The organism is Actinoplanes sp. HUAS TT8 (genome assembly GCF_051380535.1).
GTDB lineage: Bacteria > Actinomycetota > Actinomycetes > Mycobacteriales > Micromonosporaceae > Actinoplanes.
Genome location: NZ_CP195646.1, coordinates 3,326,142 through 3,440,557 on the forward strand (window position 1 = coordinate 3,326,142; position 114,416 = coordinate 3,440,557).

General features: G+C 72.0%; 103 protein-coding genes, 2 tRNA genes, 2 pseudogenes and 2 riboswitches (2 of these 109 cut by a window edge). Of the genes and pseudogenes, 63 read left to right on the top strand and 44 right to left on the bottom strand.

Annotated elements, in window-relative coordinates; all coding sequences use genetic code 11:
* Window positions 1–155 carry the start of an HlyD family efflux transporter periplasmic adaptor subunit gene (locus tag ACSHV8_RS14855; RefSeq protein ID WP_436533360.1) on the bottom strand. It extends 952 nt beyond the left edge of the window, so the window shows 155 of its 1,107 coding nt (coding positions 1–155); it begins with the start codon at window positions 153–155; the stop codon falls past the left edge of the window.
* Between the two features lie 91 nt (window positions 156–246).
* Here ACSHV8_RS14855 and ACSHV8_RS14860 point away from each other — a divergent pair, with 91 nt between their 5' ends.
* The 3 genes from ACSHV8_RS14860 to ACSHV8_RS14870 are packed head-to-tail and all read left to right on the top strand — an operon-like array spanning window position 247 to window position 4,204.
* On the top strand, window positions 247–936 hold the full coding sequence (locus ACSHV8_RS14860; protein ID WP_436533362.1) for a response regulator transcription factor: 690 nt from the start codon (window positions 247–249) through the stop codon (window positions 934–936).
* Complete coding sequence (locus tag ACSHV8_RS14865; RefSeq protein WP_436533364.1) at window positions 933–2,732, top strand: sensor histidine kinase; 1,800 nt, start codon at window positions 933–935, stop codon at window positions 2,730–2,732. The genes ACSHV8_RS14860 and ACSHV8_RS14865 overlap by 4 nt, the downstream gene beginning before the upstream one ends.
* A complete protein-coding gene (locus ACSHV8_RS14870) occupies window positions 2,732–4,204 on the top strand; it encodes a diguanylate cyclase domain-containing protein (protein WP_436533366.1) in 1,473 nt (490 codons plus the stop codon). The genes ACSHV8_RS14865 and ACSHV8_RS14870 overlap by 1 nt, the downstream gene beginning before the upstream one ends.
* Window position 4,205: 1 nt before the next feature.
* On the opposite strand, the gene ACSHV8_RS14875 is transcribed toward ACSHV8_RS14870, so the two are convergent.
* The 4 genes from ACSHV8_RS14875 to ACSHV8_RS14890 form a co-directional block, all read right to left on the bottom strand.
* Window positions 4,206–6,902, bottom strand: coding sequence for an ATP-binding protein (locus ACSHV8_RS14875; protein WP_436533368.1), 2,697 nt, complete (start codon window positions 6,900–6,902; stop codon window positions 4,206–4,208).
* 21 nt (window positions 6,903–6,923) lie between these two features.
* Complete coding sequence (locus tag ACSHV8_RS14880; protein WP_436533370.1) at window positions 6,924–8,531, bottom strand: methyl-accepting chemotaxis protein; 1,608 nt, start codon at window positions 8,529–8,531, stop codon at window positions 6,924–6,926.
* Window positions 8,532–8,677: 146 nt separating this feature from the next.
* The gene (locus ACSHV8_RS14885) at window positions 8,678–9,955 is read right to left on the bottom strand and encodes a CATRA conflict system CASPASE/TPR repeat-associated protein (protein WP_436533372.1); all 1,278 of its coding nucleotides are present in this window, start codon (window positions 9,953–9,955) and stop codon (window positions 8,678–8,680) included.
* A complete protein-coding gene (locus ACSHV8_RS14890) occupies window positions 9,952–10,272 on the bottom strand; it encodes a CATRA system-associated protein (RefSeq protein WP_436533374.1) in 321 nt (106 codons plus the stop codon). Before ACSHV8_RS14890 ends, ACSHV8_RS14885 begins: the two co-directional genes overlap by 4 nt.
* Window positions 10,273–10,310: 38 nt before the next feature.
* Here ACSHV8_RS14890 and ACSHV8_RS14895 point away from each other — a divergent pair, with 38 nt between their 5' ends.
* Window positions 10,311–12,908, top strand: a complete 2,598-nt coding sequence (locus tag ACSHV8_RS14895) for a CHAT domain-containing protein (protein ID WP_436533376.1) — start codon at window positions 10,311–10,313, stop codon at window positions 12,906–12,908.
* A gap of 240 nt (window positions 12,909–13,148) precedes the next feature.
* Here ACSHV8_RS14895 and ACSHV8_RS14900 read toward each other — a convergent pair whose 3' ends face one another.
* Window positions 13,149–14,432: an MFS transporter gene (locus ACSHV8_RS14900; RefSeq protein WP_436533378.1), complete on the bottom strand. Its 1,284-nt coding sequence runs from the start codon at window positions 14,430–14,432 to the stop codon at window positions 13,149–13,151.
* A gap of 67 nt (window positions 14,433–14,499) precedes the next feature.
* On the opposite strand from ACSHV8_RS14900, the gene ACSHV8_RS14905 reads away from it, so the two are divergent.
* The 5 genes from ACSHV8_RS14905 (at window position 14,500) to ACSHV8_RS14925 (ending at window position 19,716) form a co-directional block, all read left to right on the top strand.
* Window positions 14,500–14,940: a MarR family winged helix-turn-helix transcriptional regulator gene (locus ACSHV8_RS14905; RefSeq protein ID WP_436533380.1), complete on the top strand. Its 441-nt coding sequence runs from the start codon at window positions 14,500–14,502 to the stop codon at window positions 14,938–14,940.
* Window positions 14,941–14,976: 36 nt separating this feature from the next.
* Window positions 14,977–15,071: riboswitch (glycine riboswitch) on the top strand.
* 4 nt (window positions 15,072–15,075) lie between these two features.
* A riboswitch (glycine riboswitch) is annotated at window positions 15,076–15,158 on the top strand.
* A gap of 30 nt (window positions 15,159–15,188) precedes the next feature.
* Window positions 15,189–16,235: a glycine cleavage system aminomethyltransferase GcvT gene (gene gcvT / locus ACSHV8_RS14910; RefSeq protein ID WP_436533382.1), complete on the top strand. Its 1,047-nt coding sequence runs from the start codon at window positions 15,189–15,191 to the stop codon at window positions 16,233–16,235.
* A 13-nt stretch (window positions 16,236–16,248) separates the two neighbouring features.
* Window positions 16,249–17,562, top strand: coding sequence for an L-serine ammonia-lyase (locus tag ACSHV8_RS14915; protein ID WP_436533384.1), 1,314 nt, complete (start codon window positions 16,249–16,251; stop codon window positions 17,560–17,562).
* Window positions 17,563–17,649: 87 nt separating this feature from the next.
* Window positions 17,650–17,901 (top strand): DUF4242 domain-containing protein, encoded by a 252-nt coding sequence (locus tag ACSHV8_RS14920; RefSeq protein WP_436533386.1) that lies wholly within the window; start codon window positions 17,650–17,652, stop codon window positions 17,899–17,901.
* 27 nt (window positions 17,902–17,928) lie between these two features.
* Window positions 17,929–19,716: a BTAD domain-containing putative transcriptional regulator gene (locus ACSHV8_RS14925; RefSeq protein ID WP_436533388.1), complete on the top strand. Its 1,788-nt coding sequence runs from the start codon at window positions 17,929–17,931 to the stop codon at window positions 19,714–19,716.
* Here the strand turns inward: ACSHV8_RS14925 and ACSHV8_RS14930 are convergent.
* From ACSHV8_RS14930 to ACSHV8_RS14940, 3 genes are all read right to left on the bottom strand, one after another.
* The gene (locus ACSHV8_RS14930) at window positions 19,713–20,690 is read right to left on the bottom strand and encodes a helix-turn-helix domain-containing protein (RefSeq protein WP_436533390.1); all 978 of its coding nucleotides are present in this window, start codon (window positions 20,688–20,690) and stop codon (window positions 19,713–19,715) included. The genes ACSHV8_RS14925 and ACSHV8_RS14930 overlap by 4 nt on opposite strands.
* Window positions 20,691–20,786: 96 nt before the next feature.
* Window positions 20,787–21,755, bottom strand: coding sequence for an alpha/beta hydrolase (locus tag ACSHV8_RS14935; protein ID WP_436533392.1), 969 nt, complete (start codon window positions 21,753–21,755; stop codon window positions 20,787–20,789).
* A gap of 99 nt (window positions 21,756–21,854) precedes the next feature.
* Window positions 21,855–22,157: a hypothetical protein gene (locus ACSHV8_RS14940; RefSeq protein WP_436533394.1), complete on the bottom strand. Its 303-nt coding sequence runs from the start codon at window positions 22,155–22,157 to the stop codon at window positions 21,855–21,857.
* Window positions 22,158–22,274: 117 nt separating this feature from the next.
* Between ACSHV8_RS14940 and ACSHV8_RS14945 the strand changes: the two genes are divergently transcribed.
* Window positions 22,275–22,946: a VOC family protein gene (locus ACSHV8_RS14945; RefSeq protein WP_436533396.1), complete on the top strand. Its 672-nt coding sequence runs from the start codon at window positions 22,275–22,277 to the stop codon at window positions 22,944–22,946.
* Here the strand turns inward: ACSHV8_RS14945 and ACSHV8_RS14950 are convergent.
* Window positions 22,943–23,398 carry a hypothetical protein gene (locus tag ACSHV8_RS14950; protein ID WP_436533397.1) on the bottom strand — a complete coding sequence of 152 codons (456 nt, stop codon included), beginning with the start codon at window positions 23,396–23,398 and terminating at the stop codon, window positions 22,943–22,945. The genes ACSHV8_RS14945 and ACSHV8_RS14950 overlap by 4 nt on opposite strands.
* Window positions 23,399–23,515: 117 nt before the next feature.
* Window positions 23,516–25,633 carry an MMPL family transporter gene (locus ACSHV8_RS14955; RefSeq protein WP_436533399.1) on the bottom strand — a complete coding sequence of 706 codons (2,118 nt, stop codon included), beginning with the start codon at window positions 25,631–25,633 and terminating at the stop codon, window positions 23,516–23,518.
* 142 nt (window positions 25,634–25,775) lie between these two features.
* Between ACSHV8_RS14955 and ACSHV8_RS14960 the strand changes: the two genes are divergently transcribed.
* The 5 genes from ACSHV8_RS14960 (at window position 25,776) to ACSHV8_RS14980 (ending at window position 31,092) form a co-directional block, all read left to right on the top strand.
* Window positions 25,776–26,972: a histidine kinase gene (locus ACSHV8_RS14960; protein ID WP_436533401.1), complete on the top strand. Its 1,197-nt coding sequence runs from the start codon at window positions 25,776–25,778 to the stop codon at window positions 26,970–26,972.
* On the top strand, window positions 26,969–27,658 hold the full coding sequence (locus tag ACSHV8_RS14965) for a response regulator (protein ID WP_436533403.1): 690 nt from the start codon (window positions 26,969–26,971) through the stop codon (window positions 27,656–27,658). Before ACSHV8_RS14960 ends, ACSHV8_RS14965 begins: the two co-directional genes overlap by 4 nt.
* A 69-nt stretch (window positions 27,659–27,727) precedes the next feature.
* Window positions 27,728–29,719 carry an FAD-dependent oxidoreductase gene (locus ACSHV8_RS14970; RefSeq protein WP_436533405.1) on the top strand — a complete coding sequence of 664 codons (1,992 nt, stop codon included), beginning with the start codon at window positions 27,728–27,730 and terminating at the stop codon, window positions 29,717–29,719.
* Window positions 29,720–29,734: 15 nt separating this feature from the next.
* The gene (locus ACSHV8_RS14975; RefSeq protein ID WP_436533407.1) at window positions 29,735–30,547 is read left to right on the top strand and encodes a crotonase/enoyl-CoA hydratase family protein; all 813 of its coding nucleotides are present in this window, start codon (window positions 29,735–29,737) and stop codon (window positions 30,545–30,547) included.
* Window positions 30,538–31,092 carry a PadR family transcriptional regulator gene (locus ACSHV8_RS14980; RefSeq protein WP_436533409.1) on the top strand — a complete coding sequence of 185 codons (555 nt, stop codon included), beginning with the start codon at window positions 30,538–30,540 and terminating at the stop codon, window positions 31,090–31,092. Before ACSHV8_RS14975 ends, ACSHV8_RS14980 begins: the two co-directional genes overlap by 10 nt.
* Here the strand turns inward: ACSHV8_RS14980 and ACSHV8_RS14985 are convergent.
* Window positions 31,074–32,555, bottom strand: a complete 1,482-nt coding sequence (locus ACSHV8_RS14985) for an IPT/TIG domain-containing protein (protein ID WP_436533411.1) — start codon at window positions 32,553–32,555, stop codon at window positions 31,074–31,076. The genes ACSHV8_RS14980 and ACSHV8_RS14985 overlap by 19 nt on opposite strands.
* 179 nt (window positions 32,556–32,734) lie before the next feature.
* Here ACSHV8_RS14985 and ACSHV8_RS14990 point away from each other — a divergent pair, with 179 nt between their 5' ends.
* Window positions 32,735–34,624 carry a helix-turn-helix transcriptional regulator gene (locus ACSHV8_RS14990; RefSeq protein ID WP_436533413.1) on the top strand — a complete coding sequence of 630 codons (1,890 nt, stop codon included), beginning with the start codon at window positions 32,735–32,737 and terminating at the stop codon, window positions 34,622–34,624.
* Here ACSHV8_RS14990 and ACSHV8_RS14995 read toward each other — a convergent pair.
* A complete protein-coding gene (locus ACSHV8_RS14995) occupies window positions 34,611–35,606 on the bottom strand; it encodes an enoyl-CoA hydratase/isomerase family protein (protein WP_436533415.1) in 996 nt (331 codons plus the stop codon). The two genes, ACSHV8_RS14990 and ACSHV8_RS14995, sit on opposite strands and share 14 nt — an antisense overlap.
* Window positions 35,607–35,697: 91 nt before the next feature.
* Between ACSHV8_RS14995 and ACSHV8_RS15000 the strand changes: the two genes are divergently transcribed.
* From ACSHV8_RS15000 to ACSHV8_RS15030, 7 genes are all read left to right on the top strand, one after another.
* The gene (locus ACSHV8_RS15000) at window positions 35,698–36,894 is read left to right on the top strand and encodes an NAD(P)/FAD-dependent oxidoreductase (RefSeq protein ID WP_436533417.1); all 1,197 of its coding nucleotides are present in this window, start codon (window positions 35,698–35,700) and stop codon (window positions 36,892–36,894) included.
* 137 nt (window positions 36,895–37,031) lie between these two features.
* Window positions 37,032–38,291 (top strand): alpha-amylase family glycosyl hydrolase, encoded by a 1,260-nt coding sequence (locus ACSHV8_RS15005; protein ID WP_436533419.1) that lies wholly within the window; start codon window positions 37,032–37,034, stop codon window positions 38,289–38,291.
* A 102-nt stretch (window positions 38,292–38,393) separates the two neighbouring features.
* Window positions 38,394–38,466: transfer RNA gene (locus ACSHV8_RS15010), tRNA-Cys, on the top strand.
* Window positions 38,467–38,648: 182 nt separating this feature from the next.
* Window positions 38,649–38,721, top strand: a tRNA-Asp gene (locus tag ACSHV8_RS15015).
* A 23-nt stretch (window positions 38,722–38,744) separates the two neighbouring features.
* The gene (locus tag ACSHV8_RS15020; protein WP_436533421.1) at window positions 38,745–40,304 is read left to right on the top strand and encodes an ankyrin repeat domain-containing protein; all 1,560 of its coding nucleotides are present in this window, start codon (window positions 38,745–38,747) and stop codon (window positions 40,302–40,304) included.
* Between the two features lie 5 nt (window positions 40,305–40,309).
* Window positions 40,310–41,749, top strand: coding sequence for an SDR family NAD(P)-dependent oxidoreductase (locus ACSHV8_RS15025; protein ID WP_436533422.1), 1,440 nt, complete (start codon window positions 40,310–40,312; stop codon window positions 41,747–41,749).
* Between the two features lie 120 nt (window positions 41,750–41,869).
* Entirely contained in the window at window positions 41,870–42,658 is a 789-nt protein-coding gene (locus ACSHV8_RS15030) for a class I SAM-dependent methyltransferase (protein WP_436533424.1), read from the top strand.
* Here ACSHV8_RS15030 and ACSHV8_RS15035 read toward each other — a convergent pair.
* Complete coding sequence (locus tag ACSHV8_RS15035; RefSeq protein ID WP_436533426.1) at window positions 42,616–43,017, bottom strand: VOC family protein; 402 nt, start codon at window positions 43,015–43,017, stop codon at window positions 42,616–42,618. The two genes, ACSHV8_RS15030 and ACSHV8_RS15035, sit on opposite strands and share 43 nt — an antisense overlap.
* Window positions 43,018–43,040: 23 nt before the next feature.
* Between ACSHV8_RS15035 and ACSHV8_RS15040 the strand changes: the two genes are divergently transcribed.
* Complete coding sequence (locus ACSHV8_RS15040) at window positions 43,041–44,192, top strand: M20 family metallopeptidase (RefSeq protein WP_436533428.1); 1,152 nt, start codon at window positions 43,041–43,043, stop codon at window positions 44,190–44,192.
* Here ACSHV8_RS15040 and ACSHV8_RS15045 read toward each other — a convergent pair.
* Window positions 44,101–45,321 carry an MFS transporter gene (locus ACSHV8_RS15045; RefSeq protein WP_436533430.1) on the bottom strand — a complete coding sequence of 407 codons (1,221 nt, stop codon included), beginning with the start codon at window positions 45,319–45,321 and terminating at the stop codon, window positions 44,101–44,103. The two genes, ACSHV8_RS15040 and ACSHV8_RS15045, sit on opposite strands and share 92 nt — an antisense overlap.
* Before the next feature lie 112 nt (window positions 45,322–45,433).
* Between ACSHV8_RS15045 and ACSHV8_RS15050 the strand changes: the two genes are divergently transcribed.
* From ACSHV8_RS15050 to ACSHV8_RS15075, 6 genes are all read left to right on the top strand, one after another.
* Window positions 45,434–46,126 (top strand): GNAT family N-acetyltransferase, encoded by a 693-nt coding sequence (locus ACSHV8_RS15050; RefSeq protein WP_436533432.1) that lies wholly within the window; start codon window positions 45,434–45,436, stop codon window positions 46,124–46,126.
* Between the two features lie 10 nt (window positions 46,127–46,136).
* Window positions 46,137–46,622 carry a hypothetical protein gene (locus tag ACSHV8_RS15055; RefSeq protein WP_436533434.1) on the top strand — a complete coding sequence of 162 codons (486 nt, stop codon included), beginning with the start codon at window positions 46,137–46,139 and terminating at the stop codon, window positions 46,620–46,622.
* Between the two features lie 62 nt (window positions 46,623–46,684).
* Window positions 46,685–47,416, top strand: coding sequence for a L,D-transpeptidase family protein (locus ACSHV8_RS15060; RefSeq protein ID WP_436533436.1), 732 nt, complete (start codon window positions 46,685–46,687; stop codon window positions 47,414–47,416).
* Window positions 47,417–47,532: 116 nt separating this feature from the next.
* Entirely contained in the window at window positions 47,533–49,794 is a 2,262-nt protein-coding gene (locus ACSHV8_RS15065; RefSeq protein WP_436533438.1) for an IPT/TIG domain-containing protein, read from the top strand.
* 98 nt (window positions 49,795–49,892) lie between these two features.
* On the top strand, window positions 49,893–50,423 hold the full coding sequence (locus ACSHV8_RS15070) for an SUKH-4 family immunity protein (protein WP_436533440.1): 531 nt from the start codon (window positions 49,893–49,895) through the stop codon (window positions 50,421–50,423).
* Between the two features lie 188 nt (window positions 50,424–50,611).
* Complete coding sequence (locus ACSHV8_RS15075) at window positions 50,612–51,538, top strand: ATP-binding protein (RefSeq protein ID WP_436533442.1); 927 nt, start codon at window positions 50,612–50,614, stop codon at window positions 51,536–51,538.
* Here ACSHV8_RS15075 and ACSHV8_RS15080 read toward each other — a convergent pair.
* The 3 genes from ACSHV8_RS15080 to ACSHV8_RS15090 all read right to left on the bottom strand — a co-directional run bounded on the left by ACSHV8_RS15080 (window position 51,527) and on the right by ACSHV8_RS15090 (window position 54,455).
* Window positions 51,527–52,165 (bottom strand): response regulator, encoded by a 639-nt coding sequence (locus ACSHV8_RS15080; RefSeq protein WP_436533444.1) that lies wholly within the window; start codon window positions 52,163–52,165, stop codon window positions 51,527–51,529. The two genes, ACSHV8_RS15075 and ACSHV8_RS15080, sit on opposite strands and share 12 nt — an antisense overlap.
* On the bottom strand, window positions 52,162–53,412 hold the full coding sequence (locus ACSHV8_RS15085) for a sensor histidine kinase (RefSeq protein ID WP_436533446.1): 1,251 nt from the start codon (window positions 53,410–53,412) through the stop codon (window positions 52,162–52,164). The genes ACSHV8_RS15080 and ACSHV8_RS15085 overlap by 4 nt, the downstream gene beginning before the upstream one ends.
* Before the next feature lie 146 nt (window positions 53,413–53,558).
* A complete protein-coding gene (locus ACSHV8_RS15090; RefSeq protein ID WP_436533448.1) occupies window positions 53,559–54,455 on the bottom strand; it encodes a DMT family transporter in 897 nt (298 codons plus the stop codon).
* A gap of 82 nt (window positions 54,456–54,537) precedes the next feature.
* Here ACSHV8_RS15090 and ACSHV8_RS15095 point away from each other — a divergent pair, with 82 nt between their 5' ends.
* Window positions 54,538–54,996: an Lrp/AsnC family transcriptional regulator gene (locus tag ACSHV8_RS15095; protein WP_436533450.1), complete on the top strand. Its 459-nt coding sequence runs from the start codon at window positions 54,538–54,540 to the stop codon at window positions 54,994–54,996.
* 90 nt (window positions 54,997–55,086) lie between these two features.
* Entirely contained in the window at window positions 55,087–55,866 is a 780-nt protein-coding gene (locus ACSHV8_RS15100; RefSeq protein WP_436533451.1) for a CPBP family intramembrane glutamic endopeptidase, read from the top strand.
* On the opposite strand, the gene ACSHV8_RS15105 is transcribed toward ACSHV8_RS15100, so the two are convergent.
* Complete coding sequence (locus ACSHV8_RS15105; protein ID WP_436533453.1) at window positions 55,815–56,228, bottom strand: MarR family winged helix-turn-helix transcriptional regulator; 414 nt, start codon at window positions 56,226–56,228, stop codon at window positions 55,815–55,817. The two genes, ACSHV8_RS15100 and ACSHV8_RS15105, sit on opposite strands and share 52 nt — an antisense overlap.
* A 63-nt stretch (window positions 56,229–56,291) precedes the next feature.
* Here ACSHV8_RS15105 and ACSHV8_RS15110 point away from each other — a divergent pair, with 63 nt between their 5' ends.
* A complete protein-coding gene (locus tag ACSHV8_RS15110) occupies window positions 56,292–56,969 on the top strand; it encodes an alpha/beta fold hydrolase (RefSeq protein WP_436533455.1) in 678 nt (225 codons plus the stop codon).
* A 2-nt stretch (window positions 56,970–56,971) separates the two neighbouring features.
* Here the strand turns inward: ACSHV8_RS15110 and ACSHV8_RS15115 are convergent, their stop codons facing one another.
* A complete protein-coding gene (locus tag ACSHV8_RS15115) occupies window positions 56,972–59,908 on the bottom strand; it encodes an MXAN_6230/SCO0854 family RING domain-containing protein (protein WP_436533457.1) in 2,937 nt (978 codons plus the stop codon).
* 187 nt (window positions 59,909–60,095) lie between these two features.
* Between ACSHV8_RS15115 and ACSHV8_RS15120 the strand changes: the two genes are divergently transcribed.
* On the top strand, window positions 60,096–61,094 hold the full coding sequence (locus tag ACSHV8_RS15120) for an isopenicillin N synthase family dioxygenase (protein WP_436533459.1): 999 nt from the start codon (window positions 60,096–60,098) through the stop codon (window positions 61,092–61,094).
* A 22-nt stretch (window positions 61,095–61,116) separates the two neighbouring features.
* On the opposite strand, the gene ACSHV8_RS15125 is transcribed toward ACSHV8_RS15120, so the two are convergent.
* The 6 genes from ACSHV8_RS15125 to ACSHV8_RS15150 all read right to left on the bottom strand — a co-directional run bounded on the left by ACSHV8_RS15125 (window position 61,117) and on the right by ACSHV8_RS15150 (window position 67,417).
* A complete protein-coding gene (locus tag ACSHV8_RS15125) occupies window positions 61,117–61,932 on the bottom strand; it encodes an alpha/beta fold hydrolase (protein WP_436533461.1) in 816 nt (271 codons plus the stop codon).
* A gap of 62 nt (window positions 61,933–61,994) precedes the next feature.
* Entirely contained in the window at window positions 61,995–62,897 is a 903-nt protein-coding gene (locus ACSHV8_RS15130) for an RNA polymerase sigma factor (RefSeq protein ID WP_436533463.1), read from the bottom strand.
* Between the two features lie 13 nt (window positions 62,898–62,910).
* The gene (locus tag ACSHV8_RS15135) at window positions 62,911–64,875 is read right to left on the bottom strand and encodes a hypothetical protein (RefSeq protein ID WP_436533465.1); all 1,965 of its coding nucleotides are present in this window, start codon (window positions 64,873–64,875) and stop codon (window positions 62,911–62,913) included.
* Window positions 64,876–65,034: 159 nt separating this feature from the next.
* Window positions 65,035–66,054 carry a GlxA family transcriptional regulator gene (locus ACSHV8_RS15140; protein WP_436533467.1) on the bottom strand — a complete coding sequence of 340 codons (1,020 nt, stop codon included), beginning with the start codon at window positions 66,052–66,054 and terminating at the stop codon, window positions 65,035–65,037.
* Entirely contained in the window at window positions 66,042–66,668 is a 627-nt protein-coding gene (locus ACSHV8_RS15145) for an HD domain-containing protein (RefSeq protein WP_436533469.1), read from the bottom strand. Before ACSHV8_RS15145 ends, ACSHV8_RS15140 begins: the two co-directional genes overlap by 13 nt.
* A 74-nt stretch (window positions 66,669–66,742) precedes the next feature.
* Complete coding sequence (locus ACSHV8_RS15150; protein ID WP_436533471.1) at window positions 66,743–67,417, bottom strand: TetR/AcrR family transcriptional regulator; 675 nt, start codon at window positions 67,415–67,417, stop codon at window positions 66,743–66,745.
* A gap of 78 nt (window positions 67,418–67,495) precedes the next feature.
* Between ACSHV8_RS15150 and ACSHV8_RS15155 the strand changes: the two genes are divergently transcribed.
* On the top strand, window positions 67,496–68,965 hold the full coding sequence (locus tag ACSHV8_RS15155; RefSeq protein WP_436533473.1) for an MFS transporter: 1,470 nt from the start codon (window positions 67,496–67,498) through the stop codon (window positions 68,963–68,965).
* 55 nt (window positions 68,966–69,020) lie between these two features.
* Here ACSHV8_RS15155 and ACSHV8_RS15160 read toward each other — a convergent pair whose 3' ends face one another.
* On the bottom strand, window positions 69,021–69,884 hold the full coding sequence (locus tag ACSHV8_RS15160) for an aldo/keto reductase family oxidoreductase (protein ID WP_436533475.1): 864 nt from the start codon (window positions 69,882–69,884) through the stop codon (window positions 69,021–69,023).
* A gap of 50 nt (window positions 69,885–69,934) precedes the next feature.
* On the opposite strand from ACSHV8_RS15160, the pseudogene ACSHV8_RS15165 reads away from it, so the two are divergent.
* Window positions 69,935–70,347 (top strand): annotated as a pseudogene (locus ACSHV8_RS15165) (winged helix-turn-helix transcriptional regulator).
* Here ACSHV8_RS15165 and ACSHV8_RS15170 read toward each other — a convergent pair.
* Together ACSHV8_RS15170 and ACSHV8_RS15175 are read right to left on the bottom strand one after the other, a co-directional pair.
* Window positions 70,330–71,373: a VWA domain-containing protein gene (locus tag ACSHV8_RS15170; RefSeq protein WP_436533476.1), complete on the bottom strand. Its 1,044-nt coding sequence runs from the start codon at window positions 71,371–71,373 to the stop codon at window positions 70,330–70,332. The pseudogene ACSHV8_RS15165 and the gene ACSHV8_RS15170 overlap by 18 nt on opposite strands.
* Window positions 71,374–71,455: 82 nt before the next feature.
* Window positions 71,456–72,007 carry a sigma-70 family RNA polymerase sigma factor gene (locus ACSHV8_RS15175; RefSeq protein WP_436533478.1) on the bottom strand — a complete coding sequence of 184 codons (552 nt, stop codon included), beginning with the start codon at window positions 72,005–72,007 and terminating at the stop codon, window positions 71,456–71,458.
* Between the two features lie 49 nt (window positions 72,008–72,056).
* Here ACSHV8_RS15175 and ACSHV8_RS15180 point away from each other — a divergent pair, with 49 nt between their 5' ends.
* From ACSHV8_RS15180 to ACSHV8_RS15205, 6 genes are all read left to right on the top strand, one after another.
* Window positions 72,057–73,502, top strand: a complete 1,446-nt coding sequence (locus ACSHV8_RS15180) for a serine/threonine-protein kinase (RefSeq protein ID WP_436533480.1) — start codon at window positions 72,057–72,059, stop codon at window positions 73,500–73,502.
* A 204-nt stretch (window positions 73,503–73,706) separates the two neighbouring features.
* Window positions 73,707–73,928: a hypothetical protein gene (locus tag ACSHV8_RS15185; protein ID WP_436533482.1), complete on the top strand. Its 222-nt coding sequence runs from the start codon at window positions 73,707–73,709 to the stop codon at window positions 73,926–73,928.
* Between the two features lie 19 nt (window positions 73,929–73,947).
* Window positions 73,948–75,069: an SPFH domain-containing protein gene (locus ACSHV8_RS15190; RefSeq protein WP_436533484.1), complete on the top strand. Its 1,122-nt coding sequence runs from the start codon at window positions 73,948–73,950 to the stop codon at window positions 75,067–75,069.
* A 417-nt stretch (window positions 75,070–75,486) separates the two neighbouring features.
* Entirely contained in the window at window positions 75,487–76,410 is a 924-nt protein-coding gene (locus ACSHV8_RS15195; protein ID WP_436533485.1) for a hypothetical protein, read from the top strand.
* Window positions 76,411–76,639: 229 nt separating this feature from the next.
* The gene (locus tag ACSHV8_RS15200; protein WP_436533486.1) at window positions 76,640–77,401 is read left to right on the top strand and encodes a TetR/AcrR family transcriptional regulator; all 762 of its coding nucleotides are present in this window, start codon (window positions 76,640–76,642) and stop codon (window positions 77,399–77,401) included.
* Window positions 77,398–78,267, top strand: coding sequence for an aldo/keto reductase (locus ACSHV8_RS15205; RefSeq protein WP_436533488.1), 870 nt, complete (start codon window positions 77,398–77,400; stop codon window positions 78,265–78,267). The genes ACSHV8_RS15200 and ACSHV8_RS15205 overlap by 4 nt, the downstream gene beginning before the upstream one ends.
* A 144-nt stretch (window positions 78,268–78,411) precedes the next feature.
* Here ACSHV8_RS15205 and ACSHV8_RS15210 read toward each other — a convergent pair whose 3' ends face one another.
* Window positions 78,412–79,323: an aminoglycoside phosphotransferase family protein gene (locus ACSHV8_RS15210; protein WP_436533490.1), complete on the bottom strand. Its 912-nt coding sequence runs from the start codon at window positions 79,321–79,323 to the stop codon at window positions 78,412–78,414.
* 13 nt (window positions 79,324–79,336) lie between these two features.
* Entirely contained in the window at window positions 79,337–80,560 is a 1,224-nt protein-coding gene (locus ACSHV8_RS15215; protein WP_436533492.1) for an FAD-dependent monooxygenase, read from the bottom strand.
* 46 nt (window positions 80,561–80,606) lie between these two features.
* Between ACSHV8_RS15215 and ACSHV8_RS15220 the strand changes: the two genes are divergently transcribed.
* From ACSHV8_RS15220 to ACSHV8_RS15235, 4 genes are all read left to right on the top strand, one after another.
* Window positions 80,607–81,233, top strand: a complete 627-nt coding sequence (locus ACSHV8_RS15220; protein ID WP_436533494.1) for a TetR/AcrR family transcriptional regulator — start codon at window positions 80,607–80,609, stop codon at window positions 81,231–81,233.
* A 10-nt stretch (window positions 81,234–81,243) separates the two neighbouring features.
* Complete coding sequence (locus ACSHV8_RS15225) at window positions 81,244–81,972, top strand: SAM-dependent methyltransferase (protein ID WP_436533496.1); 729 nt, start codon at window positions 81,244–81,246, stop codon at window positions 81,970–81,972.
* A 55-nt stretch (window positions 81,973–82,027) separates the two neighbouring features.
* Window positions 82,028–82,456 (top strand): hypothetical protein, encoded by a 429-nt coding sequence (locus tag ACSHV8_RS15230; protein ID WP_436533498.1) that lies wholly within the window; start codon window positions 82,028–82,030, stop codon window positions 82,454–82,456.
* A 564-nt stretch (window positions 82,457–83,020) separates the two neighbouring features.
* A complete protein-coding gene (locus ACSHV8_RS15235; protein WP_436533500.1) occupies window positions 83,021–83,521 on the top strand; it encodes a phosphotransferase family protein in 501 nt (166 codons plus the stop codon).
* Here ACSHV8_RS15235 and ACSHV8_RS15240 read toward each other — a convergent pair.
* Genes ACSHV8_RS15240 through ACSHV8_RS15255 form a run of 4 tightly spaced genes read right to left on the bottom strand, consistent with a single transcriptional unit; the run spans window position 83,500 to window position 86,297 of the window.
* Complete coding sequence (locus ACSHV8_RS15240) at window positions 83,500–83,985, bottom strand: hypothetical protein (RefSeq protein ID WP_436533502.1); 486 nt, start codon at window positions 83,983–83,985, stop codon at window positions 83,500–83,502. The genes ACSHV8_RS15235 and ACSHV8_RS15240 overlap by 22 nt on opposite strands.
* Complete coding sequence (locus ACSHV8_RS15245; protein ID WP_436533503.1) at window positions 83,985–84,497, bottom strand: hypothetical protein; 513 nt, start codon at window positions 84,495–84,497, stop codon at window positions 83,985–83,987. Before ACSHV8_RS15245 ends, ACSHV8_RS15240 begins: the two co-directional genes overlap by 1 nt.
* A 31-nt stretch (window positions 84,498–84,528) precedes the next feature.
* Window positions 84,529–85,182 (bottom strand): response regulator, encoded by a 654-nt coding sequence (locus ACSHV8_RS15250; RefSeq protein ID WP_436533505.1) that lies wholly within the window; start codon window positions 85,180–85,182, stop codon window positions 84,529–84,531.
* Window positions 85,182–86,297 (bottom strand): sensor histidine kinase, encoded by a 1,116-nt coding sequence (locus ACSHV8_RS15255; RefSeq protein ID WP_436533507.1) that lies wholly within the window; start codon window positions 86,295–86,297, stop codon window positions 85,182–85,184. Before ACSHV8_RS15255 ends, ACSHV8_RS15250 begins: the two co-directional genes overlap by 1 nt.
* 111 nt (window positions 86,298–86,408) lie before the next feature.
* Between ACSHV8_RS15255 and ACSHV8_RS15260 the strand changes: the two genes are divergently transcribed.
* Entirely contained in the window at window positions 86,409–87,821 is a 1,413-nt protein-coding gene (locus tag ACSHV8_RS15260; RefSeq protein ID WP_436533509.1) for a nitrilase-related carbon-nitrogen hydrolase, read from the top strand.
* A gap of 1,354 nt (window positions 87,822–89,175) precedes the next feature.
* On the opposite strand, the gene ACSHV8_RS15265 is transcribed toward ACSHV8_RS15260, so the two are convergent.
* Window positions 89,176–89,589: a PadR family transcriptional regulator gene (locus ACSHV8_RS15265; protein ID WP_436533511.1), complete on the bottom strand. Its 414-nt coding sequence runs from the start codon at window positions 89,587–89,589 to the stop codon at window positions 89,176–89,178.
* A 73-nt stretch (window positions 89,590–89,662) separates the two neighbouring features.
* Here ACSHV8_RS15265 and ACSHV8_RS15270 point away from each other — a divergent pair.
* Window positions 89,663–89,866: pseudogene (locus ACSHV8_RS15270) on the top strand (hypothetical protein); the annotation flags it as partial.
* Window positions 89,867–89,923: 57 nt separating this feature from the next.
* Here ACSHV8_RS15270 and ACSHV8_RS15275 read toward each other — a convergent pair.
* The gene (locus tag ACSHV8_RS15275; protein ID WP_436533513.1) at window positions 89,924–90,868 is read right to left on the bottom strand and encodes a GlxA family transcriptional regulator; all 945 of its coding nucleotides are present in this window, start codon (window positions 90,866–90,868) and stop codon (window positions 89,924–89,926) included.
* A gap of 95 nt (window positions 90,869–90,963) precedes the next feature.
* On the opposite strand from ACSHV8_RS15275, the gene ACSHV8_RS15280 reads away from it, so the two are divergent.
* From ACSHV8_RS15280 to ACSHV8_RS15300, 5 genes are read left to right on the top strand one after another with little or no spacing between them, the layout of a single operon-like run.
* Window positions 90,964–91,383 carry a hypothetical protein gene (locus tag ACSHV8_RS15280; protein ID WP_436533515.1) on the top strand — a complete coding sequence of 140 codons (420 nt, stop codon included), beginning with the start codon at window positions 90,964–90,966 and terminating at the stop codon, window positions 91,381–91,383.
* 36 nt (window positions 91,384–91,419) lie between these two features.
* Window positions 91,420–91,662, top strand: a complete 243-nt coding sequence (locus tag ACSHV8_RS15285) for a DUF3817 domain-containing protein (protein ID WP_436533517.1) — start codon at window positions 91,420–91,422, stop codon at window positions 91,660–91,662.
* A 33-nt stretch (window positions 91,663–91,695) separates the two neighbouring features.
* Window positions 91,696–91,944 carry a hypothetical protein gene (locus ACSHV8_RS15290; RefSeq protein ID WP_436533519.1) on the top strand — a complete coding sequence of 83 codons (249 nt, stop codon included), beginning with the start codon at window positions 91,696–91,698 and terminating at the stop codon, window positions 91,942–91,944.
* Window positions 91,944–93,179, top strand: coding sequence for a cupin domain-containing protein (locus tag ACSHV8_RS15295; RefSeq protein WP_436533521.1), 1,236 nt, complete (start codon window positions 91,944–91,946; stop codon window positions 93,177–93,179). Before ACSHV8_RS15290 ends, ACSHV8_RS15295 begins: the two co-directional genes overlap by 1 nt.
* A gap of 26 nt (window positions 93,180–93,205) precedes the next feature.
* A complete protein-coding gene (locus ACSHV8_RS15300) occupies window positions 93,206–94,849 on the top strand; it encodes an MDR family MFS transporter (RefSeq protein ID WP_436533523.1) in 1,644 nt (547 codons plus the stop codon).
* 283 nt (window positions 94,850–95,132) lie between these two features.
* On the opposite strand, the gene ACSHV8_RS15305 is transcribed toward ACSHV8_RS15300, so the two are convergent.
* Together ACSHV8_RS15305 and ACSHV8_RS15310 are read right to left on the bottom strand one after the other, a co-directional pair.
* Window positions 95,133–95,693, bottom strand: coding sequence for a TetR/AcrR family transcriptional regulator (locus ACSHV8_RS15305; RefSeq protein WP_436533525.1), 561 nt, complete (start codon window positions 95,691–95,693; stop codon window positions 95,133–95,135).
* Between the two features lie 21 nt (window positions 95,694–95,714).
* Window positions 95,715–97,274 (bottom strand): PP2C family protein-serine/threonine phosphatase, encoded by a 1,560-nt coding sequence (locus tag ACSHV8_RS15310; RefSeq protein ID WP_436533527.1) that lies wholly within the window; start codon window positions 97,272–97,274, stop codon window positions 95,715–95,717.
* 133 nt (window positions 97,275–97,407) lie between these two features.
* Here ACSHV8_RS15310 and ACSHV8_RS15315 point away from each other — a divergent pair, with 133 nt between their 5' ends.
* Entirely contained in the window at window positions 97,408–98,658 is a 1,251-nt protein-coding gene (locus ACSHV8_RS15315; protein WP_436533529.1) for a polyamine ABC transporter substrate-binding protein, read from the top strand.
* A gap of 9 nt (window positions 98,659–98,667) precedes the next feature.
* Here ACSHV8_RS15315 and ACSHV8_RS15320 read toward each other — a convergent pair whose 3' ends face one another.
* Window positions 98,668–99,345, bottom strand: a complete 678-nt coding sequence (locus ACSHV8_RS15320) for a VOC family protein (RefSeq protein WP_436533531.1) — start codon at window positions 99,343–99,345, stop codon at window positions 98,668–98,670.
* 102 nt (window positions 99,346–99,447) lie between these two features.
* Here ACSHV8_RS15320 and ACSHV8_RS15325 point away from each other — a divergent pair, with 102 nt between their 5' ends.
* The gene (locus tag ACSHV8_RS15325) at window positions 99,448–99,903 is read left to right on the top strand and encodes an N-acetyltransferase family protein (protein ID WP_436533533.1); all 456 of its coding nucleotides are present in this window, start codon (window positions 99,448–99,450) and stop codon (window positions 99,901–99,903) included.
* Between the two features lie 117 nt (window positions 99,904–100,020).
* Here ACSHV8_RS15325 and ACSHV8_RS15330 read toward each other — a convergent pair whose 3' ends face one another.
* Window positions 100,021–100,692 (bottom strand): NUDIX hydrolase, encoded by a 672-nt coding sequence (locus ACSHV8_RS15330; RefSeq protein ID WP_436533535.1) that lies wholly within the window; start codon window positions 100,690–100,692, stop codon window positions 100,021–100,023.
* Window positions 100,693–100,756: 64 nt separating this feature from the next.
* On the opposite strand from ACSHV8_RS15330, the gene ACSHV8_RS15335 reads away from it, so the two are divergent.
* Both ACSHV8_RS15335 and ACSHV8_RS15340 read left to right on the top strand, forming a co-directional pair.
* Window positions 100,757–101,782, top strand: a complete 1,026-nt coding sequence (locus ACSHV8_RS15335) for an SPFH domain-containing protein (RefSeq protein ID WP_436533537.1) — start codon at window positions 100,757–100,759, stop codon at window positions 101,780–101,782.
* Window positions 101,779–102,660 (top strand): hypothetical protein, encoded by an 882-nt coding sequence (locus tag ACSHV8_RS15340; protein ID WP_436533539.1) that lies wholly within the window; start codon window positions 101,779–101,781, stop codon window positions 102,658–102,660. Before ACSHV8_RS15335 ends, ACSHV8_RS15340 begins: the two co-directional genes overlap by 4 nt.
* Window positions 102,661–102,812: 152 nt before the next feature.
* Here ACSHV8_RS15340 and ACSHV8_RS15345 read toward each other — a convergent pair whose 3' ends face one another.
* On the bottom strand, window positions 102,813–104,204 hold the full coding sequence (locus ACSHV8_RS15345; RefSeq protein ID WP_436533541.1) for an MFS transporter: 1,392 nt from the start codon (window positions 104,202–104,204) through the stop codon (window positions 102,813–102,815).
* Window positions 104,205–104,431: 227 nt separating this feature from the next.
* Window positions 104,432–106,765, bottom strand: a complete 2,334-nt coding sequence (locus tag ACSHV8_RS15350) for an FtsX-like permease family protein (protein ID WP_436533543.1) — start codon at window positions 106,763–106,765, stop codon at window positions 104,432–104,434.
* A gap of 134 nt (window positions 106,766–106,899) precedes the next feature.
* Between ACSHV8_RS15350 and ACSHV8_RS15355 the strand changes: the two genes are divergently transcribed.
* The 6 genes from ACSHV8_RS15355 to ACSHV8_RS15380 all read left to right on the top strand — a co-directional run bounded on the left by ACSHV8_RS15355 (window position 106,900) and on the right by ACSHV8_RS15380 (window position 114,218).
* The gene (locus ACSHV8_RS15355; RefSeq protein WP_436533545.1) at window positions 106,900–108,285 is read left to right on the top strand and encodes a sensor histidine kinase; all 1,386 of its coding nucleotides are present in this window, start codon (window positions 106,900–106,902) and stop codon (window positions 108,283–108,285) included.
* Window positions 108,258–108,917: a response regulator gene (locus ACSHV8_RS15360; protein WP_436533547.1), complete on the top strand. Its 660-nt coding sequence runs from the start codon at window positions 108,258–108,260 to the stop codon at window positions 108,915–108,917. The genes ACSHV8_RS15355 and ACSHV8_RS15360 overlap by 28 nt, the downstream gene beginning before the upstream one ends.
* 276 nt (window positions 108,918–109,193) lie before the next feature.
* Window positions 109,194–109,571, top strand: a complete 378-nt coding sequence (locus ACSHV8_RS15365) for a hypothetical protein (protein ID WP_436533549.1) — start codon at window positions 109,194–109,196, stop codon at window positions 109,569–109,571.
* 67 nt (window positions 109,572–109,638) lie between these two features.
* Window positions 109,639–110,700, top strand: coding sequence for a D-alanyl-D-alanine carboxypeptidase family protein (locus tag ACSHV8_RS15370; protein WP_436533551.1), 1,062 nt, complete (start codon window positions 109,639–109,641; stop codon window positions 110,698–110,700).
* 195 nt (window positions 110,701–110,895) lie between these two features.
* Entirely contained in the window at window positions 110,896–112,251 is a 1,356-nt protein-coding gene (locus tag ACSHV8_RS15375) for a hypothetical protein (RefSeq protein ID WP_436533553.1), read from the top strand.
* 77 nt (window positions 112,252–112,328) lie between these two features.
* Window positions 112,329–114,218, top strand: a complete 1,890-nt coding sequence (locus tag ACSHV8_RS15380) for a PAS domain S-box protein (RefSeq protein ID WP_436533555.1) — start codon at window positions 112,329–112,331, stop codon at window positions 114,216–114,218.
* Here ACSHV8_RS15380 and ACSHV8_RS15385 read toward each other — a convergent pair.
* A protein-coding gene (locus ACSHV8_RS15385; RefSeq protein ID WP_436533557.1) for a TraR/DksA family transcriptional regulator crosses the window boundary here: on the bottom strand, window positions 114,215–114,416 show its 3' portion. 125 nt of this gene lie beyond the right edge of the window; the window shows 202 of its 327 coding nt (coding positions 126–327); the start codon falls outside the window, past its right edge; its stop codon occupies window positions 114,215–114,217. The genes ACSHV8_RS15380 and ACSHV8_RS15385 overlap by 4 nt on opposite strands.

Genomic DNA, 114,416 nt, shown 5'->3' on the forward strand with positions numbered 1-114,416 from the left:
ACCGGCTGAGCCGTGCCACGGTGGCGGATCACCACGACCGCCGTGCCGCCGGCCGCGACGACCAGGATCACGGCTATGACCAGGCCTTTCACCCACCCCCGGCGGCGCGGTGGAAGAGCGATGACTTCGGTCGGGGCGTCAGCCTTCAAGTGCATGGCGACGAGCGTGGCCGGAGATCGTTAGAAAGCTGTCAGGTATCGAGGGAAGTTCGCCGCTCCCGGGCGCACCCCACCTATCATCGCCGCCATGTGTGCGAAGGTCCTGGTCGCCGACGACGACCCCCGGCAGGCCGAGGTGATCCGGCGATACCTGGTCGCCGACGGTCACGACGCGCTGGTCGTGCACGACGGGCGGGCCGCGCTCGACGAGGCCCGGCGGTGGCGGCCCGACCTGCTGGTGCTCGACGTGATGATGCCCGGCCTGGACGGTCTGCACGTGTGCCGGACCCTGCGGCAGGAGTCCGACCTGCTGGTGCTGATGCTCACCGCACGCACCGGCGAGGACGACCTGCTGCTCGGCCTGGAACTGGGCGCCGACGACTACCTGACCAAGCCGTACTCGCCGCGGGAGCTGATGGCCCGGGTGCGCACGCTGCTGCGCCGGGCGCCGCGCGGCGAGACCCGGCCCGACGTGCGCCGCATCGGCCGCATCGGCGTCGACCTGGCCGGACGCCACATCACCGTGGACGGCGTCGAGGTGGAGTGCACGCGCGGCGAGTTCGCGATCCTGGCCGCCATGTCCGAGCAGCCCGACCGCGTGTTCACCCGGGCCCAGCTGCTGCACCACACCCGGGGGATCGACCGCAGCTCGACGGAACGGACCATCGACGTACACGTGATGAATCTCCGCCGGAAGATCGAGTCGGACCCGCAACGGCCGGCGCAGCTGATCACCGTCTACGGCGTGGGCTACAAGATCGCCGCGGGACCCGCGTGAGTCGCGTCCGGGTGCGGCACAGCCTGGTCACGCGGCTGCTGGTCACGTCCGTGCTGATCGCGATCGCGGCCATCGTGGCGACGGCCTGGCTGGCCGCGAGCACCGCCACCCGGGCCATCTCGCAGGAGCAGGGCCGGTCGCTGACCGAGGACAAGGGCGTCTACGACATGCTGCTCGGCTACGCGGCCACGCACGCCGACTGGTCCGGCGCCCCGGCGCTGATCCAGGCCCGGGCGGCCGAGCTGAACCGGCGGATCACCCTGATGACCGTCGACCGGACGGTGCTGGCCGACTCCGGTCCCGGGCCGTCCCTGGCCGCCGCCCGGCCCTCGGCCACCGTCGACCCGCTCACCGTGGACACCGGCCTGACCGGCGGAAACGTGCGGATCGACGCCCGCGCGACCGGCCCCTTCCGGATCGCGGCGGCCGACCGGAACGTCCTCGACAAGATCGCCGCCGACGCGGTCGGCTGCGTGCGCAAGCTCGGCTCGGACGCCAAGGTCGTACACCAGCCGAGCGGCCGCCCGGCCCTGGCCGTGACCGGTTTTGATCCGACCGGCAGCACCAGCGGGTGCGTCTCCGAGCTGACCTACACGATCACCAAGAGCGAGCTGGAGCCGCTCGGCCAGGTCGGCCGGCTGGCCGCCCGCTGCGCCGGCCTGACCGCGAAGCTGCATCTGGGCGTGTGGCCGGACTTCACCGCCTACTACACCAGCACCGACTCCGAACAGGCGGTCAAACCGGTCGCGCCGATCACCGACGCCCGCGTCCGCGGCTGCGTCGAGAAGGCCCGGCGGACCCTCCTGCAGCCGTACGTCGCCCCGCCCGCCCTGCTGTTCGTCACCGACCCGCGGGCCGGCGCCGACCAGACCCGGTTCACGCTCTCGCGGGCCAACACGATCCGGATCGTCACCGTCACCGGCGGGGTGCTGCTGGCCACCATCCTGATCACCGTCCTGGTCGGCTACCGCCTGGTCCGGCCGCTGAGGGCGCTCACCGACGCCGCCGACGGGCACCGGCCGGTCCCGGTGTCCACCCGCGACGAGATCGGCCGGCTGGCCCGCGCGCTCAACGACTCCACCGAACGCCGCGACCGGGCCGAGGCACAGCGCCGGGCCATGGTCAGCGACGTCGCCCACGAAATGCGGACACCGCTGACCAACATCCGCAGCTGGCTCGAAGCGGCCCAGGACGACCTGGCGCCGACCGACGGGCAACTGCTCGACCTGTTGCACGACGAGGCGGTGCTGCTGCAGCACATCATCGACGACCTGACCGACCTCGCGGCGGCCGACGCGGGCACGTTGCGGGTGCACGCGGAACCGACGTACGTCCGCGATGTTCTTGGTCAGGTGGCGGAGAGCCATCGCGCGCCGGCGCAGGCGGCCGGGGTCGATCTGCGGATCGAGGTCGACGCGAATCCGGTGGTCGAGGCCGACCCGGTCCGGTTGCGGCAGGTGGTGGGCAACCTGGTGGCCAACGGGATCCGCCACACCCCGGCCGGTGGTTCGGTCACCCTGGCCGCCGCCGGGCCCGTCATCGAGGTCCGCGACACCGGCGCCGGCATCGCGCCGGAGAACCTGCCCCGCGTGTTCGACCGGTTCTGGCGGGCCGACGAGTCGCGCAGCCGCGCCACCGGCGGCAGCGGCCTCGGGCTGGCCATCGCCCGCAAACTGACCGAGGCCCACGGCGGCACCCTGGACGCGGCCAGCGTCGTGGGCCGGGGCAGCACGTTCACGATCCGGCTGCCCGGATCCCTCAAGCCGGAGCGGGGGCGGCCGAAGTCACCGGGGTGATGACGGCCCGCCCTGGCGACACCGCGCTGCCGGTCGGCGCCCTCGCCCTGGCCGTCCTGCTGTCCGGCTGGTACCTGCTGGTCCCCGGCATGCTGCACACCCAGGTGATCATCTGCTGGGTGGTGGTCGGCGCCTGCGCGACGCTGATGTCGTACTACGGCTTCCGCGCGGCCGGGCGGATGGCCCGGGCCGACCCGCGCCGCCGGTTCTGGAAGACCCTGGGGATCGCCGCGGCCGTCTTCGCCTCCGGCGAGTGGGCGCAGATCGTCACCGCCGTGGCCCACCCGCTGTCGGTGGCGTCGCTCACCGGCACCGGGCTGGCGCGCACGATCGCCCTGGTGCTGGGCTGCCTGATCGTGGTCGGCGTCGTGCTGACCTATCCGATCCCGCACCGGTCGGCCCGCGAACGGCTCTGCTACCTGTACGACCTGGCCACCGTGGTCACCACGGCCGGGGCGTGCGGCCTGAGCTGGACCGTGTCCAGCACGGTGGGCACCGGCGACCTGGTCACGGTGGCGGCCGGGCCGGTCGTGGCGATGCTCACCGCGTTCGCCGTCGGGCGGCTCTACCTCAGCGGCGGGGCGCCCTTCCGCTGGCACATCGGCGTGGTCGGGCCGTTCGCGGCCGCTGTCGAGGGGCTCGCCCGCGCGCTCGGCCCGGAACTGGTCCGCGACGGACACCCCGGGGTGATCTTCGCGCTGACCGTCACCTCGCACGTGCTGCTCATGCTGGCCGTGTGGTCGCAGTTCCGGTCGGCCGACGCCGTACCCGACCGGATCCGGGACCGCCGGTTCAGCCTCCTGCCGTACGTGGCCCTGACCGCCTGTTTCGGGCTGCTCATCGGGACCCTGCTGATCGAGGGACTGTCGCTGCGGGCCTGGGTCGCCGTGGCCGGGGTGACCGTCAGCACCGGCATCGTCGTCGCCCGGCAGCTCACCGCGTTCGTCGCCAACGCCGAACTCCTCGAGGAACGCGACGCGCTGGCCGCCCGGCTGCACACGATGGCGTTCACCGACAGCCTCACCGGGCTCAGTAACCGGGCCCACTTCATGGAACGCCTCGACGAGACGTACCGCGACGACGTCGCCGTGCTGCTCATCGACCTCGACGACTTCAAACCGGTGAACGACGCGTACGGCCACGCCGCCGGGGACGCGGTGCTGGCCGAGATCGCCGGCCGCCTGCGTGAGGCCGCCGGCCCGGACGCGGTGGTCGCCCGCCTCGGCGGCGACGAGTTCGCGGTGCTGCTCGACCGGGACGACCCGGCCGTCGTGGCCGGGCGGATCGTGCGGGCCGCCGCCGAACCGTGCGTGCTGCCCGGTGGGGAACCGGTGCGGGTGCGGGCCAGCGTCGGCATCGCCCGGAGCGCCGACGGTGACTCGCCGGCCGCCCTGCTGCACGCCGCCGACCAGGCCATGTACGAGGCGAAATGCGCGGGCAAGGGCGCCTACCGACTGGCCCGCGCGGGCTGAGTCAGCGGGCCGGCAGCGTGCGCGCGAGCTCGCGGCGGGAGTTGATGCCGAGCTTGGCGTAGACCTTGCCGAGATGCCACTCGACCGTGCGCGGGCTCAGGAACAGCGCCGTGGCGATCTCCGAGGTGGTCCGGCCGGTGACCGCGAGCTGGGCGATCGCCGCCTCCTGGCTGGTCAGCCCGACCTCACCGGCGGCGGCCGGTGCGGCGACACGTTCCCCGGCGGCGGCCAGCTCACGCGCGGCCCGCGCGGCGAAGAACGTCGCACCCATGCCGGCGAACGCGTCGTGGGCCGCCTTCAGCTCGACGCGCGCCTCGGGCAGGCGGCCCTGCTCGCGCAGCCACTCGCCGTACAGCAGGCGGGCCCGATGCCCCATGGTCGCCGTCTCGGCGATCGCGAGCAGCTCGACGGCCTCGCGGAAACGCGCCTCGGCCTCGGCGGGCGGCCCGGCCAGGGCGTCGGCGACGGCCTGGAAACCGCGGGAACTGCGGGTGGGCGTGGCCGCGGTGCGTTCGGCCAGCCGGGCCCGGGCGTCGCGCGCCAGCTCCGGCCGGCCGCCCCGGACGGCGGCCTCGACCAGCTCGCGCAGGCACCACACGCCGAGGGCCATCTCGCCGTACGCGCAGGCGTCCTCGGCCGCGTCGGCCGCCGCCGCGAAATCGCCCAGCCCGTTGCCCAGGATCGCCTGGGCCCGCCGGGTCACGGTGTGCAGCCGCCCGTCCCCGCGCGCCGCCGCGTCCCGCAGCTTCTCCTCGAACAGCTCCCGCACCTCCGGCTCGGGCCCGCGGTGCGCGGCCAGCAGCAGATGCGACAGCTGGTACACGGTGGCGCCGGTCTCCCGGATGACCGTGTCCACCTCGGTCAGCAGGTCGGCCGCCTCGGTCAGCCGGCCCTCGTCGATCAGGCTGTGCGCGTGGATGGTCAGCGCGTTCGGCAGCAGGGCGAGGGCGCCGCTGGCCCGGGCCAGATGGATCGCGCGTTCGGTCATCCGGTGCGCCAGGTCCAGCCGGAACAGGTCGTGGGCGGCGGCCGCGGCCAGCCAGACGTGCTGGAAGTCGGTGGCCGAGCCCATCGCGTCGAGCGCGCGGCCGAGCGCGGGCACCGCGGCCGTACGCCCGTCGAGCACCCACGACACGAACCCGGCCAGCATCAGGTCGGGGAAGTCCTCGCCGGGCGGCGCGCCCTCACGAGCGGCGGACGCGGCCACCCGCAGGTCGTCCCCGCCGAACCGGCCGGCCCAGAACGCCGCGCCGACCGCCATCAGGAACGTGTCCCGGGCCGCGACCGGATCCAGCGTGCGCAGCCGCCGGGCCGCGGCCAGCAGCGGTGGGCCGGCCGCCCGGCCGTGGTGCAGCATGAACGTGACCCGGGCCCGCAGGCTCTCGGCTCGGGCCCGCGCCACCGGGGCCATCGGGGTCAGCTCGGCCGCCGCGAGGATGCGGGGGACCAGCGCGTACGCGCCCGCGTCGGCGCGGGCCGTGGCCGCCGACACCAGCAGTTCGCCGCGCCGGGCCGCATCCGGGGTCAGCTCGGCCGCCCGTTCCAGGAACGCGGCCGCCGCCGCCCAGCCGCCCCGGGCCAGCGCCCGGCCGGCCGAGTTCTCCAGCTCGGCCGCGACCTGCGCGTCCGTGCCGGCGGTGGCGTGCGCCCGATGCCAGGCCCGCCGGTCCGGGTCGGTGGCCGGGTCGGTCACCTCGGCCAGGGCCGCGTGCACCTGCCGCAGCTCGGCGGCCGGCCCGGCCCGCCACGCGGCCGAACGCACCAGCGGGTGCAGGAACCGGACCCGCGCGCCGAACTCGATGAGCCGGTCGGCCTCGGCGGGCGCCGCCGCGTCCGGGCCCAGGCCCAGCCGTTGCAGGGCCCGCCACAGCAGCGCCGGGTTGCCGACCGGCTCGACCGCGGCGGCCAGCAGGACCGTACGGGCCGGTGGCGGCAGCGCGGCGATCCGCCGCTGGAACCCGTCCTCGACCCGGCCGGTCAGGGGCGTCGCGCCGGCCGTACCGAACCCGAAGGCCAGCTCGGCCGGGGACAGACCCCGGGGCAGCTCGCGCAGGGCGAGCGGGTTGCCCCGGGTCTCGGCCACGATCCGGTCCCGGACGTGCGTGTCCACCGGCCCGGTCAGCACCGAGTCCAGCAGGGCCCGGGCCTCGGCGTGCGGCAGCCCGGCGACCGGCAGCTCCGGCAGCGCGGCGAGCCGCTCCGAGTCGCGCGCGGCGAAGACCAGCGCCACCGACTCGGCCGACAGCCGCCGTGCCACGAAGCCCAGGATCAGGGCGGACGCGTCGTCGACCCACTGCGCGTCGTCGACCACGCAGACCAGCGGCCGGGCGCGGGCGGCCTCGGCGAACAGCCCGAGCACGGCCAGCCCGACCAGCAGCCGTTCCGGCGCGGGCCCCGCGGCCAGCCCGAACGCCGTGCTCAGGGCCGCCCGCTGCGGCTCGGCGAGCACGTCCAGGTGTTCCAGCAGGGGCGCGCAGAGCTGCTGCAACGCCGAGTACGCCATCTCGGACTCGGACTCGACCCCGGACGCGCGCAGCACCCGGGCGAAGCCGGCCTGCCCGACGAGGTGGTCGAGCAGCGCGGTCTTGCCGCAGCCGGCCTCGCCGCGCAGCACCAGGGCCCGGCTCTGCCCACCGCGTACGGCCCGGAGCAGCCCGTCGAGAGTTTCCTGTTCCGGCCGCCGCCCGAGAAGATCCACGGCGGCGAGACTACCGGGCGATCACACCCGGAACTGCGCCGCGACCTGCTTGAGCTCGGTGGCGATCCCGGCCAGCTCGATCGCGGTGTCGGTCGCCTCGGCCAGCGCGGCCGTGGTGTTCTGGGCGGCGGCCGCGACCCCGCCGATGTTCCCGGCGATCTGCGTGGTGCCCTGGGCGGCGTCGCCGACGCTGCGGCTCATCTCCCCGGTGGTGGCGGTCTGCTCCTCGACGGCCGACGCGATGGTCGTCTGGTAGTCGTTGATCCGCGCGATGATGTCGGAGATCTGCGCGATCGCGGCCACGGCGTTGGTGGTGTCGTCCTGGATCGCCTCGACCCGCCGGGCGATGTCCTCGGTCGCCCGCGCGGTCTCCTGGGCCAGGTCCTTGACCTCGCTGGCGACCACGGCGAAGCCCTTGCCCATCTCCCCGGCGCGAGCCGCCTCGATCGTCGCGTTCAGGGCCAGCAGGTTGGTCTGCTCGGCGATGGCCGTGATCGCCTTGACCACGCTGCCGATCTCCGCGCTGGAGTCGCCCAGCTTGGAGACCGTGGTGTTGGCGGTGTCGGCCACCCCGACCGCCTCGCTGGCCACCCGCGCCGCCTCGGCCGCGTTGGACGCGATCTCCCGGATCGACGCCCCCATCTCCTCGCTGCCGGCGGCCACGGTCTGCACGTTGATCGACACGTCACCGGCCGCGGTGGCGACCACGTCGGCCTGGGCCGCGGCCTCCTGCGCGGACGACGCGATGCGCTCGGCGGCCCGGCCGAGCCGTTCGGTGCTGGCGCCCAGCGACTCCGAGTTGAGCGTCAGCCGGCTCACCATGCTGCGCAGGCCGTCCCGGGCGGTGTTCACGGCCACCGCCATGCCGCCGAGCTCGTCGCGGGCGTGCACCTGGGCCGCGACGGTCAGGTCACCGCCGGCGACCGCCGCCAGGGCGGCCGAGACGCTGGCCAGCTGCCGGGTGATCATCCGGGTCACCACGGCGGCCAGGATCACCGCCAGCAGCACCCCGGCGACCAGATAGATGATCATCTGGTTGCGGGCGTTGTGGTACGACTTCTCGGACGCCGCGGCGATCGCCGTCGACTCCGCGTTCTCGGTGTCCTGCAGGTTCTCGGTCGACGTGGTGAGCTGCGTCTGCGTCTTGATCCAGACCGCCGACACCTGATCGGCGGCCGGCATCTGCACCCCGGCCGCGGGCGCCTCCTGGAACAACGCATAGTTCCGCAGCTGCTGGAAGTAGGCGAACGTGTCGGCCACGTCCTTGGCCGCCGCCTCCCGAGCCGCCGAACCGGTGGCCAGCTGCTGATACTTCTGGATCGCGGCGGTCGTGTGCTCGTCCGCGGTCGTGATCGCGTCGCGCTGGGCCGGCTTCTGCGCCACCGGCACGACCGCCCAGCCGAACATGGCCGACGCGCCCTCGGCCATCGCACCCCGCAGCGTGCTCAGCTGCAGGCTGCTGTCGACGTGCTTGGCCTTCATCGCCTTGATGTCGTCGTTGAGCCCGCTGAGACGGCTCATGCCGAGCCCGCCGATGATCGCGGCGACGATCACGCCGCAGGCCACCACGGCGTAGATCTTGACCCCGACCCGCAGGTCGGCCAGCCTGGCGGTGACCCCGGTACCCATCCCGACCACACGCCTTCCGCGCCGAAGAGTCCTTCCTCAGGGCAATTCGGCCGGTGCGGGAGGAAACTGAGGGCCCGGTCCGCTTCGGGAGACCTTGCTGCCCTTTCCCGTACGGCCATGAAGCCGCCCCGACCGCACCACCCCCGTCACCCGGGGCCGTGGCCGCGGCGCCGGGCGTCGTGCTCCCGGCGGCTGCGCCGCCGCTGCAACCACTGCCAGGAGGCGAGCGCGACCGGCAGCAGCACCGCCACCGCGGTCACCGCCACGATGATCCTCGGGATCGACCAGTCCGGGACCGGAATCCGATATCCCAGACTCTGCACCGCGGTCAGGGCCATCAGCAGCCCGCCGAGGATCGCGGTCTGCAGCAGCGTCTGGAACTCCTGCCGCCGATGCCGCTGGACGCTCACCGCCTCCCCGGCCAGCCGGCTCAGCTCGTCGGCCTTGAGCCGGGCCGAGTCCAGGTAGGCGGCCTCCACCCGCAGCTGCTGCGCCAGCCAGTCCGCGACGGCCCGGTCCGCGTCCACCGGCCCGCCCGGCTCCGACATCACGCCGGAGGCGGTCATCAGGTCCAGGTTGCGGGTGGTGCCCCGGACCGACGCCACCATGTCCCGTACGTCGGCCGCGGCCGTGATGAGCCCGCCCTGCTCGACCCGGGTGTCGGTCAGCGTGAGCCCGGCCTTCTCCAGGTCCCGGGCCGACAGCGCCTGGTCGGCCAGCAACTGGGCGAGAGTCGTCGCGGCCTCGGTGGTCGACTCGCCCGCGCGGCGCAGCGCGGGCAGGCGGTCGTCGAGCAGTTTCCGCTGGTAGCGCAGTCGCGCCGCGTGGGCCAGGTACCGGGTCAGCCACGGCAGCGTCCGGCCCGGGCCCCGCCAGAGGAAGCGGCTGACGTCGGGTTCGTGGGTGCGGGCGCTCATCACGAGGAGCTGCCGGGCCCGGTCGTCGCCGGCCGGGAGATCCCACCAGTCGATCCGGTCGTCGGTGCGGGAGCGGCGGTCGGCCCAGGCCCGGTCGGCCACCTCCACCGGCGGCGTCGGTGTCCTGGTGTCGTCCTTGCCCGGCCAGTGCCCGACGTGGACGGTGGCCGTGCCGATCACCTGGTCGTCCGGCACCGTCCCGGCATCCCAGGGCAGGGTCTGCAGGCCCGCCCAGGAAGTGCCGGCGGTCGTGTGGGCCGAACTGATGCAGACGGTGTCGTGCAACCGGTAGACGGCCGCCGCCCGGAAACCGCCGGTGACCTCGACCCGGCGCATGGCCAGCAGCCGGCCCGGAGCCTCCGGCCTCTCCGGCCGCTCCGGCACGCCCTCCGCCGGGCCCAGCCCTTCGGTGAGCTCGTCCCAGAGCGCGAGCAGCCGGGCCTCGCCGATGCTCTCGTGGAGGAAGACGTGCCAGACGAGAGCGGTCCGTTCGAGCGGCTCGGTCATGCGGGCGACTCGTCGGCCTCGGCCGGGATCTCACCGATCTGACGCACCAGCCGGGTGACCACCTCGTGGATCGTGGGCGGCGCGGACTCGGCCGGATCATCCTCCGGGTCCTCGGTGATCCGGGCCGGGGCGAACCGGCTCAGCTCCCGCCAGGCCGCCATCGGATCGCCGTCGCCGCCGAGACCGGCCCCGAGTCGCCCGAGCACCCGCTCGATCTCGTCCCAGGCCGCCGGCGGATGCGTCCAGGCCGGCACGCCGGACAACAGGTCGGCCAGATCGTGGCGATCCTCGATATTCATCGTGTCCTCACGCCGCACCGGATCTACAGTAGACGAGCCGACAGGGGGAGCGGGCGATGGCGGACGGGCGACGGTCGTGGAGGTCGCGCCTGGACGCCGCCCGGCGCACCCACCGAGCGACCCGCCTGCTGCAGATGGTCGAGGACGTCGACGACCCGCGGACGCTGGACTGGGTGATCGACACGTTCACCGACCTGCTGGCGGAGATCCCGGCCGGCCACTCCTCGTACACGATCGTCATGAACAACCTGGGCATCGCCGTCGGGATCCGGTTCACCCGGCTCGGCGACCGCCGCGACCTGACCGAGCAGGTCCGCCTGTGCCGGCTGAACCTGGAACTGGCCGCCCCGAAGCAGCGGCCCGGCCGCCTCACCAACCTGGCCACCGCGCTGGCCCGCCAGGCCGTGTTCACCGATGACCCGGCCCGCATCGACGACGCCGTGGACGCGGCCGGGGCGGCCGTCACCGAGGCCGGTCCCGGGCATCGCGACCGGGCGCTTCACCTGAGCACGCTCGCCTCGGTGCTGGCCGTCCGGCACGAGCTGACCGGGTCGGCCGGTGACCTCGACGCCGGGATCGAGGCGTCGGCCGGGGCCGTGCAGGCCGCCCGCAACGGCGATCCCCAGCTGGCGAACCATCTCGACCGGCTGGCCGAGACACTGATCTCCCGCCACGCCCGCGACGGCGACCCGGGCGACCTGGACGCCGCGATCGACGCGTCCCGGCTGGCTCTCGCCGCGACCGACCAGGCCACCTACGGGAACCGGGCCGGATGGCTGCCCCACCTGAGCGCCATGCTCGACCGCCTCAACCGGGACCTGGTCGAGATGAGCAAGGACCATCGCGAGCCGCCCCGGATCCTGCGCCGCGGGCCGGACGAGCCGGGCATCACCGGCTTCGGCGGCGGCACCGGCGCCAACCCCGCGTCGGCCGGCCGTCTCCTCGCCCTCTCCCGGCGGCTCCTGCACCGCCACGCGACCGGCGTCGAATCCGCCGCGATCACGGTCACCCCGCCCCTCGCCGAGGCCGCCGCGACCTCGGAGTCCGATGCGGATCTGCGGGAAGCGCTCGACGGGCTGGAGAAGGTCGCGGCGGCCGAGGAGGCACCCGCCGGCGTGCGCCTGGCCGCGGCCGAGCGCCGAGCCGCCGTGCTGGTCGAGACGTCCGGGCCGGAGGCCGCGCTCACCGCGTACATCATCGGCATCGATCTTCTCCCGTTGCTCGCCTGGCGCGGCATCGGCCAGCGTGACCAGCAACAACGCCTGCGGTCGCACGCCTCCCTGGCCCGGGACGCGGCCGCCTGCGCGATCGCCGCCGGGCGTCCCGGCCTCGCCGTGGAGCTGCTGGAACAGGGCCGCGGGGTCTCCTGGGCGCAACTGCTCGGCACCCGCACGGACCTGTCCGCGCTGGAGTCGGACCATGCCGAGCTGGCCGGCGAGCTCAGCGACTGCCGCCGCATCCTGGAGAGCGCCCAGGTCACCACCGCCCGGCATCAGGCCGCCCGCCGCTTCGACGAACTGGTCGGCCAGGTGCGCGACCTGGCCCCGACCGCCGAACTGGCCCACCCGGAAGAGTTCCTGCGCCCGCCCGCCGTGTCGCGGCTGCTGCCGCCGGACGACACCGGCCCGGTCGTGCTGCTGAACGTCAGCACCCTGCGCTGCGACGCCCTGATCCTCACCGCCGCCGGCGTCGAGATCGTCGCGCTGCCCGACCTGACCGCGACCGAGGTCGCCGAGGTCGCGGATCGGCAGCTCACCGCCCTCGACGGCAACCCGTCCGACCGGGACGCGACGGTCACCGGCACGCTCGACTGGCTCTGGCAGCGGATCGCCGGGCCGGTCCTGCGGCACCTCGGCCACACCGAAACCCCCGGCGGCGACTGGCCGCGCGTCTGGTGGTGCCCGACCGGCCTGCTCACCGCCCTGCCGATCCACGCCGCCGGCCCGTCCGAAGGTGGTCCCGGCGTGCCCGACCTGGTCGTGTCGTCGTACACGCCGACCGTCCGCGCCCTCGACCACGCCCGCCGCCGGGCCGCCTCGCAGCGCCCGGCCCGGATGCTGGTCGCGAGCCTGCCCCGGACCCCCGGCCAGCGCCCCCTGCCGGGCGCGGTCGCCGAGCGACGCCACCTGACCGCCCGGATCGCCCCGCAGTCACGCACCGTGCTCGACGACGCCGCCGCCGACCGGTCCACGCTGCTCACCGAACTGACCCGGCACCGCTGGTTCCACGCCAGCTGCCACGGCACGCAGAGCCTGGCCGACCCGAGCAGCGGCGGTCTCGTCCCCTACGACTGGGAGACGTCCGGCCTGGTCAGCGTCGTCGACCTGGCCGACGCCCGGCACCACGACGGCGAGCTGGCGTTCCTGTCGGCCTGCCGGACCGCGACCGGCGGCACCGGCACTCCCGACGAGGCGATCACCGTGGCCGCGGCCATGCAGCACGCCGGTTGGCGCCATGTCGTCGGCACCCTCTGGAGCATCCCCGACGACGCCGCCGCAGCCGTGACCCGTGGCTTCTACACAGCTGTCGCCCCGGACGGCGAACCCCTCGCGGCCGGTGCCGCCCTCGCCCTGCACCAGGTCCTCCACCGTCTGCGCACCCGTGACCGCGCCCGCCCGAGCGCCTGGGCCGCCTTCCTCCACCTGGGCCCATAAGAACCAGACCCCCTTTCCCGTACGGCCATGGCCCCCGCCCGCCCGTGCCCCCACGCGAGCACGCCCCGACCCACCGCCGTCCCGCGCCTCCGGTCGTCAGCTGGTGCTCACGGCTGCTTTCGAGCCCAAAAACAGCCCTGAGCACCAGCCGGAGCCGGAGGCGCGTCGCGGGCCGGCCCGGGGCGCGGCTCGCGGAGTGGGACGGGCGGGCGCGGGCCATGGCCGTACGGGAAGCGGGTTTCAGGAGGTTTTGAGTTCTTTTTCGAAGTTGATGGCGTCGGGGGCGCCGCCGAACTCGTCGGCGACCTCACCGGCGACGTCGTCGGAGGCGCCGTGCGGGTCGGCGGCCATCGCGGCGTCGGCCGCCGCCAGGGGCTTGTGGCCGGTGGTGAGGACCAGGACGCCGAGCAGCACGGCGACCGCCCCGACGACGAAGGGGACGTGGATGTTCCCGTGGTCGACCATCTTGCCGGCCGCGTAGGGGGCGAGGCCGCCGCCGATGAAGCGCACGAAACCGTAGGCGGCCGAGGCGACCGGGCGTTCGACGGGGGAGACCAGCATGACCGCCTGGGTGGTGAGCGTGTTGTTGATGCCGGCGACGATGCCGGATGCGACCACGCAGACGATGACGGCCCAGCGGTTGTCGGTGAACACGCCGATGAGCAGGATCAGGACGGCGAACGCGCTGAGCGCGCCGTAGAGCGAGGGCGCGGTCCCGAAGGTGCGCTGCAGCCAGGGCGCACCGGTGATGGAGAAGAAGGCGAGCAGCAGGCCCCAGGCGAAGAAGACCAGGCCGAGCTGGGTGGCGCTGAGTTCCATGGGGTACGGCGCGTAGCCCAGCATGGTGAAGAAACCCCAGTTGTAGAGCAGTGCGGTGATGCCCATGGTGAGCAGGCTGCGATGCCGCAACGCCTTCAGGGGTGCCGAGAGCGGCGTCGGCCGCGCGGGTTTCGGGGTCGGTTCGACCAGCGTGATCGTCGCCAGCAAGGCGATGGCCATCAGGACGGCGACGCCGAAGAACGGGCCGCGCCAGGAGATGTTGCCGAGGAAGCCGCCGACCAGCGGGCCGGCCGCGATGCCGAGTCCGAGCGCGGCCTCGTAGAGCACGATCGCGCCGGCGAAGCCGCCGGTGGCCGACGCGACGATGACCGCGAGGCTGGTGGCGATGAACAGCGCGTTGCCCAGGCCCCAGCCGGCGCGGAAACCGACAATGCCGTCGATCGAGCCGGACAGCCCGGCCAGGGCGGAGAAGACGACGATCAGCGAGAGGCCGGCGATCAGGGTCGGCTTGGCCCCGATGCGGCTGGCGACCCAGCCGGTGAACAGCATCGCCACGGCCGTGACCAGCAGATAGCTGGTGAACAGCAGGCTCACCTGGCTGGGCGTGGCGTGCAGCTTGGACGACAGCGCGGGGAGGATCGGGTCGACCAGGCCGATGCCCATGAAGCTGACGACACAGGCGAAAGCGACCGCGAAAACGGCCCGGGGCTGCTTGAACAAGGATGGACCGGGAGTCGCACTCACGGGCACACCTCCGCGTACGAAAGGATCTGTATGGTTTCCACCCTAGGTCCATAATGAGGTTATGCAAATGAGCGACGAGAGTCGTGGATCACAGTTGTTGCCCGTGCTCGCTCAGCTGGTCCGGTTCCTGCGCCAGTTGGAGGGCCCGGACAACCCGAGTTCGGTGGCGTTGTCCGTGCTGCGCCGGCTCTCCGACGAGGGCCCGGCCCGGGTCACCGAGCTGGCCCGGCTGACCCGGGCGTCCCAGCCCGGCATGACGCAGCTGGTCGGCCGGATGGAGAAGGCCGCCCTGGTCCGGCGCGTGCCCGACCCCACCGACGGGCGCGGCGTCCTGGTCGAGGTCACCCAGGACGGCCGCGATCTGGTCGCCCGGACGCTGTCGCACTACGCGGCGACCCTCGACCGGCTCTTCGAGGGCCTCGACGCGGACGACCAGGACGCCGTCGTGCGCGCCCTGCCCGCGCTGGAACGCCTGGCCCAGGCCGGTGAGAAGGAGAGCGCCGGCTGATAGGGTCCGATCCGACAAACTGAAGACTTCGCCGCAACGACCGCTGCGGGAGAGTCCTCGCGACCTGGCGAGGACGCCGAAGGAGCAACTTCTCCCTCAGAATCTCTCAGGCCCCGCACCGCAGCGGTCAGGCGACTCTGGAAAGTCAGCGCTCCGGCGCTGCGCCCACGGTGCAAGCCGCCCAACGGCGGTGAACCTCTCAGGCAGAGATGACAGAGCGAGGGAGACCCCGACCCCAGGAGTCTCTTTTGCGACGCACCGCGCTCTTCGACGTCCACCAGCGGCTCGGCGCCGCCTTCACCGGGTTCGCCGGGTGGGAGATGCCGCTGCGGTACGGCAGTGATGTGGCCGAGCATCACGCCGTCCGCAAATCGGCCGGTCTCTTCGATCTCGGGCACATGGGCCAGATCGAGGTGTCCGGCGCCGAGGCCGCCGCGTTCCTGGACCACGCCCTGGTCGGGAAGCTGTCGGCGGTCAAGCCGGGGCGGGCCAAGTACACGATGCTGTGCCACACCACCGGCGGTGTGCTCGACGACCTGGTCGTCTACCGGCTCGCCGCCGACCGGTTCCTGGTGGTCGCCAACGCCGCCAACGCGCCGGTCGTGCGGGCGATGCTGGGCGAGCACTCGGGTGGTTTCGCGGTGGCCGTCACGGCCCTGGACCGGGCGCTGATCGCGGTCCAGGGCCCGGAGGCGGTGTCGATCGTCGGCGAGTATCCGGACCTGAAGTACTACGCGATCCAGCCGTCGGTCGTCGCGGGTAAGGACGTGCTGCTGGCCCGGACCGGATACACCGGCGAGGACGGGTTCGAGATCTACTGCGCCAACCAGGACGCGGCCGCGATCTGGGAGTGGGCGTCCGCGGCGGGCGCGGTCCCGGCCGGGCTGGCCTGCCGGGACACGCTGCGCCTGGAGGCCGGGATGCCGCTGTACGGCCACGAGCTGAGCATCCGCACCACGCCGTTCGACGCCGGGCTGGGCCGGATCGTCGCGCTCGACAAGCGGGACTTCGTCGGCGCCGCCGCGCTGCGGGCGGCCGAACCGGCGGTCGAACTGGTGGGACTGGTCACCCGGGGGCGTCGGTCGCCGCGGGCCGGGTATGACGTGGTCGACGCGGCAACGGGGGAGAAGGTCGGCGAGGTGACCAGCGGGGCGCCGTCACCGACGCTCGGACACCCGATCGCTCTCGCATATGTCACGAAAAATCTGGACCCCGGCCGCCTGGCGGTCGATGTTCGTGGCAAGCGTGAAGACGTCGAGATCGTTCCACTCCCGTTCTACCAGCGCCCCCGGTAAGGAATTGATGATCATGGCCGTCTCCGTCTTCGACCTGTTCTCGGTCGGCATCGGCCCGTCCAGCTCACACACCGTGGGCCCGATGCGCGCCGCCCGGCTGTTCACCCGCCACCTCGACGACCGGGTGGTGAGCGTGCGCGCGGAACTGTTCGGCTCGCTGGGCGCCACCGGGCACGGCCACGGCACGCCCCGGGCCGTGCTGCTCGGGCTGATGGGCGAGGACCCGGAGACGGTCGACACGTCCCTGGACCCGCCGGCCGACGGCAAGATCGTGCTGCCGTCGGGCCGGGTCGTGCCGGTCGACGTCGTCCTGCACCGCCGCCGGGCGCTGCCCGAACACCCCAACGGGATGATCTTCACGGCCCTCGACGGCGACGGCGCCGAACTGCTGGCCAAGAAGTACTTCTCGGTCGGCGGCGGCTTCGTCGTCGACGAAGGAACATCCCGATTGCGTACGGACGACACGCCGTTGCCCCACCCCTTCAGCACCGGCGCCGAACTGCTCGACCTCACCCGCGCGACCGGGCTGTCGATCTCCCGGCTGATGCTGGCGAACGAGACCGCGTGGCGCCCGGCGGCCGACGTGAAGCAGGGCCTGCTCGGCATCTGGCGCGTGATGGACGAATGTGTCGCCGCGGGTCTCGACGCCGAAGGGGTCCTGCCCGGCGGCCTGAAGGTGCGCCGGCGGGCCGCGGCCACGGCCCGTCAGCTGCGGGCGGCCGGCGATCCCGGTCCGCACGCGATGGAGTGGCTCACCGCGTATGCGATGGCGGTCAACGAGCAGAACGCGGCCGGAGGTCGCGTGGTGACCGCGCCCACCAACGGCGCCGCGGGCATCATCCCGGCCGTGCTCAGCTACTGCCGGGCGTTCGTGCCCGGCTTCTCCGACGACGGCGTGGTCCGGTTCCTGCTCGCCGCGGGCGCGATCGGGCTGCTGTTCAAGGAGAACGCGTCGATCTCGGGCGCCGAGGTCGGCTGCCAGGGCGAGGTCGGCTCGGCCTGCGCGATGGCCGCGGCCGGGCTCGCCGAGGTCCTGGGCGGCACACCCGAGCAGGTGGAGAACGCGGCCGAGATCGGCATGGAACACAACCTGGGCCTGACCTGCGACCCGGTCGGCGGCCTGGTGCAGATCCCGTGCATCGAACGCAACGGGATGGCCGCGGTCAAGGCGGTCACCGCGGCCAAGATGGCGCTGCGCGGCGACGGGAAACACCACGTCTCCCTGGACAAGGTCATCAAGACCATGAAGGAGACCGGCGCCGACATGAAGATCAAGTACAAGGAGACGTCGCGCGGCGGCCTCGCGGTCAACGTCATCGAGTGCTGAGCGTCAAACGGCCCGTCAAACGGCCCGGCTGTCCGATGGGGCGCGAGGCCCGGGAACGACCCGGCCCGCTACTGTCGGGAGACGACGATGCCGCTGTTCATGGATGTCCACAATGTCGGCGACGGCCTGCTGGCCGCTGACGTCGCCGCCGCCCACGAGGCCGACCTGGCCACCCAGGGCGACTTCGGGGTCGAATACCTGAAGTACTGGGTGGACGAGGCCGGCGGGAAGATCTTCTGCCTGGTCGACGCACCGGACGCGGAAGCGGCCAACGCCGTGCACCGCAAGGCGCACGGCCTGGTCGCCGACGAGATCTACCCGATCAGCGCTCAGGGCTGAGCGATCGAGGGGAGGGCCGGGCCGGCGATGGGACTCACCGTGCACCTGCTCGGTCCGCCCCGGGTCGAGCGGGCCGACGGGGTCGCGGACCCGATGCGCAGCCGCAAGAGCTGGGCCCTGCTGGCCTGCCTGATCCTCAGCGAACGCCCGCTGACCCGGGGCCGGCTCGCCGGCCTGCTGTACGCCGAGGCCGAGGACCCGCTGCGGGCCCTGCGCTGGGGCCTGGCCGAGATCCGCCGCGGCCTGGGCGTCACCGTGGACGGCGACCCGGTGGTGCTGACGTTGCCGCCGGACGCCGTCGTCGACGTCGACGTCCTGGCCCACGGCTCCTGGGCCGCGGCCGTCGACCTGCCCGGCCTCGGCTCCGACCTGCTCGAAGGCCTCACCGTCCGGGACGCCCCGGCGTTCGAGTCGTGGCTGCTCTCCGAACGGCGCCGGACCGCCGCGGCGGCCGAGGCGATCCTGCACGAGGCCGCGCTGGGCCGGCTGGCCGCGGACGACCTCGACGGGGCGAGCCGGCTGGCCCAGCGCGCGGCCGGAATGAGCCCGCTCGACGAGAACCATCAGGCCCTGGTGATCCGGCTGTACCGGCTCGCCGGGGACGACCGGGCCGCCGACCGGCAGTTCGCGGCGGTCACCGAGCTGTTCCGCAAGGAACTCGGGGTGGCCCCCGGGCGGGCGATCGAGCAGGCCATGGGGGAGGGCCGGCGGCAACGGGAGGTCGCGGCCGACGACGCGTCCATCGAGGCGATCCTGGAATCGGGGGCGGCGGCGGTCGCGGCCGGGGTGGTGGAGACCGGGGTGCGCTCGCTGCGGACCGCCGTCCGGCTGGCCGATCGGGCCGGGAGCGGGCCGCTGCGGGTGACGGCCCGGCTGCGGCTGGCCGAGGCGCTGGTCCACTCGCTGCGCGGGATGGACGAGGAAGGGCTGGCCGTCCTCTACGAGGCGGAACGGCTCGGGCTCGACGCCGGGTACCCGGTGGCGGTGGCGCGGGCCCGCGCCGAGATCGGGTACGTGGACTTTCTGCGCGCCCGCTACGACCGCAGCCATCGGTGGCTGACCGACGCGCTCACCGTGGCCGGCGGCTCGGCCGGCATCACCGCCCGGGTCACGACCTACCTGGGCGCGGTCGAGAGCGACCGGGCCGCCTATGGCCCGGCCGCTCGGCTGCTCGAACAGGCCGCGGGCCTCGCACGCTCCTGCGCCGACCGGCGGACCGAGGCGTACGCGCTGTCCATGCTCGGGCGGGTGCACCTGCTCACCGGCGCTCTCGAACCGGCCGCCGAGCACCTCGAGGCGGCGATCCGGCTGGCCGAGCGGGACCACTGGCTGGCCTTCCTGCCCTGGCCGCAGGCGCTACGCGGTGAGGTGCACCTGGCCGCGGCCGAACCGGCTGCGGCCGGGGTCGTGCTCCAGCAGGCCTTCGCCCGGGCCTGCCAGCTCGGTGACCCCTGCTGGGAGGGGATCTCGGCCCGGTCGCTGGCGTTGGCCGCCGAGGCCGGTGGCGCCACCGAGCGGGCGTTCGACCTGCTCGCCGACGCCCGGCGGCGGTCGAACCGGCTGGCCGACTCGTACGTCTGGCTGGACGCCTACATCCTCGACGCCCAATGCTCGCTCGGGCGGCGGCACGGCCACCCGACCACGCCGCTCTGGGTCGGCGCGCTGCGACGCCTCGCATCGCGGACCGGGATGCGGGAGATGACCGTGCGGGCGATGCGGCACAGTGCCGCCCTCGGCAACGCCGGCGATCACGACGCCGCGCGCCTGCTGGCCGCCGGGATCGCGAACCCGACGCTCGACGAGCTGCTGGCCTAATTCCGGGTCAGGCGGCGCAGGGCCAGCGCCAGCTGCAGCCGGAGGCGACCCTGCGGAGTCCGGAAATCCCATCCGAGTACGTGATCGATATGCGACAGGCGCTCCTGCAGCGTCGAGTGGTGGACGCGGAGCGCGGTGGCCGCCGTGCGCAGGCTCGGTGACTCGGCCACGGCGTCCAGCGTGGCCAGCGCCCACGGGGCCGCCGCGGCGACCCGGGTCAGGGCCTGAACGTCCGGGATCGGGGCGGTGTCCGGGCCGACCGTGGCCGCCAGCAGGGCGAGACCGCCCAGCTCGTCGGCGTGGACGACCCGGGGGCCGGGATCGCGCTCGGTGCCCTCGGCGGTGAGGCGCAGGGCGGTGCGGGCCGCCGCATACGACGCGGGCAGGTCGGCGACCGGTCCGGCCGGACCGACTCCGGCCCGCGGATGCGGATCGGGCGGGGGATCGGTCTCGGTCATCAGGTGGGCGCTGCCGTCGGCCCGGGCGGCTGCCCGTACGCGCGCATGGGGTTTGATCCCCAACCGGGCCGCCGCCTGGAGCCGGGCCGGTTCCGGCGCGTCCGCGTCCAGAACCAGCTCCAGCAGCGCGGGGTCGGCCGGCGGCGGGTGCGCACGGGTCCGGTCGAGAACCGTGCGGGCGGCGCCGGCCGCCCGTTCCAGGATCATCGCGTCGACCGGGCCGGGCGGGCCGGGGCGCTCCAGCCACAGGACGGCGCCGTCGGCGACCGCGACCGACATCCACGCCGGGTCGGCCGACTCGGCGCCGGTGTCCGTACCGTCGGGGTGAACCCGCAGGTGAATGCGCCGCTGCTCGTCGGCCAGGCGGGCCGGGCAGCCGGCCAGGACGGCCGCACCACGGACGATGGCCTGCAGGCCGGCGCGGCCTTCGGTCAGACGATCGAAGTAGGCGATGACCTGCAGCGCGGCCCCGGCGTCGGGGTCGAGCGCGGTGAGCCGGGCGGCGAGATCCCTCACGGAGACATCCTCTCCCGTCACCCGGCCTCCGGGCTACGCGCCGAGCAGGCGAAGGCGGCGGCCCGGCGTGCCGGGTGACGGGCGCCGGGCGTTGCGCTACGCGCCGAGCAGGCGCCGCAGCCAGCGGACCCGGGCCGCCCGGGCCTCCTGCGAGATCGCGGCCTGCGGTGCGAGCAGGTCGAAGCCGTGGAAACCGCCCGGCCACACGTGCAGCTCGGCCTGCCCGCCGGCCTGCCAGATCCGGGTCACGTAGGCCACGTCCTCGTCCCGGAACGTCTCGGCCGACCCGACGTCGACGAACGTCGGCGGCAGCCCGGACAGGTCGGTCGCCCGGGCCGGGGCCGCATACGGCGACACGTCCGGCCCACCCCGGGCCGCACCGAGCAGCGCCGTCCACCCGGTGTCGTTGGCTGTCCGGTCCCACACCCCGCGCCCGGCCATCTGCAGCGTCGACGGGGTGTCGTTGCGGTCGTCGAGCATCGGGCAGAGCAGCATCTGCCCGGCCAGTTCCGGCCCACCCCGGTCGCGGGCCAGCAGCGCCACCGCCGCGGCCAGCCCGCCACCGGCGCTGGCCCCGGCCACGATCAGGCGCGACCCGTCGATGCCGAGGTCCCCGGCGTGCGCCGCGGTCCACACGAGCCCGGCGTAGCAGTCCTCGACCGGCGCCGGGTGCGGATGCTCGGGCGCCAGCCGGTACTCGACCGAGACGATCACCGACGGGATCTCGGCGGCCCAGTCCTGCAGCAGCTCGACCCCGGTCGTGTTGTCCCCGATGATCATGCCGCCGCCGTGGATGTGGAAGATCCCCGGCAGCGCGCCGGTGGCCCCGGCCGGCGCCAGGATCAGCAGTTCGACGTCGGGATCCCCGGCCGGGCCGGGCACCGCGCGGCGGGTCACGGTGAACGACCCGTCGCGCGTGAGGTCGGGCGGGGCCGGGATGGCCCCGGCCCGCATCGGCCCGATCATGTCGGCGGTGACGGAACTGGGCAGCTGGGCACCGATCACGTCGAGCGCGGCGGCGAGCTCCGGGTCGAACGGCGGCGGCGGACCGATCTGGATCGTCACGAGGTGCCTCCTCGGCTTGTTACGGGGTGATGCCCATCCTGTTTCGCCCCGGTGATCCAGCACACCGCCACCCGGCGGATCCTCCCCGCCACGTGGCGGTCAGAATTGTCCGGGCATGTCCAGCCTGCGGTAGAAGGCGACCTCGGGCGGCGTCTGCGCCCCGGCCGCCTCGATCAGCCGCCGGGTGTCCGGTTGGCTCTCGAAGAACTTGTGGAACGCGTCCTCGTCCACCCACTCGTCGATCACCAGAACCTCCCCGTCCCCGGCCGCGAACGAGTGCCGCAGGCAACCGAGCGCCCTACCGGCCTCGGCGATCCCGTCCATCAGCGGCTCGTTGTCGCTGCCGAACCGTTCGAGGGCATCCGGATCACCCTTGAGCCGCAGAACCATCATGACCGACACGTGACCTCCGTAAATATCAGCACTCCGTCCAGGTTCGCGCCCGGCCCGGCCGACCCGGTGCAGTTGATCAGGAAGTCATCACCGCGGGTGACCGGATCGAGCTGCGAGGATGTCCGGGTGGAACGAACCCTGAGCCGCCCGGAAGCGTCGGACGCCGTGGGTGACGCCGGATGGCGTTTCCTGCTCGGCACCCTGCGCACCTCGGTGCGCGTCGGATCCCTGGCCCAGGCCGCCGCGGCGGCGACGCGGGCGGTCGCGACCTGCGGCAGCGACGCCGACGGCCACCTGCGGGTCGACCTGCGGCCGGACCAGGTCGTGCTCAGCCTGCAGTCACTGGATCGGGCCGCGGTGACGACCCTCGACGCCGAGCTCGCCCACCGGCTCACCGCCGCCCTGCGCGACCTCGGCCTGAGCACCGAGCCGGGCACGGTCCAGATCCTGGAGATCGCCATCGACGCACTCGACATCCCGGCGATCCGCCCGTTCTGGAAGGCGATCCTCGGCTACAGCGGCGAGGCGGGCGCCGACGGCCCCTCGGACCCGCTGGTCGACCCGGCCGGGCAGCGCCCGGCGATCTGGTTCCAGCCGATGGACCGGCCGCGGGACCAGCGCAACCGCATCCACTTCGACATCTGCGTCCCGCACGACGAGGCACCGCGTCGCCTCGCCGCCGCCCTGGCCGCGGGCGGCCGGCTCGTCGCCGACGACCGGGCGCCCGCGTTCTGGGTCCTGGCCGACCGGGAGGGCAACGAGGCCTGCATAACCACCTGGCAGGGCCGGGAGGGCTAGGTCCCGCAGGGCCGCAGCGGCTTCGAGGAGAAGCCGAAGTCGAGCTGCCAGCCAAAACCGGTCTCGGTCATGACGGCCTCCAACGGCTCGCCGGCCGAGGGCGCGAGGCCGGGCTCCTCGAACGAGAACTCGGCCGCCGCGTACCCCTCGCCCCGATCCCATTCGACGGTGCCCTGACCCGTGGTCGGCGGGTCGGGGTCGTTGATGTCGATCAGCCGGGCGATCGATCGCGTCAGGCGATCCGCGGTGAACCGGTGCCCCGAGATGACGATCAGATCGTCGGCCGCCGAGCAGTAGCGGCCGTCGATCGAGGCCGGCGGCTCGATCCGATCGTCGATGAACGACTCCCGGAAGCCGTTGCCGACCATCTGAAACCCGACGCAGCAGGCCACCACCACGGCGACCGACCCACCCACGACGGCCGGTACAACTCGACGCGACACCTTGGACACGCCGCCAATGCTCGGGTCACGCCCACCCGGCGGCAATGACCTTCACCGGATCATCACAGGGTCTGCACACGGGCGGAGGGGCCGCGGACCGGGGGAGGTCGGCCCGCGGCCCCCGGATCAGGAACCCGTCGCGACGAGTTCGGGCTCGGACCGGGACGCCAGGTGCTCGGCCAGGCCTTCGCCCTCCACGTCCACGTTCGGCAGCAGCCGGTTCAGCCAGGCGGGCAGCCACCAGGCGGCGCGGCCGAGCAGGGAGAGCACGGCGGGCACGATGGTCATCCGTACCAGGAAAGCGTCGGCGGCGACGCCGAAGGCGAGCCCGAAACCGAGCCCCTTGATGATCGGGTCATCGGCCAGGATGAATCCGGCGAAGACGCTCATCATGATCAGCGCCGCCGCGGTGACGACCCGCGCGCCGTGCCGCATGCCGGTGACCACCGCGTCGTTCGGTGACGCTCCGTGCACGAATTCTTCCCGGGTCCGGGTCACCAGGAACACCTCGTAATCCATGGCGAGACCGAAAAGGATCCCCACCAGGAAGATCGGCATGATGCTGACGATCGGCCCGGTCGTGTCCAGCCCGATCAGCCCGGCGAGATGCCCCTTCTGGAACACCGCGACCAGCGCCCCGAACGCCGCGGCCACCGACAGCAGGAACCCGAGCGTCGCCTTGAGCGGCACCAGAATGCTCCGGAAAACGAGCATGAGCAGCACAAAGGCAAGACCGACCACGATTATCAGGTACGGGACGAGCGCGCTGGTCAGCTTGTCCGACACGTCGATGTTGATCGCGGTCGTGCCGGTCACCGCCACCGGCAGCGGCAGGTCGCGGATGTGCTGCACCAGCGCCTTGGTCGCCTCGCTGGTCGGCGCGCTGGCCGGGATGACGGTCAGTATCGCCGCGTCCCCGCCCGGGTCGACGACCGGCGCGGTCACCACGACCACGTCGTCCAGTTTCGCGATGGCCGCCCGGACCTGCTCGAACTGGCCGTCGGCGACGACGATCAGTGGCCCGTTGAAGCCCGGCCCGAACCCGGCGGCCAACTGGTCGTACGCCTTGCGCTGGGTCGACGCGGGTGACGCGGTGCTGTCGTCGGGCAGCGCCAGCCGCAGGTCGGTGGCGGGCAGCGCGACCGCCGCGAGCACGCCGACGGACAGGATCAGCGCGACCCAGCGGTGCTTGACCACGGTCCGGGCCCAGCGCTCGCCGAACGGGGTGGCGTGCTCGCGCCGCTTCTTCGGCAGGACCCGGCGACCGGAGAAGCCCAGGATCGCCGGTACGAGACTGAGCGTGACCAGCACCGCGACGGCGACCGTGCCGGCGGCCGCGATGCCCATCGCGGTCAGGAACGGGACACCGGTGACGCCGAGCGCGGCGAGGGCGATCACCACGGTGAGCCCGGCGAAGACGACCGCGGACCCGGCGGTGCCGGTCGCGCGCCCGGCGGCCTCCTCGCCGTCGTGGCCCTGGGCCAGCTCGTGCCGGTAACGGGAGACGACGAACAGCGCGTAGTCGATGCCGACGGCCAGGCCGAGCATCGTCGCGAGGGCCGGTGTCGCGTCCGAGAGGTCGAAAAACCCGGTCGCGATCTTGATGCCGAGCATGCCGAGACCTACCCCGGCCCCGGCCGTGAGCAGCGGCAACCCGGCCGCGACGAGCGACCCGAAGGTGATCAGCAGGACCAGGGCGGCCACCGCGACGCCGATCGCCTCGCTGGAGTGCCCGCCCGCGGCCTGCTTGGTGACCTCGCCCGAGTACTCGACGCCGACTCCGGCCGCCTTCGCGCGGTCCCCGGCGGTGAGCAGGGCGGTGCGGGCGGCGTCGGTGATGTCGGTCGCGGCGACCGCGTAGTTGACCGTCGCGTACGCGGTGCGCTGATCCTGCGAGACCGTTTTCGATCGGTACGGGTCGTCGACGCCGGCCACCTGCGGGGCACTCGTGAGCGCGGCCACCACGCTCTCGACGGCCGCCTTGCGGGCCGGCTCGGTCAGGGGCGCGTCACTGGTGAAGACGACCTTGGCGGTGGCGGTGTCCGCGCCGGCGCCGAACTTCTGCCCCAGCACCTCCAGGGCCCGCGAGGACTCGGTCCCCGGGATGGAGAACGCGCTGCTCGTCGGCCCGGACAGGGTCGCCGCGCCGAGCCCGAACAGGGCCAGCAGCAGGACCCAGGCGGCCAGGGTGAGCCTGCGCCGCCGGTAGGAGAACCGGCCCAGCCGGTAGAGGAGAGTTGCCACGCCACCCACGGTTCCGGGATCCGCGCGCCGCGTCGTCGTGTCGGCGCAGGCTTCGGCGTACCACGAACGTGGTATTTCCCGGTCCGGCCGTTTACTGCGGAAGCAGGACGATGCCGGCCGCCGCGGCGCATACGGTCTGGTCATGCACGACGCGACCGCCGCCCGGATGCCGCCCTGGCTCTACCACCGCAAGGCGGTCCTCGGTGACGTGGTCCTCGCGCTGCTGCTCACCGTCGGCGTGGACCGGATCAACGGGCTCAGTTACGGCAAGCAGGTCTACTGGATCAGCGTGCTCTCGGCGCTCGCCGTGCTGCTGCGCCGCAAGTTTCCGGTCGGGGTCCTGGCCGTGACCACCGCGTGGGTGGTCGTCACCATGATCGTCGCGTGGCCGCCGCCGGGCGGGATGTTCCTGACGCTGGGCGTGCTGACGTACTCGGCCGCCCTCTACAGCGAGCACCGCCGCCCGTGGCACCACGCGTGCCTGGTCTGGGTGGCGGTGATGGTCGCCGGGTCGGTGGCCGATTTCACCCAGTGGTGGGCGCCGGACAAATTCGGTCTGTTCGCGTGGATCTTCGGCGGGGCCGGCGTCGGCGACAGTGTGCGGATGCGCCGCGCCTACATCGCCGAGGTGACCGAACGGGCCCGCCAGGCCGAGCAGACCCGGGAGGAGGAGGCCCGCCGCCGGGTCATCGACGAGCGGCTGCGCATCGCCCGCGAACTGCACGACGTCGTCGCCCACCACATCGCGGTGATCAGCGTGCACGCCGGAGCGGCCGGGCACGTGCTGCGCGAACGACCCGAGCAGGTGTGGCCGGTGCTCGGGCACATCCGGGAGGCCGCGGACACCGTACTGGAGGAGATCAAATCCGTGGTCGGGGTGCTGCGCGATCCGAACGAGGTGCCGAGCACCGAACCCGCGCCGGGACTGGAACGCCTCCCGGAACTGCTCGCCGGGCTTCGGGCAATGGACTTTCCGGTACGGCACGAGGTGCGCGGCACGCCTCGGGAACTACCGGCGGTGGTCGACCTGGCCGCGTACCGGATCGTGCAGGAGGCGCTGACCAACGCCCACAAGCACGGCGCCGGCAGTGCGGTCCTGTCGGTCGAGTTCACCCCCGACGACGTCGTCCTGGACGTCACCAACCGCATCGGGCGGAGCACCGCCGGATCCGGCTTCGGCCTGATCGGGATGCGCGAACGTGCCGCCGCCGCGCACGGCACGATCACGGCCGGCGTCCAGCCCGGCCGGATGTTCCGCGTCCACGCGATCCTGCCCGCCTCGAGAGGAACCGACATGAACCGGCCGAGTGATCCGCGGGGGCGGGGGCCGATCGAGTGATCCGCGTGCTGCTCGCCGATGACCAGGCCCTGATCCGGGCCGGCTTCCGGATGATCATCGACGCCGATCCGGGCTTCGAGGTCGCCGCCGAGGCCGCCGACGGCCGCGAGGCGGTCGACCGGGCCCTCACCGCCCGCGTCGACGTCGTGCTGATGGACATCCGCATGCCCCACATGGACGGCATCGAGGCGACCCGGCGCATCTGCGCCGATGAAAGGCTTGCCGGGGTACGGGTCCTGGTCCTCACCACGTTCGACAACGACGACAACGTCGTGCTGGCCCTGCAGGCGGGCGCGAGCGGTTTCCTCGGCAAGAACGTCCATCCGGCCGAGTTGGTCACCGCGATCCGTGTCGTCGCCGGCGGCGAATCCCTCCTGTCCCCGAAAGCCACCCGCGGCCTGATCAGCGCGTTCGTCGCCCAGTCGCGCCCGTCCGCGGTCGCCAAACTGCCCGCGCTGGACCTGCTCACCGACCGCGAACGCGAGATCATGATCCTGGTCGCCCACGGCCTGTCCAACGACGACATCGCCACCCGCCTGTTCGTCTCCCCGCTCACCGCCAAGACGCACGTCAACCGCACGATGACCAAGCTCGGCGCCCGCGACCGGGCCCAGCTGGTCGTCCTGGCCTACCAGAGCGGCCTGGTCCTGCCCGGCGAACTCCTCCCGGAGCCCGGTCCGTCGTAACCGCGGCGCGGTTATCGGGACGGCATAGTCACTTTCTTTACTATGCAACTCTTTGTATAGTCGCGGACTATGAGCCGGTATCCGACGCTGCTGAGCCCCCTGGACCTCGGCCACACCACGCTGCGCAATCGGGTGGTGATGGGGTCGATGCACACCAAGCTCGAGGATCGCGAGCGTGACCTGCCGAAACTGGCCGCCTACTTCGCCGAGCGGGCCAAGGGCGGGGTCGACCTGATGGTGACCGGCGGTTATGCGCCGACGTGGCGGGGCTGGCTCGCGCCGCTGGGCAGCACGATGGCCAGTGGGCGGCACGCCGACAAGCACCGGGTGGTCACCGACGCCGTGCACGAGCACGACGGGAAGATCCTGCTGCAGGTGCTGCACGCCGGGCGGTACGGCTACCACCCGTTCATCCAGAGCGCGTCCGGGAAGAAGTCGCCGATCACGCCGTTCCGGCCGCGGGCGATGTCGGCCCGGCAGGTGGACCGGACCGCGACCGCGTTCGCCCGGGCGGCGAAGCTCGCGCGGCGGGCCGGGTACGACGGCGTGGAGATCATGGGCTCCGAGGGCTACCTGATCAACCAGTTCCTGGCCGCGCGCACCAACGACCGCACCGACGCCTGGGGCGGCAGCGCCGAGAAGCGGATGCGGTTCCCGATCGAGATCGTCAAGCGGACCCGTGAGCTGGCCGGTGACGACTTCATCGTGCAGTACCGGATCAGCCTGCTCGACCTGGTCGACGACGCGCAGAGCTGGGACGAGACCGTCGAGCTGGCGCTCCGCCTCGAAGCGGCCGGGGTGAGCCTGTTCAACACCGGCATCGGGTGGCACGAGGCCCGGGTGCCGACGATCGTCACGTCGGTGCCGTCCGGCGCCTTCACCTGGGTGACCCGCAAACTGCGGGACGTGGTGAAGGTTCCGGTCATCGCCTCGAACCGGATCAACCGGCCCGAGGCGGCCGAGCAGATCCTGGCCACCGGGGACGCCGACCTGGTGTCGATGGCCCGGCCGCTGCTGGCCGACGCCGAGTGGGTGGTGAAGGCCGCGCAGGAGCGGGAGCGCGAGATCATCACGTGCATCGCCTGCAACCAGGCCTGCCTCGATCACACGTTCAAGAACCAGCGCGCCTCGTGCCTGCTCAACCCGCGGGCCGGGCACGAGACCGAGCTGGTGCTGCTGCCGACCCGTACGGCGAAGAGGGTTGCCGTGGTCGGCGCCGGACCGGCCGGACTCGCGGCCGCCGTCGAACTGGCCGGCCGGGGCCACCAGGTCGAGCTCTTCGAGGCCGGGGACGCGATCGGCGGGCAGTTCCGGCTGGCGGCGCTTATCCCGGGCAAGGAGGAGTTCGCCCGGACCCTGGACTACTACGAGCACATGATCGACCTCCGTGGCGTGCGGCTGCACCTGAACAAACGGGCCGTGACCGATGATCTGGCCGGGTTCGACGAGGTGGTCATCGCCACCGGGGTCAAGCCCCGTGTTCCCGACATCGCGGGCATCGACCACCCGTCGGTACTGACGTATCAGCAGGTCATCAACGGTGCGCCGGTCGGCCACCGGGTGGCGATCATCGGAGCGGGCGGCATCGGCTTCGACGTGGGCGAGTTCCTGCTGCACGACGCGGGCGAGCCGGTCGAGGACTGGATGCGGCGGTGGGGCGTCACGGATCCCGCCGTCGAGCGGGGCGGCCTCGCGACGAAGGTCAAGGTCGCCGCGAAACGCGAGCTCTACCTGCTGCAACGCAAGGAGACAGCGCTCGGCAAGGGGCTCGGCAAGACGACGGGCTGGGTGCACCGGGCGACGCTGCAGGACGCGGGCGTGACGATGTTGCGCGGTGTCGACTACCGGCGGATCGACGACGAGGGTCTGCACCTGGCCGACCGGGTGCTCAAGGTGGACACGGTGGTGCTCTGCGCGGGGCAGACGTCGGTGTGCGACCTCGCCGCGCCTCTGCGGGAGCGCGGAGTCACCGTGCACGTCATCGGTGGCGCCGACGTCGCCGCGGAACTCGACGCCAAACGGGCGATAAAGCAGGCCACCGAGCTTGCCGCAAGTGTCTGATTCAGGAGACGAGAAATGACATACCTGTCGACGAGTATCGACAACGGCATCGCCCAGGTCAGGCTCGACCGCCCCGACAAGCTCAACGCCCTGACCCTGGACACGCTGCACGAGCTGATCCGGACGGCCCGTGAACTCAAGCGTGACCGAACCCTGCGCGCCGTCGTGATCGCCGGGGAGGGCCCGTCGTTCTGCGCCGGCCTGGACATCGCCGGCACGCTGAAGACGCCCGGCCGCGTGGCCCGGGCGTTCGTCCCGGCGCCGTGGCGCGGCACCAACACGTTCCAGGAGGCCTGCTGGGCCTGGCGGCGGCTGCCGGTCCCGGTGATCGCCGCGGTCACCGGCCACTGCTACGGCGGGGGCATCCAGATCGCCCTGGCCGCCGACTTCCGGTTCGCCACCCCGGACTCGAAGTGGTCGGTCCTGGAGGGCAAGTGGGGCATCATCCCGGACATGAGCGGGGTGCGCACCCTCACCGAGATCCTCGGGCCGGACGTCGCCAAGCGGCTCACCATGACCGCCGAGCAGTTCAGCGGCGCCGAGGCCAAGAACCTGGGCCTGGTCACCGAGCTGCACGACGAGCCGGTCAAGGCGGCCACCGCGTTCGCCGAGAGTCTGCTGGCCAAGTCGCCGGACGCCCTGGCCGCGGCCAAGCGCCTGGTCGACGGCGCGCTGACCGGCCGCGCCCGCCACACCTTGGCCCGCGAACGCTGGGAGCAGCTGCGGCTGCTGCGCCTGCCCAACACCGGGATCCTGCGCCGCGCGGTGATCAAGAAGGCCGACCCGGAGTTCCGGCCCCGGGCCCGTAGGATTCGTCTGTGGCCCTGAGAAACGCCCTGCTGGCGGCGCTGATCGACCGGGAGTCGTCCGGCTACGACCTGGCCAAACGGTTCCGGGTCTCGGTCGCCAACTTCTGGACCGCGACGCCGCAGCAGCTCTACCGCGAACTGGACAAGATGGAGGCCGAAGGGCTGCTCACGGCCCGGATGGTCCGGCAGGACAAGCGCCCCGACAAGCGCTTGTTCTCGGTCACCGACGCCGGCCGGGCCGCCCTGCACGAGTTCACCCGGCAGGAACCTCGACCGACCACGGTCCGGGACGAGTTGCTGGTTCAGGTGGAGGCTCTTGCCTGGGCCGATCATGCCGCCGTACGGGCGTCGATCGAGGCCCGGATCAAGCAGAGCGAGCAACGCGTCGAGGCGTACGAGCGCCAGCTCGCCGAGATTCTCGGAAGCCGAAGCCACGAGGAGTTCCTCGCCACCGGGAACCGCATCGGTCCCTACCTGACGCTCCAGCGTGGCATCAGCTTCGAACGGGAGAACATCTCCTGGGGCGAGCTGGCGCTGCGGGTGCTTCAGTCCAGGTCGGTGTAGTTGAACGTCGCCGACGGGGTGAAGCGGCTGGCCGTGCCGGTGCTGGCGGTGAACGTCACCCAGGTCGGCCCGGCCTCGTCGGCGGCCGGCACCACGCAGGAGTAGGTGCCCGTCCCGGCCGAGGTGCAGGTGGCCGCCGTGGTGCCGAACTTGAAGTCCTTGGCCCCGGTCGCCTCGCCACCGGCGATCTTCACGGTCACCTTGGCGCCGCCGGCGAGCTTGTCGCTGGTCGCCGAGAGGCTGACCACGACCGGGACGTAGCTGACCGAGGCCGCGGTCCCGGCGACCCCGTCGTGGATCAGCGTGACGCTGCCCGACGCGGCCGACGACGCCGGCAGTGCCACCTTGACGTGGGTCGCGTCGACCCAGGTCGGGGTGACCTTGGTGGTGCCGACCGTGGCGGTGATCTTCTCGGCGGCGAAGTCCTTCGCGCTCGCGCCGACCGTGGCCCCGGTGACGGCCAGGGTGACCGTACCCCCGGAGGCGCGCACGACCGTGCCGTCGGCGACGTCGAGGCCCAGCGGCGCCCGGTACGTGATCTGCCCGGTCGCCGTGCCACCGGGCGCGACCACCGACACCGTCCGGAGCCCGTTCTCACCGGCCGGGACGACGGCCGTGATCTGCGTCGCCGACTTGATCGTGAAACTGGTGGCCTTCACCTCGCCGAACAGCACACCGGTGACCTCGTCGGAGAAGCCCGACCCGCTGATCGTCACGGTCTCGCCGCCCGCGGTCGACACCTTGGCCGGGGAGATCGTGGTCACGCCCGGCGCGTAGCGGATCGTCGACTCCGACGCCGGACCGGCCACCCCGTCGTGGAGCAGCGTGAGCTTGAGCGCCCCGGTCTTGGTCGAGGGCGGCACGGTCACCTTGACGTGGTTCTCGTCGACCCAGGTCACGACCGCCGTGGTGTCACCGATCCTCGCGGTGATCTTCTCGGCGGCGAACTCCTTGGCGGTGGCGCCGACCGTGCCGCCGGACACGGTCACGTTGACCAGGGTCCCGCCGGCCGGCTTGGCCCCGGTGACCGCGTCGAACGAGGCCGTCAGCGGCGCCCGGTAGATGAACGTGACCGTCCCGGTGCTGCTCCCGGCACTGTTGGTGAGCTTGACCAGGGCCGAACCGGCGGTGCCGGCCGGGGTGACCGCGGTCAGCTTGGTGTCCGAGACGACGGTGAACGACGCCGCGTTGACGTCACCGAACTTCACCGCCGTCGGGTCCTTGGTGTCCAGCGAGGCGAAGCCCGTGCCGGTGACCGTCACGGTGGTGCCACCCGCGGTCGACCCGGAGATCGGCAGGACCGCCTTGGGCGCGGGCACCTTGGTCACCACGTCGCCGGCGGCGTACACGCTCCGGAACGGGTCGGGGTTCGCCGACGCGGGGTTCGGGGCGAGCGCGACGACGGCGGTGACGGTCGCGACGGTCAGTGCGGTGGCCCGGCGGGCCTTCTTCGTGGTGGCCATGGGAACGAGTTTCGGACCCGCTGAGTGTCGCCGGGGTCGGTTCCGGTTGCCGTTGCGGTGCCGGCCTGCGGACCGGGACGGAACCGAGGCCTGACCTGTGCATACGATGATCGCCGTCAAAACCTGGGGGTCCGGTGGTATTGCGGGGGCGAGACGACGAGCGCGCCGAGCTTCGTCGGTTGGTCGAGGCCGACCAGGCCGAGGCGGCCGGGCTGCTGCGGATCGGCATGCGGGTGGTCTTCCGGCATCCGCTGGTGCGCTCGGCCGTCTACCGCGACGCGTCCCCGGCCGACCGGCGGCGGGCGCACCTGGCCCTGGCCGAGGCGACCAGCCGGGTCACCGACCCGGACCGGCACGCCTGGCACCGGGCGTACGCGGCGGACGGCCCGGACGAGACGGTCGCGGCCGAACTGGAGGCGGCGGCCGGGCGGGCCCGCTCGTTCGGCGGCTCGGCGGCCGCGGCGGCCTTCCTGGAACGGGCGGCCGACCTCACCCCCGACCCGGCCCGCCGGGCCGACCGGGAACTGGCCGCGGCCTGGGCCAAGTCGCAGTCCGGGGCCAACGACGCCGCCCAGATGTTGCTTGCGCGGGCAGACAGCGGGCCGGACGACCCGTACCGCCGGGCCGGCAGCGCGACCCTGCGCGGCCAGCTGACCAGCATCGGCGAGGACAAACGGGAGGGCCCGGCGCTGCAGCTGGAGACCGCCCGGCAGTACGCGCGCCTGGACGCCCGGCTGTCCCGCGACGCCTACCTCGACGCGCTGTCCGGCGGCTTCTACGTGGGCCGGCTGGCCGGCTCGGTGGGACTGGCCGAGGTCGCCGAGGCGGCCCGGGAGGCCCCACCCGCACCGGAGCCGGTGACCGCGGCCGACCTGCTGCTGGACGGCCTGGCGACGCTGCTCAACGACGGGTATGCGACGGGCGTTCCGGCCGTACGCGAAGCTCTGAATCTTTATCTCGATGATGAACCGCCGCTGGAGGTGGCGCTGCGGTTCTACTACCTGGCCGTCGAGGCCGGGCAGGTGATCTGGGACGACGAGCTGCTGTTCCGGTTGACCGCGCGGTTCCTCAAGCTGGCCCGGGACACCGGCGCCCTGACCCTGATGCCGGGCGCCCTGCACCTGCGGATCGGCGTGCTGCTGCACGGCGGCGAGATCGCGCAGGCGGCGGCCCTGGTCGAGGAGCTCGACGCGATCGCGCAGGCCACCAACTACGGGGTGTCCGGGTTCGGGATGCGCTACTACGCCGGCGCGCTGGTCGCCGCCTGGCAGGGCGACGAGCAGGTCGCGGCGCCGATCATCGAGACGGTCGGCGCGGCGATGCTGGCCCGGGCCGAAGGGGTCGGGTACGGGCGGCTGCAACACGCCAACGCGGTGCTGAACTCCGGGCTCGGCCGCTTCCCCGAGGCCCTGGCCGCGGCCGAGCTGGCCACGTCGGCGACCCGGGCGAACGGGCGGATCGGGGAGGTCGCGCACTGGGGGCTGGTCGAGCTGATCGAGGCGGCGATCCGGTGCGATCGGCGTGACCTGGCCGAACAGGCCCGGCAACGGCTGGAGGACACGGCCGCCGCGTGCGGGACACCGTGGGCGTCGGGGACGACCGCGTGCGCGCGGGCCGTGCTCAGCGACGACGCGTCGGCCGAGGCCCACTTCCGGGAGTCGCTCGAACTGCTGGGGCGCAGCCGCGGGGTGATCGCTCTCGGGCGCGTCCACTACGCGTACGGGAAGTGGCTCGGTCGTCAGAACCGCCGGACGGAAGCGTTACGCGAGCTCAGGGCCGCGCACGAGATCTTCGGCCGGTGCGGCGCGACCGGATTCGCCGACCGGGTGCGCCGCGAACTGGCCGCGAGCGGCGAGCGGATCGACACGCCCGAGCTGGTCGAACCGGTCGAGCTGACCGAGCAGGAACTGCAGGTGGCGCGGCGGGCCCGGGACGGGCGGTCGAACCCGGAGATCGCCGCCGAACTGTTCCTGAGCGCCCGGACCGTGGAGTGGCATCTGCGCAAGGTCTTCGGCAAGCTCGGCATCAGCAGCCGCCGCGACCTCCCGGACGTCCTCAGCGAGCGCTGAAACAGGCGTCGATCAGCTCGGGGGAGACCTCGCCCAACGTCGCCGGCCGCCACCGCGGATCACGGTCCTTGTCGATGATCTGCGCCCGGATCCCCTCGGCCAGATCGGGCAGCCGCAGCATCGCCGCCGACAGCCGCAACTCCTGATCGAGCGCCGCCCGCAGATCGGGCAGGAGCGCGGCCGTCCGCAGCGACCGCAGCGTGATCGTCAGCGCGGTCGGCGACCGGGTCAGGATCTCCTTGGCCGCCGTCTGCGCCCCGGCCGCCGGATGCGCGGCCAGCCGCGCGACGATCTCGCCGACGTCGTCCCCGGTGTAGCACTCGTCGATCCACTCCCGGGCGTCCGCGAATTCCCCGGGCGGCGGTGTCGTCGCCAGTTCGGCGACGGCCGAGGGGTCCGCGAGCAGCTGCGCCAGCCGCGCCGCCGGCACGAAATGATCGGCCAGCCCGGCTGCGATCCCGTCGGCCGCCCCCACCGGCGACCCGGTCAGCGCCAGATGCGTGCCCAGCTCACCCGGCGCCCGCGACAGCAGCCAGGAGCCGCCGACGTCCGGGTGCATCCCGATGCCGACCTCGGGCATGGCCAGCCGCGACCGCTCGGTCACGACTCGCACCGACGCGTGCGCCGAGATCCCGATCCCGCCGCCCATGACCAGGCCGTCCATGATCGCGACAATCGGTTTCGGGTACGCCGCGATCGTCGCGTTGAGCCGATACTCATCGGCCCAGAAGGCCACCGACGCCGTCCCGCCGGAGACCGCGTCCGCGTGGATGGCCCGGATGTCGCCGCCCGCACACAGCCCGCGCTCGCCGTTCCCGCTGATCACCACCGTGTGAACCGAATCGGACAGGGCCCAGTCGGCCAGCGCCTGCCGCATGATCGCCACCATCTCGGGCGTCAGCGCGTTGATCGCCTTCGGCCGGTTCAGCGTCAGCCGCCCGACCTGTTCGCCGACTTCGACGATCACCGGTTCCGTGTGCATGATCCTTTATAACCGGCCCGGCCGATCATGTGGTCCTCGTGGGGGAATCGACGAAGATGGACTCCGCTGCGACGGATTCCGGCCGGTGTGATTGGAGATCGAGAACATGCCCGAGACGTACGTGATCGTCGGCGCGAGCCTCGCCGGTGCCAAGGCGGCCGAGACGCTGCGGGAGGAGGGTTTCGAAGGGCGGATCGTGCTGATCGGCGACGACCCGCGCCGCCCCTATGAGCGCCCGCCGCTGTCCAAGGGCCTGCTCCTGGGCACGGCCGAGCTGGACAGCCCGTTCGTGCACGAGCAGGACTGGTACGCCGACCACGACATCGAGTTACGGGTCGGCGAGCGCGTCGAGGAGTTGTCCGTCACCGACAAAACCCTCAAAACGAACCAGGAAATTATTGCGTACGACAAATTGCTGCTGACCACCGGAGCCCGGCCGCGCGAGCTGCCCGTGGCCGGCGGCCACTACCTGCGCAGCTACGACGACTCCGCGGTCCTGTCGTCGGTCCTGGAGTCCTCGCAGCACCTGACCATCATCGGGTCGGGCTGGATCGGCCTGGAGGTCGCCGCGGCCGCCCGCGAGCGCGGCGTCGCCGTCACCGTGATCAGCCCGGACGATGTTCCGCTGCAGAAGCCGCTCGGCGATCGTCTCGGCGGCATCTTCGGCGACCTGCACCGGCGGCACGGTGTCGACTTCCGCTTCGGCGCGCACGTCCAGGACCTGCGGGAACGTCAGGTCGTCCTGACCGACGGCACGGTCGTCGCGACCGACAACGTGCTCGTCGCGATCGGCGCGGTCCCGAACGCGGAACTCGCCGAGCGCGCCGGTCTCGCCGTCGGCAACGGGATCCTGGTCGACGCGTACCATCGCACCTGCGACCCGGACGTCTACGCGGCCGGCGACGTCGCCGAGGTCGACCACCCCCGCTACGGGCGGCTGCGCGTCGAACACTGGGCCAACGCGCTGAACTCGGGCCCGGCCGCGGCCCGCTCGATGCTCGGCCGGGGCACGCCGTGGGAGACCCTGCCGTACTTCTTCACCGACCAGTACGACCTGGGCATGGAGTTCGCCGGCCAGGTCGAACCGGGCGCCGACATCGTGGTCCGCGGCGACCTGGACGCCCTGGAGTGCATCGTCTTCTGGACCCTGAAAGGCCGGGTGATCGCCGGCATGAACATCAACGTGTGGGACGTCGTCGGCGACATCCAGGCGCTGATCACCTCCGGACGCGAGGTCGACCCGGCGCGGCTGGCCGACCCGTCAGTCCCGCTGGCCGACCTGCGCTAGTCCTGTCGTCGAAGGCGTCGACCCGTGGGTTCGACGTGGCGCCGCGTCGCCCGAATCGGTATGCCCGGCCCGGGCGACGCGGCCACGTCCGCCCGATCGGCCATACTTCACACTCACGCAGTAGGGCGGGAGCTGTGATGACCGGCTGGACCGAGCACGTGATCTGGTGGCACCTCCACCCCCTGACGTTCCTGGGCGCCCCACGCGAGGCGCTGCCCGCCGGCGCCCCGGCCGAACCGCGGCTGCGCCACCTCGAACCCTGGCTTGACTACCTGCTGGAGCTCGGCTGCAACGGGCTCGCGCTCGGCCCGATCTTCGAATCCGAGACGCACGGGTACGACACGGTCGACCACTATCAGGTCGACCGTCGCCTGGGGACGACCGAGGACCTGCGATGGCTGGTCGACGAGTGCCGCCGCCGGGGCATCCGGGTGCTGCTCGACGGCGTGTTCAACCACGTCGGCCGCGGGTTCGCGCGGTTCGGCGACCCGTCGTACGAGAACTGGTTCCGCCGAGAGGGCGACGACTACGTCACCTTCGAGGGGCATCGGCCTCTGGTCGTCCTCAACCACGACGAACCGGCCGTCGCCGACTACGTGACCGGCGTGATGCGCCACTGGCTGGACTTCGGCGTCGACGGCTGGCGCCTCGACGCCGCGTACGCCGTCCCGCTGCCCTTCTGGCGCAGCACCGCGGGCCGCCTCGACGACGGCTGGTTCGTCGGCGAGATCATCCACGGCGACTACCCGGCCTGGGTGCGCGACGGCGGCCTCGACTCGGTGACCCAGTACGAGCTGTGGAAAGCGGTCTGGAGCAGCCTGAACGACCTCAACTTCTTCGAACTGTCCTGGGCCCTGGAACGCCACGACGAGTTCTCCCACGACTTCGCCCCGCTGACATTCGTCGGCAACCACGACGTGACCCGCCTGGCCAGCACCCTCACCGACCCGCGGCACATCGGCCTGGCCCTGGCCGTCCTGTTCACCGTCGGCGGCGTCCCCAGCATCTACGCCGGCGACGAACAAGCCTTCCGCGGCATCAAGTACGAACGCGAGAACGGCGACGACGAGATCCGCCCCGCGTTCCCGCCCGCCCCGTCCGACCTGGCCCCCGACGGCCGGCCCACCTACCGCCTCCACCAGCAGCTGATCGGCCTGCGCCGCCGCCACCCCTGGCTGCACCGCGCGGTGACACGACCGCTGCACGTCGGCAACAAGGAACTCGCGTACGAGGTGTCGTCCGGCGACCACCGCCTGATCGTCCTCCTCAACGCCGCCGAGAACGGCCACGAGTTCACCCTGGACACAGGCCCCCTGCGCACCCTCCTCACCCACGACGACATCGACAACGGCACGTTCGTCCCCGGCCCCGGCTGGTCCATCCTCGAACCGCTCTGACACCCCCTGGACGACGTCACCCGAGCCGGCGCCGAACCGAGGACAAGGCTCGGCGGGCGGGTGTCCGTGACAGGCGCACGCGAGGATTAGAATGCGCGGCGGCGGGCCGTAGCGCAGAGGTCGTCGCGTCGCCCTGCACAGGCGGAGGACGCCGGTTCGAATCCGGCCGGCTCGCCGCCCGCAAAGCCAGACGAAGCGAGGGCGGCCACCGCTCGCACGGTTGAGCGCGGCGAGGCCCGCCGCCCGCGAAGGTAAGCGAGGCGAAGACTCCACCGCCCGCGAGCCGGCACGCCGGGGATCGAGCCGCGGGAAATGCGCTGTTGGGAGGGCGAAGACGATCACTACACTGCGTCCCGGCGGGCCGTAGCGCAGAGGTCGTCGCGCCGCCTTGTCAGGGCGGAGGACGCCGGTTCGAATCCGGTCGGTTCGCCACCTTCGGGGAGGGTGGGAACGGTGGATCTGGAACGGCGGCGCAGCCGCGATCGGTATGCGCGGACGATGGACCACGCCTCGCCGGCCGGCATGATCGTGCGGGCCACGGCCGCGCGGCGGGCCGGGGACTGGCGGGCCGCCTGCGTCGCCGCGGCCGTGGACGTCCACATCGGCGCTGAGCAGGCGACAACGGTGGAGTCCGATCTGGCCGGTTTCGCGCCCGACTTCCTGCGCCGTCATCTGCCCCGCGACGACAATCAAAGGCTTCATCCCGGCGTACGGGTGGTGCTCTCCCGTTCGGCCGAGCCGTTCCGCACGTCGACGCCGGTGCTGGTCGTCACGCTTCCGGTCGGCGAGGACGCCGCGCAACGGCTGGACCTGCGCGTGGCCGCGGCGGGCGACCTGGACGGCACGTGGCTGGACCTCCCGCCGTGGGCCTGGCACGCCGACGCGGTTCAGGAGCGGCGCTTGGCGTACGGGGCGAGCGCGGCGCGGCTGCCGTGGCACTTCGCGGACGGAACGCCGTACGCGCAAGGGCTTGTGGATTCTGTCGATGAGGATCGGGCCGCGGAGTTCGAACGGCTGCTGGCTCCGGTCGGCCGGGATCGCATCACTGATCTGTATCGGTCAGCGGGGCTGGAGGTGGAGCGCCGGGGTCAGCGCGAGTGGTTCACGCTGGCGCTGATCCGGATGCAGGACCGGCTGCCGCTGCTGGCCGCCGAGGCACGCCGGCTGGCGCACCGCTACGGGCCCGAGGCGCGGATCTTCCCGGCGTTGAACTGGGGAGGCCTCGACCTGCGCACGGAGGGCGACAGTCTCCGCACGAAGGGCGACGGCCTGCGCTTGGGCGACGACGCGCTGCGCTCGGGCCACGCCGGCGCCGTGGTCTCCTGGGAGTGGCCTCGCTCGTGGGATCAGAAGGGCCCGGCCGGGTTCGGGATCGCCGCGCCCCGGGACGCCGCGCTGTTGCGCTGGGGTGTGCTGACCCCTGATCAGCTGCATCCGCTGGTCCACGAGGCGCTGTTCCCGGACCGCGTCCAGGACTGGCAGCCGCTCCCGCATGACCCTTATGGGGCATATCGGGTGCGCTGCGGTGCGGACTGGCACGTGGTCGAGGGGATCGGCGCGAGCGTGTCGACGCCGTATCACGGCGAGGCGGCCGGCGGGTGCGCGGCGGCGGCCGAGGCGTTCCTGACCGGGATCGGTCGGGTGCCGAAGGAGATCCGCCGGCATCGGCAGGACCTGTTCGGTCGTGCATTCCACGGGGACACCGACGGGCTGCTGGCCGACCTGGAGGCCGGTTTCGATCCGCGCCTGCGGGACCGGCGGGGGCGGTCGTTGCTGCACTGGGTCGGGCACGTCGATCACCGGCGGGTACTGCCGGTTCTGCTGGCCGGCGGTCTCCCGCTGGACGAGCAGGACCGCGACGGGCAGACGCCGTTGCACGTGGCCGCCCAGTCCGGGGCCGAGGACACGATGGCGGCGCTGATCGCGGCCGGTGCGCGGGCGAGCATCCAGGACGCCCAGGGGCAGACCGCGCGGGAAGTGCTGGCGACGACCCGGAAACGGAAGAGGAGCTGACCGGAATGGATCAGTCGGAGCTGAAGGTCTGCCTGACCGTTCTGGATCGGCTCGACGACCCGGAGCTCGGCGCGGGGGACCGGCTGGTGCTGGAGCTGGCCGTGAAGGGCGCGGCCCGGCGGATCAAGCAGCGGGCCAAGGCGCGCCGCACGGCCGAGACGCGGGCCGCGGATCGGGAGCTGCTGTCCGCGGCGACCCGCTTCCACACCGAGATCCCGCCGGTCACGCCCGTTTCCGCAGCCGGGCGGGATGCCTCGCCGATTTCCGAGGCCGGGCCGAAGCCGGTCGCCGGGGCTGGGCCGAAGCCGGTCTCCATAGCGGGGCCGAAGGCTTCGCCGGGGATGCTGCGGCGGTCGCGGCTCTGCTACGTATGCAAGGGCGACTACCGCGAGGTGGACGCCGACTACCACCTGATGTGCCCCGCCTGCGCCGATGAGAATCGGACATGGCGGGAGGCGCGGGCCGACCTGAGCGGTCGCACGGCGATCGTGACCGGCGCCCGGGTGAAGATCGGCTTCCGGCTGGCCCTGAAGCTGCTGCGCGACGGCGCCGACGTCGTCGTGACCACCCGGTTTCCGCAGGCGGCGGCCCGGCTCTTCGGCGATCTGCCGGACTTCCCGCAGTGGTCGCCGCGGCTTCACGTCTACGGCCTCGACCTGCTCGACCTGACCGCCGTCCACGAGTTCGTGGCCTTCGCCGGCCGGCACTTCAGCAGCCTGGACATCCTGGTCAACAACGCCGCCCAGACGTTGTACCGCCCGCCCGCCTACTACCGTGAGCTGCTCGACGGGGAGGCGGCCCCGCCGAAGGGCCGGACCGCGAGCCTCACACCGGCCACCGGCCGGGCCGAGCTCCCGGCGGGTCCGGCCGACAACCTCCCGGCGGGTCCGGGCGGCCACTTCCCGGCGGGCTTCTTCCCGCCCGGCCTCGTCGACGAAACCGGACAGCAGCTCGACCTGCGCCCGGCCAACTCCTGGACCATGCGCGACGGCGACGTCACCCCGCACGAGTGGCTCTCCGCCCACGTCGTCAACGCTTTCGCCCCGTTCCTGCTCACCTCCCGCCTGCGCCCGCTGCTCACCGCCGGCCCACCCCGGCTGCGGCACGTCGTGCAGGTCTCGGCCATGGAGGGCAGCTTCTCCCGCCGCTACAAGACGGTCCGGCATCCGCACACCAACATGGCCAAGGCCTCGCTGAACATGCTGGTCCGCACGTCGGCCGCCGACTACGCCCGCGACGGCATCCTGATGAACGCCGTCGACACCGGCTGGGTCACCGACGAACGCCCGCACCCGCACAAACGGGACCTGCGCGCCGCCGGTTTCCGTCCACCGCTCGACGTGATCGACGGCGCCGCCCGCGTCTACCACCCGATCCTCGCGGCCGAACGCGGCGACCCGATCAGCGGCCGCTTCCTCAAGGACTACCGGAGCGTGCCCTGGTGACCCCGACGCGCCGGTGACGGCGCATCACCACGGAGCCGACCGGGATCGGGCGGTCGAGCGCCGATGGCCGGCGGCCTGAATTCGGTTGCCGGGCGGCCGGCGACCGGACAGATTTCAGGCATGGATGAGACGACTCTGGCCAACCGCGACGCCTGGGATCAGGCCTACCGGACGCAGTTCCAGACCTCGGACGAGATCCTGGCCGTGGCCGTCACCGGCGACCCGCTGCTGGCCGACGAACGCGAGCTGCTGCGCGACATCCTGGCGACGGAACCCCGCGTGGTCCATCCGCAGAGCGGTAACGGCCAGGACGACATCGCCCTGATCGGTGCCGGCGCCCGCGAGGTGATCGGTGTCGACTACAGCGCGGTCACGGTCCGGGACGCGCAGAGCCGGGCCGACCGGCTCGGTGTGGCCTGCCGGTATGTGCTCGGCTCGGTTCCGGGGGTCCCGCTGGCCGACGGGTGCGCCGACCTCGTCTACACCGGCAAGGGCGCCCTGATCTGGATGTCCGACATCGACGCCTGGGCGGCCGAGATGGCCCGGCTCCTGCGCCCGGGCGGGCACCTGTTCCTCTACGAGGGCCATCCGGCCGGCGAGTTGTGGACCTGGGATGTGGACGAGCCGCGGATCCGCCCGGACCGCAGCTATTTCGGCCGCTCGTTCGTGTGCCCGGACGACAGCTACCCGGCGTACGGCGCGGTGATGTGGCAGTGGACGCTCGGCCGGACGGTCACCGCGCTGATCCGGGCCGGCCTGGAGATCCGGCACCTGGAGGAGTTCGCGGAACCGTTCTGGCGCATGGGTGAGGTCGATGCGGCCGCGTTCCGGGGGCGCCTGCCGAACGCGTTCGCGCTGCTCGCGCGTCAGCCGTTGGACCAGCTACGGGTGGACAGGACCAGCCGGTAGCCGTCCGGGTCGGCGACCGTCACACCCCAGCGATCCCAGTACTCGCTCTGCTCGACCCGCCGGCCGCCGGCCTCGACGAGCCGGGCGATCAGGGCCTCGTCGATCGGCCCGGCGAGGTAGATGACCAGCAGGTCTTCGGCGGTCGGGGTCGGTGCGCTGATCAGATTCGGACCGCCGACCAGTTCCAGATGCCAGTTCGCGCCGGGCCGGCCGAGCATGATCAGGTCGTGCTCGCCCGGTGCGTGGGCCTCGCCCCGGTACAGGACGTGCAGGCCGAGGCCGTCGGCGTAGAAACGTTCGGCGGCGGCCAGGTCGCGGCTCGGACGGGCGATGCGGATCGCGGCAGCGGGATCGATCATGTCCACAGCGTAGAGTCGGCCGTGTGGGCGACGACGCGGGCTCGGTGCTGGAGCTGACCCGGCGGTTGGTCGCCATTCCGAGCCGGGGCGGCCTCGATCCGTACGGAATAATCGTCTCCTTTCTTGATGAATGGCTCGCCGGGCACGGTTTGCCGTCCTCGGTGCTGACCGATGAATCCGGAAACGCGGTCGCGCTCGTGTGTGACGTGATCGGACAGCACGACGGCCCGCACTATGTGCTGGACGCCTGTCTCGACACCGCGCCCTTCGGCGACGAAAGTCGATGGCGTCACGCGCCGACCAGCGCCATCGTCGAGAACGGCTGGCTCCACGGGCGGGGCAGCGCCGATTCGAAGTCGGGGGTGGCCATCTTCTGCCATCTCGCCGTGCGACTCGCCGCCGAGCGGGAAAGCCTGCACGGGACGGTCACGCTGCTGTTCGACCTGGACGAGCACACCGGCAATTTCGGCGGGGCGAAATCGTACTTCGAGAATCGGGAGAAGCCCGACGGCGTGATCATCGGATATCCCGGGCGGGACCACCTGGTGATCGGCGGGCGTGGCGTTCATCGAACAAAGATTGGCGCGTACGGCATTTCGTCGCACTCCGGCGCCCGGGCGTCCACACCGAACGCGGTCGTGAAAGCGGCCGCGATCATCCAGGCCCTGGCCGGTGCGCCGACCGGTGGCGGCAAAATCACCGTCACCGCGGTCGACGGCGGATCGGGTTTTTCGGTCACGCCCGATCTGTGCACGCTGAACGTGGACGTGCGGACGACCGCCGAGTTCGACGCCGCCACCGCGGAAACCCTGATCCGGGAGGCGGTGGCGGACGTCGATCGGCGGTGGCCCGGAACCGCGGCGACGACGATCGAGCCGGTCACGACCTGGCCCGCCTACGAGCTGGCCCCCGACTCGCCGCTGCGCCGCGCGATCCTGGACGCCGCCGCAGGTCAGGGGCTCGCCGTGACCCCGAAGGTGGCCGGCCCGTCGAACATCGGCAACTACCTGGCCGGCCGTGGCATCCCGGCCACGGCCGGCTTCGGCGTCGTCTACGAGGGGCTGCACGCCACCGACGAACGGATCAGGATCGACTCGATCCCGTCGGTGCAGGCGACCTATCACGCGGCGATCCGGGCCCTGCTGTCGCCAGGAGCAACGCCGACGCCACGGTGAAGGCCGCCGACCCTAGATAGACCAGGCCGGGGGAGCCATGGGTCAGGGCCCAGGTGAAAGCGGCGCCCGCGGCCAGCGGGACCACCATCTCGGCGACCGCGGAAAGGCTGGTCAGGGCGCCCTGCACGGTGCCCTGCTCGTCGGCGCCGATGCTCCGGGAGATCCACCCGCTCGCGGCCGTGGCGCCCACCGAGGAAACGACGGCCAGGACCTGCAGCGCGTAGAGGGCCCACGCAACGGTGACGAACGCCGTGCCCAGGAACGCGATCGCGCCGATCATCGTGCCGACCAGCGCGGCCGGTTTCTCGCCGAGCCGGCGGACCACCGGACCGACCGCTCGGGCCTGGAACACCGCGATGGCCACGGCGCCCGCCGCGATCACGGCCCCGACGTGCGCGGTTCCCCAGGCGAACCGGTAGGTGAGGAAGAACGCCCAGGTCGACTGGTGGATCATCCGGGCCAGGTCGGCGTGCAGGCGGGCGTGCGCCAGCCGTCCCAGGCCGGCCCGCCGGAACAGCGTGGCGATCGCGGTGAACGGGTTGGCCAGTCGCAGACTCAGCGGTGTCGTGCCGTCCCCGGGCCGCGACTCCGGCAGGATCAGCCAGCCGTAGGTCACGTTCGCGAACGACAGCCCGGCCGCGACCAGGAACGGCAGCCGGACGTCCACGGCGCCGAGCAGGCCACCGATCAGGGGACCGGCCACGAAGCCCAGACCGAAGGCCGACCCGATCATCCCGTACGCGCGGGATCGCTCTTCGGGTCGGCAGACATCCCCGATGTACGCATTGACGACAGTGTTCGTGCCGGCGCATGCCCCGGCGAGCGCGTGCACGATCAGAAGCGGCCACGGGCCGGACGTCACGGCGTGCGCCAGCCAATCCACGCCGAGAACGCCGAGCGAGACCAGCAGGACCGGGCGACGCCCGTAGCGGTCGGAGAGCCGCCCGAGCAGCGGGGCGGCGACGAACTGGAGCAGGCCGAACACGGTGCCGAGCAGCCCCGACCACAGCGCGGCGTTCGCGGTGACCGAGGTCAGCAGGGCGGGCAGGATCGGCACGACCAGGCCGAGCCCGAGCATGTCGATGAAAACGGTGATGAGCAGGAAAGACAGGGCGGGTGCCCGGCGCATCGAAGGCTCCTGGGTCGAGAGGGACAGAGCCCCTCCCGCCTCACGCAAGCACGGAGGATCAGATTATCGGCGCCGTCAAATCATTTTTTTCGTACGGCATTAGAGTCACGCCGTGATCATCAACAGCCCCGACGTGTACGTCACCAACGCCGCGGCCGCGCTGTCCGGGTTCACGCCGACCGCCCGCGACCACGGCGACCACATCCGTGCGGAACTTCCCGCGGGCACCCGGATCGTGCTGCGCCGCCCGATCCCCGTCGGCCCGCTGCTGGCGAGCGTCCCGCCCGGCCACCGGGTGACCGTCGAGAACGTCTTCGACACGGACGAGCACGCCCCGTCGGCCACGGTGATGCGCATGCCGGTGATGGTCCGCCCGCCCGGCCCGCCGGCACAGCCTCCACGCCCCGGCGTCGTCCGCGTCACCGGGGAGGACGATTTGGCCGTGGCCGAGCGCGTGATGATCGACGGCTTCCCGTTCCCGCTGCTGCAGCCGGTCGTCCGCGGTCACGCCCTGCCCCCGCGGCTGCTGACCCGGCCCGGCTGGCGTTTCTGGCTCGCGTACTCCGACGGCGAACCCGCCGCGGCCGCCTACACCGTCGACGACGGCGCGACGGTCGGCCTCTACTGGCTGGCCACCCTCCCGGAGTTCCGCTCCCGCGGCCTGGGCCGGGCCATCCTGAACGCCGCCTTCGAGGCCCACCCGGATCGCGCCTTCACCCTGGTGGCAACCGATGCGGGCCGGCCGCTCTACGAAACCCTGGGCTTCCACACGGTCGCCACCGCCACCTGGTTCACCCGGTCCTAGGAGAACGCCGGTGAGCCTGCACTACGAGTGGACGCTGTCGCTGCGCCTGCGCCCGGACGCGCCCGCCTCGTTCCTGGACGAGCTCCGCTTCTACCTCGGCCTCACCGACCGGCCGCCGAAAGAATCCGAACTGGAGTTGGACGGCTCGTGCCTGGTCGCCGAACCGGACGATCGTCTGCCGGGCGGCGGCGTCCGGTCGTTGATCGCCCAGGCGCCGTACCCGAATCGGCCGGGCTCGCTCGGCCTGTTCCTGCGCACGATGATTCTCGACGACGCCATGTACGAGCTGATCACGGTCGTGCCGAACTGGCTGGCGCGGTGGTCCCTGACGCAGGGCTGGATCGGTCAGGCGCGCGAGGAGTTGTCGCTCCATCCGTGGCTGACCTTCTACGTCCAGGGCGGTCACGCCTACGCCGCCGAGCCGGGCGGTGACGTGGAACCGCTGAGCGACTCCGCGCCCCCGTTCTCGCTGCGGCAGACCTCGGATCTCGCATGAGCGGGGGATGGACACGACCGGGGCGGGCGGCCAGGCTGGGTGCTGTGCGCAGGCTAGCCGCAGTGATCGCCCTGGTGGCCGTCGTCGTCGTGGTGCCCGCGGCGCCGGCCGCCGCGTCGCTGCCGGCCGGGCTCAAGCATGTCGGTAACGCTCAGCAGCTGATCGTGGTGACCGGGCACGGCTGGAAGTCGACCGGGGCGACCCTGCGGGCCTACCAGCGCGGCGCCGACGGCAAGTGGAAGCAGGTGTTCGCGGCGATGCCGGCCCGGACCGGGTACGGCGGCTGGGCCTGGGCGTCGCGCCGCGTTCAGGACAAGGGTTTGACGCCGGGCGGCACGTTCACGATCACGCAGGCGTTCGGGGTGCGAGCCGATCCGGGGACGAAGTTGCCGTACCGGAAGGTCGACGGCAACGACTACTGGGTCGGTGACCGGCGCGATCCGCGGACCTACAACGTCTTCGAGCCGTCGGCCTCGAAGAACCGTACGTGGCGGGTCTCCGAGGCCGAGCGCCTGGCCGCGTATCCGACGCAGTACGCCTACGCCGCCGTGATCGACTTCAATCGGCCGGCCGGGGTGCATTGGGATGCCAAGCGCGGCGAGTACGTGACCAGCACCCCTTCCCACGTGGGCCGCGGCTCGGCGGTGTTCCTGCACGCCAGTGGCAAGGGTTCGACCGCCGGGTGTGTCTCGGTCAGCCGGTCGAACGTCGCCGCCCTGCTGAGATGGCTGAACCCGGCCCGTCACCCACGGATCGTGATGGCCCCGACCGCGGCGGACCTCACCCGCGCCTGACCGGCCGCGAGCAGCGGAAACCCGGAAAGGCGAGTCGAATTCGGCTACGGTCGGAAAGCCTTGAATTCGGCTGATTCCAACGGGGGCAGGCCATGCGCCGCGGAGTGTTTACGATCGTGACCGCCGTCGTGTTCGCGATGGCCGGGGCGGCGCCGGCCTGGGCCGCGGCGCCCGTCGTCACGTCGTTCACGCCGACCACGGCGGCCGTCGGTGACCCGGTGACGCTGCAGGTCACCAACCCGGACACGGACACCAACACGGTTCTGATCAACGGCGTAGCCGCGACCGTGATGGGGAAGACGTCGACCAGCCTGACCGTGGTCGTCCCGGCCGGCGCCGGCGGCGGCAAGATCACCGTGACCACGCCCGGGGGGACCGCGACCAGCTCGGCCGACCTGTTCGTGGTGCCGTCCGGCACGGCCGTGGCCGATGTCAGCGGCACCGGCCGGCTCACCGTCGGCACCAGGACCACGCTGAGCGTGCCGGCCGGCAAGGCCGTGATGCGGCTGTTCGACGGCACCGACACCGACCGGTTCTCGGTCACCGCCGAGAACGCCTCGCCCAGCCTGTGCGCCTACGATCTGCGGCTCTACGACACCAAGCTGTCGAACTCGGGCACCGCGTCGTGCTGGGGGAGTACCGGCTGGATCGAGACCGTGGCCGCGACCGGGGTGGCCGGGGCGCGCACGCTCGTACTGAAGAACACCTCGACGACCGCGGGAACCGTGGATGTCGGTGTCTGGTCGGTGACCGACGCCAACCTGGGCGCGCTGCCGCTGGACAACACCGCGAAGACGGTCGCGCTCAGCACGCCCGGCCAGAACGGCTACCTGACGTTCGCGGGCACGGCCGGGCAGCGCGTCTCGGTGCAGGCGAGCAACGGCGGGACCGGGTTCGGGTGCTGCGAGATCAGCTGGGGGATCTACGGTTCGGACGGCAACCTGGTCGGGTCGAAGAAGTACGGGAACAACCTGCTCGATCCGACGACCCTGCCCAAGGACGGCACGTATCAGCTGCGCCTGGACCCGAACGACTTCCGGACCGGGTCGATAACGCTCAACGCGTGGATCGTCGCGGCCGACGCCAACCTCGGGGTGCTGCCCCTGGACGGCACGGCCAAGACGGTCGCGATCAGCACGCCCGGGCAGAACGGCTACCTGACCTTCGCCGGGACGGCCGGGCAGCGGGTGGCCCTGCAGGTGACCGATCCGAACTCGTTCACCTGCTGCTACATCACCTGGGGGCTGTACGCCGCGGACGGTTCGCAGGTCGGCGCGAGCAAGGTCGGCAACGACTACCTGGACGCGGTGACGCTGCCGTCGACCGGGACCTACCAGGTGCGGCTGGATCCGGCCGACACCCGTACGGGATCGGTCACCGTCGCCGCCTACGCCGCCTCCACCGACGTCAACCTGGGCGTCCTGGCCCTGGACGGCACCAACCAGACCGTGTCGATCAGCAACCCCGGCCAGAACGGGTATCTGACGTTCGCCGGCACGGCCGGTCAGCGCGTGGCGATCCAGACCACGAACGCGTCGGCGGCGTTCGGCTGCTGCTACGTGCTGTGGGGCCTGTACGCCCCGGACGGCACCAAGGTCGGCTCGACCAAGGTCGGCAACGACTACCTGGACGCGACCACGCTGCCGTCGACCGGCACGTATCAGGTGCGGCTGGACCCGGCCGACACGCGCACCGGGTCGATCACGTTCGCCGCGTTCAGCGCGGTCGCCGACACCAACGCGGGGGCGCTGGTGCTCGACGGCACGACCAAGAACGTGACGATCAGCAACGCCGGGCAGAACGGCTACGCCACGTTCGCCGGGACGGCCGGTCAGCGGGTGGCGATCCAGACCACGAATGCGTCGGCGGCGTTCGGCTGCTGCTACCTCTACTGGGGTCTGTACGCCCCGGACGGCTCGCAGCTGGGCTGGACCCGGGTCGGCAACGACTACCTGGACGCGACCACGCTGCCGTCGACCGGCACGTATCAGGTGCGGTTCGACCCGGCCGACATCCGTACCGGATCGGTCACGGTCGGGGCGTGGACCGTGCCCGCCGACACCAACCTGGGCGCGCTGACCACCGACGGCGTGACCAAGACGGTCACCTTGAGCAGCGTCGGGCAGAACGGCTACCTGACGATGGCCGGCACGTCCGGGCAGACGATCGCGATCACCGCGACCAACGCGAGCACCGGGTTCGGCTGCTGCTACGTCTACTGGTCGCTGAAACGCCCGGACGGCATCACGATCGCCACCGGTGTCAGCAACGGATCGAGCTCGGTCAAGCTGGCCACGACCGGCACGTTCCAGTTGTACGTCGACCCGATCGAGTACCACACCGGGTCGATCACGTTCGCCGCCGCGATCACGCCCTGAACGATCTTTCCGCCCGTTCCTGGTTGAACCTCCTACTTCCGGGCAGGACACTGTGTCGGATCCGGGTCAAACGGGAGTTCGGCTGAGAGGATGGCGGCGTGGCGGCTACGGAAGTGAACTGGCGGCAGCGGGTCACCGAGGACGAGATCCGGGCGGTCTGGGGTGATCGGATCCAGCCGGTCGACCCGGGGCTGCTCAGCCCCGACCTGTCCGAGTCGGCGCGCGACTTCCTGACCACGGTGGGCCTGCCCACGGTGAAGTTCCGCGACATGGTCCCGGTCCGTGACGAGCGGCTCGGCACGCCGGTCGAGCACGCCGGCCGGCCCTACCTGCCGCTGCTGGTGAGCACCAGCGACAAGTACCGGTTCGGCGTCGACCCGGCCACCGACCGGGTCGTCTACCTGGCCGCCGACCCGGAGTTCGACCAGTTCATCAACTCGCACCCGGCCCTGTTCGTCTACTTCCTGGGCATCTTCCTGACCCGCTTCTGGGAGCGCCCCGAGCCGACCGAGGAGATCGGCGAGCGTTTCGTCGCCGACATGTACTCCGAGCTCGAACACCGCGACCCGGAGTCGGTCGACGAGACCGCCTGGTGGAACGCCCAGCTCGACCGGGCCGAGACCGACTGACGTCGGCCAGAGCAAGATCAAGACCCTTATTGGGTACGGCCACAGCGGGCGAACCCGGGACGCGGCGATCAGCGCGACCCGGGTTCTGTCGTGTCCGGCCCACCTGTCATCGTACTGGAAACGATTTTCATCGCCGGATTAGCGTGTTCCGCTTGCGAGGGCGGTGACGTGTCTCTACCGTCCTGGTAATGAAAATCGCTTTCACTGGCAAGGGTGGCAGTGGGAAGAGCACCCTCGCCGCGCTGTTCGTCGGGCATCTCCGGGCGACCGGCCGCCGTGTCCTGGCGATCGACGCGGACGTCAACGTGCACCTCGCACCGCTGCTCGGCGTCACCGCGGACCGGGACGCGGCGCTGTCGCACCCGGACAACGCCATCGCCGTGCGCCGTCACCTGATGGGCACGAACGCCCTGGTCGGCGGCGTGGACCGGTTCGTCGCCACCACCCCGCCGGGCCCCGGGTCACGGCTGGTCACCCTCGACGCGGCCGACCCGGTCCTGGCCGGGCACGCGGTCGCGCTGGACGAGCGCACGCACGTCATGCACGTCGGCACCTACGAGCCCGAGGACATCGGCGGCGGGTGCTACCACGGCCACCTGGCCATCCTGGAGAACCTGCTCTCGCACCTGCGGACCGGGGACGACGACTGGGTGGTCTGCGACATGGTGGCCGGCACCGACGCGTTCGCCAACTCGCTGCACGCCCAGTTCGACGCCATCGTGGTGGTCGCCGAGCCGACCCCGGAGTCGACCACGGTGGCCCGCCGCTATCGCGAGCTGGCCACCGCCGCCGGAGTCGCCGACCTGCTGGTCTTCGCCGGCAACAAGGTGGTCGACGAGGTCGACGTGGACTATCTGCGGCGCGAACTGGGGGCCGAGCCGCTCACGGTGCTGGCCGCGCAGGGCGGGCTGCGCCGGGCCCGCCAGGAGGGCCGCTGCCCGAGCCCGCAGGACCTCGACGACGACTCCCCGCTCGCGGTCCTCGCCGCGCACGTGCGACCGGCCGACGACCGGCGCCGGACCGCCCGCCTGCACGAGCTGCACTTCAAACTGGCCCAGAAGGACTGGGTCCGCAGTGCCCACGGCGACGTCTCGGGCCAGGTCTCACGCGCCTAGCAGGCCCCGGTTGTAGCCCTCGGCGACCGCGGCGGCCCGGTCCTTCACGTCCAGCTTCGCGTAGATGTTGATCAGGTGCGTCTTCACCGTCGCCTCGGTGATGAACAGCCGGGCCGCCGCCTCCCGGTTCGTGTTCCCGCCGGCGACCAGCCGCAACACCTCCAGCTCACGCTGGCTGAGCGGCCCGGTCGTCGGCGCCGGCGCCCGCAACCGGCTCATCAGCCGGGCCGCCACCGACGGCGCGAGCGTCACCTCGCCCCGGGCGGCCGACCGCACCGCCCGCAGCAACTCCTCGCGCGGCGCGTCCTTGAGCAGGTAGCCGGTGGCCCCGGCCTCGATCGCCGGCAGCACGTGACTGTCGGTGTCGTACGTGGTCAGCACCAGCACCCGGGCCGGCACCTCGCGCCGGGACAGCTCGCCGATCGCGGTCACCCCGTCCATCCCGGCCATCCGCAGATCCATCAGGATCACGTCGGGTACGAGCGTCACGGCCATCCGGACCGCCTCGGCCCCGTCGGACGCCTCGCCGACCACGGTGAACTCGGGGTCGCGGGCGAACATCGCGCTCAGCCCGTCCCGCACCACCGGGTGGTCGTCGACGATCAGAAGTTTGATCGGGCCGGTCACGGGTGTACCTCCGGAGGTTCGGTGGGCAGGCAGGCCGAGATCCCGGTCCCGCCGCCCGGCTCGGATTCGATCTGCAGGGTTCCGGACAGCGCCTCGATCCGCTGGCGCATCGCGACCAGGCCGAACCCGGCGGTGAGCTCGGCCAGGTCGAAGCCGGGACCGTCGTCGCGCACGTCGAGGGCCACCTGCCGGTCCATGTAGGACAGGGTCAGCCCGACCCGGCCGGCCCCGGCCGCGTGCTTGGCCACATTGGCCAGGGCCTCCTGGGCGGTCCGGAGCAGCGCCACCTCGGCCTCGGGGCGCATCACCCGGGCCTCGCCGGTGATCGTCACCTGCGCCGGAATGCCCTGCCGGGCCGACCACCGGGCCGCCGTGTCGGTGATCGCGTCGGCCAGCCGCCCGCCGTCCAGGGGCTCGGGCCGCAGCTCGTTCACCGAACGCCGGGCCTCGGTCAGGCTCTCCCGGGCCAGCGCGGTCGCCGCCTCGTGATGCCGGCGCCACGCGGCCGGGTCGTCGGCGGCATGCCCGGCCGCCTGCAACTGGGTGACGATCCCGGTCAGCCCCTGAGCGATGGTGTCGTGGATCTCCCGGGCCATCCGGCCGCGCTCGTCCAGCACCCCGGCCAGGCGGGCCTGCTCGACCAGTCGGTTCTGCAGGGCCGCGTTCTCGGCCAGGGCGGCGGCCAGCCGGGCGTTGGCCTCCCGGGACTCGCGCAGCGCGGCCTCCCGGGCCTCGTAGTAGCGGGCGCCGACCTGGCCGAGCCAGGCGAGCAGGCACATCGGCACGACGTTGGCCGCGGCCACGGCCAGCCAGGTGAACCGGCCCACCCAGGTCCCGTAGTCGGACCCGGTGGCCTGGGCGGTGGCGGCGACCAGCGCGGCCCCGGCGATGAAGAACAGCTCACGCGGCCAGCCGATGACCCGGAAGGCGTAGAAGTACAGCGCCGGGGTGTAGAAACCGAACCACGGGTGCCGGAAGGCCAGGATCAGTCCGAGAACGATCAGCCCGGCCAGGAACACCTCCATGATCCGGGGCCGCTCGCGCCAGGCCGGCCGCACGGTGAAGAACACCAGGTTCCACCCCGCGGCGAGCGCGCCGAGCAGCAGGTCGGGGGCGATCCCGTGCCCGTGCTCGACGATCACGGTGAACCCGGTCAGGCCGGCCAGCAGCACGTACGGCACCACGGTGACCAGGGGTCGGAGCCGCGGCTCCCAGCTTGCCGGTCCACCGGCCTGCCAACTCTGCATCTGTCGTCCTCACCCCCGGCGCCACAATCTAGCCGTCGCCACGGTGGTGTCGCGGGCCCGGCGCGGCGTTCACGGGATTCAGCCTGCCGATCGGGGCGTCCTGCGCGGATCGCCCGATCCGCCGGGTGCGGGGTGGAGACGGGCGGTCAACCGATCGGTGGAGCGACCTCACCGCCGTACGCGGAAATGGGGTTCTGCTTGGTCTTGATCTCGGAGACGAGCACCGCGACGACGATCAGCGCGCCACCGGTGAGGGCCGCCAGGCCGAGATTCTCACCGGCGAGCCGGCCGACCAGGGCGGCCCAGACCGGCTCGGCCGCGTAGATGATCGTGGCGCGGGTCGGGGAGACCGAACGCTGGGCCCAGTTCATCGTCATCTGGATGACCGCGCTGGCGACGCCGAGACCGCCGGCGATGGCCAGCAGCGGCCACGAGAACGCCGGCACCGACTCGCCCGAGATCGGGGCGATCCCGGCCGCGACCAGGGCACAGACCGCGAGTTGGACGATCGTCACCCGGCGCGCGTCGACCGTGCCGGCGAAGCGGCCGATCAGCAGGATCTCGGCGGCGATGGCGACCGTGCTGACGATCGTGGCGATCTCCCCACCGCCCAGATGCAGGCCGGACGCGGTGGCGCCGGTGAGCAGCAGCAGGCCGCCGAACGCGCAGACGATGCCGGCCCACGCGCCCGCGCTCGGTGAACGCCGCGTCCACGCCCACTGCAGCAGCGGGACCAGCGGAACGTACATCGCGGTGAGGAACGCCGAGGTGGAACTCGGGATCGACTGCAGGCCGACCGTCTGCAACCCGTAACCGCCGGCCAGCATCAGCCCGACCAGCGCGCCGACGCCCAGCTCACGCCCGGTGAGACCGCGCAGCGCACGGGGTGCGAGCGCGGCCAGGGCGAGCGCCGCGATCGCGAACCGCAGGGCGACGAACGTCCACGGACCGGTCATCGCGAGACCGTGCTGCACGGTGAGGAACGTGGCACCCCAGAATGCGGTGACCACGACGAGAGCCAACTCCTGCCTGTTCCTGAACATGCCGCCCAGGGTGCGGCCGGTTCTCAGCGAATGACAACTTCCGGTAGGTCACGAGGGTCCGCGGCACAACTATCATCAGCTTGTGGCCGGTATAGATGACAAAGATTGCAAAATCCTCGAACTTCTGCAGGAGCAGGGCGACCTGCCCAACGTCGAACTCGCCCGGCAGGTCGGCATGTCGCCGGCGGCGACGCTGCGCCGGGTGCAGCGGCTGCGCGCCGACGGGGTGATCACCGGGGTGCGGGCCCTCGTCGACCCCGAGCGGACCGGCACCCGGGTGGAGGCGTTCGTGCTGGTCAGTCTGGAACAGCACTCGGACGCGGGCGACGCGCGGTTCGCCGCCGCGGTGGCCGGGATCCCGGCGGTGCTGCGGGCCGACGCGATCTCCGGCCCGGAGGACGTGCTGCTGCACATCGCGGCGGCCGACAGCCGTGAGCTGCAGGACGTCCTGCGGGCACTGACCCGGGTCGGCGCACGGCGGCTGACCACGCTGCTGCGCCTGGGCGAGGTGAAAGCGCCGGCGCCGGTCCCGATCCGCTAGCCACGGCCTCCGTCGCGCGGCCGATCCGGGACGGCGGTTCTCCTACTTTCGATAGATGGCGGCGAGTGTCCGGTTGCGAAGACTGATCGGGTGATCCGACTCTCCGACCGCGCCGCGGCGCTGACGTTCATCGTGCTGGTGCTGGGCGTCTCGCTGGCGACCGCGCGGGTGCTCGGCGGGCTCGTCCTGGCCGTGTCGCCGCTGCTCGTGACCGTCGTGATGATGCTGGTGACACGGGACCGCTGGGGGAGTCTCGGGATGGGCCGGCTCGGACTGCGGGACTGGCCGGTCGCCCTCACCGCCACGGCCGGGGTGAGCCTGCTGGCCACCGTCGCCGTCGTCGGGTGCGGGCTGGCGCGATTCGTCGTGCCGGGCGGCGCCTGGCTGACCGACGGGCTGGCGCTGTGCGTGACCGGGCCGATCCTGGCGTTCGCGGAGGAGATCGGGTGGCGCGGATACCTGCTGCCCCGGCTGCTCTGGCTCGGGGAGGGGTGGGCGTTGCTGGTCGGCGGCGTGGTCTGGGTGGCCTGGCACCTGCCGTACATCCTGCTCACGCCCTTCTATCACCACAACGGGAACCTCGCCCTGTTCGCCGGCAGCGTGCTCGCCTTCTCGGTGCTCTTCGGGCGGCTGCGGCTGCGCTCGGGCAGCCTGTGGCCGGCCGTGCTCGGGCACTTCGCGCACAACGCGACGTTCGCGTGGGCCGGGACCTACCTGATCAGCACGACCCACCCGACCGTCGTCAACGAGTACCTGGCCGGCGACACCGGGCTGTTCGTTCTGCTCGGGACCGCGTTCAGCGCACTTCTGCTAGGGCATCAATCGCTTTCCAGTACGGCCTCCAGCAGGGCACCCAGCTCGTCGATCTGAGCCGCCGTCAGGGCGCCGAACGAGCGGGCGACCACCTCGTCGGCCAGCGCCTGGCCGGCCGCGCGCAGGCGCTCGCCCTCGGCCGTGAGCCGGTGCTTCACGGCCCGGCCGGGGCCGGGAACCCGCTCGATCAGGCCGCGGTCGACGATCCGGGCGGCCAGGGACCCGAACGACTGATCGGTCTGGAACGTGAGCAGCGCCAGGTCGTGCAGGGACGCGTCCGGGTTGCGGTGCAGGTGGCGCAGCGTGTCCCACTGCGGCAGGGACAACCCGAGCGGCGCCAGGGCGGCGGTGAGCGCTCGGTGGTGACGGTGCTGGAGGCGCTTGACGGCCAGGGCGACGGCGGCGGGTTCGTAGGGCACGGGAACACCGTACGCGAAAATCTCAGGTTGCGTATATAAGCTTCCTTATCTAAGGTTCCTGACATGGAAACCTTCTTGCTGTTGCACGGTGGTGGCGGGCGCCGGACCATGGCCGGGTTCGCGGATCTGCTGGCCGGGCGGACCGGGGCGCGAGTGCTGCTGCCGACCCATCCCGGATTCGGCGGGACCGAGCGTCCCGAGTCGCTGCGGACCGTGCGTGACCTGGCTCGCTTCTACGTGGACGGGCTGGACGCCGAGAACGTGACGGTGGTCGGCAACTCGTTCGGCGGCTGGGTGGCCGCGGAGATGGCACTGCTCGGCGGCCCCACGATCGGGGCGGCGGTGCTCGTCGACGCGGTCGGGATCGAGGTGCCGGGGCACCCGGTGGCCGACGTCGGTGCGATGACACCGGCCGAGCTGGCCGCGCACGCCTGGCACGACCCGAGCCGGGCCCCGGTTCCGCCGGCCGCGGGTGGCACCGGGCCGAGCCCGGACCTGCAGGCGCTGGCCGCCTACACCGGGCCGGGCATGTCCGATCCGACCCTGCTGGAGCGGCTGCGGGCGGTCGACGTGCCGGTGCACGTGATCTGGGGCGCGAGTGACCGGGTGGTCGACGTCGCCCACGCGCAGGCGTTCGCGACCGCGATCCCGAAGGCGCGGCTGACCGTGCTGCCCGCCAGCGGTCATCTGCCGCAGCTGGAGACGCCGGAGGCGCTCCTCTCCGCCCTGCTCGACGGCTGAGGTCAGCGCGGGGCCAGCCCGGCCATCAGATCGCCGGCGCTGAGGGCCGTCCACGGTGGGCCCAGGTCGCCGGTGACAGCGAGGGCGATCGAATCGGCGGCGACCGGCACCCCGTTCACCGACCGCGCGTCGACCACGCCGGCCAGCACCACCCGGCCGCTCAGATCGGGCCGGGACGCGATCGGCCCGGTCTTCTCGGCGCCCGCCGCGCGGATCGCCTCGACCTCGGCCGGGACCTCGGTGAACGTGCCGTCGGCGTGGCCGATCAGCACGCGATCGCAGCGGCCGGCGGCATGCCAGGCCATCAGGTCCAGCACGGTCGCCCGACGGCCGCCGAGGAAGTGGTCCCACTGGTCGGCCGCCGCCCGGGCCAGCTGGTCGCCGTGCCGGCCGACACTGTGGCCGGTCCCGGTGCCGGTGAGCGTCAGGTCGGTCCAGAGCAGCCGCCGGGTGCTCAGATCGACCACCATCGGCAGCATCATCCGGGCGTTACCGTGCAGGTCGAAGCGTTGCGGCACCCGCGAGCGGTCGAACTGCCGGCCGTCGGCGAGCGGCAACATCACCCCGGCGAACGCCTGCGGGAGATTCTCGAACGGGATCGCGTTGAAGCTCAGCACCATCGGGACGATGTAGTGAACGCCCTCGGCCGCGAGCCGGTCCGGGTGCAGGTCCAGGTACTCGGTCGCGCCCAGCGGCGCGGGGGCCGAGGTCAGATCGCCGGAGTGGTTGGCCGCGCCGTCGCCGAACCGCAACTGGCTGAAGTCGCAGTGCCCGACCCGCCGCCAGTCGCGGTCGAAGAAGACACAGGACAGATCCAGGTCGACCCGGACGTTCTCGGGCTCCTCCCAGTGCAGGAACAGGCGCAGCACCTCGGCGTCGGGCAGCGCCCGGACACTGCCCCGCGGCCAGCCGGCCAGCTGTGAGGAGGAGGCGCGTTCCCGCATCGGGGCCGGGGCGTCGGTCAGGGCGGCGTCGAGCACCGCCACGTCGAACCGGTGATGCCGGGCCGCGCGGGCGGTCAGCTCGCCGTCGACCAGGCGGCGGACGGCGGCGATCGGGTCCGGCGGCAGTGGGGTGCGGTGTTCCGGCTCGGTCCAGGAGGTCACCACGCCGCCGCGCGGGAAGAAGATGCGCCGCGGGACGTCGGGTCCGGGCGGCTCTCGGCGAACGGTCGTCCCGCCTTCGGCCGGCTCGGTGTCCCGTTCTCCCGGCGGCGGATTGAGCAGGTCGCGCAGAGCGGCGGGCAGTCCCGGCGCGGCGGCCTCCAGCGCGTCCCGCAGGGGGCTGGTGAGCGGCGGCCCGACGCTGGCGGGGTTGCCGGTCGGCGCACGTTCGGCCTTCTTCACCACCATGAGCGCGGCCAGTTGCTCGGCGGTGGCCGGCACCGTCGTGGCCCGGCCGGCCAGCTCGGCTGCGGCCGTCGCCAGGACTGCGGGCGCCACCCGCGCCGCGGCCCGTTCGGCCACCGCAAGGATCGCCGCCCGCGTGTCCAGGTGGTCTCCGGCGGCCCGCGTGTCAGGGTCGTCCTCGGCCGCCCTCAACAGGTGATCGAGGCGCCGCCACAGGTCGCCGGGACGCTCGCCGAGCAGCCGGGCCGCCCCGATCACGTCGCCGTCCGCGAAGGCGCGTTCCACCAGCGCCGCGTGAGTGTGCAACCGCACCGAGACCCGGTCGTCGTCGTGTTCGACGAGTTCGAGATGCCGCGGTGAGGTGGTGCAGGCGGCCACGACGGCCGCGCCGAGGGCGCTGTCCCTCGGGGTCCGGGTGCCACGCAGGGCCGCGAAGGCGACCGCCGCCGACGGATGACGGGCGACGTTCTCGTACGGATGCAGCCGCTCCCCGAGCCGCTTCCACACCGCCTCATGACGGCGCATGTCCTCGGCCGCGTTCACCACGCCGCACCCGTCGAGGTGGTCGAGCACCGCCCGCCGCAACGGGCGCGGCAGCGCCCGCACCCGGGTCACCGGCTTGACCGCGGTGGGTTCGCCGACTGGTCGCGGTGCCGGAGACTCCAGGACCAGTCCCGGATCGCCGCCGGAGTACGCCCACAACGTCCGCGCCGCGTCGGTCGCCGTTCCCCACCGGCGCCGAGCCGCGTCCACCACGGCCGGATAGGTGGGCATGAGCGCGGTCGCGTGCAACGCCCACGCGATGATCAGCGCCAGGGTCTCCCGGGCCGGCACGACCTCGGGCAGCCAGTCCAGCCGACCGGCCGCGGTCGCGGTGACCAGCAGCTTCAGGTCCGCCCGGTCACCCTCGCCGAGCGCCGTGGTCCGCGCGACGAGCAGATCGCGTTCTCGGACGGCGGCCCCGGCCGGGTCGGTCTCCAGCCCGGCGACCCGCATCGGCATCGGCGGCACGTCCGGGCCGGGGTCGTCGAGTCCGGCCTCCTCCCGCCAGTCCGTGGACGCCCGCCGGGGTGGACCGGCCGGCGGGTCCGGCAGGGCGATGGTCAGGTACGGGTCGGCCGCGGCCAGCCGCCGCCCGCAGACCGGGCAGCCGCTGAAACTCTCCGGCGGGAAACAGGCCGGGCAGACCGGATGCCCGCACGGGTCGAGCGGCGCACCGCCGCCGGCCCGTCCGCACAGGACGCACGGCGCTCCCGGCACCGCGAACAGGTGGGTGAGCAGCCGGCGCACGAAGACCGCCTCGATGTCGCGCGGCGTGTCCGGGAACGATCGGTAGAGCGGAACCATCGGCCGGTCCGCGCCGACGAATTCGTCCACGGTGGCCAGCAGCCAGTCGGCCCAGCGGACCCGGACGGTGACGGGTAGCCCGGACACCGCGACCCGCAGGTCGTCGCGCATCAGCCAGCCCCGGTCGGCCAGATCGGCTTCGAGGGTGGCCATCCAGGCCGGCCCGTCGGCCGGAGCCTGGTTCTTGACGGTTACCGCGATCCGACCCGTGCGGCGCAACAGCACCACGGCCAGCGCATCCAAGCTTTGTGTGCCTCCCCGTGAGGCGGTGGGCGGAGAGTCGCGACGCTAAATCATCAGAGGTATGAGAAGGAAGCACCGCGGGGAGCCGCCCACCGCGCCGAGATCATATGAGGATCCCGGCCGCCGGGTCATCCGATTATTCGGCCGACGCACCGTGGCGGAAACAACCGTCGCGCAGACTGGGGTCATGTCGTCCGCATTTCTCGTCCCGACCGTGGACATCAGCGCATGGGTCACCGACGGCTCGCCCGAGGCCAGGGCGCAGGTGGCCCGGGAGCTCGACCACGCGTGCCGGACCGTCGGGTTCATCCAGATCGTCGGGCACGGCGTGCCCGAATCGGTCATGGGCGGGCTGGCCGATGCCATGGACGGATTCTTCGGGCAGACCCTCGAAGCGAAGAAGACCTACGTCCGGCCGGCCGCGGAGAACCGCGGATACAGCCCGCCGAAGAGCGAGTCGCTCAGCTACAGCCTGGGCGTGGACCCGGTGACCCGGATGAACGACTTCTTCGAGGCGTTCAACATCGGCGTCGGCACCAACACGTGGCCGGACGAACCGGGCGGCTTCGAGCAGCGGGTGATCGCCCACTTCACCCAGGCACGCCGGGTCGCGCACACGCTGACCAGCATCTTCGCCGCCGCGCTGGGGGTGGAACCGGACTTCTTCGAGAAGATCACCGGTGACTCGATCGACGTGCTGCGGATGAACAACTACGCGCTCGAACCCGGCGCGATCGAGCTGGGGGCCGACCTCACCGGGATGGGCGAGCACACCGACTACGGCATCGTCACCGTCCTCTGGGCCGACCAGGTCGCCGGGCTGCAGGTGCTCGGCACCGACAACGTCTGGCACGACGTGCAGCCGGCCGACGGCGCGCTGCTGATCAACCTCGGGGACGTGTCGGCCCGGCTGACCAACGACGTCTGGATGTCGACGCTGCACCGGGTGAAGCCGCCGGTGATCGACGGGACGATCGAGCGGCGGCGGTCGGCCGCGTTCTTCCACGACGGCAACGCCGACGCGGTGATCGCGCCGCTGCCGGGGTTCGTGCCGGCCGGGGAGGAGCCGCTCTACGAGCCGGTGACGGTCCAGGAACACATCACCGCCAAGTTGAACGGCTCCCGCGCCGGGGTCAAGAACGTGGACGCGGTGCGGGAGGCCGCCCGGGTCCTGGCGGCCAACTAACCGCGGCGCTCCCCGGTCGCACTCAGCCCAACAGCGCGATCACCGCGTCGGCGAACGCCGAAGGCTCCTCGATGTGCCCGAAATGTCCGCTCGATGGCAGCTCGACCAGCCGCGATCCGGCGATCCCGTCGTGCAGCATCGCCGCCCACCTCGGCCCGCAGATGAAGTCGTGCGCCCCGACGACGATCACCGTCGGCGCGGTGATCTCACCGAGGCGGTCCCGCACGTCGAACGGCTTCGGGTCCTGCGGAACGGCCCAGGCCCGGACCCCGGCGACGAAGGCGGCGAACTCGTCGCGCCGGTGCGGGAAGTCCGCGAAGTACACCGGCACGGCCTGCCGCAGCGCCACCGACAGTGCGTCGTCGTCGGTTGCCGTGACCGCCTTCTCGAACGCGGCCGGCACCGCCGGATCCACCGACGCGTAGGCGATCACGCCGGCCATCGCCGAGTCCCAGAACTCGGCGCCGGTGACCGGCGAGGTGTCGTAGAGGACGATCCCGGCCACCTTCTCCGGGTGGTCGAGTGCGTACTGCTGCACGACGAAACCGCCGTGCGAGTGACCGAGAACGTACACCTGGGTCGCGCCGATTTCCGACACCACGGCCGCCAGGAAATCGACGTACGTCGAAAGCGCGTAACTCTCCAGGCGCCCGGAGTCCCTGGTGCCGATCGGCTCCAGGTAGACCATGGTGTAGTGCTGCTCCAGCCGCGGCATCCGCAGGTACGCCCAGTCGATGCCGGGACCGCCGGAGTGCGCGACGCAGACCGGGCCGCGGCCGGCGACGTGATAGACCTGCCGGACGCCGTCGACGCTGATCTGGTGGGTGGTGATGCTCACGATGATCTCCGATCCGATGGTGCGATGACCGGACCAGATGCGCGAGCGTGCGGAAAAGTTCGCTACCGGGGCGAAGTAGTTTCGGCGTGACACAGCGTGAGGCGCCGGATGCGACCTTTGTCGATTTTGTGCAACCAGACTGCGCCCGGCGGGCAGTGGTCGCTGATCAGCTCGGTCTCCCAGATCAGCACGTCGTGCCCGGCCACGACGTTGACCAGCCGCTGCCGCACCCCGGAGGCGAGGTCGCACTCCATGCCGCGCAGCGCGAACTCGCGGCCACCGCCCTGACCGGACGCCGGCACCGACATGGCCGCGTCCGGCCACCACAGGTCGTCCACGACGTCCCGGAAATCCCCGCGCATCGCCGCGGTCAGCGCGTCGGCGGCCTCCCGCTCCCGGGCCCCGAGGTGCGGGGTGATGTCCGGAAATGCCCGCTCGGCACCGGCCCGCAGGAGACCGGTCAGCGTCCGGTGCGCGTGGCTCAGCCGACTGCGCACGGTGCCGATCGGAAGACCACAGACCAGAGCGATCTGAGCGTACGACGTGACGCTGCTGAAGTGCCGCAACACCGTCACCAGGCGATCGCCCTCGGATAGCTCCCCGATCGCGTACCACACCCAGTCCCGCGTCGCCGCCCGCTCGATCAGCTCCTCGACGCCGCCCACCGGCGGCAGGAACCACTCGGGCTCGGCCACCGGCAGCGGCGACCGTGACCGTAATTGCATCCGGCAGTTGTTCCGGACCGCGGTCCGCAACCACGCCCCGGCGGCCGACGGGTCACGTACGTCCCCGATCCGGCGCACGGCGGTGACCATCGCGTCCTGCACCGCGTCCTCGGCGTCCGGCCCGTACCCGAGCAGGCTCAGCGCGACCGCCCGCATGCCGGCCTCGTGCCGCCGCAGCAGCACGCCGAGCGCGGCCACGTCACCGTTCTGGGCGCACAGCACGAGTTCCCGGTCGTCCACGCGCCGATGGTAGTCAGCCCGCCTGGGCCACGATCTCCCGGCACAGGGCGAGCAGCTGCTCGTCCTCGGTGATCTCGGCCGGCCGCCCGCCGTGTCCGCGCAGGTTGTGCCGCAGTGGCAGGGCCAGCTCGGCCCGGGCGTAGCGGGCGCCGTAGCGCACGTCGCCGGTGGCCAGCCACAGCCGGGCGATGCGTGGGCGTTCGCGCGGCACCGCCTCCCACACCGGGCCCAGCGCCCGCGCCGCGTCCTGGTTCCCGGCCACCCACCACAGCGCGTCGGCGACCGCGGCGAGGACCGCGCCGTTGGCCTGGCGGCGGCGCAGCCGGACCATCCGGCGGGCCCGGTCCTTGACGCGGATGCGCAGCTCGCGCAGGCCGTCGAGGGCGGCCACGGCGTGTTCCGGGTCGGCCTTGCGGTCGTCGAAGTACCGGTCGTAGACGCCCGCGGCGGCCTCGGCGTCCCCGGCCACCCGCCAGATCGCCCGCGCCCCGGCCAGCTCCAGCAGCGGATCACCGCAGGTAAGGGTTGCTCTTATGTCGGAAACCCGGCCGGCCGCGGACCGCCCGGCCCGGGCCAGGAGATCGAGCGTCTCCAGGCTGATCGGTTCCTCGGCCAGGTGCTCGGCCGCCTCGCCCGGGGCGACCGCGGTCAGCGCGCGCAACAGCCCCGCGTACTCCGTCTCGTCCTCGGTGCTGCGCAGCCGCCGCCGCAGGGTCCGGCTCAGGGCACGGGCCGCGAACCCGTACTCGGCGATGCTGCGGTGCAGGTCACCGACCTCGGGCGCCTCGTCCAGCATGCGTTCCAGGGTCGGCAGGAGGCGTTCGTCACGCAGCTCGGCCAGAAGTCGCGCGGCCATGGCCAGAACCGGACCCGACCCGGCGTCGTTGATCCAGTAGCCGCCACCGGACAGATCGGCCCAGACCGCGTCGGCGCCCGGCCGGGCCAGCTCACCGATGCTGCTGAGCAGGCTCAACGCCGCCGCCCGGACCTGCGGGTCGCGGTCGCGCATCAGCTCGGCGGCCCGGTCGACCAGCGGCCCGTACGGCCCGCGCAGCCGCGGCACCAGCGACCGGGCCTCGTACAGCGCGTCCTGCCGCGCGTCCCACCCGTCCAGCTCCAGCATCCGTTCGAGCAGGTCCAGCTGCGGAGTCACATCGTTCCTGTAGGCGGCCCGGACCACGCTCACCACCTGCGGATACCCGGGCGTCCACTGCCGCGCGGCCAGCCACTGCCCGGCCAGCAGCGGCGCCACCAGGTCGTCCAGCGGGGCCGGCTCACGGTTCAGCCCCTCCCGGTACGCCTCCAGCACGGTGTCCCGGGCGATCTCCACGTCGAACGGCGGCGGATTGGTCATCGACACCAGCTCGGCCAGCGCGGTCGTGCGCACCCGCAGGTCGGCGTCGGTGTCGGCGACCCACGCGAGCAGCCGTTTGGTCGGCTCGTAGCCGGTGCCGATCGCCCCGGCCAGCACGCCACTGCCGACCAGGGTGAGGCGCACGCCCGGGTCCGGCTCCTCGATGTAGCGTTCCCAGAGCAGCTCGACCAGCTCGGCCGAGAGCCGGCACACGGCCCGGACGGTGTAGGCGGCGGCGTCACGGACCTGCGGATCCTCGTCGGTCAGCAGCGCGGTCAGACCCTCGTACTCGGCCAGGATCCGTTTGGCCCGCAGCGTTTCGCCGGACATCTGCCAGGTGCGGTCGGCCCCGGCCAGATCCCCGGCCAGCCGCAACACCCGCCCACGATCGGCCTGCCCGGTGTCGGCGACCAGGCCGAGCAGCACGGGCAGGGCGGCGGCGACCCACGGCCGGACGTCGGCGCCGTCGGGGGCGATCCGATAGAGGCTCCGCAATGCGGTGGTCCGGGCCGCGGCGTCACCGCCGGCCAGATTCAGGAGCATCTGCCGTACGGCGGAGCCGTCCTCCACCAGCGACCAGTCGACGTCCTGCACACCGGTCCGCGGAAGCTCGGTCTCCATCATGGGGTAGATCATGGCCCTACCCGCCGGACGCCGCCACTGGGGGATCACCCCTGCTCAGCCCGGAATTCACCCACGGGTGTCCGCAATCGATCGGCGGCGACGTCCCCGCCCAGCCCCCGGCGACATGTCGGACATGCGACCGCCGAACCTCTTTGCTTCTCAGCCGGTCGGTGAGTGCGTTTCGCCGGCCACCCGATCGGCGTCCGTCGAGCTGGTGGCGGCGGTGGTGCGGAACCGGGCCCGGTAGGTGGTGGGGGAGACGCCCAGGTGCTGGTGGAAGACGCGGCGCATGGTCTCGGAGGAGCCGAAACCGGCGGTTGCGGCGACGGCCTCGACCGAGCCGGTGGCGTCCTCCAGGAGGGCCTGGGCGGCCTCGACGCGGATCGACTCCACGTACTGGCCCGGGCTCAGGCCGGTGTGGGTGCGGAACAGCCGGGTCAGGTGGCGCGGGCTGACGCCGACCCGGGCGGCCAGCCGGTCCGCGGTGTGGTCGGCGGCCGGGTCACCGGTGACCGCGTCCATGGCCGCGCGCAGCACCGGGTGGTCGGACTCGCGGATGCTCAGGCGGGCGCTGAACTGGGACTGGCCGGCCGGCCGGGCCATGAAGACGACGAGCTGGCGGGCCACCTCCCGGGCCGGGCCGGGACCGTGGTCGGCCTCGACCAGGGCGAGGGCCAGGTCGATCCCGGCGGTCACCCCGGCCGACGTGAACACCCGGCCGTCCCGGGCGAAGATCGAGTCACGGTCGACCCGGACCGACGGGTAGGCCCGGGCCAGCTCGGCGGCCAGCTGCCAGTGCGTGGTCGCGCGCCGGTCGTCGAGCAGACCGGCCTCGGCCAGCAGGAACGCGCCCGCGCAGACCGACGCGATCCGGCCGGCCCGCGGCGCCAGGCCGGTCACGGCGGCCATCGTGACCTCGTCGCGGACCGCGTTGCGCCAGTCCGGGCGACCGGGCACGAGCAGGGTGCCCAGTCGCCGCGGCCGGTCCGGGGCGGGGCCGGCGCCCAGGCGGACGCCGGACGAGGTGGTCACATCGGTGCCGGTTCCGGAGATCAGGCGCACGTCGTAGGCCGCCCCGAACGCGTTGGCCGTCGTGAAGACCTCGGCCGGCCCGGTCACGTCGAGCAGCTGGACGCCGTCGAAGGCCAGGATCGCCACGACGTGGGTCACTCGGGCCACGGGGAGTCCAGGATCGTCCGTACAAAATCGGTCTTCTGGAAATCGGGCACGAAGTGCCCCAGGACGTCGGCCTTGACGTTGCCGAACGTGGTCTCCGGCTTGGGCGCGATGCCGGCGGTGAAGGCGGCGAGGATGCGGCGCTTGAAATCCGGCCGCGGGTGCAGCGCCGTGATCTCCGCGCGTTCCTCGGGACTGATGCGATCAAATTCCATTCCCAGTACGTCGTACTCGACGCCCGCCGTCACCAACGCGACCTCCGGTTCGAGGAACTGCGGGATGCCGGGCGTGGTGTGCAACGCGATCGCCAGCCACACCCGCCGGACGCTGTCCTCGGGCACGCCGCGCTCCTGCAGGAACCGGCGGGCCTCGTCGGCGCCGTCCACCTCGAAGCGCCGGCCGCTGCCCCGGAACCTCTCGCCCAGCCCGAGGTCGTGGAACATCGCGCCGACGTAGAGCAGCTCGGGGTCGAAGCTGAGGTCGCGGTTGCGGCCCTGGCGCGCGCCGAACAGGTAGACCCGGCGGGAGTGGTGGTAGATCAGCTCGTCGGTGGTGTCGCGGACCAGCTCGGTGGCCTCACGGGCCAGTTTCGTGTCGGGCACGTCGATCATCGTCATGCCCCAAGCCTCGCCGTCGTGACCGCTCCCGGCCATGTCCGTGCAGACCAGCTTCCCACAGTTTCGGCCATCGCTCAGCCGTGGGCGCGCAGGCCGTCCAGGAACAGGTCGACGCCGGTGATGAACTGGTCGCGGTCGCTGTGGTCGCCCAGCTCGGCGGCGATGCGGGTGATGAACGGGAACGTCGCCGGGTCGAGGGCGGCCCAGCGGTCGGCCTCCTGGCCGAGGAGCTCGTCGCGGCTGACGCCCGGCTCGACCGTCTTGGCGTGGGCGCTGTCCTGCGCGGTGACGCCGACCAGATAGAGGAAGAGCGCGGTGGCGGCGGCGAAGTGCCGCTGGGCGGGCAGGGCGGTCTCGGCGATCAGGCTGCCGATGCGCTCCAGCAGGAGCAGTGCGCTGGGCATGGCGTGGCCGGCGACGACGTGCGGGGCCGCCCAGGAGTGGTGGTCGAGGACGTCGTACATGGTCAGCAGCAGCGTGTGCAGCCGGGTCTCGGCGTCGGCGCCGGCCTCGGGGCTAAGGGCGGCCAGGGCGTCGCCGATCACCTTGTCGGTGGCGAGCAGGACCAGCTCGTCCTTGTTCGCGACGTGCCAGTAGACCGCACCGGCACCGGTCTGCAGCCGTTCGGTGAGCAGCTTGAAGGTGAAGCCCCGCTCGCCGTGCTCGTCGAGCAGCTCGACGGCGGCGCGGACGACGACCTCCTTGGACAGGGCGTCGGTGCGCCGGCCCCGGCTACGTGTCTGTGACATGACTACATCTTGACACGGACTGGAACGGCATTCCAGACTGATGGAGTAATGGAACGCCATTCCAGAAGGAGGATCGCCATGAGTACCGACGTCCTGGAGGTGCCGGAGGAGAAGACCACCCGCTCCGCCACCTCCCTGCGGGCCGTGTGGCCCGCCATCCTCGGCCTGTCCGTCGTCTTCCTCGTCGAGATGCTCGACAACTCCGTGCTCAACGTGGCCCTGCCGACCATCGCCAAGGAGCTCGACGCCTCCACGGCCGCCCTGCAGTGGATCACCTCGGGCTACTCGCTGCTCTTCGGCGGCCTGATGATCGCCTTCGGCGCGATCTCCGACCGGTACGGCACCCGCAGGGTCATGCTCATCGGGCTGGTCCTGTTCGCCCTGGCCAACCTCATGGTCCTGTTCGTGACCACCCCCGGGCAGCTGATCGCCGTCCGCGCCGCGATCGGCGTCACCGCGGCCATGACCGCCCCCGGTACCATGGCCCTCTGCTTCCGGCTCTTCGACCAGGAGAACCTGCTGATGCGGGCCACCTCCCTGATCGCCACCGTCGGCCTGGTCGGCATGGCCGTCGGCCCCACCCTGGGCGGCCTGGTCCTGTCGGTCCTGCCCTGGCAGACGCTGCTCGTCATGAACGTGCCGATCGCTGTGCTGGCCATCGGCTGCATCCGCTTCGGCATCCCGGCCGATGACCCGGCCAAACGCAACAGCTCACCGCTCGACCTGCCCGGCGCCCTGCTCGGCACCGCCACGATCATTCTGGCCCTCTGGACCGCCACCCTGGCCGTCGAGGACGGCTGGAGCAGCACCGCCCCGTGGCTGGCCGGCGCCGGCGCGGTGCTCGCGGCCATCGCCTTCGTCGTCCGGGAACGCACCACGGCCCACCCGGTCTTCGACTTCACACTGCTCAAGCGCCCGGCCGTGTCGGCCAGCCTGGCCTACGAGGCATCACTCGGCCTCGGCATGGCGGTCATCGGCTTCACCGTCACCCTGCAACTGCAGCTCGTCTGGGGCTGGTCCCCGGCGCAGGCCGCGCTCGGCAACCTGCCGCAGGTCGTCGTGCTGATCGCGATCGGCCCGTTCGTCGAGAAGATCGTCGACAAGCTGGGCACCCGGCTCGCCGCCGTCCTCGGCGCCTCGTCCTTCCTGGCCGGCCTGCTCATCTACGGTGTCCTCGGCCGTCAGAACTACGTGTGGATCGCCATCGCCCTGGCCCTGACCGCGGCCGGCATGCGGGTCGTCGCCACCATCGCCGGCGTCACCGTGATGCGCGGTCTCCCCGAGGACCAGACCGCCATCGGCGCGGCCATGAGCGACACCAGCCAGGAGGTCGCCAGCAGCGTCGGCATGGCCGTGACCGGCACGATCGTGGCCGCCGCGCTCGGCGGAACCCTGATCGGGGTGGGCGCCACCGCCGCCGGCATCCACACCTTCGAGAACGCCGTCACCACGGCGACGCTGGTGCTCACCGCCCTCTGCGCCGCCCTGATCCTCTGGGCCGCCCGCCGCGCCGCCAAGGCTCCCGCCGAGGTCGCCGCCGCGGAGTGATCCCGGTTCCCGGCCATCGATGCCCGCGGCCACCACGGCCGCGGGCATCGATCGTTCAGTTGCCGATCTTGTCCAGCTCGGCGAGATCGTCCCCGGTGAGAGCCAGGCCGGCGCCGGTGGCGTTCTCGCGCAGGTGCGCGACCGACGACGTGCCGGGGATGAGCAGGATGTTCGGGGAGCGCCGGAGCAGCCAGGCCAGCGCCACCGACATCGGGGTGGCGGCGTGGCGGTCGGCCACCGAGGTCAGGGCGGCCGACTGCAGCGGGGTGAAGCCGCCCAGGGGGAAGAACGGCACGAAGGCGATGCCCTGCGCGGCGAGCGAGTCGATCAGCGGGTCGTCATCGCGGTTGGCCAGGTTGTAGCCGTTCTGCACGCACACGATCGGGGCGATGCTCTGGGCCTCGGCGACCTGGTCGGCCGTCGCGTTGCTCACCCCGAGGTGCCGGATCAGCCCCTGCGACCGGAGTTCGGCCAGCGTCGAGAAGGCCTCGGCCAGGGACCCGGCCTGTGGCCCGGTGGCGTCGCCCAGGCGCAGGTTGACCACGTCGAGGACGTCCAGGCCGAGCGCCGACAGGTTGTCGTGGACGGCCCGGCGCAGGCTCGCCGGATCCCGGGCCGGCGGCCAGCCGCCCTGCGGGCCGCGGGTCGCGCCGACCTTGGTGACGACGTGCAGCGACGCCGGATAGGGGTGCAGCGCCTCGCGGATGATCTCGTTGGTGAAGCGCGGCCCGTACGCGTCCGCGGTGTCGATGTGGGTGACGCCGAGCGCGACGGCCTCGCGGAGCACGGCGACCGCCCCGGCACGGTCGGCCGGCGGCCCCATGACCCACGGGCCGGCCAGCTGCATGGCCCCGTAGCCGAAGCGGGTGACGCTCAGGTCCCCGAGCGTCCAGGTGCCACCGGGAAGTGATGTGTTCATGGCGTCCACCATGAGGGAGTAACTTCCCATCGGGAAGTAGGCACCTTAAAGTGCGTAACGTGCAAGCGAGAACCAAGGCCGAGTACGACGCCTTCCTGGCCGTCTGCCCAGTCACAAGATGCTGGAACGCATCTCCGGCAAGTGGGTCACGCTGATCCTGACCGCGCTCGGCAGCGGCCCGGACTGCGCCGGCGATCCCCGCCCGATGCGCTACTCGGAGTTGTCGCGCCTGCTGGCCGGGGTCAGCCAGAAGATGCTCACCCAGACCCTGCGCGCCCTGGAGCGCGACGGCCTGCTCACCCGGACCGTGACCCCGACCGTCCCGGTGACCGTCACCTACGAGCTGACCGAGCTGGGCCTGTCCCTGCAGCAGATGATGCGCGGGCTGAAGGCGTGGGCCGAGAACCACATGGACGAGGTGTCGGCCCATCGGGCCGCCTACGACCTACCGGCGGCCGGGTGACGGCCGCCGCCACCACAGGGACAGGAAGATCGCGGCCACGACCAGCACGGACCCGCCCAGCAGCCACCACACGGTGGTCTCGGTCTTCTGCTTGTGCAGGCCGATCTCGCGCCGCAGCCCGGTCAGCGCGTCGTTGAGCTGCCCGGCGTCCTCGGCCCGGAAGTAGCGGCCGCCGGTCGTCTCGGCGACCTCGGTCAGCGACTTCTCGTCGATCTCCAGGGACTGGCCGTAACCGCCGCCCGGGTCGGGCCCGGCCCCGAACGACCCGCTGGTGATCTGCCCCGGGTCGCACACCATCGGTCCCGGATGGGTGGTCCCGAAGCCGATCGTGAACACCCGCAGATGCCGGGCGGCGGCCTGACCGGCGGCGATCAGCGGGTCGACCCCGGTCGTGTTCGACCCGTCGGTCAGCACCACGATCGTGTCCGGCTCGAACCCGCCGGTCGAGTCGGCGGCCAGCTCCACACCGGTCTGCGCGACCGTCGGGTTGTACTCGGCGATCGCGTCGATCGAGGTCAGGATCGCCTCGCCGATCGCCGTGCCCAGGGCGGTACGGAACTTGCCGACGGCGTCGAGCAGCTGATCACGATCGGTCGTCGGGGGCACGGCCAGGCCGGCCGTACCGGAGAACGCGACCAGGCCGATCCGGGTGCCGCGGTCGGTGCGCCGGATGAAGTCACGGGCCGAGTCGATCGCCGCGCCCAGGCGGTTGGGGGAGACGTCGGTCGAGCACATCGAACCGGACACGTCGATCGCCAGCAGGATCGACGTGTCGGCCCGGGGCACGGCGACCGTCGCCTGCGGCCGGGCCACGGTCACGGCCAGGGCCAGGAGCCCGGCCAGGAACAGCGCCACCGGGACGCGCCGGCGCCAGGCGCTCGGGCCGGGCACGGCGGCGCGGATCAGGGCGACGCTGGAGACGACGACCGCGGCGCGGCGGCGGCGACGGTGGAACCACCACCGCGCGGCGGGCAGAAGCGGGACGGTCACGAGGGCGAGCAGGGCCCAGGGCCAGCTGAGCGACACCGGTGCTCCTTCCGGGCCGTCGGAGCGGGATCGTGATGTTCCCGTTACAGAGTGCGCGCAACCGTGCTCGATCGGTAGCCGTCTACTCCGGCAAACCGGGCGCGAGATGCAGATAGACCCCGATCAGGCGACGCGCGCGAGAAATTCGCGACCGCACCGTGCCGATCGGTAAATGCAGAAGATCGGCAATTTCCTCGTACGATCTCTGATCGAATTCGCGGAGCCGCAACGCCTCTCGATATTCGTCCGGCAATCGTCGCAGCGCATTGTCCACGTCCATCCTGGTGGCGGCCACCGAACTCATCCGCCGCAGCGTCGCGCCGAGCTCCGGCGGCTCGTCCGTGGGTGACCCGGCCCGGCTCTTGCGGCGCACGATCTCCAGGGCCGCGTTGACCGCGATTCGGTGCAACCAGCTGGTAAAACGTGAACGTCCCTCGAAAGTATGGATACCCCGCGCGACCGCGATGAGCGTCTCCTGGGCGGCGTCCTCGACGTCCGCGGCGTCGGCCAGGACCCGTCGCGCGCCGGCGTGCGCGAGACGCCGTACGTGAATCCGGTGCAACAATTCCTGAAGATCGGTGCGCGACCCGGCCGCGGCCCGTTCCGCCAGTTCCTGGAGATCGTCGTCCGGCATCCGGAAATGGTATAACCGGCGGTATTCGGAATATCGGCGGGGAGTGGTGTTGATCGAATTCATCGGTCGCTATCGGATCATGCGCCGCCTCGGCCGCGGCGCCTTCGCCGACGTGTTCCTGGCCGTCGACGACGATCTCGAATCACCGGTCGCGATCAAGGTGCTGGCCGGCCGGTGGGTGCTCGACGCGGACATCCGCGAGCGCTTCCTCAACGAGGCCCGGCTGCTGCGCCGCATCGGCGGCCCGCGCCTGGTCGGCGTGCACGACATCGGGCAGATGCCGGACGGGACGCCGTACTTCGTGATGCCCTACGCCGACCGCGGCACCCTGGAGGATCGTCTCGCCGCCGGCCGCCCGGTGTCCGCCGGGGCGGCGTTCGCGGTGGCCCGGGAGGTGGCCCTGGCCCTGCGGCGGGTGCACGAGGCCGGCGTGGTGCACCGCGACGTCAAACCCGGCAACCTGCTGATCTTCTCGGAACCGTCGGGGGCGGAACCGGCCGGGAAAACGGACGCGGATCCGCTTCTCCGCGCCGACGAACGCCTCGTGCTCGGCGACTTCGGGCTGGCCAAGGACCTGAGCATGCGGGCCACCGGCCTGAGCCTGCCGGCCGGCACACCCGGCTACATGGCACCCGAACAGTCCGACGCGTCGGCCGCGGTCGACCAGCGGGCCGACGTCTACGCGTGCAGCGCCCTGCTGGCCCGGATGCTCGTCGGCCGCCCACCCTCGGCCGGCCTGCTCGACGGGCGGCCGTCGATGAGCCCGGCCGTCCGCAAGGTGATCCTTTCCGGACTCGACCCGGTCCCGGCCGGTCGCCCGGCGTCGGCCGCGGAATGGCTCGACGGCCTCACCGGCGCGGTCACCACCGACCGGCCGGCCCGCTGGAAGCTCCCGGCCCTGGGCGCGCTCCTGATCGTGCTGCTCACCGCCGGGCTGCTCGCCGTCCTCCACCAGGACCGGACCCCGGCGGCGGCCCCGGCACCCGTCCCCACGATCCGTTACGAGGAGGTCTTCGACGACACCAGGGCCCTCTCCGTACGTGTCCCGGCCGAGTGGAGCCAGCACTGGGGCAACGGCTGGCACCCGCCGCAGGGCCCGTTCTACCGCCACGTCAACGTCGGCCCGGGCCTGAACACCTCGCCCAACGTGTCCGACTGGTTCGGCGACGCCGCCGTCCCCGGCCTGTTCCTGGGCGCGTCGGCGCGCGCCGTCAAGCAGGGCCGGTTCAGCCCCGAGTACCTGCGCCAGTACTTCGGCCCGTCCGGCTGCACCGCGGCCGGGACCAGCACGTTCACCCTCGAACGGCTGGGTCTGACCGGTGTCCAGGGGGAGTGGCGGTGCCCGGCCGGTGTCCGCTGGCGATACGCCTACGGCTGGCCGGGCAGCCATCGGTTCGTCCTGGCCGTCGAGATCAAGATCATGGCGCCGTACGACGACCGGGTGTGGGACGAGGCCCTGAGCAGCGTCGTGCTCCACACCGAACCGACGGCCTGACCGGGGGTGCCGGACTCCACGGGCGGCATGCTGACGACGTACGCGAAAAGCGGTCTTCTCGATCTTCGACGGCACCGAGATCGAGCCCGGTAATGTCCGATTCTGGTAATCCAGGGGCCGGGCCGGAACCGGCTGCACCAGGCTTTCCGGCGGCTTGCGTGACCGGGGCAGCCGGGGTTCGTGTGGCGGGAGCACAATGCAGGCGTGACGAGTGAGACGCTGGTCGGCCGGATCGGAACGGTGATCATCCCGATCCGCGGCGGCGAGCGCGCGGGAGAGGTGCGGCTGCTGGTCGCCGGCATCGCGCACTACTACCTCGCGTTCGCCGCCGGGCCGGTCCGGGCCGGGGCCGACGTGCTCGTCATCAACAACCGTGGATCGCGCCAGATCGACGTCGAGCCATGGCCCATCGAAGAAGGGCTGTAGGAACATGTTCGGTTATCGGGTGCCCGCCCCCAACGAAGCGCTGCTCATCAGCGGTCGCAAGCAGCGGGGTGCGGACGCGTTGCCGTTCAAGATCGTCACGGGGCACGGTGTGTTCGTCGCCCCCATCTTCTCCAAGGCGACCAGGCTCACCCTGGCCATGCAGGAGGCCGAGGTCTTCGAGGACTGCTACACCAAGCAGGGCCTGACGCTCTCGGTCCAGGCGGTGATCGCGTTCAAGGTCGGCGACGACCACGAGTCGATCGCCGCGGCCGCCCGCCGATTCCAGGGCGACCAGGGCCAGATGCCCACGCTGGTCGGCCGGATCTTCTCCGGCCACCTGCGCAGCATCATCGGCAGCATGACGGTCGAGTCGATCATCCGCGAGCAGCAGACCCTGGCCGACGCGATCGTCGACGCCAGCAAGACCGAGATGGCGCGGATCGGTCTGGCCGTCGACTCGCTGCAGATCAGCAGCATCGACGACAAGGGCGTCGGCTACATCAAGGCCCTCGCGGCCCCGCATCAGGCCCGGGTCAACCAGGACGCCAACGTCGCGCAGGCCGCCGCCGACCGCGAGAGCGCCATGGCCCAGCAGGAGAGCGTGCGCCACCAGGCCGAGTACGCACGGCAGACCGCCATCGCCAAAGCCCAGTACCAGGCCGAGATCGATCAGGCTCAGCAGACCGCGGCCCAGGCCGGCCCGCTCGCCGCGGCCCGCGCCGCCCAGGAGGTCATCGCCGAACAGGCCCTGGTCGCCCAGCGCAACGCCGAACTGCGCCAGGCCCAGCTGATCGCCGAGGTGGTCCGGCCGGCCGAGGCCGAGGCCGAGCGCATCCGCGCCCTGGCCCGCGCCGACGCCGACGCGACCAAACTGTCCGCCGAGGCGGCCGCCGCGCAGGACCGGATCGCCCTCGACCAGGCGATCATCGACAAGCTGCCGGAGATGATGCGGGCCGCCGCCGAGGGCCTGCGGGGGGCCAACGTCACCGTCCTGGACGGGGCCGAAGGCCTCAACAGCGTCGTCGCGTCGCTGGCCGCCCAGGGCATGACCATGCTGGAGACGCTGCGCGGCGGCATGCGCTCCGAACCGGCCACGCCGGGGAATGCGGTGGCGCCGATCGCCCCGAAATCCGTCGCCTAGAAGATCCACTAAAGTGCCCGGGTGGTCGTTTCGGCCCGGGCACTCCAAGGCAAAGGAAGATCATTGACGGGTACGGCGTTGGCCCTGCACGCGACCGTGGCCGGATCGGTGCTGGTGGGGCTGCCGGTCACGTGGCGGGCGGTTCGGTCGTCCGGGGCGCTGTCGGGCGGGCGCTTCGGCGAGCCGGGCGTCCGCTCTGCCGACCCCGGCCTCCGGTCTGCTTACCCCGGCCCCCGCTTCGGCGAGCCGGGCGTCCGCTCTGGCCGGCCCGGGTGGTGGCTTGCCGCGGTGGTTGCGGTGCTCTGGGTCAATCAGGTGCTGTTCACCGTGTATGCGATCCGGGTCCATCGCGGCGATATGTCGTATATAGGCGGATATGTTCCCTCGGGCTGGTTCAAGTTGGCCGACGGTCCGGGGATGACGTGGCTGGCCGATCACTGGCCGGCGCCGTCGCTGCTGGCCGTGTGCGCGCTTCGGGTGCCGTCGCTGTTCGAGCTGCCGCTCGGCATGCTCGCGTACCTGACGATCGTGAACTGGCTCGACCCGAGCCTGGCCCGGCGGCTCACCGGGTCAGCTGTGCTGGCGCTGATGAGCGCCTCGTACACGATCACTTTCGGGCTGATCGAGTGGGCCATGCATACGACGTACGCGAAAGAAGATCTTGTTCTTCGGGCGATCTCGGGGGTGCTGACCGTGCTCGCCCTGCGCCGGCTGCGGCCCTCGGGTGCGGGTGCTCCGCGGGACGCTCTGGAGCTGCTGGCGTTCGCGGCGTCGACCGCCGCGCTCGGGTACCTGATCCTGGCGCTCTACGACAGCGTGCTGCTCTACAGCATGGGCAAAGTCGGTCAACATGTTCCGGGGGCGATCGTCGCCGGGATCGTGCTGGCCGCGTCGCGGGTCGCCGCTCGCCGGCTGCGCGGCCGGGACGAGGTCGCCCCGGCCGGGGCCGGGTTCGACACACTGACCGGCGGACTGTCCTGGTGGCTGGCGTTGTTCCTGGTGCCCGCGCTGGCCATCCGCTACGAGCTGGGCTTCGGCTCGGCCCTCTTCGCGGCCGCCGCCGGGCTCCTGGTCATCGGGGCGGCTACGGCTGCGGCGCTATTCCAGGTGTACGGGCGTCTGCCCGTTCCCGGGCGCGCGACCTCCGCCCGCCACTGGCTGCTCGGCCTGGTCGTGGCCGGGGTGGCCGGCGCCCTCGCGGCCGCGGTCGGACTGGCCGTGCCGGCGACGCACTCGGAGATCCGGCTGCTGTGGGCGGCGGCTCTCTTCATCCTCACCGCGACCCTGGTGACCGCCGCCTGGGATCGCCGTAGCCCGGTCGTGGCCGTCCCCGTTTCCTGACCGCCGCGTCCTGCCTTCCGCCCGCGCCCTGTCACTCCGCCTTCCTGGCCGTCACACGTTCGGCCCGCGCCTTGACCGCCTGCCCCGCCGCTCCGCCTTGTCGCCGAGCCGTGGCGTGAGGACTCCAGCCGGTGCCCTGGGGTTGCGGGCCTGGGGTCGCTGGGTGAGCGCCATCCCACATTCGTAAAGAGAATCGCTGTTCTGGTTGTAGGCTTCGGCAAGCAGAACAATGATTCTTTTTGTGGGGGTGGCCATGCCGCGGTTGACCGACGCGCGCAAGGAACTGCGGCGGACGCAGATCACCGAGGCGGCCGTGCGGTGCTTCGGGCGCAACGGGCTCGAACGGACGTCGATCGCCGACATCACCGCCGAATCGGGGCTGTCGGCCGGATCGATCTACGCGCACTACCGGAACAAGGCCGAGCTCGTCCAGGCCTCCGCGCGCGAGGTGCTGGCCGAGCGGGCTGCGGTGCTCGGGGAGTATGCGGACAGCGACACCCCACCGGATCCCGAGGAACTGCTCGCTCGCCTGGTCGCGGCCAAGGATCCGGCCGCCGCGCGGGTCGCCGTGCAGCTCTGGGGGGAGGCGACCACCGATCCGGTGATCCGGGCCATCGTCGTCGACATGATCGAGCGGATGCGCGCCCTGATCGCCGGGTGCGTCACCGCCTGGCTCGTCAAGGTCGAACACCACGATCCGGCCACCGCCCCCGAACGCGCCACCGGGATCGCCGCGCAGGTGTCGGACCGGTACCAGGCTCAGCTGCTTCACCTCGCACTGCTTCACGACGCTCAGCTTCACGACGCCCAAGGCCACGACGCCCAAGGGCACGACGCCCAAGGGCACGACGCCCAAGGGCACGACGCCCAAGGGCACGACGTCCAAGGGCACGACGTCCAAGGGCACGACGTCCAAGGGCACGACGCCCAAGGGCACGACGCTCAGCGCCACGTCGATTCACGTCACGTCGCTTCGGAGGAGACCAAATGATCAACTCGGTGAACCGGATCGGGTACGGCGCGGCCCAGCTGCACCGGCTGGCCGACCGGCGGGAGGACGCGGTCGCGCTGCTGCGGAGGGCGATCGAGCTGGGCGTCGACCATGTCGACACGGCCGAGTTCTACGGGTTCGGGTTCGCCAACTCGGTGATCCAGGAGGCGCTGCGGGCCGAGGACGGCGTGCTGGTCGTGACCAAGGTCGGGGCCGACCCCGACCCGGGCGGGCGGCTGCCGCTGCGGGTCGCGCAACGCCCCGAGCAGCTGCGGGCCAGCGTGGAGGACAACCTGCGCAGCCTCGGCGTGGAGCAGCTGGCCGTGGTGAACCTGCGACGGCTCGACACCGGTCCCGGGCTGCGGCCCCAAGCGGACCAGGTGGTGGCCCTGGACGACCAGATGGCGGTCATGACCGCGCTGCGGGACGAGGGGAAGATCGGCGCGATCGGGCTGTCCAGCGTGACCCTCGACGGGCTGCGGCGGGCACTGCCGGCCGGGATCGTGTGCGTGCAGAACGCGTACGGTCTCGCCTCCCGCGACGACGAGGCGATGCTGGACCTCTGCCGGGACGAGGGGATCGCGTGGGTGCCGTTCTTCCCGCTCGGCGGGGCGTTCCCGGGGCTGCCCAAAGTCACCGATGACGCGACCGTGCAGGAGGTGGCGGCGGAGCTGGGTGTGACGGCTTCGCAGGTGGGGCTGGCCTGGCTGCTGCATCACGCGCCGAACGTGCTGCTGATCCCGGGTACCGCGGATCCGGCTCATCTCGAGGCGAACCTTGCCGTCGCGGACATCGCGTTCGACGCGGCGACGCTGGCGAGGCTCGATGCGATCGAGTCCCGGTCGAACGAGGTCGCGATCGGCTGAGGCTGCGCTCTCGGGCTTCGCTTGCTTTCTCGCCTCGCCTCGCCTCGCCTCGCCGATTGCTTTCCCGCCTCGCCTCGCCGACCCGGTGCGGCCGATCCGCCTCGGTTCGGTTGCTCGCGGTTCGGTTGCTTACGGCTCGGTTGCTTACGGTTCGGTGGCGAAATCGGACAGCAGGTCGGCGATGAGGGTGGCGGAGTTGCGGACGGCGGCCGGGTTGCGGGTCCGGTAGTAGGGCAGGGCGATCATCGTCAGGGACAGGGTCCAGCCGCGGGCGCGGGCCCAGGCGTGATCGTCCAGGCCCAGGGCCTCGCGGAAGGCGCGGCGGGAGTCGCCGCTGAACAGGTACCAGGCGGCCAGCAGGTCGCCGGCCGGGTCGGCCGCCCGCGCGGTGCCGAAGTCGATCACCGCGCTGAGGCGTCCGCCGCTGATCAGGACGTTGCCGGGCATCAGGTCGCCGTGGATCCACCGCGGCGGGCCGTTCCATGGGCCGGCGGCGAGCGACGCCTCCCACGCGTCGAGGACGAGTGCGGTGTCGAACTCGTCGCGGAGCTGGTCCACCGCCGTACGGAATAGGTTGTCTCGCGGAGCGAGTGGGGTGCCGCGACTGAACGGGTCGTCCGGCGGGGTCGGTGCGCCGGTGGTGTCGACGGCCTGCAGGTGGTGAACGAAATCGGCCAGGTCACGGGCCGCCTCGGCCGGGTCGTCGAGCTGGTCCAGGCGGAACGGGGTGCCCTCCAGCCAGCGGTAGACGCCCCAGGTGAACGGGAACTCCTCGCTCGGCGCGCCGATCTCCAGGGGTTGCGGAACGGCTAGGGGGAGCGCGGGCGCCAGGCGGGGCAGCCAGGTCATGTCCTTCTCGACCTGGCCCTGCGTGCCGGGCGTGCGCGGGAGGCGGACGGCCAGGTCGTCGCCGACGCGGAAGGTCACGTTGTCGGTGCCCGACTCGGCGACGACGCGGACCGGCCGGCCGGCCCACCTCGGGAACTGGTCGGCCAGCAGGCGGGTGACCAGGGAGGCGTCGATGTCCACTTCGTCGTCGTGCAGTTTCGTGACCACGCGCGGCAGCCTGCTACAGCGGTGCCGGCACGTCCATCGATTTCACCGGCGGCAGGGTGATGCCGGTGGCCGCTTTCCGGCCGGCGCGGCCGAGCAGCCCGGTCGGGGCGAGCAGCGGGGCCAGCTTGAGGAGCACGTTGTTGCGGATCCACAGCGCCCGGTTCGTGGCCGGGGCCAGGGTGGTTCCGCCGCTGCCGGCGAGAGCCTGATTCATCCGTACGAAATCGCGGGTCTTCTGCTCGTAGGCGGCGAAAGCCGCGGTGGGGTCGGTCGCGGTCGCCAACTCGGTGGCCAGCATGTAGGCCCCGACCAGGGCGATGCTGGTGCCCTGGCCGGAGAAGAACGACGGCGCGTGTGCGGCGTCGCCGGCCAGCACGACCCGGCCGCGGGACCAGACCGGCATGTGGATCTGGCTGGTGACGTCGAAGAAGACGTCGTCGGCGGCGCGCATGCCGTCGAGCAGTTTCGGGATGAGCCAGCCGTCGCCGCCGAAGACGCCGGCCATCAGCGCGCGCTGCGCCTCGACGTCGCCGAGCTCGGCCAGCGGGGGCTGCGGGCGGCTGGTCATCAGGAAACCGTGCAGGGTGTCGGTGCAGCCGGGGGCGTAGATCGCGGCCATCCGGCCCGGGGCCGACCAGGTCAGGCCCTCGTGGGCGAGGCCGAGGTCGTTGGGGATGGTGAAGCCGGCGAAGCAGTAGCCGAGGTAGCGGTTGAACTGCTCCTCCGGGCCGAAGACCAGCCGGCGGGTGTTGGAGTGCAGGCCGTCGGCGCCGATGACCAGGTCGAATTCGGTGGTGTCGCCCTCGCCGGTTCGGTTGGTGAAGGTGACCGTGACGCCGTCGCCGTGATCGTCGATGGCCGCGATCGAATTGTTGAAGATCCAGTTGACGTCGTCGCGGATCGCGTCGAACAGGATCGTGGTGAGCCGGCCGCGCGGCAGCTCCAGGTCGCGGCCCTCGACGCCGCCGGTGAGCTGCTCGGCGCTGATCCGTCCGGCGGTCCGGCCGTCGGGGGTCATGAACGTGAGTCGTCGCGTGTCGATGTGCGCGGCGCGAACCTGGGGGAGCACGCCCATCCGGTCCAGGACGTCGAGGGCGGTGCCACGGACGTCGATCGGGTAGCCGCCGGCGCGGACGGCGGCGGCCTTCTCGACGACGGTGACGTCCCAGCCGTAGCGGTGCAGCCAGTAGGCGAGAGCGGGGCCGGCGATGCTGGCGCCGGAGATGAGTGCCTTCATGGCGACGACACTACACCGTGCAGTGTAGTTGCGATAAGGTTGGCGTGTGCCAACTGCCAAGACGCTGCGAGAAGGGTCGGCGGCCAAGCGGGCCGCCATCCTCTCGGCCGCCCGTGACCTGTTCCTCAGCGACGGCTTCGACCGGACCAGCGTGGACGTCGTGTCCGCCCGGGCCGGAGTGTCCAAACGGACCGTCTACGACTACTTCGGGGACAAGGGCACGCTGCTGCAGGCCGTCGTCAACGACATCTCCGACACGCTCGTCGGCACCGTGCAACGGACCCTCGACGCCACCCTGGCCCGGGTCGCCTCGGCCGGCGAACTGGAAGAGGCGTTCGTCGGGTTCTCGCTGCGGATCGTCACCGACATGCTCGGATCGGCCGACTACACGTCACTGCTCAAACTGCTCGGCGGGGAAGGGCACCTCAACGAGGCGCCGTTCAAGGACGCGCCCGAGGACGCGGTGGCCGTGCGGATCGGCGAACTCGACCGGGCCGGGCTGCTCGACGCGCCCGACCCGCGGCTCGCGGCGGACCATCTGATCGCGCTGACGTTCGGGGTCGTGCTCAACCGGCACGGGTCGACCGTGATCCCGACCGCCGACGAGCGGGTTCGCGCACTGGTCGTCGAAGGGGTCCGCGCGTTCCTTCGCGCCTACACCGTTCGTTTATAGGATTCCCTCTATGACTGAGATCCGGACGGACGTGCCGCACGCGGCGCGGATCTGGAACTACTGGATGGGCGGGGCCGACAACTTCCCCGCCGATCGGGCGGCCGGCGACGCGGTCGCGCAGGTGTACCCGGAAATCGTGGTGATGGCCCGCGAATCGCGGCAATTCCTCATCCGGGTCGTGCGCTACCTGGCCGCCGAGGCCGGGATCAAACAGTTCCTCGACATCGGGACCGGGCTGCCGACCATGCAGAACACGCACGAGGTGGCCGCCGGCATCGACCCCGCGGTGAAGGTCGTCTACGTCGACAACGATCCGATGGTGACCGCGCAGCCCGGCACCTACGTGCACGCCGACTACCACGATCCGGCGCTGATCCTCGCGTCGGCCGGCAAGATCCTCGACTTCTCCCAGCCCGTCGCCGTGATGTTCATGGGAGTGCTCGGCTACGAGGCGTCACTGGACGAAGTGCGCTCGATCGTGACTCACACGTTCGGGTCGGCCGTGCCCGGCAGCCACCTCGTGCTGTGGGACGGGACGAACACCACACCATCGGTGGTGGCCGGTGCTCAACGGCTCGCGGAGAGTGGCGGGGTGCCGTACATACTGCGCAGTCCGGACGAATTGGCGAGCTGTTTTGACGGATTGAGCCTGATCACGCCCGGACTCGTGCCCATCACACAATGGCGGGCCGACGGCGAGTTCATCGACGCGTACGGGGCAGTCGCCCGCAAAGACTGATCCGTGAGCGGGGCGGTCGCCCGCCGAGACCAAAAGGGCAATATGCTCCACGCCCGTGAGCGACCTTCTCAAGGAGCACGTCATGAACGTGCTCGAGGCCAACTACGCCGGCGTCACCCAGATCCGGCGCCGCATCGAAGAACTCGAAGCGGAAGGCCACCGGATCATCACCGGCGGTCAGATCGGCCAGGACGGCTGGGACATCATCGACTGGCGCACCAACGAGATCCTGGCCGCCGGCGACGGCGGCCTCGACGAGTACGAGGCCGCCGCCGGCGAGCTCGACCCCGACAACAAGTTCATCCACCACGACCGGATCCTCGAGGACGAGGACCTGGAGTACGTGTCGACGCCGGGCCTGCCGGACGGCCTCGCGAACGCGGTCGAGGACTGGGTCCTGTCGGATGACGCCGACCCGGAGGAGATCGCCGAGTTCATCGGCTGGCCGGTCGAGAAGGTCGAGGACTACCAGGCCGAGGAGTAGCCGCCGGCCAGGCGGGACTCCAGGCCAATTCCTTGCGCGTACGGCCGTGGGAGTCCCGCCCGCGGCTCCTCTTCCCACGCCCGTCGCCCCGCCCTCGCAACCTCCGCGCCCGGCTTCCCGGCGCGCGCATCGGTGCGCACCTGTGCTTTACAACCGCGCCGCCGCGCCGCCGCGTCGCGCACAGCCCTCCCGCATGACCCTGCCTCGCGCCTCGCGCCTCGCGCCTCGCGCCTCGCGCCTCGCGCCTCGCGCGCAGCGCGTTGTCCAACCGTGCGGTATCGGTTTGCGTGCTGCGATGATCCGGTGATGGAGGTTCTTCCGCACGGTTACTCGCATGACACCCGTAGCGACGGCTCTGTTGTGGTCAAGCGATATCAGGGCTCCCGCGCTGAAGCAGCCCGTGCCACGGAACGCCTCTACCTGTCATGCCTGGCCGACGGCCCAGTACCGGTTCCCGCTCTGATCACCGCCCTTCCCGCTGGTTCGCCTCTCCCTGCCGGGTTGCCCCTTCCCCCTGACGCATCCGGCACCGCCCTCTCCGGCCCGCCGGACAGTGTTGTCCTGTTGACGGCCCACGTCCCCGGTGTTCACGGCCAGGACCTGATCCAGGCCGGTCACGCCGCGGCCGTGCTCCACGAGTGCGGCCGGATGCTACGACTGCTGCAGTCCGTGAACTCCTTTCCCGGAAGCGGCGACCATCCGCGGCGCGTACTCGTACACGGCGACTACGGCCCCAACAACATGCTGTTCGACCCGGTCACCGTCACCACGACCGCGGTCCTGGACTGGGAATGGGCCCACCCGGGCGACCCGATCGAGGACCTCGCCTGGTGCGAATGGATCATCCGCATGCACCACCCGGATGCCGTCGACGACCTGGACGCGCTGTTCACCGGTTACGGCGAACGCCCCCGATGGCCGGCCCGCCAGGCCGCCATGGTCATCAGATGCCGCTCGATGCTGACCCCGCTGCGCCCAGGCGTGCGGCGCTGGGAACGCAACGTCGAAGTCACCGCTGCCTGGACCGAGCGGCCGGACGGCCGTCATGCGGGCGCACCGAGGTAGAGGCCGGCCCGACGGTCAAGATCCTGCGCGTACGCCGGAAGGCGCGTCCCGAGCCCCCGCAAACGATGCCGGATGGCGACGACCGCCGACCGCGCCCGTCCGGAAGTAACGCCCGGCAGGGTGTCCAGCGCGAGATTCCAGCCGGCCACCGCCTTGGCCAGGCGCCCGCGGGAACACTGGACACCGGCGAGATTGGCGTAGGTCAGCGCATGGATGCGCCGGAACGCCTCCCCGTCACGAGTGGCGATCGAGGTGCGGAACTGCGCCTCCGCCCCGGCGAGATCGCCGAGATCCCGCAGCGCCTGGCCCGCCTGACTGGCCAATGACGTTTCGGTGAAGCCGCTCGTCCGGATCCATTCCGGCTCGTCAGCAGGTCTCGATCTGGCCAGCCGCGCCTCGGCGTCGTGGATCGCCGCCGTCGCACGTGCACGATCACCGGTCGCCGCATACCCTCGGGCCGTCACTACGGCGAAGAGTGCCGCCGCGGCCGCGTCGCGTGACCCCGCGACCGGTCCTGCGCGGCCGAGGCCAAGTCCAGTGCGGTCCGTCCATGCCCCAGGTCGACAGCCTGATGCGCCATCGCGCGGAGGACGAACCCCGCCAGCGCGCGGTCGTCGGCTTCCTCGGCGAGCCGTAATGCCCGGTCGTAGTGCCGCCGGGCGGCCGCGTGTTCGCCGGCGTCGAAGGCCTTCCAGCCTGCCAGATATCTCAGCTCGGCCGCGGCGCTGGTCATGGCCCGCCGATCGGCGTCGCGGGCGAAGCCGCCGCGCAGGTGACCGGCGACCACCGAGCCGAGATACCGCTCGACCCCGGCCCGGGCATGCCCGCCACCGAACCGTTCGTCGGCCCGGCTGAAGCGGCTCACCGCCTCTCTGACGGCGGCGACGTCCGCTCGGCCGGCTCGCGGCCGATGCGGCGGCAGCGCGAACGCGGTCAGCGAGGAGAGGGCGGTTAGCGTGAAGTCCCGTCGTTTCATGCCGACCTCCGAAATGTCGTGGTGATCATGGTCAGGAACCCGGCACCACCAGGCCCGACTCGTACGCGACCATCACCGCCTGGGCCCGGTCGCGCAGGTCGAGCTTGATGAACAGATTGCCGACGTGAGTCTTGATCGTGTGCTCGCTGAGCTGGTGATGAGCGGCGATCTCGGCGTTGGTCAGGCCGCCGGCGATCAGGCGGAGCACATCGGTCTCGCGCGGGGTCAGCGCCGCGACGGCCCTGGCCAGGGTGTGGTCGGGATGGCCGCGACGATGCAGCTCGCCGATGACGCGGGTGGTGACCGCCGGAGCAAGCAGGGCATCACCGGCCGCCACCACCCGCACCGCGTGCACCAGCTCGGCCCGCGGGACGTCCTTGAGCAGGAAGCCGCTGGCCCCGGCCCGGAGCACGGCATACAAATACTCGTCCGGGTCGAACATGGTCAGCGCGAGCACCCGGCTGTCCGTTCTCGCACAGACCTGACGGGTCGCCTCGACGCCGTCGAGAACCGGCATGCGCATGTCCATCAGCACCACATCCGGCTGGAGCTCGGTAGCCGCCTGCACAGCGGCCGCGCCGTCGGCGGCCTCGGCGACGACCTCGATGTCCGGTTCCGCCCGGAGGATCGTGGCGAACCCGGCCCGGAACAGCTCCTGATCGTCAGCGATCACCACGCGCATCATCAGTCTCCCGCCGGGAGCGAGAAGAACGCCATGGCCGCGATCGGAAGCGGCAGGGACGCGTTGACCTCGAAGCCCCCACCCGGCGCCGGCCCGGCGTGGAAGGTGCCGCCGCAGGCCTGGGCGCGCTCGCCCATGCCCACGATGCCGAAGCCGGGCGGGCCGGCCACCGCGGCTCCCCGGCCGTCGTCGATCACGGACACGGTCAGTGCCTCGCCCGTGCAATCGACGAGAACCCGCACCGATCGCGCCGCCGCGTGCCGGACCACGTTGGTCAGCGCCTCCTGCACGATCCGGTACAGCGCGACGCCGACATCGGCCGGCACCGCCACCGCCATCTCGGCCATCTCCAGCGAGGCGTCGAGGCCGGTCGTGCGGACCCGCTTGACCAGCGCGGGCAGCTGCACCAGGCCGGGTTGTTCAAGGGGGTCATCGGGCGGCGGACGAAGACCCCCGACGGCGCGCCGCAGCTGGACGACCGCGTCCCGCCCGGTCGCGGCGATGGCCTCGAACGCGGCATCCGCCCGTGCCGGGTCGCTGCGGACCAGCAACGGCCCCGCCTCGGCCTGCACGATCATGATGCCCAGCGCATGGGTGACGATGTCGTGCAGGTCGCGCGAGATCCGGGTGCGCTCACGCAGGACGGCCGCCTCCCGTTCCCCGGCGACCCGCCGCTCCCGCTCGGCGAGCGCCGAGGCCTGGTTGCGGCGCGCACGGGTGCCGGTGCCCAACGCGTACGCGAAGATGTAGGCGACCGTCAGATAACGCAGAACCTCCAGGTCAGGCCGGGGATAGAGCACGGACACGAGCAGGCCGGCCGCGGTCACCGCGATGCCGAGCAGACGGGTCGGCAGCGCGGCGCGCGCCGCGAACGTGTAGAGACAGACAAGCGGGCCGACCGGCAGCAGCGGGGGCGCCCCGAGCGACGCGGAAACGGTCGTCGCCGTGCCCACGATCAGGCCGACCGGCAGCAGCGCCCGCTCGCGCCACAGCACCGGCACCGACGACGCCAGCGCCAGCGGCAGCACCCACCAGGCACGCGGGCCGCCGGCCGACGCGGGCAGCACGGTGGCCGCAACCGCCGCGGCGGCGATGATCGGATTGACGATGCGATTCACCCCGGCAGTATCGATCGATCCGGCGCTGCCGCGCCTCCCTCCAGAGGACCAGATCGATCCCATCCCGTACGGCGATCCGCCCGGCCCGGTGCCGGCGGCAGGCTTTGCCGCATGTGGACACTCTTGGCCGCCGTCATGAGCGGAGCGCTGTGGTTCGCCGGGACGGGGCTGCACCCGAACGCCGGGCTCACCTGGCTCGCGCCGATTCCTCTCCTTCTTATCGCGCCGGGCGTGCGTCCGCGAGCGGCGCTCGCCGCCACCGTGGGAGCCTGGCTGGCCGGCCAGCTGAACGTGATCGGCTACTACCACGAGACCCTGCAGCTGCCGTCCGTCCTGGTCGGCGGGGTGGTGGCGCTCGGCGCGGCGCTGGCCGCGGGCACAGTCCTGCTCGCCCGGGCCCTGCTTCTTCACGGGCGCACGGTCACCGCGGTCCTGATCGTCCCGGCGCTGTGGGTCCTGGGGGAGTATGCGGTCTCCCGCCTGCTGCCGAACGGCGCCTGGTGGAGTCTGGCCTACACCCAGGCCGACGTGCGTCCGGTGATTCAGCTGGCCGCTCTCACCGGCGTCTGGGGCGTGACGTATCTATTGGTCGCGGTGCCGATCGCTCTCGCCGCTCTCCGAAGATCCCCGCTACCGGCCGTTGCCAGTCTGCTCGTGCTCGTGGTGATCACCGTGAGCTGGTCGGTCGCATGGCTGGCCCGCCCGCCCGGTGAGCAGGACCGGTCCGGCGATCGGGTCGGACTGGTGGCGCTGGAGCAACCCGAGGACGGCATGCCGGTCGACCAGCCGGCAGGGCGTGAGCTGCTCGAACGGTATGCGGCGCGAGCGACGGGCCTGGCCGGTCGTGGTGCACGGGTCATCGTGCTGCCGGAGAAGGTGTTCGGGCTGACCGACGTGACGCTGCCGCAGATGGTCGCGGCGTTCCGGCCGGTCGGGGTCCGGGTGGTCGTCGGAGCGGTCCTGCATCAGCACAACGTCGCCGTGGTCGTGGAGCCCACCGGCGTGACGACGACCTACGCGAAGCAGCACCTGATCCCCGGGGTCGAGGACTGGCTCACCCCGGGACACGACGACCTGATCATCGACGGGCGGCTCGGCGTCGCGATCTGCAAGGATCTGGACTTTCCCGGGCTCGTCCGGCGCTACCGGGCGGAGGGAGCGACCATGCTGCTCGTGCCCGCGCTCGACTTCCGTGACGACGGCTGGTTGCACAGCCGGATGGCGCTGGTCCGCGGCATCGAGAGCGGGACGACCGTGGTCCGGGCCGCCGCGTTCGGCCGGTTGACCGTCACCGACCCGACCGGGCGGGTGCTCGGCGAGGCTACGGCCGGCGACGCCGACCTGCTGGTCACGACGTCGCCGGCGACACGGGGGACGGTCTACTCGCGTACCGGGGACTGGTTCTTGATCTTTTTGGTGGCCGCCGTGATCTCGTCGGCCAGCGGATCGTGGTGGGGCCGCGCGAAAGCGGCGAGGACCAGGGCGACCAGGCTGAGAAGCACGCCCAGCTGGGCGCAGCCGTAGAACCAGGTGACACCCAGCGACCAGAACGGCGCGGAATCCGGCGACTGCGGAATCCAGAACTCGTCGACGAAACCGAGGAGACCGACAATGGCCAGCGGGAGCAGGAAGAACAGGGCGGCACTCGCCGCACAGGCGGTGAGCGTGCGGATCGAGGCGCTCGCCTGCTCGGTACGGCGACTCGCCCAGCCGGTGAGGAACCAGCCGATCAGACCGCCGACGAGCCAGGCGAGGGCGCCGGCACCGGCGACGTACCAGCGCGGCTCGCGGGTGAGGTCGGCGGTGGCGTAGAAGCTCCCGGCGCGAGTGCCGACGACGTCGGTTTCGGCGTAGATCTCCAGGGAGAGCGCGTCGCGTTCGGCCGTGAGGTAGCGACCGGATTCGTCGAGTTCACCGGTGGCGATCACGGTCCCGCCGGTCGGTGTCACGTCGTGCACGGTCCAGCCGGCCTCGGTCAGGCGCCGGGTCGTGTCCGTCATCCACGCGTGATAGTCGCCCTTGAGGTACTGGTCGGACGGGCCGAACTGGTACTGGGCGTAGCCGAAGTCCTCGTCGTGGCCCTTTCGGATCACGTCGAGGGTCGACGGTTCGCGGACGTCGAAGAACAGGCCGCCGGCGGTGCGGGATCCGTCGACCGCTTCCCCGGGGAAGATCGTGTCGGTGATCTCGGCGAGTCTGGTGCCGGTGGGGTAGTCGGGGACGGCCTCCCACGCGCCGCGCACCGCGAAAGCGGCCGCGGTGCCTCCGGTGATGAGGGCGACCATCACGGCCATGACGACTACGCCGCGGCTTGCGGGTCGGCCGAGACGGGCTCGAAGGCCACGTCGGATCAGGTCGGTGGTCTCCCGGGCGGTCGGCCACGACCGGCTCGGCGGTGCCATCTCCAGGAGGGTGTCGAGCAGTTCCTCCCGTCGCCGCCCGGCGGGGTAGACCCGCAGCATCCTCCGATAACGTCGCGCCAGCCGGCCGCCTTCGGCCGTCGCCGTGCCCGGACTGTCCGTGGCGGCTCCGGCGTTGTCCGCCCGGCCCCCTGCGGTGCTGCCGTTCGTCGTTTCCTCTGCGACATGGCTGTCAACCGTGAGTGCTGCGGCGTCGCGATCGGCCTTGCCTGCCGTGGGCGCTGCGGCGTGACTGTCGGGCGTGCCGGCTGTGCTGGGGGACCGGTGGTCGGAGGTGTCCGTCGTGAGCTCTGCGGTGTGGCTGTCGCTCGGGCCTGGCGTGTGTGCTGTGCTCTGGCTGGTGTTCGTGTTTTGGGCGTGCTCGGGGACTCGGGCGCCGGCCGGGTCGGTGTCCTGGGTGGCGTCGGTGCTGTTGGAGGGGTTCTCGCCGTTGGCAGGGTTCGTGTTGTTGTCGGTGCTCATGCCGGGCCCAGCCCGACGTGTCCGGGGGTCGGGCCCGGTCGGGGGTGTCTGAGGGACCTTCTGATGGCACCGAAGGCCAGACCGAGTTCGGGGCGGGCGCTGGCCAACTGTTGCTGGGCGGTTTCGGCGCTGAGGCGCAGGCGCTTGGCTTCCGCGTCCAGGGCGATCGCGCCGCCGCCGCTCAGGCGGTAGTAGCGGCGGGTGCGGCCGTCGACGACCTCGTCGCGGTCGACGTCGACCAGGCCTTCGGCGGTGAGACGGTCGAGGGCGGCGTACAGGGTGCCGGCCAGCAGCTTCACCTGGCCGTCGGTGAGCCGCGTGACCTCCTGGAGCACGCCGTACCCGTGCCGGGGTTCGGCGGCGAGCGCGGTCAGGATCCAGAACGTGGGTTCCCGCATGGGTTTCACCATGGCCGCCAATATAAAGATCATTTGACTATGTGGTCAATGATTGAGTCCGACTCCTCCGGGTATGACCAAAAACATGGGACTTGAGAATCAGGAGATCATCAGCTCCGACCCGGCCGGCACGGACGGTGAGGGGCCGGCCGACGGTGGTGCGAATCCGCTGGGCCGGGACGGCGGCGCCGACGGGGGTGCGGAACGAGAGAAGCCGCACGGCGAGGGCCTGGCCGACGGCGGCGCCAACCCGGTCGGCGCGGACGGCGGTGCCGACGGCGGGGCGGAGCGGCACTAGCGGGCAGCAAGGGTTCGGCTGACGCCGACAGAAAATGATCCGTAGCGGTCAGCGGCGCCGGAATGTGGCGCGATAGCTCTGTGGGCTGGTGCCGACGATCCGTTTGAAGCGGTCCCGGAAAGCGGTCGGCGAACCGAACCCCACCCGCCCGGCGATCACCTCGACCGGCTGGTCGCCGGCTTCGAGCAGGTGCTGGGCCCGGCGGATCCGGGCGCGCAGCAGCCATTGCAGCGGTGTGGTCCCGGTCTGCTCCCGGAACCGGCGGTTGAGGGTGCGCACGCTCATCCCGCCCCGAGCGGCCAGATCCCCGAGCGTCACGTCGACGTCGGTGTTCTCCTGCATCCATCTGAGCAGCGGCTCCAACTCCGAACCGCGGGGGGTGGGTGGGGCGTCGGGCACGATGAACTGGGCCTGCCCGCCCTCGCGTTCCAGTGGCATCACCGACAGCCGGGCGGCGTCGGCGGCCACCGCCGAGCCGTGGTCCCGCCTGATCAGATGCAGACACAGGTCGAGCCCGGCGGCGGCGCCGGCCGAGGTCAGGAACTGGCCGTTGTCGACGTACAGCACGTCTGCGTCGACGGTGATCTCCGGGTAGCGGGCGGCCAGCACCGGTGCCGCGATCCAGTGGGTGGTGGCCCGCAGTCCGTCGAGCAGGCCGGTCGCCGCGAAGATGAACGTTCCGGCGCAGATGGAGGCGATCCGCGTCCCGCCCGCGGCGGCCTTCCGGAGGTGGTCGAGCACGTCCGGTGGCACGATCATGGCCGGATCGGCGCAGCCGGGCAGGATGATCGTGTCCGCGTCGAGCAGCGTCGACAGCCCCCACCGGACCCCGATCGTGAAGGCGCCCGCGTCCACCGTCTCGGCCGGCCCGCACACCCGTACCTCATAGGGATTTTCCTCGTCGGGAAGGCGCACCCGGCTGAACACCTCGATGGGTGTGGCCAGGTCGAAAGGGATGACCTGGTCGAGTGCGAGCACCGCGACGATGTGCATGCCGAGACCCTAGCGCGTGGACTGGCCAGATCTCGTCGGAGGCGGGCAATCCAGCCAGTTCCGCACCGGACATCGGCTGACTACCGTCCCGTGACGTGACAAAGTTCCTGCTCAGCCTGCACGTTCTGGCCGCCATCGTCGCGATCGGCCCGGTGACCGTGGCGGCCAGCATGTTCCCGGCCGTGACCCGCCGCGACGATCGTGGCTCGCTTCCGTTGCTGCACCGGATCTGCCGGGTGTACGCCCTGCTCGGCGTCGCCGTCCCGGTGTTCGGCCTGGCCACCGCGAGCAGCCTCGGCGTGCTCGGCGACATCTGGCTGATCGTCTCGATCGTGCTGACCGGGCTGGCCGCGGCGCTGCTGGGCCTCGCGATCCTCCCGGCCCAGCAGCGGATCATCGCCGGGACGCCGTTCCCGCCGGCTCGCCTCGGCATGCTCACCGGCGTCTTCAACCTGCTCTGGGCCGTGGTCGTCGTCCTGATGATCATCCGCCCGGGCTCGACGACAGGTGCGTGACGCGATGAGCCGCCCCCGCACACGGTGCGTGACGCGATGAACCGCCCGTTGCGCCTCGCCGCCGCCGTCGAACTGCTCTCCCTGGTGATTCTGCTGGTCAACCTGGCCACCGTGCACGTGCGGCCGGTCGCCGCGCTGTGCGGTCCGGTGCACGGGTGCGCGTACCTGATGGTCCTGATCCTGACCGCGTGGAATCCCGCGGCCGACCGCACCGCGAAGCTGCTGGCCTGGATCCCGGGCATCGGCGGACTCCTGGCGACCCGTCGGACAATTTCGTGATTAACAGCTGATCGTTGCGGGTACGCAAAGATCATGACAATCAGTGATGGCGACTTCACCAGCGCGAACCCGACCAGCGGCGAAGGCCCGGCCGACGGCGGCGCGAACCCGCACGGCCACGACGGCGCGGCCGACGGCACCGCGGAGGGCCCGGCCGACGGCGGTGCCGACCCGGGCGCCGTGGACGGTGGGGCTGACGGCGGCGCGGCGGGCGAGGGCCCGGCCGACGGCGGCGCGAACGTGGCCGGCCACGACGGCGGCGCGGACGGTTCCGCCTCCTGATGACCACCGCCCTGACCAGGCAGGACAACGTTCTCGGCCGGATCGTCGCTGCTGATCCGGCCGAGTTCGCCGCCGCTCACTGGGGACGGACGCCGCTGCTGTCCCGGGCCGCCGACCTGCGCGGCCCGGGCGGGTTCCACGACCTGCTCTCCTCGGCCGCCGTCGACGAGCTGCTCAGCCGCCGCGGCCTGCGCACCCCGTTCCTGCGGGTCGCCCAGCAGGGCAAGGTCCTGCCGGGCGCCCGGTTCACCGGCGGCGGGGGAGCGGGCGCCGAGATCACCGACCAGGTGCTCGACGAGCAGGTCATGCGCCTGTTCGCCGACGGCGCCACCCTTGTCCTGCAGGGCCTGCACCGGATCTGGTCGCCGCTGATCGACTTCACCGGCCGGCTCAGCGCCGAGCTGGACCGCCCGCTGCAGGTGAACGCGTACCTGACACCGCCGTCGAGTCAGGGGTTCGCCACCCACTACGACACGCACGACGTGTTCGTCCTGCAGATCGAGGGCACCAAGCGCTGGACCGTGCACCCGCCGGTGCTGCCCGACCCGCTCGAACAGCAGCCCTGGGGTGGCCGGGCCGACGAGGTCGCCGCCAACGCCGAGGGCACGCCCGCGCTCGACGCCGAACTGCGGCCCGGTGACGCGCTCTACCTTCCGCGTGGCTGGCTGCACTCCGCCCGTACGGAAAATGGCCGTTCCCTGCATGTCACGATCGGCATCCGTGGCCTGACCCGGTACGCCCTGGTCGAGGAGCTGCTCGCGATGGCTTCCACCGACCCGCGGCTGCGCGCCTCCCTCCCGTACGGCATCGATCTCACCGACCCGGACGCGGTCGGCGCCGAACTGGCGGCCACCGTCGCCGCCCTGCGTTCCTGGCTGCTCACCGCCGATGCCGAGCAGATCGTCGACCGCCTGCGCGAACGCACCGGCCCGGCCACCCGCCCGGCCCCGCTCGGCCCGCTCGCCCAGCTCGACTTCGCCGACGCGCTCACCCCGGCCGACATGATCGTCGCCCGCGCCGGCCTGCGCTGGCACCTGACCCGCGACGGCGACCGGATCACGCTGCACCTGGGTGGCGGCCGCACCCTGGCCATGCCCGGAGAATGCGAGCCGGCCGTGCGCCTGGCCCTCGACGGCGTGCCGCTCCCGGTCGGCGAACTGCCGCTCGACGACGACGCCGACCGCCTCGTCCTGGCCCGCCGTCTGCTGACCGAAGGGATCGTCGTCCCGGCCTGAGACGGCTTGCCGAACGGCAGGCTAAGTTGCGCTCCCTCGCGACCGATGGAACCTCCGTCACATCGCAGCGAGGGAGGGCACAGTCCATGGCGGAACCCGCGGCGCCGGCCAGACCGGCGGACGAGGCGGGACTGGGATTCAGTCACCGCGAGATCATGGTGACGATGAGCGGCCTGGTGATCGCCATGCTGCTCGCCCAGTTGGACAACATGATCGTGGCCCCGGCGCTGCCGACGATCGTCGGTGACCTCGGCGGTCTCGAGCATCTGTCCTGGGTCACCACCGGTTACATCCTGGCGACCACCATCGCCACTCCGATCTGGGGCAAGCTCGGCGACCTCTTCGGACGCCGGATCACCTTCGTCTCCGCGGTTGCCCTGTTCCTGGTCGGCTCGATGCTGTGTGGCATGGCCCACAACATGGCCGAACTGGTCGGCTTCCGCGCCGTGCAGGGCCTCGGCGCCGGCGGCCTGATCGTCGGCGTGCTCTCGATCATCGGCGAGATGATCCCGCCGCGCGACCGCAGCCGATACCAGGGCGTGATGATGGCGGTCATGCCGGTCGCCATGATCGGCGGCCCGCTGATCGGCGGTTTCATCACCGACCACCTGTCGTGGCGGTGGGCGTTCTACGTGAACCTGCCGCTGGGCATCGTGACGCTCGTCGTCTCCTGGATCACCCTGGCCCGCCTGCCCCAGGGCAAGGGCGCGGCCCGCATCGACTGGTTCGGCACCGTGCTGCTCGCGGTCTGGATCACCTCGCTCGTCCTGATCACCACGTGGGGCGGCACCCAGTACGACTGGACGTCCCCGCAGATCCTCGGCCTGATCGCGCTCACCCTGGCCGGCCTGGCCGCGTTCATCGCGGTCGAGAACCGGGTGGCCGAGCCGATCATGCCGCTGCGCGTCTTCCGCAACCGCAACTTCGTGCTGGCCGGCGGCATCGCCTTCATCTCCGGCTTCGCGCTCTTCGGCGCGATCGGTTACCTCCCTCAATACCAGCAGTTCGTCCAGGGGTCGTCGGCCACCAACAGCGGCCTGCTGCTCATGCCCATGATGGCCGCCGTCATGGTGGTCAGCATCGTGGTCGGCAACGTCATCAGCCGCACCGGCCGATACCGCATCTTCCCGATCATCGGATCCGCCCTCGTGGTCGCCGGAATGTTCCTGTTCAGCACGGTCGGCCTGCACACCTCTAAGACGGTGACGGCCCTCTTCATGGTTGTCCTCGGCGCGGGAATGGGCGGAATCATGCAGACCAGCACGCTGATCGCCCAGAACAGCCTGGAGATGCGCGACATGGGCGCCGGCACCGGCGTCTCCACGTTCCTGCGCAACATGGGCAGCTCGCTCGGTGTCTCCATCCTCGGCGCGATCTACGCCCACCACCTGACCAGCTCCCTCACCGAGGCGGGCGGCGCCGCGGCCGGCGGCGAGGTGTCGTCGATGACTCCGGCGGCGCTGCGCGCCATGCCCGAGGCGGCCCGCGTCCTGTTCCAGAAGGCGGTCACCGACGGCATCGGTGCCCTGTTCATCTGGGGCAGCGCGGTCGCCGTGATCGGCGTCGTCGTCGCGCTCTTCGTCCGCCACGTCCCTCTCCGGGGCAGCAAGCCGGCGGCAAAGCCCGAACCGGTCGCCACTCAGGCCACCCCGGAGCCCGCCGCGGCCTGACCAACCGGCCACTCCACGACCGAAAAAGCCCAGACGCGACACCCGCTCGAACGCGAAAACCCGCCGGAACTCTCCCGGCGGGTTTTCCCGTTCCCCTCAAGATCAAATTCTTCATTGCCTCGGTCCGCCGGGGTACAGACCGTCGCTCCCGCGGGGACCCTTCCGGTCCTCGCAGGGCGCTGGCGCGCCCAGGACGCGAGGCCCGCAAGGGCGGCGTGGTCGGGTGGTTGCGGTCAGAGCAACAAACCCACCCACGTCGCCCCGGAGACCCGGTGGATCCGCGTCACCGACCGTGCAGAAGATCGAGGGCTATGGCCAGGGCCGCTTCCTGGAGGTCGTCCTCGTCGGCGGCGTCCTCGGTCAGCCCGGTCACCGCCGCGGTCTGGAATGCGGACAACGCCACCCGGACCCGCAGGCGCTGCGCGGCATCGGCCCCGGCCGGCGCCAGCACGTCGATCAGCGCACGCATGCCGGACCGGATCTCCGCGCCGATCGGCAGTTCCTGGATCTCGCTGAAGTTCTGCCGCACGGTCAGCACCAGGTCGAGCCCCCACCGCCGCTGATGCTCGGCGTATCCGCGCAGCACTTTCTCCTGCCCACCCCCGGAGTCCGCGACCAGCGCGTTGACCCCGTCCAGGTATCCGCGCAGGATCGCCGTGAGGATCTCCTCCTTCGAACGGAAGTGGAAGTACAGCGCGGCCTTGGTCACCCCGAGCTGCTCGGCGATCTCCCGCAGCGACGTCCCGGCGTAGCCCTGCCGCGCGAACAGCCCCAGCGCGACCCGCAGTGCCCGTTCCCGGGTGTCGGTCCGCCGGCTGTCCACCCCGTCGTCACGCCCGGCCACTCTGCCCTCCTGAGCGTTACTTTAAGGGAAGTGCAGGCAGAGGACGACGGTGTCGTCCGTGGCGGGTCCGGGCGCGGGCATCGCACGGAGCAGTTCGTGGCACAGATCGCCCACCCCGGCTCGGACCAGGCCGAGGGCGGTGGCCGCCAGCCGCTCCAACCCCACCTGCAGGGACTCGCCGCGCCGCTCGATCAGGCCGTCGGTGTAGAAGATCAGGTGCGCGCCGTCCGGCACGGTCAGGGATCCGTGGCCGTGCTCCCCGGGGTTCACCGCGATCGGCAGCGAGCGGCCCTCCCACAGGAACGACGCCGCCTCCGCGGTCACCAGCAGCGGCGGCGGGTGACCGGCACACACGTACCGGAGCAGTCGTGTTGTGAGGTTGAGGTCGGCGTAGCCGACCGTGCCGGCGTAACTGCCGCTGATCAGGGTGCTGGCCCGCTCCAACGCGGCGAGGACCTCGGACGGCCCGGGGGCCGGCTGGGCGAGGACGCGCAGCGTGGCCTGGGTGCGGGCCATGGCGGCGGCCGCGGCGAGGTCGTGGCCGACGATGTCGCCGACGGCGATGCCGATGCGGTCGCCGGGCAGGTCGAAGACGTCGTACCAGTCGCCGCCGACGTCGTGGGTGAGGTCGGCCGGGCGGTATCCGGCGCGGACGCGGACGCCGGGCCGGGCGTCGGGAATCGTCGGCAGCAGCGCCCGCTGGAGGCGGCGGGCCGCGCTGACCTGCAGCAATGCCTGGTCGCGCTCGGCGATGCCGACGGTCAGGAAGCATGCGCCGAGGATCGTGACGGCCAGGAACAGTTGCAGGGTGGCGGTTTTCAGCTCGACCGGCCCGTCGAGCACCGCCCACGGTCCGTGACCGGAACTGGTCATCGTGTTGGCGGTGATCGCCATCGCCAGCCCGGCCGGCATGGTGACCGCGAGCGATCGGTTGAAGGCGAGCCCGAAGAGCAGTGGGATGGGCAGGTAGAACAGGGGCAGGTGTTGCGGCCAGAATCCGACGGCGGTGACCGCGACCGTCGCGAGCAGCGGGAGTACGGCCGCCCGAAGGGGCCCGCGCCAGGCCAGCACGGTGCCGGCCATGGTCAGCGCGCCGGTCGCGTCCCCGGCCCAGAACGGCAGGAACGACTCCAACCACCCGCGGTCCTGACCGATCGTGATCGTGGTGGCGCCGATCACCGCCCCGAGCAGCGGCCCGGCCAGCACGCAGCAGCCGAGGAACGCCAGCAGGTCGCGCCGCTGCGACAGATCGACGTCACCGGGCACGTTGCGGCGCAGCAGGGTCGCCCCGAGCAGCGGTTCGGCGGTGTTGGCCAGGGCGAAGCCACACGCGTACGGGAAACTTATCCCCTGCCGGACGTCGATGACCAATTCGACGGCGATGACCGTGAGCAGGATGGCCGGCCAGCGTCGCGGCGGGTTGAGCAGCAGTGCGGAGAGGGTCACCCCGGCCGGCAGGAACAGCACGACGATCGACGTGGCGCCGAAGACCAGGAAGGCCACCAGCGCGCCGGTCGCATATGCCAACGCCACGGTCATCAGGACGAGCCAGGTGCGCCGCCTGGCGTCCGATTCCGCCATCAGGCCATGATGCCGCAGCTTATGGTCGGACGATACGACCCGGACTGTTGATCTTGAGATTCGGCGCCCGGAGGGACCACTACCGCTGGGTAACCTGGGGGTCCCGTACCTGGTAAAACCCGATCGGAGCTCGATGTTCTCCCGCACCGCAACCGAACCGTCCCTGCTGCGCGGCGTCACCCAGCGGAGGCTCGGCCGTCGCGACGCCCTCCGGCTCGGCGGCCTGTCCGCGCTCGGCGCGGCGCTGGCGGCGTGCGGGGTTCCGGGCCAGGGCACGCCGGCGGCCAGCGTCGACGCGGGCACCCTGGCCACGTTCTGGCAGGACAAGAAGCAGAACGGCAAGGTCGACTTCGCCAACTGGCCGCTCTACATGGACCCGGCGCACCCGGAGCTGAAGAAGTTCACCGCCCGGACCGGCATCCAGGTGAACTACCAGGAGGTCATCCAGGAGATGGGCCCCTGGTTCGCCAAGGTGCAGCCGCAGCTGTCGGCCCGCCAGTCGATCGGCTACGACCTGATGGTGATCACCAACGGGATCCAATTCGGTCAATTCCGTGCGGCCGGCTTCCTCGCCCCGCTCGACCACGCCAAGATGCCGAACTTCACCGCGAACGTCTCGTCGAAGTACACCGAGGAGAGCTTCGACCCGGCCAACGTGTTCAGCGTGCCGTGGGCCTCGGGGATCACCGGCATCGCCTACGACCCGGCCCGGACCGGCCGGGAGATCACCAGCCTGGCCGACCTGTGGGACCCGCAGTTCAAGGGCAAGGTCGGCATGATGTCGGACGCCACCGAGCTGGCCAATTTCGGTCTGCTCGCGGCCGGTCTCAAGCCCGAGGACTCGACCGAGGAGGACTGGAAGAAGGCGGCGGCCAAGCTCAAGCAGCAGCGCGACGCCGGCCTGGTCCGCAAGTACTACGAGCAGGACTACGTCGACGCGCTCGGCAAGGGTGAGGTGTGGCTCACCCAGGCCTGGTCCGGCGACATCTTCCAGAAGAACCTCTCCGACGGCACGAACCTCAAGTTCGTGATCCCGCAGGAGGGCGGCACGATCTGGACCGACAACTTCGCCATCCCGGTCACCGCCACCAACCCGGTCGACGCGCTGATGCTCATCGACTTCTTCTACGAGGTCGAGAACGCGGCGTCGCTGGCCGAGTACATCAACTACGTGTGCCCGGTGCCGGGCGCGCAGGCCCAGATGAAGAAGGACGCGGCCGCCCTGACCGGAACTGATCGCACCGACATGGAGCAGGTGGCCAGCAGCTCGCTGGTGTTCCCGAGCGAGGCCGACTACGCAAAACTGCACTACTACGTGAACTTCAACACCTCGGAACAGCAGCAGAAGTTCTCGTCGATCTTCGAGCCGATCGTCCTCGGTTAAAAAACACGCTTACGGTACGGCGTGAAAAGCGTTCCCGTCGGGATCGGCCAGCAGCACCTGCCCCGATTCCCGGCGGACGACCGTCGCGCCGAGCGTGACCAGGCGATCCACCTCGGCGTCGTCGGCGGCCAGCTCGAACCGGATCCGGTCACCGTTCCTGGGCATCAGCGGCGGCCCGCTCCACGTGATCTTCGGGCCGCCGCCGGGGGACTGGATCGCCGTCTCCTCGTCCTGGTCCCAGACGAGCGGCCGGCCCAGCGCGGCGCTCCAGAAATAGCCCAGTGCCTGCGTGCCGTCGCAGTTCACCGCCCCGAGGTAGCCGCAGCCGGCCAGGAATGTGTTGTCCGGGCCGACGACGCAGAACTCGTTGCCCTCCGGATCGGCCAGCACGACGTGGTCCTCCTCGGGCGACTGGCCGATGTCCAGGTGCCGTCCGCCGCGTTCGAGAGTCCGGGCCACTGTCCGTTCCTGATCAGCCAGGTCGGTGCTGGTGAGATCGAAGTGCACCAGGTTCTGCCCGCTCTTCGGTCGGTCGGTCGCGGTGAACCGGATGCGGAAACCGGTGTCGTCCGGCGGCAGCAGCGTGGTCTCGTCGGCCAGTTCCCGGCCCAGCAGGCCGGCCCAGAATCGCGCGGTGCGCCCGGGGTCGATCGCATCGATGCGCAGCGCGGTCAGTCGACTCGTCATAGGTCGCGGAGCGTAGTGTCGTCCAGCGCGTGCCGCATCCCGATATCGACGGGATGATCATGATAGCGTCCGGCTGACCTGACGCCGGATAAAGGACGATAAATGCATTCCGACGTACGTATCGAGCAGGCCGACCTGGCCGACCTGGACGACGTGACCACGCTGTTCCTCGGCTACCTGGAGTTCTACCAGGCACCGGCCGAGCCGGACGACGCGCGGTCGTTCATCGAGACGCGGATGACCCGCGACGAGTCGATCATCCTGCTGGCCCGGATCGGGGACGAGCCGGCCGGGTTCACCCAGATCTATCCGACGTTCAGCTCGGTGCGCCGCGCCCCGGTCTGGACCCTCAACGACCTGTTCGTCGCGCCGTCGTTCCGCCGCCACGGCGTCGGCCGGGCGCTGCTGCGGGCGGCCGCCGAGCGGGCCGAGAAGCAGGGCGTGGTCCGCATCGAACTGTCGACCGACGAGTCGAACGTGAACGCGCAGGCGCTCTACAAGGACGAGGGTTACCGGACCGGTTTCCCGGTCCGCTACTACCTGCGCCGCATCCCCTGATCGTCTCCCGTCGCGCCGGGGGCTGGATGATGCCCCCGGCGCCGGTCACCGCGTCGCGCGGGCATCCCGGTTCCCGGCCTGTCCCCAGCCGCGCCCTTTCCCCGGCCCGCAGCCTGGTCACGGGCGTAGCAGGGGCGGATGCAGCAGGGTGGCCGGGCCGCGGCGGTACAACTGGGCGGGCCGGCCACGATCACGGGTGACACTGTGGCCGGTCGGCTCGACGAAACCCTCGGCGCCGGTGACCTTGCGATGGAAGTTGCGCGGGTCCAGTCTGGTGCGCCACACCGTCTCGTAGACGTCCCGCAGATCGGCCACGGTGAACTCCGGGGGGCAGAACGCCGTGGCCAGCGGCGTGTACTCCAGCTTGGCCCGGGCCCGCTCGATGCCGTCGGCCAGGATGCGGTCGTGGTCGAAGGCCAGACCGGTGGCGTCGTCGAACGGGCGCCACTCGGCGCCGGCCGCGTCGCTTCCGGCGGTCGGGGCCGGAAGATCGGGGACCAGGGCCAGGTAGGCCACGGTCACCACCCGCCCGCGAGGATCGCGCCCGGGGGTTCCGTACGTCGAAAGCTGTTCGAAATGACCGGTGGAGGGATCCACGCCGGTCTCCTCCCGCAGCTCCCGGGCCGCCGCCGCGTCCAGATCCTCGTCGTCGTGCACAAAACCGCCCGGCAGGGCCCACTGGCCGAGGAACGGTTCGATGCCGCGCCGGATCAGCAGCACCTGCAGCGCGCTCTGCCGGATGGTCAGCAGCACGAGATCAACTGTGACGGCCGCCATGTATAGCGTCATGTTGACGATAATAACCACAAGCCTTTATCGTCATGGTGACGAAAACGAAGGAAGGACCCCTCCGATGGCCGACGTCAAACGCCGTCTGCACCTGCGTCACCTGCGCTCCGCCCCGACCAGCTGGGTCAGCTGGACCGTCCAGGGCAAAGGAAAGCGCTCCGGCACCGGCCTCGCGTTCTGGTACCGCCCGCTGACCGCCGTCCTGTCCGAAGTGCCGGTCGACGACCGGGAACTGCCGCTGCTGTTCCACGCCCGCACCGAGGACTTCGCCGACGTGACCGTGCAGGCCACCGTCACCTACCGGTTCAGCGACCCGGCCGCCGCCGCGTCCCGGCTCGACTTCTCCATCGACCCCTACAAGGGACTGTGGAACGGGCAGCCGCTCGACCAGGTCGCCACCCTGCTGGCCGAACTCGCCCAGCAGCCCGCCCTCGACGTGCTCGCCCGCCTGCCCCTGGCCGAAGCCCTGACCACCGGCATCGCCCCGGTCCGGCAGTCCGTCGCGGATGCCCTGGCCACCGACCCGCGCCTGGCCGAGACCGGCGTGACCGTGGTCAGCGCCCGCGTCGTCGCCCTGCGACCCGAACCCGAACTGGAACGCGCCCTGCAGACCCCGACCCGGGAGAAGGTGCAGCAGGACGCCGACCGGGCCACCTACGCCCGCCGGGCCCACGCCGTCCAGCAGGAACGCTCGATCGCCGAGAACGAACTCCAGAGCAAGATCGAACTGGCCCGGCAGGAACAGCAACTGGTCGAACAGCACGGTGCCAACTCCCGGCGCGGCGCCGAACTCGACGCCGAGTCGCAGCTGGTCACCGCCCAGGGCGAAGCCGAACGGGCCCGCCTGTCGGCCGCCGCCGAAGCCGACGCCGAACGCCTGCGCGACGAAGCCCGCGCGGCCGGCACCCGGGTCGTCGGCCTGGCCGAGGCCGAAACCGAAGCGGCCCGCCTCGCGGCCTACCGGGACCTGCCGCCCGAGGTGCTCCAGTCGCTCGCCCTCAAGGAACTGGCCCAGCACCTCCCGGCCATCGGCGAACTCACCGTCACGCCGGACCTGCTGAGCAAACTGATCGGGCGCATCGGATCATGAGCACCCTGAACCCCCGTGTAGTGGTCGTGTCGCGGCGCAGCGAGCTCGACGAGCTCCTCGCCCGGCACGGCACCCGCGGCGCCGCGGCCTACTACCTCAAGCAGCGCGGACGCGACCTCGACGAGGTCACCGCCCGGCACGAGGCTCAGCGGCAGGCGCTGACCGAGGTCGGTGCGGCGGTCCCGGCCGACTGGCGGCGCGGCCACGTCGAACGAACCGACCTGCCCCGCTTCCTGTTCGCCCCGGAGGACTGGGTGATCGCCGTCGGCCAGGACGGCCTCGTCGCGAACGTGGCCAAATACCTGGACGGACAACCGGTGATCGGCGTCAACCCGGAACCCGGGCGCAACCCCGGAGTGCTGGTCCGTCATCCCGCCTCGGAGGTCGGCCGGCTCGTCCGCAGCCGGATCCGGACCATGGAACGCACGATGGTGATGGCCCGGCTCGACGACGGGCAGGAACTCTACGGCCTCAACGAGATCTACATCGGTCACGCCGGCCACCAGTCGGCGCGCTACGTGATCGCCACCCCGGACGGCGCCCGGGAACGCCAGTCGTCGTCCGGCCTGATCGTCGGCACCGGCACCGGCGCCACCGGCTGGTGCGCGTCGATCGCCCGGGACCGTGTCGCCGCCCCGGCCCTGCCCGGCCCGGCCGACCCGGCCCTGTGCTGGTTCGTCCGGGAGGCCTGGCCGTCCCCGGCCACCGGCGTGCAGCAGGTCAGCGGCTTGCTGACCGCCGGCCAGGAGCTGGAGCTGACCAGCGAGAGTGAACGCCTCGTGGTCTTCGCCGACGGCCTGGAGTCGGACGCGCTCGAACTTTCCTGGGGCCAGCGCGTGACCATCACGATCGCCGCCCGCCGCCTCCACCTGGTCTGACCCGCCCGCCTGTCGTGGCCGGCCCACGCACCCGCCGCCCCCACCTGGTCGAGGCCGGCTCCCGGGCTTGCCGGGTCATCTGCCGAGCCCGGCCTGGCCCGGTCGCTCTCCGGATCACCTGCCGCGCCCGGGTTGGCCGGGTTGCCTCCGGGTCACGTGCTGAGCCTGCTCTGGGCCTGGTCGGCCTTCGGGCGCGACCGGTCGCCGGCGGCGGAGCGTTCCGCCGCGACCGGGACGAGCGCAGCGGCGACCAGCGGAATGGCGGCCACCACGGCGAAACTCGGCGCGAAACTGACCGAACCGATCGCCACGGCCAGGACCGGGGGAGTGGCCGCGGTCAGGATGTTCTGGCCGGTGGTCTGGATACCGAGGGCACGCCCGGCCCACGCGGCCCCCGCATACTCGGCGACGGCGGTGAACGACAGACCGTTACTGCTCACCGCGACCACACCCAGGAACAACAGCAGCGGCACGGCCAGACCCGACCCGGCCCCGGTGGCCGCGGCCAGTGCCAGCATGCCGGCGCCGGTCGTGACCGCGATGATCCGCACAGGTTTCAGCCGGCTCCCGGTCCGATCCGACCACCAGCCCGCCCCGAGCCGGCTGAGCGCACCGCACACCTGCGCCCCGGCCAGCAGATGCCCGGCCGCGAGCACGGACCACCCACGAACATCGGTGAGAAACACGAGCGCGAACGTGGTGATCGTGAACTGGGGGATTATCAGCAGCGCGCTGGCGGCATGAACCCGCCACAGCACAGACGTGCGATAGGGCGACGCCTCCCGCACCACCGCCCCCGCACTGCCGCCCGACGGTTGCGGGGCCGGGGCGCGCGACGGCCCCGCCACGCTGTCGCCCGGCGGTTGCGGGCCCGGGGCGCGTGACGGCACTGCCATGCTGTTGCCCGGCGGTTCCGAGCCCAGGTCGCTCGGTGGCCTTTCCGTGCCGTCGCTCGGCTCCTGCGGGCCCGGTTCACCCGGCGGTCTTTCCGTGCCGTCGCTCGGCGGTTGTGGGTTCGGGTCGCGCACCAGCACGAACGCGGCCGTAGCGGCGGTCAGGAACAGCCCAGCGAGGAAGAACAGGGGGCGGCCGAGGCCGTGGCCGGCGAGCGCGGGCAGCGTGGCCGCGGCCAGCGCGAGGCCCATCGGTCCGGCACTCTGCCGGATGCCCATCGCCAGGGCGCGTTCGCGCCGTGCGAACCAGCCGAGGATCAACCGGCCGCTGGCCAGCACCGACGCACCGGCCGCACCGGCGAAGGCCAGGCACACGGCCAGGCTCGGCGTGCCGGGCGCCCACCGGGCGGCGATCACGAGCAGGCCGGCCAGCCCGAGTCCGGTGGAGAGCACCGCGCGCTCGCCCCAGCGGTCGGCCGCGGCTCCCCACGCTATGAGCGTGAACGTCACGCCGACGGTCGGACAGGCGACCAGCAGACCGGTCTCCTCCAGGGAGAGTCCCTGGTCGCGGAACGCCGGGATCAGGTAGGCCAGCCCGTACTGAAACGTGCTGCCGGCGATCATCGCCATCATCCCGACGACCAGGACCACCCAACGCAGCCGATCACCTCCCGCAGCCGCCGCGGGACCACCCACCGGCGCTGCTCGCGTCGCCCCGGTCATCGCGGGACCACCGGCGCCAGCCGCGTCACCCTGGTCATCGCGGGACCACCGGCGTCGACCAGGTCACCCTGGTTAACGCGGGCCCACTCACCGGCGTCGGCCGGGTCGCCCTGGTCACCGCGAGACCGCCCATCGATACCGTTCGCGCCTCCCGGTCATCGGCCGGCCCGGCCGATCGCTGCCGTGGCCGCGGCTACCGCGATGATCGCGCAGGCCGCCGGGGTCAGCACGAGGGCCGGCCACGGGACGGTGATCGCCGACCACACCGAGAGCGATGCCAGCGCGGCCCAGATGCCCAGAAGATTCATCCCCGTCACGATCATGCCCAGGACGGTACCGACCGCGACCACGGTCAGGGCCTCGACCGCCACGAGCAGCCGCACCTGCCGCCCGGTGGCGCCCACCATCCGGAGAACCCTCAACTCGCCGACCCGGTCCGAGGTGGACATCAGCATCGTCGAGGCGATCGCGATCCCGGTGTAGAGCAGTGCGAGCCCCAGCACCACGAAGTAGCCCACCCTGGTCTGCCGGTTCCCGGCCGGCCGCTGCCCGGCGAGCCATTGCTCCCGGGTCTGCACCCGTGCTCCGGAGTCCCGCAGGACCTCCCGGACGTCGGCCACGGAGTCGGTAGCGATCTCCACCTGATCGATTTCGGCCCCGCCGGCGTTGCGCATGGTCAGGTAGACACCGTTGCTGCCGGTACCGACGGCCAGGACGGCGACGATCCGCAGCGTCCGCTCGGTGCCGTCGCCGAGCCACACCCGGACCCGATCACCGACCGTGTGGTCGGCCCACTCCGCGTTGACCACGATGCCGTCGTCGTCGAGGTCGTTCAGGTCACCGGCGACGACCGGCAGGTGACGGACCGCGGACAGCGCCCGCGGATCCACGGCGCGACCACGCGAACGGGCCAGCGCCACACCCTCCTCAAGGGTGTAGACGGTCGTGGCGGCGCCGGCCATGACCTTTGTTCCCGGGACGGCCCGGACCGCGGCGACGGTCCGGTCGTCGAGCCGCCCCCGCACGATGAGGTCGGCAACGGTCTGCCCCCGTACCTCAGCGGCTTTGGCCTTGTCGATCGTCGCCGTGGTCCCCAGCAACGATCCGGCGAGCGCGACGGTCACCAGGACCGGCGCCGCCACCGCTGCGGTCCGCCGGACCGCCACGCTCGCGTTCTCCCGCACGAGCAGGCCGATCGCCCCCGGAAGCCGCGCGACCAGGCGAACCAGCGGCCGGACCAGGATCGGCGCGAGCAGCGCGACCGCGGTGATCAGCAGCATCGGCTGGGTGACATACGTCTTGCGGTGCAACGCATCGCCGGGATCGCTGAGCAGCCGCCAGCCGAGCGTCCCCAGCCCGGTCACCAGCAGCGCACCGCCGAGAATCCACCGCCCGGGCGTCATCACGGTCGTGTCGGCCGCCGCCTCCCGCAGGGCTTCCAGGGGCCGGATCCGCCCGGCCCGGACCATCGCGGCGCCCACCCCGGCCAGCGCGACCAGCAGCCCGGTCCAGAACGCCACCTGAAACGGCCACTGATGGTCACCGATCGCGAACCAGGACGGTGCCAGCCTCTCCCGGACCAGGAGCCGGGCCAGCCACGGCGCACCGCGTGAGCCCAGCACACATCCGGCCGCCGATGCCAGCACCCCGACCACGACGGCCTCCCCGAAGACCATCACGCGGACCTGGCCGGGGGTTGCCCCGGCGGTCCGCAGCAGCCCGATCTCCCGGCGCCGCTGCGCCACCGCGAAGGCGAACGTGGAGGCGACCACGAACACCGACACGAACGCGGTGACCCCGCCCGCGGTGCCGAGCAGCGCGTTCATCGCGGTCAGCGCGTCCCGGTCACGGTCCGGATCGGGGTCGGCCTGCCGCCGATCATTACCGGTCAGGATCTGGACGCCGGCCGCGTCGCCGATCGCCGCTCGCACGGCCGCCGGCGTCGCCCGTACGGCGAAATTGTCGATCTTCGGGGAAAGGCGTGCGGCGGTGTCGTCGGTGAAGAACACCGCTTGCTCGTAGGGGATCGGCGCGACGGCACCGACCACCCGGTAGCCCGCCGGGCCGGGCGCGGACGGATCGCCGGTCACCACCACCTCGGTCGGAGCGCGCGGCTCATGGCCGGTGACCAGCTGATAACCCCCGAAACCGGCGACCGACCAGGGATGCCCGACCAGGCCGTCGTCGCCCACCGGGAAGGAACGGTCGGCGATCGCGCCCATCCTGGTCAGCGTGGCCGCGACCTCGGGCGGCACCGGTCTCGGCCGCGGAAGTGTCTGGATCCGACCCGCGACCCGCAGCTCGTCGTCGCCGCGCACCACGACCGGAGCGGTCGCGAACCGATCGGGCGGCTGCTCCGGCGCGTCCAGAGTGGCGGCCAGCCCGAGCCCGGTCATCGCGAGCAGGGCGACACCGAGACCGAGCGCCACGAAGGCGCCGACCAGGGTCGCCCACCGGGCCCGCAGGCCGCTCACCGTCAGGATCAACATGGCGTCAACCGTGCCGCACGGCCGACCCGGGCACATTCGTGCAGGAGTGAGTCTTCGGGGTAGCCCTAGGACTACCTCCGGAGGTAATGCCTGCTTGCTGGTGGCCGATCCGGCCGCCCTCTACGGTGATTCGCGTGCGTCCTCTCGGGTCCGTCCGTCCGCTGCGGGCGACGATCTACCTGCTGGCGAACGGCGTTACAGGTCTCCTGGCGCTGCTCACCACCCTGCTGCTGTTCGCGGTGGGCGGCGTCCTGGCCGTGGTGATCGTCGGTCTGCCGCTGCTGGCCGCCCTGGCCCTGATCGGCGTCCCGGTGGCGGCCCTTGAGCGGCGGTTCCAGCGGTTGATCGACGACCGGCCGCTGCGCCACGGTCATCGCGTCCCACCTCGACCCGGGCTGACCTCCTGGCTGCGGACCCGCTACACCGAGCCCGCGACGTGGCGCGCGCTCGGCTTCGCGGCTCTCCTCATGACCGTGCTCTGGCCGATCGACCTGCTCGCTGTGCTGCTGGGCGTCACCGTGCCGGCCGCGCTGCTGGCCACGCCCGCGCTGTTCGCCACGATCGGCGACGGCGAGCAGGTCAACGTGCTGAAGGCCTACGCGGTCACCTCCTGGGCACAGGCGCTTCTTGCCTGTCTGGCCGGTGCTTTCACATTCTTCTTCTGCGCGTACGGGATGAGCCTGCTCGCCACCGCCCGCGCGGCCCTGGGCCGGGGCATCCTCAACCCGCGCGACGGCCCGGATCAGCGCGTCGTCGAGTTGGCCCGTTCCCGGGTCCGCCTGGTCGACGCGTTCGAGGCCGAGCGTGGCCGCATCGAGCGCGACCTGCACGACGGGGCCCAGCAGCGGCTCGTCGCCCTGTCGATGATGCTCGGGCTGGCCCGGCTGGACGCCCCGGCCGGCCCACTGGCCGAGCAGCTCACGCGCGCGCAGGACGAGGCCGGTCAGGCCCTGGTCGAGCTGCGCGAGCTGATCCGCGGCATTCATCCGCCGCTGCTGACCGATTTCGGTCTGGAGGCCGCGATCGCGGATCTGGCCGCCCGGTGCGCGGTGCGAGTCGACGTCACGTTCGCGGCCGGGCAGGTCAGGCCGGTCGGACAGTCTGGGCGGGCCGGCCTGAGCGGGCGGGCCGGCCAGAGCGAGCAGGCCGAGCAGGCCGGGCGGGCCGAGCAGGCCGAGCAGAGCGGGCGGGCCGAGCAGGGCGGGTGGGCCGGGCAGCGGTTTGCGCGGGCGGTGGAGTCCACGGCGTACTTCGTGGTCTCCGAGGCCCTGGCCAACCTGGCCAAGCACTCCGGCGCCGACCGGGGCGCGGTCACCGGGGGCTACGCCGCCGGCATCCTCACCGTCGAGGTCAGCGACAACGGGCGGGGCGGCGCGGACATCGACGCCGGCACCGGCCTGATCGGGCTCGCCGATCGGGTGTCGGTCGTCGGTGGCAGACTGTCGCTGTCCAGTCCGGCCGGTGGTCCCACCCGTCTCACCGTGGAGATTCCTTGTCAGGCGCTTCCGGACTCCGGGTAGTCCTCGCCGAGGACAGTGTCCTGCTGCGCGACGGTCTCGTCGGGCTGCTGGGCCGGTTCGGGCACACGGTGGTCGCCGCGGTGTCCGACCGGGACGGGTTGCAGGCGGCGGTCGCCGCCCACGAGCCGGACGTGGTCGTGACCGATGTGCGGATGCCGCCCGGTTTTCAGGACGAGGGCCTGCGGGCGGCCCTGGAGCTGCGCCGCGAGCGGCCGCGGCTGCCGATCCTGGTGCTGAGTCAGTATGTCGAGACGAGGTATGCGACCGAGCTGATCGACGCCGGGGACGGGACTCATCTGGGCTATCTGTTGAAGGATCGGATCGGGCACGTCGACGAGTTCGTCGACGCCCTGCGCCGGGTCGCCGAGGGCGGGACGGTGGTCGACCCGGAAGTGGTCCGGCAGATGCTGCGGCGGCGCCGCGACCCCCTCGAATCGCTCACCGCCCGGGAGCGTGAGGTGCTGGCGCTGGTCGCCGAGGGCCGGTCGAACGTGGCCATCGCCGCCGCGCTGACCGTGGCCGAGGCGTCGGTGGCCAAGCACATCCGCAGCATCCTGCTCAAACTCGGACTGCCGCCGGCCGAGGAGACCCATCGCCGGGTCCTCGCCGTCCTCACCTTCCTCCGCTCGTGACCGCCCGAGCCGAGGCCACCGCAAGAAAGCCGGCAACGGCCGAAGCCGGCCCGTAACCGCAAGAGGCCGGCCACGTTCGCGAGGCGGGCGAGGCGGGCGAGGCGGGCGAGGCGGGCGAGGCGGGCGAGGCGGGCGAGGCGGGCGAGGCGGGCGAGGCGGGCGAGGCGGGCGAGGCGGGCGAGGCGGGCGAGGCGGGCGAGGCGGGCGAGGCGGGCGAGGCGGGCTCATGATCGGGTGTCGGTGGCGGGCTGGGATCGCTCCCATTACGCTCTCGCCATGGCTTTCGTGCTCGATCTTGCGAATATTCTCGGCGGACTGCTGCTGGCCATCCCGCTGCTGCGCCGGCTGCCGAACGTCGGCGGTGGCCTGGAGCGTTTCACCGACCGGGTGGCCCGCTGGTCCTGGCTGATCGGGATCATCGCGCTGATCGCCGGCGGGTTCTTCTTCATCGTTCACCTTGTGGACGGGCACATCTGGCACTTCGAGGTGGTCGGTATCGCCGTCGGTGTCCTGCTGACCTGGGAGAAGTTCACCGGCCGCCGGATCCTGGAGGCGCCCGGCCCGACCGAGCCGGCCGGTCGCGCCCTGATCATCGCCATCTTCGGCGTGATCGCGATCCTCGTCGGCATCGAGGGCCTGTTCACCCCGAACTGAGGTTCCGCAACCGGCCGGATCCTGATCGGGAACGGACATCGAACCCGGCGGCTTTCACAGTCTCCGGGTGACGACACGACAGCGAACTCTCCCGAAGTCCGCCGCCGCGGCGATCATCGCGCTGGCCGCCGCCGGAACCGCGATCGGCCTGCCGGCGGCGCCGGCCCGGGCCGAGGCGCCCAAGATCGCGTCCAGCTGGTCGAGCCTGATGTATCGCAGCCTCACCCATGACGTGCAGCTCCAGGCCATGAAGACCTCGCTCTCCGGCCAGAAGGTGGCGATCGCCGCCTGGAACACCGAGATCGCCCTGGCCGGCCGCGCCCAGCGGGGCACCCGCGCCGCGCTGGCCACCGCCACCACCGCCGACACGACCGCCAAGAACCGCTATTCGGCCGCCCGGACCGCTCTTTCCGCCGCCAAGCAGCGGCTGGCCGCCGCGTCCAAGCAGAAGCCCCGCAGCAACTCGGCGATCACCCGGGCCCGCAAGGCCGTCGCCACGGCCACCAAGACCACCACTCTCCGTAGGAACCAGGCGCAGCGGGCCGCGACCGCGCTGGTCACCGCCGGCCGAGAGTCGCGCGGCGCGATCGCCCGTCTGAACAGGGCGAATGCCGGTCTCGCCTACGAGACCGCGGCGATCCAGAAGACCCGGACCGCGATCGCCACGCTGCCCACGGCCGCCGCCTACGCCGCGCAGGCGGCCACGCTGAGCAAGGATGTGGTCGACCAGGTCCGGCCCACCTTCAAGATCACGGACACCACCCAGGTGTACGGCGTCACGGTGAACCGCGTCGTCGCGTTCGCCTTCAAACGCATGATCGACGCCGCGCAGGCCGACGGCGTACCGATGTCCGGCGGAGGTTTCCGCACCACTCAGCGCCAGATCGAGCTCCGCAAGATCAACGGCTGCCCGGACGTCTGGACCGCCCCGTCCTCGTCGTGCCGCGTCCCGACCGCCATTCCCGGCCGCTCGCTGCACGAGATCGGCCTGGCTGTGGACATCTCGTCCGGCGGCAAGACCATCTCGTCGAAGACGCCGGCCTTCAAGTGGCTGACCCTGCACGCCAAGGAGTACGGCTTCGTCAATTTCCCGGCCGAGGCCTGGCACTGGTCGATCTCGGGCAACTGACCAAGATCAACACCATTTCCCCCGTACGTCGGTGAACCGCGGCCCGGCGATCAGTTCCGGACTGATCGCCGGGCCGCGTTGTCGTGTTCCGCCCCCGGAACGGCCCTGCCGGGGCGTATCCGGCCGAACGCCCGATCATGCAGAGGATGCGACTCGCAGTGATCGTCCTCGCTTATCACCGCTGCTGTCGAGCCGATGGGAACGGATGAGACGTCCGCGGAGGTGATGGTCCGGATGGTTCCGGAACAGGTCGGCGACTGGGTGCTTGACGAACTACCCCGGCTCAACGAGGCGATCCTGCGGGACCAGGCCCCACCCGGGCGCCTGGTCACCGAGGTGCGCGAGCACGTCCTCGACCGCCTGCCGGAGATCACGCAGCTGACCCCCGGACAGGCCCAGCGGCTCCTGGTGCACCTGGGTTTTGTCGGTGCCTCGGTGGCCCGGCACTACCAGGAGCGCACCCCGGGCGGCGTCGAGCACCCGGAGCAGGCGTTCGCCGGGATGCCGGTGGGCGACGCGGGCATCCCGTTCCGGGGCTACTTCGCGGGCGTGGCCGAGCAGACCGGAACCGGTCACTACGGGCGGGACAGCTACGCCTCGCTGGTGCGGTGGAACGTCGGCACGATCCAGGTGCTCCTGCGCGGCGAGATGGTCGCCGAGCTTCCCGGGATCTTCGACGACGGACGTATCCGCAGCTACACCGGCACCCCGGGTGAGGAGCGCTTCTTCCTGCTGGTCAAGCAGGGCGAGGCGATCGAACTGGCGGTCAACGGGCTGCTGGAGCCGCTCGCCGTCGATCACGCCGACCTGATCGGCGAGAGCGCCCGTCACCGCGTACGCGAAGCAACGGTCTTGCTCGGCGCTATGCGCCGTTTGTTCTTGGATTTCGCGAATCGGCCGTCCGACCAGACGATGGCGGCCGAGATGTTCATGGACGTGTTCCGGCAGTTCGCGGCGCACTGGACGCCGGACGACATCCCGCCCAGCGGCGCCCTCGACCCGGAAGCGCTCAAACGCGACTTCCTGCTCGGGATCGCCGAGCCCGGTTACGACCAGCAGGCCCGGCGCCTGTTCCCGGCGCTGCTGGAACGCGAGCGGGAGGAGATCGGCGAGCTGATGAGCGCGCCGGCGCTGCCGCTGCGGCTGCTGACCGCGATCGGGACCGACGAGACCGACCTGAGGTTGTCCGACGACGGCGACCTGCGCCGGCTGATCGCCCACCACCCGGCCCTGATCGACTGGTACCGGCTGCTCACCATGCACGCGCGGGTCTCCGGCGCGCATCTGATGCTGAGCAAGAAGTTCCTGTTCAAACCGCAGCGGCAGCGCGACCAGGACGGGCTCGGCGACCGGCGCCTGGTGTCGAACCGGGCCGGCACCACCGGCATGACCGAGACGTTCCTGGAGCGGATCACCCGGGCCCGCCAGCGGCACGTCCTGGCCGCGCTGCGCCCGCTGCTGATCGGGGAAACGGCGGAAAGCACGCTCGATTCGGAGGTACCTTGCGGACGGGGAGCGGCCGCGCCGGTCGTGCTGGAACTGGCCGGATGACCCGAACGGACGACGCAGCCGGGGGCGGGGTGGAGGCACGGACCGGCGCCCGAGGGCGCCAGGGCACGCGCGAGAGGATGCCCGAACTCGGCTTCGACCAGTTGATGGCCCTGATCGACCACACCTCCGCGGTCATCTACATGCGGGACTCCAACGGCCGCTATCTGCTGGTCAACCGCGAGTACGAGCGCCTGTTCGACCTGCGTCGTGAGGACATCGTCGGGCTCACCGACCACGACCTGTTCCCGCTCGACGTGGCCGACGCGTTCCGTGAGAACGACCGGCAGGCGCTCGCCGGGGGCGTGCCGGTCCAGATGGAGGAACACGCGCCGGGCGACGACGGCGTGCGCACGTATCTGACGGTGAAGTTTCCGCTCATCGACGCGGCCGGAACGCCGTACGCGGTAGCCGGTATCTCGACCGACATCACCGAGCGGAGCCGGGCCGAGGCCGCGCTGCGCGACAGCGAGGAGCGCTTCCGGCTGCTCGCCGAGCACGCCCAGGACATCATCTTCCGCTACCGGCTCGGGCCGGCGCCGGGGATGGAGTACCTGAGCCGGGCGGTCGAGTCGATCACCGGATACCCGGCCGAGGACTTCTACGCCGACCCGCGGCTGATCGTGAACCGGATCGAGCCCGAGGACCGGACCGCCTTCGAACAGTCCTGGCGGGGGCCGCGCTCCGGGACGACCACGTTCCGGCTGCGCCGGCGCGACGGCGAGGTGGTCTGGATCGAGCAGCGGGCCAGCGCCATCCCGGACGACGCGGGCGAGGTCGTCGCCGTCGAGGGCATCCTGCGCGACGTCACCGAGCGGATGGCCGCCGAACGCGAACGGGCCGTGCTGGAGCAGCAGCTGCGCCAGTCGGAACGGCTCGACTCGCTCGGTCAGCTCGCCGGCGGCATCGCCCACGACTTCAACAACATCCTCGCGGTGATCTCCGGGTACGCCGACATGCTGACCGACGAGCTCGGCGAGGATCACCCGGGCCGGCCCGACGCGGCCGGCATCAAACAGGCCGCCGCCCGCGGTGCCGGGCTGACCCGCCAGCTGCTGATGTTCAGCCGCTCCGAACCCTCCCAGCCCGAGCTGCTCGACCTCAACGCGGTCGCCTCGGACATGCTGCGGCTGCTCGGCCGCACGCTCGGCGAGGACATCGAACTGGGCACGGCCCTGATCCCGGGCCTGCCGCCGGTCGTCATCGACCGCAGCAAGATCGAACAGGTCGTGATGAACGCCGTGCTCAACGCCCGGGCCGCGATGCCGTCCGGCGGGCGCCTGACCATCGGCACCAGCCGCGAACACGGCAGCGACGGCGATCTGGTCTGCCTCGCGGTCACCGACACCGGCACCGGGATGACCCCGGAGGTCCTGGCCCGCGCGTTCGAGCCCTTCTTCACCACCAAGGGACGGGGGAGCGGCACCGGGCTGGGGCTGGCCACCGCGTACGGCGTGGTCACCGACGCCGGCGGCACGATCAGCCTGGAATCCGAGCCCGGCCACGGCACCACGCTGCGGGTGCGGCTGCCGGCCGGGGCCGCGGGCGCCCCCGGCGTCCTCCCGGCCGCCCCGGTCGCGTCGGCCAAGGCCGGTGACGGGCGGCGGATCCTGGTCGTCGAGGACGAGGAACAGGTCCGCGACATCGTCTGCCGGCTGCTGCGCAAAGCCGGTTACCAGGTGTTCGCGGCCCCGCACCCGGCCGAGGCGCTGCGCCTGTGCCGCGAGGAGGCCCTGGAGTTCGACGTGCTGCTCAGCGACGTGATCATGCCCGGCATGTCCGGCACCCAGCTCTACGACGAACTGCGCCGCGACCGCCCGTGGCTGCCGGTGCTGTTCATGTCCGGCTACACCAGCGGCCCGGCCCCCGGCGGCAAGGAACTACCGGCCGACGCGCCGCTGATCCGTAAGCCGTTCGAGGCGCAGACCCTGCTCAACGAGGTCCACCGGGTCGTCACCGAGCGGGTCTAGGCGCAGGCGATGCAGTGGCGGGCGAACGGCCGCGCGATCAGGCGCTCCTCGGCGATCGGGCGCCCGCAGCCCTCGCAGATGCCGTAGGTTCCCGCCTCCACCCGGCTCAGGGCGTCGTCGACCTCGGCGATCCGCTCCCGGGCGGCGGCCAGCAGCGCGGTCAGCTGCGCCCGCTCGAAGCCGATGGTCGCACCCTCG

Excerpts from the sequence above, each read along its gene's own strand:
- ACSHV8_RS14860 (WP_436533362.1), top strand. The coding sequence starts at position 247 with ATGTGTGCGAAGGTCCTGGTCGCCGACGACGACCCCCGGCAGGCCGAG.
- ACSHV8_RS14870 (WP_436533366.1), top strand. The coding sequence starts at position 2,732 with ATGACGGCCCGCCCTGGCGACACCGCGCTGCCGGTCGGCGCCCTCGCC.
- ACSHV8_RS14880 (WP_436533370.1), bottom strand. The coding sequence starts at position 8,531 with ATGGGTACCGGGGTCACCGCCAGGCTGGCCGACCTGCGGGTCGGGGTC.
- ACSHV8_RS14885 (WP_436533372.1), bottom strand. The coding sequence starts at position 9,955 with ATGACCGAGCCGCTCGAACGGACCGCTCTCGTCTGGCACGTCTTCCTC.
- ACSHV8_RS14895 (WP_436533376.1), top strand. The coding sequence starts at position 10,311 with ATGGCGGACGGGCGACGGTCGTGGAGGTCGCGCCTGGACGCCGCCCGG.
- ACSHV8_RS14905 (WP_436533380.1), top strand. The coding sequence starts at position 14,500 with ATGAGCGACGAGAGTCGTGGATCACAGTTGTTGCCCGTGCTCGCTCAG.
- ACSHV8_RS14915 (WP_436533384.1), top strand. The coding sequence starts at position 16,249 with ATGGCCGTCTCCGTCTTCGACCTGTTCTCGGTCGGCATCGGCCCGTCC.
- ACSHV8_RS14920 (WP_436533386.1), top strand. The coding sequence starts at position 17,650 with ATGCCGCTGTTCATGGATGTCCACAATGTCGGCGACGGCCTGCTGGCC.
- ACSHV8_RS14925 (WP_436533388.1), top strand. The coding sequence starts at position 17,929 with ATGGGACTCACCGTGCACCTGCTCGGTCCGCCCCGGGTCGAGCGGGCC.
- ACSHV8_RS14960 (WP_436533401.1), top strand. The coding sequence starts at position 25,776 with ATGCACGACGCGACCGCCGCCCGGATGCCGCCCTGGCTCTACCACCGC.
- ACSHV8_RS14970 (WP_436533405.1), top strand. The coding sequence starts at position 27,728 with ATGAGCCGGTATCCGACGCTGCTGAGCCCCCTGGACCTCGGCCACACC.
- ACSHV8_RS14975 (WP_436533407.1), top strand. The coding sequence starts at position 29,735 with ATGACATACCTGTCGACGAGTATCGACAACGGCATCGCCCAGGTCAGG.
- ACSHV8_RS14985 (WP_436533411.1), bottom strand. The coding sequence starts at position 32,555 with ATGGCCACCACGAAGAAGGCCCGCCGGGCCACCGCACTGACCGTCGCG.
- ACSHV8_RS14995 (WP_436533415.1), bottom strand. The coding sequence starts at position 35,606 with ATGCACACGGAACCGGTGATCGTCGAAGTCGGCGAACAGGTCGGGCGG.
- ACSHV8_RS15005 (WP_436533419.1), top strand. The coding sequence starts at position 37,032 with ATGACCGGCTGGACCGAGCACGTGATCTGGTGGCACCTCCACCCCCTG.
- ACSHV8_RS15025 (WP_436533422.1), top strand. The coding sequence starts at position 40,310 with ATGGATCAGTCGGAGCTGAAGGTCTGCCTGACCGTTCTGGATCGGCTC.
- ACSHV8_RS15030 (WP_436533424.1), top strand. The coding sequence starts at position 41,870 with ATGGATGAGACGACTCTGGCCAACCGCGACGCCTGGGATCAGGCCTAC.
- ACSHV8_RS15035 (WP_436533426.1), bottom strand. The coding sequence starts at position 43,017 with ATGATCGATCCCGCTGCCGCGATCCGCATCGCCCGTCCGAGCCGCGAC.
- ACSHV8_RS15045 (WP_436533430.1), bottom strand. The coding sequence starts at position 45,321 with ATGCGCCGGGCACCCGCCCTGTCTTTCCTGCTCATCACCGTTTTCATC.
- ACSHV8_RS15075 (WP_436533442.1), top strand. The coding sequence starts at position 50,612 with ATGAAAATCGCTTTCACTGGCAAGGGTGGCAGTGGGAAGAGCACCCTC.
- ACSHV8_RS15085 (WP_436533446.1), bottom strand. The coding sequence starts at position 53,412 with ATGCAGAGTTGGCAGGCCGGTGGACCGGCAAGCTGGGAGCCGCGGCTC.
- ACSHV8_RS15090 (WP_436533448.1), bottom strand. The coding sequence starts at position 54,455 with ATGTTCAGGAACAGGCAGGAGTTGGCTCTCGTCGTGGTCACCGCATTC.
- ACSHV8_RS15110 (WP_436533455.1), top strand. The coding sequence starts at position 56,292 with ATGGAAACCTTCTTGCTGTTGCACGGTGGTGGCGGGCGCCGGACCATG.
- ACSHV8_RS15120 (WP_436533459.1), top strand. The coding sequence starts at position 60,096 with ATGTCGTCCGCATTTCTCGTCCCGACCGTGGACATCAGCGCATGGGTC.
- ACSHV8_RS15135 (WP_436533465.1), bottom strand. The coding sequence starts at position 64,875 with ATGATGGAGACCGAGCTTCCGCGGACCGGTGTGCAGGACGTCGACTGG.
- ACSHV8_RS15145 (WP_436533469.1), bottom strand. The coding sequence starts at position 66,668 with ATGACGATGATCGACGTGCCCGACACGAAACTGGCCCGTGAGGCCACC.
- ACSHV8_RS15150 (WP_436533471.1), bottom strand. The coding sequence starts at position 67,417 with ATGTCACAGACACGTAGCCGGGGCCGGCGCACCGACGCCCTGTCCAAG.
- ACSHV8_RS15155 (WP_436533473.1), top strand. The coding sequence starts at position 67,496 with ATGAGTACCGACGTCCTGGAGGTGCCGGAGGAGAAGACCACCCGCTCC.
- ACSHV8_RS15160 (WP_436533475.1), bottom strand. The coding sequence starts at position 69,884 with ATGAACACATCACTTCCCGGTGGCACCTGGACGCTCGGGGACCTGAGC.
- ACSHV8_RS15175 (WP_436533478.1), bottom strand. The coding sequence starts at position 72,007 with ATGCCGGACGACGATCTCCAGGAACTGGCGGAACGGGCCGCGGCCGGG.
- ACSHV8_RS15195 (WP_436533485.1), top strand. The coding sequence starts at position 75,487 with ATGACGTGGCTGGCCGATCACTGGCCGGCGCCGTCGCTGCTGGCCGTG.
- ACSHV8_RS15200 (WP_436533486.1), top strand. The coding sequence starts at position 76,640 with ATGATTCTTTTTGTGGGGGTGGCCATGCCGCGGTTGACCGACGCGCGC.
- ACSHV8_RS15205 (WP_436533488.1), top strand. The coding sequence starts at position 77,398 with ATGATCAACTCGGTGAACCGGATCGGGTACGGCGCGGCCCAGCTGCAC.
- ACSHV8_RS15215 (WP_436533492.1), bottom strand. The coding sequence starts at position 80,560 with ATGAAGGCACTCATCTCCGGCGCCAGCATCGCCGGCCCCGCTCTCGCC.
- ACSHV8_RS15225 (WP_436533496.1), top strand. The coding sequence starts at position 81,244 with ATGACTGAGATCCGGACGGACGTGCCGCACGCGGCGCGGATCTGGAAC.
- ACSHV8_RS15245 (WP_436533503.1), bottom strand. The coding sequence starts at position 84,497 with ATGAAACGACGGGACTTCACGCTAACCGCCCTCTCCTCGCTGACCGCG.
- ACSHV8_RS15250 (WP_436533505.1), bottom strand. The coding sequence starts at position 85,182 with ATGATGCGCGTGGTGATCGCTGACGATCAGGAGCTGTTCCGGGCCGGG.
- ACSHV8_RS15260 (WP_436533509.1), top strand. The coding sequence starts at position 86,409 with ATGTGGACACTCTTGGCCGCCGTCATGAGCGGAGCGCTGTGGTTCGCC.
- ACSHV8_RS15265 (WP_436533511.1), bottom strand. The coding sequence starts at position 89,589 with ATGGTGAAACCCATGCGGGAACCCACGTTCTGGATCCTGACCGCGCTC.
- ACSHV8_RS15275 (WP_436533513.1), bottom strand. The coding sequence starts at position 90,868 with ATGCACATCGTCGCGGTGCTCGCACTCGACCAGGTCATCCCTTTCGAC.
- ACSHV8_RS15285 (WP_436533517.1), top strand. The coding sequence starts at position 91,420 with ATGAACCGCCCGTTGCGCCTCGCCGCCGCCGTCGAACTGCTCTCCCTG.
- ACSHV8_RS15290 (WP_436533519.1), top strand. The coding sequence starts at position 91,696 with ATGACAATCAGTGATGGCGACTTCACCAGCGCGAACCCGACCAGCGGC.
- ACSHV8_RS15295 (WP_436533521.1), top strand. The coding sequence starts at position 91,944 with ATGACCACCGCCCTGACCAGGCAGGACAACGTTCTCGGCCGGATCGTC.
- ACSHV8_RS15310 (WP_436533527.1), bottom strand. The coding sequence starts at position 97,274 with ATGGCGGAATCGGACGCCAGGCGGCGCACCTGGCTCGTCCTGATGACC.
- ACSHV8_RS15315 (WP_436533529.1), top strand. The coding sequence starts at position 97,408 with ATGTTCTCCCGCACCGCAACCGAACCGTCCCTGCTGCGCGGCGTCACC.
- ACSHV8_RS15320 (WP_436533531.1), bottom strand. The coding sequence starts at position 99,345 with ATGACGAGTCGACTGACCGCGCTGCGCATCGATGCGATCGACCCCGGG.
- ACSHV8_RS15325 (WP_436533533.1), top strand. The coding sequence starts at position 99,448 with ATGCATTCCGACGTACGTATCGAGCAGGCCGACCTGGCCGACCTGGAC.
- ACSHV8_RS15330 (WP_436533535.1), bottom strand. The coding sequence starts at position 100,692 with ATGACGCTATACATGGCGGCCGTCACAGTTGATCTCGTGCTGCTGACC.
- ACSHV8_RS15335 (WP_436533537.1), top strand. The coding sequence starts at position 100,757 with ATGGCCGACGTCAAACGCCGTCTGCACCTGCGTCACCTGCGCTCCGCC.
- ACSHV8_RS15340 (WP_436533539.1), top strand. The coding sequence starts at position 101,779 with ATGAGCACCCTGAACCCCCGTGTAGTGGTCGTGTCGCGGCGCAGCGAG.
- ACSHV8_RS15350 (WP_436533543.1), bottom strand. The coding sequence starts at position 106,765 with ATGTTGATCCTGACGGTGAGCGGCCTGCGGGCCCGGTGGGCGACCCTG.
- ACSHV8_RS15365 (WP_436533549.1), top strand. The coding sequence starts at position 109,194 with ATGGCTTTCGTGCTCGATCTTGCGAATATTCTCGGCGGACTGCTGCTG.
- ACSHV8_RS15375 (WP_436533553.1), top strand. The coding sequence starts at position 110,896 with ATGGGAACGGATGAGACGTCCGCGGAGGTGATGGTCCGGATGGTTCCG.
- ACSHV8_RS15380 (WP_436533555.1), top strand. The coding sequence starts at position 112,329 with ATGCCCGAACTCGGCTTCGACCAGTTGATGGCCCTGATCGACCACACC.